Here is a 115,343-nt window from a genome sequence, read left to right as displayed (position 1 = left end):
CAGATCCGCGAGATCGACGTCGCCGGGCTCGATCGGCGGTAGCGGCTCCGGCAGGAACGCGGGCGCCGGGACCGACGGCTGCTGCGCGGCGCGGGCCCCACCGAGCGCGGCGTGATCGAAGCTACCCGGGCGCACCGGGTCGAAGTTGCGGGGATCGAAGGGCTGCAACGGATGCCGCTGCACCACATCCGCGCCCGCCATCGCCGCGAGCACGTCACGCAGTTCCGCGAGCGGCACCGCGGGCGGGCGGGATGTGCCGTTGACCGGGTCGGCGCCGGTGTAGAACAGCAGCAGCCGCTCGCTGGCGGACATGATCGCGTCCAGTAGCAGCTGCCGGTCCTCGCTGCGCGGATCGCGTTCGCCCAGTAGCGGATCGCGGGCCAGCACGTCGTCACCGTCGATGCCGGTGCCGCGGGGGAAGACGTCGTCGTCCAGTCCGAGCAGTACCACCACCCGGTGCGGCACCGAACGCATCGGCACCATCGTGCACACCGTCAGCTCTCCGGTACGGAAGTTGGCACGGGTGGGCCGGCCGGCGAGCCTCGACCGGAGCATTGCCCGCACGTCCGCAAGCCGCAGCAGCGTGTCGCCGCCGTGTTCGACGGCGGCGGCCAGCTCGCGGCGCGCCTGCCCCAGCTGCCACGCGTCGGCCTCGGCGACGTCGACCAGCAGGTCCAGCGCCCGGGCGAGCGCCGCTGACCACTGCTCGGCCGACTGCGGTCCGGTGAGTCCGCGCAGCGACACGTCGAGCCGGTCGACGTACTCGGCGAGACGGCCGGTGAGGTCGATGTCGTTGCTCTCGACGTCGTCGAGAGGTAGTGCGAGCGAGAGCCATTCGCCGTCGGCGTCGTCGGCCGCGGCGCCGAGCAGGATGCGGTCGAGCGCGGATTTGAGGGTGTTCTGTTCGAAGTCGCCGAGCCCGAACGCACCGCGCTCACGGCGGCCGATCCCCCACCGCGCTCCCGCGGCAACCGTCCACTCCCGCATGCGTTCGAGGTTGTCGTCGTCGAAGCGGAAGCGTCGTCGCACCGGCGCGGTCGCCGCCAGATCGAGGACCTGACTGACGGTGACCCGGGAGTCCGCGAGGTCGAGCAGCGTCGCCACCACTCCCAACACCGGATTGGTCTGGTGCAACGCACGATCCGCGAGCCGCACCCGCAGCCGATGGCCGGGATGGGTGAGCGGTCCCTGGACGCCCTGCCCGAACGCGGCCCGCACGAGCGGCGCGTACGTCTCGACATCCGGGCACATCACCACCACGTCGCGCGGCTCGACCGTCGGATCGTTCTGGAACAGGTGCAGCAAGCGCTCCCGCAGCGCCTCCACCTGCCGAGCCGGGCCGTGGCAGGAGTGGATCTCGACGGTGTCGTCCACCGGCCACGACGACGGTTGCCGGTCGGCGGCGATGTCGGACTGCAGCTGTCCCAGCAGCGTCGACGGGCGCGACGGTCCCGGGTGGTGCACGTCGACCATCCCGATGGAACCGAGCCGCGACTGCAGCTCGCGCACGTCGCGGGCGAGGCTGGCGAGTAGTGGGTGTGCGACGTCGAGCGCACGCACATCGTCGGCGCGCAGACGCGGCGGGTCGGTGTCGGCAAGCTCCCCCCACATCTCGATACTCGGATGCGGAATCCACACGTGCACATCACGGTTGGCGCCGATGGCCGCCAGCACCGCAATCTGGTCGGCGGCCAGCCGGGTGGGGCCGAACAGCGACAGCCGTTCGGGCAGCTCGAGCAAGTCCGGCTCGTCGCGTAGTCGCGTGCAGGCGCCGTCGAGGCGCTCGGCAGGGCTGGGGCTGCCGATCCGCTCGCGCAGTCGCCGCCACAGCTGGGCCTGCCAGCACAGATCGTCGTCGAGAGGCGCCGACCCGTCGGTGTCGCGGCCGGCCGCCCAGTCGACGAGCATCCCCGGGCGCTGCGAGCCGTAGGCGCGGAACAGTTCGGCCAGGTGCGCGGCGGTGCCGTAGCGGCGGCCGGCACGGTGGTCGGCACGGTGGTCGTCCGCGCCGTGACCCAGATGTCGGGCCAGGACGGTGCACCACGGCTCGGCCAGGCACTCGTCGATCACCTGCAGCAGCGTCCACAGCATCCGCGACGGATGCCAGGGATCGTCGTCGACGTCGTAGCCGGTGGCGGCTGCGAGGGCCTGGTCGATCAGCCGGGTCGGCGACGGGAACTCGATGTTGGCGGCGACGCCGTCGTGGCCGGAATCACCCGCGCCCAGCACGTGTGACAGCCGTTGCGTCAACCACCGTTCGACACCCTTCGCCGGGACCGCGATCACCTCGCGATCGAAAGGGTCCGCGAGGGGCGTGACCAGCACCTGAGCGAGCGCAGACGCCAGCGTTCCGGCGCTCTCGGCGCGGTGCAACGTCAGCAAGTGCGCATCTCCCTACGGTGTCGTCGGCTGTGCAGCATCGGCCAAGCATTATCACACCGATCCGACGAATCCGACGGCTCCGGGGCGGCCGCCAACCGGTTGCCAGGCTGCCCCGCGACACTAGTACGGCAGGTTCCGGGAAGTCACTCGACCTGTTCCGGTCCCCCGTCCGGGAGCTGTGCGGTACCTACTGCGAGACGAACCGGGCCCGGCACTTCTCGGTGCTGCAATCCTCGTGGTCGACGGGGGCGCTACTTCCTCATACCCACATGGCGCAGATCGAACGTCCCGAGATCGACCCACGGGATCTCGTTCGCACCGACCACCTTGTTCGTGAACACTGTCACGTTGGTCTGGTTGCAGATCGGCACGAACATGGCCTCTTTCAACGTGAGATCCCAGATCTGGCTGTACATCGGCGCCCGCTCCTCCTGCGACAGAGTGGGATTGGCAGCCCTCACTGCGAGCTCCTCGATCTGAGGGTTGCCGTTCGAGTGCCCGTAGGATCCGAGGACGAAGTGAGTGACCGTCTCGGCCGGGTCCGCCTTCGGCACGAACGCATTCGACACACTCGCGTCGAAGTCCCCCGCCATGTAGCGCGGCTCGACCTGCGTCACAGGCACAGCGTTGAGTTCGACGTCGAAACCGGCCTCCGAGAGTTGGCTCTGAATGACGTTCGCCGGCTTCTCGGTATTGCTGCCGGCACCGAACGTCAGCGTCAGGTGCGCCCCGCCCCCCTTCGCGACGAGTCGGGCTGCCTTCTCCGGATCGAAGCTGTACGGGTAGTCGAGCGACGGATCGTTTGCCCAGCTGGCGGCTGGGTACATCTGCCGGAACGGTGCACAGTTTCCCGAGAACAACGCATTGATCTCGTCCGGATCGATCGCGTAGGCGAGCGCCTGGCGCAGCTCGGGATCGGCCATGTCACCGCGGGCACGAACGTTGATGCCGAGCACGCTTCGGAACGGCACCTTGTCCACATTGAACGCCCCCCGTGCGGCGTTCTCCTGCGCCTGCACGGATTCGCTTGCCGAACTCACCCAGGTGAGATCCAGGGCGCCCGTCTGCACACCGTTCATCCGTGTCGAGGCCTCCGGAATCGTCGTAATCTCGAGGCCGGCCAGCTTTCCGCCCTCGGGGTCCCAATAGGTACGGGAAGATCGCGTGACCGTGAGAGATTCCGACGGCACGAACTCACTGACGACGTAGGCGCCGGATCCTGCCCCGGCGGCCCCGTTTCGAACGTCGACGCCCTCGGCGATCACTTTGGGACTGATCATCATCCCGAGGTTGGTGGTGAATGCTCCGGGCAACTCCACACCGGTTCCTGGTACGAGATGCAGGCGTGCGGTGTGATCATCGACAGCCGAGACCGCAGAGATGTTCCTGAATACCGGCGCAGCGACACTGCCTGCCAAGGTCTTTCCGCGTTCGATGTTCGCCGCGACCGCCGCCGCATCGAACGGTGCTCCGTCGTTGAATGTCACGTCTTTCCGTAGCGACAGGTCGAGGTACGTGCCGTCCGTAGCGAAGGACCAGGCTTCCGCCAATCCCGGAACGAGGTTCCCCTCCGAATCGACGGTGATCAGGCGGTCGTAAAGCACCGTCAGGAAGGCAGTTCCCCCCAGCGTGTCCTGCAAGTACGGATCGAGAGTCTTCGCTCCCCCCGCGAAACCTACTTCCAATACGGCATCGGGGTCCCATTCCCCGGCGGGCCCCGCGTCCGCGACCCCAACCGGGCCTCCACCGCCACATCCTGCCAGCAGGAACGCAGCCGCGGCGACTATGACGATCTTGTGGCACAGGCCTTTACAACAGGCTTTCACGGCTACCTCTACTTTTGTAGGTGCGGGAGTGGGTGAAGGGGAGAGCAGCGCAGCATGCCGAGGACGAGCGCGCCGGTAAGGCATGCATTCGCGCGACTTCAGAAGGACCGACTACGAAGATGGTTGCTGCGCAGATTCACTATCGAGTTCGCCGTCAGCGACGAACGCCCTGGCCGACGAACAGCCCGTCACTAGCCCAGTGGCTAGACACGCTAGTGACCGGCGTCACTCGGTGTCAAGCATTGATGTTGAATCAGGCTGTAATGCAGCCCGTTTGAGGTGCTCCCTGACCGGAATCGCCGCGAAAGCCCGCGCCCGAGACCCACACGAACTGGTCAAGCCCAATTCGTGCTTCGGCGTCGTCTAATCGGTGGAAATCGCCCGACGAAGAAGCGCATAAACACCCTCGGTGACGTCGTCCTCCGGCAGATCCCCGAGCCCGGCGATCTCTTGGACGTATCGACCGAACAATCCCCACCCGAGAGCGAGCCCCGTAATGGCTGCGACGGCAAGGCGAGCGTCGTCGTCGGACATCTGCGACTGCTCGATCTCGTTCTTGATCCGTCTGCTCAACTCCGCCAACGCAGGTGACTTGCCGAGTAGGGTTTCCGGCGCCTTGCCCTCGAGCACGGATTGCGCAACTATGCGGGCATACTCGGACGATTTCGGTCTCATGATGTGCGCAATTGCGTCATCCGCGCTGGCAGCTTCCGCGAACATGTCCGCCCAATCGGCCGACGCCCGCTGCAGAACGAGTTTGAGTAGGTCGTCCTTGGTACCGATGTACTGGTGGATCAGGCCGTAGTTGACGTCCGCGGCCGCTGCGATCTCGCGAAGTGAGACTCGACTCGGGCCCTTCTCCGCGAAAAGGGGTCGGGCAGCGGCAATGAGCCGAGAAACGACGCGCTCACGAGCCGTCGACGTCATCGCCGTGGTCTCACTTCGGGCCTCGCATTTCGTCGTCCGGCACCCACGGCCGAGGCCGGGCGTTCGAATTCTACCCTGGGGAGAGTCGGCCACAGCACGAGATCCGTACCAGCGAATCGGCACCGGCGTCCCACTCACTGGTTCGGCGGCTTTCACGCCTACCGGGCGCTGGCTAACGTTCCGTTGTCGGTGAATGCAACGCCCCGGCAACGTGCACCTCTCGGTCGGGTCATGTGCACAGCGATCTTCCAGCTCCGTCAGTGCGGGACCATTTCACCGCCGTAGTCACCTCGGAAGGATCATCGGGCATGTCGAACACCCTCTTCCCCGAATCAGTCACCGGCAACGGCGGACTGGCCGCAGCGCTCGCCCTCGAGGCGCTCGACATCGAATGCGTATTCACGATTCCGAGCGCACACAATCTGGCCATTCTGAAGGCGATAGGACAGCGCGGCCGAATCCGCGTCGTCGGTTGCCGGCACGAACAAGGTGTCGTACACGCGGCGGACGGATACGCTCGAACGACAGGCCGTTTGGCTGTGGGCATCGTGAGCACCGGCCCTGGCACCGCCAACGCGATGGGCGGCATGTACGAAGCCCACCACGCGTCGTCGCCGATCCTGCTCATCACAACTCAGGTCGAAACACGTTATCTGGGGCGCGGATTCGGCTATGTACACGAGGCAGACAACCAGGCTGCGATGCTCAGGACCGTCTGCGGCGACGTTCGGACGATCGAGCGGGCCGACGAGATCGCCGAGACGATCGTGCAGTTGGGTCGGACGGCGGTGCGGGGCCGGCCACGACCGGTGGCCGTCGAGATTCCCTCGGATCTCCTGGAGCAGGCAGGTCTCGAGATCGCCGCCGCCGCACTACAGCAGGACGCGGCAGCACCAGTACCCCGAACGCGGCCTGTGACGGAGACGATCGACGAGGCGGCCGCCGTCCTCGCCACCGCCCGGCGCCCCTTGATCTGGGCCGGCGGCGGCGTGATCCGGTCGGGGGCGGCCGCGGCCCTGAGCCGCCTCGCCGAGAAGTGGAACGCACCGATCCTGACGAGTCGCGAGGGGCGCGGCGCCGTCCCGGAGGACGGAGAGCGCTCACTGGGCGCGGTGGCGACCACGAGGGAGATGCGGGCGTTCATCGCGCAGTGCGACGTGCTCCTTGCCGTCGGTACTCGATTCCAGCAGTACCCGACTGGCGAATGGACCGTGCCCTTCCCCTCGCGTCTCGTTCATCTCGACATCGATCCGACGGTGATCGGACGCAGCTACCCGACCGAGGTCGCGTTGGTCGGCGACGCCGAGATCGGCTTGGAGATGCTCACCAAGGCGCTCCCCCCGCTCTCCATAGGCGAAGCCGACACGCGGACCGTCCATCTCGAACTGGGTCGGTCGGCGGCAGCGGCGATGCGCGAGGAGAAGGGCCTCGAGGCCGGTCGCGATCAGCGGGCGATCTGCGAGTCGATCAACCGCAGACGTCCCCGTGACGGCGTCGTCGTTCGTGACGCGACCGTGCCCGCCTATGTATGGGGCGAGAGCCTTCTGAAGATATGGGAACCGCGCACATCCATCCGCTCCACCGCCGCCGGGATCGGCCCGGGACTGCCACTGGGGATCGGGGCCGGTCTGGCCTCGCGCAAGCACGCGATCGTCTTGCAGGGCGACGGCGGCTTCATGCTCAGTCTCGGCGAACTCGCGACCGCAGTCCAAGCGGCGGCCCCCGTGGTGATCTGCCTCTTCAACGACCGCGGCTATCAGATGCTCCGCAACATCGAGTCACGAACAGGCGACGGCGAATTGCACGACGTCGACCTCGTCACTCCCCGTTTCGCCGATCTGGCCACATCGTTCGGCGCTCGGTCCACCCACGTCACTTCCGCGGCCGCCTTCGACACGGCACTCGCGGAGGCGCTGACGGTGCAAGGTCCGACCCTCATCGAGATCGACATGCTCTCGCTCGAACCCATGTGCCCGTGATCGCTCCATCCAGCTGACCCGACATCCAATCCTGCGCTACCTCAACAGAACCGGTCCGCAGTCGAGTGCCGGCCGCGTTGCGCCGGGGACGTGGTACCGACAGCGCCGAAGTCGGCATTCACCCTTGCCCATTCTTAGCCATGTGGCTAGTCTGGTGAGGATCCCACCAAGGGATTCAGGTTCTACTGCAGCACTGGGCGATTCAGCGAGCAAGCCCGTTCGCGATCGTGTTGTCGAAGAGGTGGAAATGGATACTCTCGATCTCGTCATCCGCAACGGCACCGTCCTCGACGGCTCCGGCGGTGCCCCGCAGTTGCTCGACGTCGCCGTCCGCGACGGCGTCATCGTCGAGGTGGGAGATGTCGCCGGCACCGGCCGCGAGGAGATCGATGCTCGTGGCCAGTTGGTCACACCAGGTTTCATCGACGTCCACACTCACTACGACGGTCAGGCCACCTGGGAGAGCCGGTTGGTGCCGTCGACCAACCACGGCGTGACGACTGTCGTCATGGGCAACTGTGGTGTCGGGTTTGCGCCGTGCGAACCCGAGCAACGCGACATGTTGATCAAGCTCATGGAGGGCGTCGAGGACATCCCCAATGTCGTACTGAGCGAGGGCGTCGACTGGCAGTGGACCAGCTATCCCGAGTACCTCGACTTCCTGGGGCGACGTCGATTCGACGCGGACATATGTAGCTACGTCCCGCATGCGGCGCTGCGCACATATGTCATGGGCGAGCGGGCCTTTCACCGCGAACCGGCCACAGCGGCAGAGATCGAGAAGATGGCCGCTCACCTGGAGGAAGCGATCCGCGCGGGCGCCTTCGGTTTCGGCACGTCGCAGACGATGTTCCATCGTTCGAGCGACGGCCAACTCACGCCGACCCTGGCCGCGACCGAGGAGGAGTATGCCGGGCTGACTGCTGCCCTCGACCGGGCCGGTGCGGGCCTCGTCCAGTTCGTCATCGAGTACAGCGACGGGTGGGAGCAGGTCCTGGACATGGGTCTGCGCCAAGCGAAGGCGTTCCGTCGCCCCTTCAGTATGTCGGTGGTGCAGAGCCACGGGAACCCGAAAATCTGGCGCACGATCCTGAACAAGTTCGACGCATTCAACGCCGACGGCGGCGAGGCGACCATGCAGATTCTGCCGCGGCCGTTGGGCGTTCTGATGGGTCTCGAGCTGACCCTGAATCCCTTCTACTCGACCCCCACCTACCTTTCGATGGCCGACCTGCCACTGACAGACCGCGTCCGTGAACTACGCAAACCGGAGATCAAGGCGCGCATTCTCACCGAAACCAACGATCCTGCTCCAACCATGCAGATCGGAACGCGCGTGCGCGACTTCGGCCAGCTCTACGAGATGGGCGAAGGCTTCGACTACGAGCCCTCGCAGGAGAGCAGCATCGGCGCGCAGGCCGAGCGCCTGGGCGTGACACCCGAGAGCCTGGTCTACGACAAACTGTTGGACAAGGACGGCCGCAACATCCTCTATCTGGCGTTCTCGAACTACGCCGGCTTCTCCCTGGAACCGGCCCGCGAGATGTTGCTCAACGACCACGCCGTTCCGGGTCTGGGCGACGGCGGTGCACACCTCGGGGTCATCTGCGACGGCAGCATCTACACGCATCTCCTCACCCACTGGGGCAGGGACCGCACCCAGGGTGAGCGGTTGCCCCTGCCCTACCTGATCCATCTGATGACAAGGCGGTGCGCACAGATGATGGGCCTGCAGGACCGCGGCCTGATCGCACCGGGCTACCGCGCCGACCTGAACGTGATCGATCTGGACAACCTCGGACTGGACCTGCCTCGGGTCGTCCGTGATCTGCCGGCCGGCGGTCGACGCCTGATGCAGGACGCACGCGGGTACACCGCCACCATCGTCGACGGCGTGGTCGTCACCCGCGACGGACGGCACACCGGCGCCTTGCCGGGCCGCCTGGTTCGAGGTGCGCAACCTGCACCCCCGGCACCCACGGCGGCCCACGTCTAGGATCCCGCGCCCGAACCGGCACACACCAATCCGTCTCTCACCCTGGAGGACCCGTGCACACACCCGTAGGCGGCCGCTCCGCCTGGCTCGGCAGCACCCTGGACTACCGCCAGGACGGCCTGTGGCAGCTGTCCGAGGCCGAACTCGCCGAGATCGACACGGCGCTGACCACGCTGAAGGAGCATGGTGATCTGGACCTGACCGAGATCGACACCGCCACCTTCCCGCTGCGCTCCGTCGGCTCTTTCCTGTCCCGGCTACGCGATGAGCTGTGGTCCGGCAGCGGGTTCGTGCTCATCCGAGGACTGTCACGCGAGCGATACGACGACGACGACCTCGCCCGGATCTACTGCGGCCTGGGCGCGCACCTGGGCGACATCATCCCGCAGTCGGGCAACGGCGAGATCCTGGGCCATGTGATGAACGTGGCCGACCTGGTCGACGGTCAGGTCCGGGGTTACCGGTCGGCCCAGTCGATGAACATGCACTCCGACGGCCACGACGTGGTCTCTCTCCTCTGCCTGCAAGAGGCGAAAGAAGGCGGCGCCAGCCGAATCGCCAGTGCGGCAGCCGTCCACGACCGCATGGTCGAGACACATCCCGACCTGGCCCGCGTGCTGTATGAGGGCATGCCGGTGATGCGTAGTCAGATGGACGCCGAACGCGGTGACGGCAAGATCGTGACATCAGGCAACGTCGCGCTCTTCGCCCGAACGGACGGGGTTTTCAGTTCATGTATTCACGTCGCCCAGATTCGCGACGCCGCCCGAGCCGGCTACTTCGCCATCAGCACGGAGCAGGAAGACGCGTTGAACCTGTTCTGCGAACTGTCCGCCTCACCCGAGTTCTACCTCGACATGAACATCGCGCCCGGCGACATCCAGTTCCTGAACAACCGTCTGATCGTCCACGGCCGTACCCCTTACGAGGACCATGACGAACTCCACCGACGCCGTCACCTGATGCGACTGTGGCTCAACATTCCGTCGTGGCCACGGCGCCCAGGCAACCAGCAGGACATCTATTCAACGGCCGACCTGCCGAGTTGGGCTCGCTTCCGCACGCCGTTCATGGAGATGCCGGAGCGGTATTCGGCCCAGCTCACCACGAAGTAGCTGAAGGCTCCCCCGGTGTCCCGCAACTTCGCAGACGAGGAACTGGACTGCGTCAGCCCACGATCACCACATGCAGATTCCGCGGCCCGTGGACGCCCTCGACTCGCTCGAGTTCGATGTCCGACGTCGCCGAGGGCCCGCTGATCATGGTGGTGGGGCGCTCGGGCACCAGCCGTGCCATGGCCTCGGGCACGCCTACCTCGATGCTGTCGACGGTCACGACGCACACGTGCAGGTCCGGCACGAGAGTGAGTGCTCGACGGCCCTGGTCGGGGCGGCCGTCGAGAAAGATGGTGCCGGTCTCGGCGCACGACACGGCGGACGCGGTGACGACGCCGTCCAGGTCGCCCAGCTGGGGCGCCGGCACGGTCGACGAGTCCACCACGACCTCGCCGCCGAACCGTGAGAGCCACGAATCGTCCAGTCCGGCAGGCACACCGACGCGACGCGCACCGACCTCACTCAAGACGCGGGCGAGCACGTCGGGCAGCTCCGAAGGACCACTGCGATGCACCACGGCCTTGTAGTCCACCAGCCGATCGACCAGCAGCTCGACGCGGTCGGCGTCGGGCATCGTGCGACCCGTCCGGTACTCGCGCGGCACCTCGACGGTCTTCGGGGGTGCGAGCGTCAGCGCGTCGCGGATGCGTCCCATGATCACGTCACGCGAGCTCATCACTGACCGTCCTTCCGTGCCTCGTCGATCGCGGCACGACCCTCTGCGGAATCCCACCATTGCCGGAACGTCTGCTTCGGCGGCGCCGGAATGTCGCGGGCATCGGTCCATCCGCTGAGCGGCGGAGGCAGTTTCGAGATCTTGCCCTTCCTGCCGGCCGCGACACGGCCGAGACCGGCCGCCTTCTGCGCCAACGTGAATCGCTTGGCCGAGGACATCGCGATCGACGCCGCCTTCATCGCAGCTGCCTCGGCGCCGAAGCCGGACTTCTGCACCTTCTGGTGGCGCAGTTCGACCAGCAGCGACGGAATGTCGATCTTGACCGGGCACGCCTCGAAGCACGCACCGCACAGGCTGGACGCGAACGGCAGCGTCGAGTTGGGGTCGTCCTTGCCGTCCATGCCCGCCAGCTGCGGGGTGAGGACGGCGCCGATCGGGCCCGGGTAGGTGGAGCCGTAGGCGTGGCCGCCGGTGCGCTCGTAGACCGGGCACACGTTGAGGCACGCCGAGCAGCGGATGCAGTTGAGGGCTTCGCGGCCGACGCTGTCGGCGAGCGCGGCGGTGCGGCCGTTGTCGAGCAGCACCAGGTGGAAGTTCTGCGGCCCGTCGTCGGGCGTGACGCCGGTCCACATCGAGGTATACGGGTTCATGCGCTCACCGGTGGACGAGCGCGGCAGCAGCTGCAGGAACACCTCGAGATCCCGGTACGTGGGGATCACCTTCTCGATGCCCATCACGGTGATGAGGGTCTGCGGCAGAGTCAGGCACATGCGGCCGTTGCCCTCGGATTCGACGACGCCGAGCGTGCCGGTCTCGGCGATGCCGAAGTTGGCGCCGGAGATCGCGACGGGAACGGTCATGAACTTGTGCCGCAGAAACTTCCGGGCTGCGGCCGCGAGGTGCTTGGGGTTGTCGTCGAGCGTGGGGTCGACGCCGTCCATCTCGCGCAGGAAGATCTCCCGGATCTCCGCCCGGTTGCGGTGGATCGCGGGCACGAGGATGTGGGACGGCTTGTCGTGGCCGAGTTGGACGATCAGCTCCGCCAGGTCCGTCTCGTATGCGCGGATGCCGTTGGCCTCGAGGTGCTCGTTGAGTTCGATCTCCTGCGTGGCCATCGACTTGACCTTGATGACCTCGTCGGAGCCGGTTTCGCGCACCAGTCGGGTGACGATGTCGTTGGCCTCGTTGGCATCGGCCGCCCAGTGCACGACGCCGCCGCGTGCGACGACGGCAGCCTCGAGCTGTTCGAGCAGCTCCGGCAGCCGGTTCATCACGTCGGTCTTGATCGCCGCTCCGGCGTCCCGCAGGTCCTCCCAGTCCGGCAGCTCGGCGGTGACCGCGAGTCGCTTGGCCCGGATGGTGTGGGTGGCCTTGCCGATGTTGCTGCGCAGCTGCGTGTTCGCGAGTTCGTGGTGCGCGGCGGCCGGGAACTTCTCGGTACCGCGCAGGAAGCCCACGCCCTTGGGCGCGCGCGGCGGGAATGCCGGCAGACCGAGTGCGACGTCGCTCATGCGTTCACCTCCACGGTGGACTCGACCGAGGCGAGGATCTCGGCCAGATGCACCGTCTGGGTGCCCATCTGCAGCCGCGTCATTCCGCCGCCGATGTGCATCAGACACGACGAGTCACTGGCGCAACAGTATTCGGCACCGGTGTCGCCGATGTTGCGGATCTTGTCGGCCAGCATGGCCGTGGACGTCTCGGCGTTCTTGATCGCGAAGGTGCCACCGAAGCCGCAGCACGAGTCGGCCTCGGGCAGTTCGACGAGGTCGATCTCGCGGACCGCGCGCAGCAGCTGCAGCGGCTTGTCCCCGACTCCGAGCATCCGCAGCGAGTGACACGTGGGGTGATAGGTGACACGGTGCGGGTAGTAGGCCCCGACGTCGGTGACCCCGAGGACGTCGACGAGCAGTTCCGACAGCTCGTACGTCTTGGCCTTGACGGTCTCGACCTGCCCGCACAGCGCCGCGCTGCCGTAGCGGGAGGCGACGATCTCGTGCTGGTGCCGCACCGATCCGACGCACGAACCCGACGGCGCGACGACGGCGTCGATCGAGGTGTCGCCGAAGTTGTCGGCGTAGTTCGCGACCAGCGGCAGCGCGTCGGGCTGGTAGCCGGTGTTGACGTGCATCTGCCCGCAGCACGTCTGCCCGGGAGGGAACACGACCTCGTGCCCCAGTCGGGTCAACAGCAGTGCGGTGGACTTGGCGGCATTCGGGAACATCGTGTCCCCCATGCACGTCGCGAACAGCGCGATTCGCATGCGATTCTCCAGCGATCGTCGGTGTGGTCTGACCACAGTAACGCATGGTCACAGGCTCGATGCAACAACAGACACGTTTCTGCCGCAACTTTCGTGCAGCCGTCGATTGTGATCGGGGTCATGGTGTACGGTCCTGTGGTCTGACCACACAGCGGTCATCTCCGGCCTGTCCCCGAGCCGCCGTCATCCCGGCGCAAACCAGGAGTTTCATGTGGAATCCGAGTTCCTCGCGGTGACCTTCACCCCCGCGACCGACGCCGTCGGCGGCAGCCTCACCGCCTCGGCCCTGGTCGGCCTCGTCCCGCTGGCCACGTTCTTCGTCCTGCTGGCGGGATTCAAGCTCAAGGCCTGGTATGCCGGCCTGGGCGCCCTCGCCGCCGCAGCGCTGGTCGCGATCATCGGCTTCGACATGCCGGCCGCCCTCACCGGGCTGTCCGCGCTCCAGGGCATCGCATTCGGCCTGTTCCCCGTCATGTGGATCGTGGTGACGGCGATCTGGTTCTACGAACTCACCGTCGTCAGCGGCCGGTTCGAGGACCTGCGCCGGGTGTTCAACTCGATCGGCCGCGGCGACATGCGTGTGCAGGCCATGCTGATCGCTTTCTGCTTCGGTGGAATGCTCGAGGCCCTCGCCGGATTCGGCGCCCCCGTCGCCATCACGGGCGCGATGCTCATCGCCCTCGGGATGCCGCCGGTCCGGGCCGCCGTCACCGTCCTCGTCGCCAACACCGCCCCGGTCGCCTTCGGCGCCATGGCAATCCCGATCACCACCGCGGGCAACCTCACCGACATCCCCGCCACCGAGATCGCGGCCGTCGTCGGTCGGCAGACGCCGGTCCTCGCGCTGTTCGTCCCGCTGCTCCTGCTGTTCCTGGTGGACGGCCGCCGCGGCATGAAGCAGGTCTGGCCGATCGCCCTCGTCACCGGCGCCGTGTTCGCCGTCGCGCAGTTCTGGTGCTCGGCACACTTCTCGTACGAACTGACCGACGTCGTCGCGTCCCTCGCGGGCCTCGCCGCCGCGGTGATCATGCTCCGCTTCTGGGGCCCCAAGACCCCGGACGATCAGCGTTCGCAGGTCGAGGCCGAACCGCTCGGCCCGTCGCGCGTGTTCATGGCGCTGTTCCCGTACCTGCTGGTGGTCGTCGTCTTCGGTATCGCCAAGCTGTGGACCGCCGGCGTCGACATCCCGAAGTGGCTGTCCGGCACCGACCGAAAGGTGGAATGGCCGGGCCTGTTCGGCAACCTGCTGACCGGCAGCGGCGATCCCGCATCCAGCGCGATCTACACGTTCTCGTGGCTGTCCAACCCCGGCACGCTGCTGCTGATCTGCGGCATCATCGTCACGATCGTCTACGCGACATGGACGGACGACGGACGCTTCACGCTCACCGCCCGCGCGTCGGTCGCTACCTTCGGCGTCACGCTGGTGAAGATGCGTCTGGCCATCGCGACGGTCGCGACGGTCCTGGGTCTGAGCTACGTGATGAACCAGTCCGGGCAGACCGTCGCGATCGGCACCTGGCTCGCCGCCACCGGCGCCGCCTTCGCGTTCTTCTCCCCCATCCTGGGCTGGATCGGCACCGCGGTCACCGGTTCCGACACCTCGGCCAACGCCCTGTTCGCGAAGCTGCAGCAGACCGCCGGACAGACAGCCGGCATCGACCCGACACTGTTGGTGGCCGCCAACACCTCCGGCGGTGTGGTCGGCAAGCTGGTGAGCCCTCAGAATCTGACGATCGCCGCGACGGCGGTCGGCCGCCCGGGCAGCGAGCCGATTCTGCTGCGCAAGGTCATCGGGTACAGCCTCGGCATGCTGGTGATTTTGTGCACCCTGGTTTACCTGCAGTCCACGCCGGTCCTCAGCTGGATGCTGCCGTGACCACGCACGATCGACACCGCCTAGGCTGACCTGTCATGTCGTCCGAACCCACTCCCCCCGACTTGCTGATCGCGTCGCATCCGCGCGCGTGGGAGCAGGTGCTGAGCAAGGTCGAGGAGATGATGGTCTCGGGCGAGTTGTCCCCCGGCCAGCGCCTTCCGGGCGAACGGACCCTCGCCGCCGATCTCGGTGTCGGGCGGTCGTCCGTCCGGGAGGCGCTGCGTGTCATGGAAGCCCTCGGACTTCTCAAGGCGCAGACCGGATCCGGCCCCAATGCGGGCGCCATGATCGTCTCCCGCCCGACCGGCGGCATGACGATGCTCATGCGCATGCAGGTCGCGGCGCACGGCTTCCCGGTCTCCGACGTCGTGCAGACCCGTCTCGTGCTCGAGTCGGAGGTGATGCGGACGCTCGCCGGACAGCCGACGGTCGACCTCACGACGGCCGTCGAACTGCTCGACTCGATGGACGCACCGACGCTGACCGCCGACGAATTCCTGATCCTCGACGCCCAGTTCCACGTCGCAATGGCCGACGCCGCCGGCAACCAGGTGATCGCCGCGATGATGGCGGGGCTGCGCGCGTCGATCGAGTCGTACGTGGTGGGCGGAGTGGATCGCCTCGCGTGGCCCACCACGTGCACTCGGCTGCGTCACGAGCACCGCGGTCTGATCGAGGCGGTGACACAGGGCGACGCCGCCCTCGCGCAACAGCGGATCGTCGGTCACATCCGCGGCTACTACGAGGGCGTCCGCGACGACGCCTGAGTCACTGCACGGTTCGGCGCATCAGAGACGCGACGTGCGGCTCGAACGCGACCAGCGTGACGACTTCGACCGAGGTCCGCGTCGCGCGGATCCCCGAAACGGCCTGTTTCACCGCATCTTCCGTCGGCCACCCGAATGCACCGGACGAGATCAGCGGGAACGCGACGGTCCGCGCGCCGAGTCCGTCCGCGACCGCGAGACTGCGGCTGTAGCAGGACCGCAGCACCGCAGACCGGTCCTCGTGCCGCGAGAACCGCGGTCCGACGGTGTGAATCACCCACGACGCCGGCAGATTGCCCGCAGTGGTGGCGACTGCCGCCCCCTCCGCGAGCCCGTCGGGCAGCGTCGTGGACCGCAGCTTCCGGCACTCGGCGAGAATCGCCGGCCCGCCGCGGCGGTGAATGGCGCCGTCCACACCCCCACCGCCCAGCAGGGAAGAGTTGGCCGCGTTGACGATCGCGTCCACTCGGAACGTGGTGATGTCGCCCTCGGCGACGTCGATGACGGTCATGCGGACTCCCCCTGAGAGGTCATGGTTGCACCGGCCGCGATCTGCAGGCCGATTCGCTCGAGGTCCTCACCCCGATAGCCCGGCCAGCCGTGCAGCATCCGGGACCACTCGACCGGCACCGCCGACGCACCCCACCGCGCACCCAGCAGACCGCCCGCGATGGCGGCGGTGGTGTCGGTGTCGTGGCCGGCGCGGACGGCGCGCTCGAGTGCGTGCGGCAGTTGGTCGGGCCCCTCCGGGGTTCCGGCGATCGCCCACCATGCGGTGAGCAGCGCATCGACCACCCAGCCGTTGTTCGGGAAGTCGGCGGGCGTGCCCCGCTCGGCACCGTCGAGCAGCGGGGACCAATACGCGCGGGTGCTCGGCTCGGCGGTCTCGAGGTAGCCGCGCACCCCGTCGAACGTGCCGTGCAGCACCGCGTGCCGGATCGCGAACGTCCACATCTCGCATGCCTCGACGGCCCGCTCGTCGTGGTGGGTGAGCAACCCGATTGCGCGGGCAGCACGGATGCAGCGGGCCTCGTCGTCGAGACAGGCCAGCGCGACCGGAGCGGTGCGCATCAGCGAACCGTTGCCGCCCTTCCGGCCCGGCAGCGACCGGGCCCGCTCTCGCATCTCGGCGGCGCTGCCCGGCCGAGTCGACAGCACCGCCCTGGTCTGGTTACCGATGTCCGACGGGTCGGAGTCGTACCACCGAACAAACTGCGCGGCAACGGCGTCCAGACCATCGCCGGTCGAGATGTCGACACCGGTGGCCGCCACTTCCGCGATCGCGAGCGCCATCGACGTGTCGTCGGTCCACTCCCCCGGCGCAAACGACCCGATTCCGCCGCCGATCATCGCGATCACCGCGCCCGGACGCGGTGTCGTGAATTCGTATCCCGCACCGAGCGCATCCCCCGCCGCGGCGGCCGGCAGGACGCCCGCAACGCGGTCGGCCCGAATCTCGTTCAGTTCCACGAACAGCCCCTTTAGATCGATTCTGAGCTAAACGTTAGATCATGATTGCGCTAATCTGCAAGGGTGAACCAGCGAGCAGCAGGATCGGAGTGGGTGGACGCAGCCGGGAAGTCGCTGACCGACTACCCCCGCCCCTCCGTGGCCGTGGACGTCGCGGTGCTCACCGTCGAAGCCCGCGAACTGAGCGTCCTCGTAGTCGACGGCCCGCGCGGGCTCGCCCTTCCAGGCTCCTTCCTGCGGCCGGGCGAGCGACTGTCCGATGCCGCCGAACGCGCCCTACTCACGAAGGCGGGGCTGGCCGGCGCGGACTTCCACCAGCTCACGATGTTCGACGCACCCGACCGCGACGACCGCGGCTGGGTCCTCTCGATGGCCCATGGAGCGGCACTACCCGTGGACGGCCTCCCCCGCGGCGCCCGACTCGTTCGGATCGACGACCGGACACCCGACGAGCCACTGGCGTTCGACCACGCACACATGGTCTCTTACGCGGTGGATGATCTGCGCGCCCGCTACTCCCGGCACCTCGACCCGTCGCGGCTCCTGCCCGACGAGTTCACCGTGCTCGAGCTACGGAGGCTCTACGAGGCCGTCTACGGGCGCCCACTCCCCAAGGATTCGTTCCGACGGATGGTGGTCGACGCACTCGAGACCACCGGGCAGCTGCGGAGCGGAGGCGCCGGCCGGCCCGCCGAGATCTTCCGCCGACGGGTAGACGCCGAACTCCTCGCGGGCGCCGCGACGTTGGTGTCCGACTGACCGACCACACGCCGAGCTCGCCGTCCCCGATCCTGTCGGGGGTCCGCGCTACCTTGATCCCGACATCGCTTCGGGGGTGGGATTCGGTCCCGGAACGACGCTCCATCCGGCATGACAAGGGGGGCTCATGTTCGATTCAGACACCTTCGACGCAGCAATCGACCAGTCCTGGAATCGATTCCAGCGCCGACTCGCCGACCACCTCTCCGCGATGCGCAACGACGACGTCCTCATCCTCGAATGGGCCGAGGAATCCACAGTGGAGGGATTCGCCCCGTGGATTCAGTTCCTGGTGTGGGACGACGTGATGCTGCGCGGCGAGGTGTCGTCCAATACGTATCTTGCGCCCCGCCACCAGCTGACGCCGGCGTCCGATGCCCTCATGCGAACGCTGGGCTGGTCCGCGCCGACGCACCTTCCGGACGAGGATCCCGACGAAGGTTCGTCGGCGCACTTCATCGACAGGGAGCAGCGGTGGGCCGACCAGTGTGCCGCGATGGCGGTCACGACGCTGCGCGAGGTATGGAGCGTCGTCCATCCGAGTTTCCTGCGTTCCGAGATCATCGGCACGGCCGCCGGGACCGAACTGCTGGAAGCATCCGACCCCGGTGCCGACGACGAGCCCGCGGAGTCGACGGTGGACGACACTCGCTCGATCGTTCCGGACGACCCGCAGGAGTTGCGGGTCCTCATCGCGCAGGCGATCGAACAGGCCCTCGGCTTCACGCCCCGACGCGACCAGGACGGCGACGTCGTGCTCACCCTCGCGGACCAACCGGTGTTCGTCATCGCGCACCCGGACCAGCCACTGGTACGGGCATGGATGCCGCTGCTGCACTCGATCACCGGTAGAACACGGGCCGCGGAACTCATCTGCGACCTCACCCCGCGCTGGCCCGGAATCCGGTTCAGCCTCGACGAGGACCGACTGAACGCGTCGGTCGACGTGTCCGCTAATCCCTTCGTACCGCGGCATCTGGCCGATGCGCTCGACCAGTTGAGCCGCTTCGCCACCTCCGTCGACACCGCGTTCGCGACCCGCTTCGGCGGCGCACGGATCGTGGACGACGGGCCGGACGACCACACCGGCGGCGATGCGATCTCCCACGACCCATCCGACCACGAGCCCAGAGGCGCCGACTGACTCACTCCTGATACCTCCGCAAACTCGGTACCGCGGCGGCCGGATCGGAGCAGAATCATGTCCGACCGGTGGTTTCGCAGCGTTCGGGAGACGACGGAAGGGGCAGCCATGTCCGACAGCAGGGCCGACGGCCGACTCTCCGACGACACGGTCATCGAACAGGCCGTGGCGAAGGGGACAGCGCTGGGCGGCGCCGTCCTCCTGGTGACGGTCGGCTTACTCGAGGCGTTCCAGGGCCTGTCGGCGGTCGCCGGAGACGACGTCCTGGTCCTCGAGGCCGACTACCGATTCCAGCTGAACGAAACCGGATGGGGCTGGATCCACCTCGTGCTCGGCCTGGTCGTCGCGGCGGCCGGCGCGGCACTGTTCACCGGAAGGACCTGGGCACGGGTGGCCGCGATGGTGATCTGCGCGGTGTCGATCGTCGTCAACTTCGTCTGGCTGCCGAACTACCCGATGTGGGCGATCTCGATCATCGTGCTGAACGCGGTGGTGATCTGGGCGGTGGCCACCTGGAAACCCGAGGAGACCCGACCGCGATGACCAACGCCGACCGCGAGAGACCGCTCGACAACGACGAGCGCGCCGAACTCCAGCGTCTTCGGGACGAGGTGTCGACCCTCCGCACCCAGGTCGCCGAACCTGGTTCCGTGACAACGACGGCGCCGCGCGCGCCCCGGCACACCCTGCGCTGGATCGGGGTGAGCGTGCTGCTCGTGCTCGTCGCGGCTCTGGCGATCGTGTCGGTGACGTCCCGATTCGTGCGAAGCCAGATCCTCGACACCGACCGCTACGTCGCCACCATCGCGCCGCTGGCCGACGACCCGGCAATCCAGGCCGAGGTCACGAACCAGATCACCGACGAGATCTTCACCCGGATCGACATCGACTCACTCACCGCGGAAGCGGTCACCGCGCTCACCGAGGCCTCGAACCTGTCGTCCAACGCGCCGCGCGTGAACCAACTCCTCTCGGGTCTTTCGCCGGTACTTGCCGGGCAGGCGAAGAGCTTCGTCCACGACACTGTCACCACGTTCGTCGAATCCCAACAGTTCGAGGACCTGTGGAACCAGGCCAACCGCCGGGCGCACAGCGCTCTGGTATCGGTGGTCACCGGCAACTACGGAATCAGTTCGGTGGAGGTCGACCAGAGCGGCACCGTGAGCATCTCGCTCGCGACGATCATCGACAACGTGAAGACCGCCCTGACGGATCGCGGTTTCACGATCGCCCAGAACATCCCCACGATCGACAAACAGTTCGTGCTGTTCGAGTCGCCGAACCTCGTGAAGGCGCAGCGCGCGGTCAACGCCCTGGACAAGGCGTCGGCGATCCTGCCGTGGCTGGGTATCGCATGCGCCGCCGCAGCCGTCGCGCTCACACCACGCGGGCGGCGACTGCACACCCTGTCGCTGGCCGGGCTGTCGATCGCGCTCGGCATGCTCGTCCTTGCAATCACGGCCCTGGTGGCCCGTGCGATCTATCTCGACGACATTCCATCGAATGTCCTCTCGCCCGATGCGGCAACGGCCGTCATCGACACCGTGCTCGTGCCGCTGCGCACCAGTCTGCGTGCCGTCGCCGTGGCGGGCCTGGTGATCGCGGTCGGCGCCTATCTGACAGGGGGCTCATCCTCGGCGCTGGCGGTCCGGCGTGCCTTCGGTCGATCCGTCGAATTCGTCCGGCGCCCCATCCACGGCCACACACCGAGCGGTGTCGAGCGGTGGGCACGGCAGCTACGGGTCCCGCTGCGGTGCACGATCATCGGGATCGCCGCGCTCCTGCTCGTCTTCTGGCGCTATCCCACCGGACTCGTCGTGTTCTGGATCGTCCTCGGCGGTGTCATCGCTCTGCTGCTGCTGGAGTTGCTGGCTCGTCCGGCGGCGGTCGATCCAGCGGGCAACGACGCGGATCAGCCGGGAAGAGCCGGGTCCGAGATCGAATCCTCGACAAGGTGACTCGGCTCCGGTCCAACAGTTCGCCGCTGTGCTCGACCGGCTGCCCGTACGCATCGGGGAACATCTGATAACGCACGCGATTCACGAGTCGCCGCGCGAGAGCTTCCAGCCGAACCGAATCGCAATGCGGGCCGCCAGCCATCCCAGTAGTGCCCCCACCACCGGATACGCGAGCGCAACCAGAATGTACGAGGGCTGAATGGCCACGGAGACACTGCCGTAGGAGTAGTCGCCGACGTACGCGAAGTTGGTCCGGGTGGGCTCGGACAGCCACACCCACTCGACGAGGGTGACGACGGCCAACGTGAGCAGCCCGAGCACGAATCCGACGAATGCTGCCAGAACTTGCAGTGCACGCATGCCTCAGTCCGCCGCTTTCACGGCCGCTACAACCGATTCCATGCCAGGCACTATTCCAGGCGAAGCGCTCCCACCCGGTAGCACCGCCCGATCAGCTCAGCGCGTCTTGCTTCCGCTCCTGGAAGTCGGCCTCGCTGATGAGTCCGGCGTCGAGCATCTGCTTGGCCTCGTGGATCTGATGTGCCCGGGAGCCCCGCGAGATCCGTTCCACATAGCCCTGCTCGGCGTGCTCGATCCTCTCGAAGTCCGAGTGCGCGCGGCGCGCCATCTCGTCGCCCTTCAGGATCACGTAGACCAGTGTCGAAGCGAACGGAAGCACGATCAGGAAGACGATCCATAGTGCCTTCCCGATACCCGACGTCTTGTGGTCACGGAACAGATCCGCGAACACCGCGAACAGCACGATGAGGTAGGCGCCGAACACGAAACAGGCGAAGATCACCGCGACGACGCTCCAGAAGCTGTCCATACTTCGACCCTCCTCGGGTGCCGATCACGACGCCAGGATTCTGGCCTTCTCCGCAGCGAACTCCCCCTCGGTGAGAACGCCCTGCGCCTTGAGTTCGCCGAGTTGCTTCAGCGCACCGATGCGATCGACGGGAGGGGACGACGGCGCTGGCGAAGGCGGTGGCGGTGGCGGCGCTGCAGCGTACTGTGGCTCGGCGTACTGCGGCTCGACGTACTGCGGCTCGGGCTGCTGCGCGGCCCACCGCTGCCCCTGCCTGCGCGATACGCGGTTCGATACCGCGGTGGCCGTGCCCGCAACGACGGCCGTGCGGGCCACACCTCGGAGAAGTCCCGGCATGATGTGCTCCTAACTGGTGGCGTCGAGTGCGTCGAGCGTCGAGAGGATGCCCTGTGCCGGAATGCGTCCGGACGCCACGAGTTGCGCGCCCTGACGGCGCAACGCCGACGCGAACGGTGCGGCCCAACTGTTCTCGTAGACCAGAATCGCGCCGGATCTCCCCGGTTCGAGCGCGACGGCCGCCTCGTCGAGGTCCGAGCGATCGAGCAGACCCGACGACGCCTCCGCGAACAGCGTGATGTCGACCTCGCCCCCGAACCCGAAGTCCTCGATCGCAAGTCCGACCACCGAGCCGTCGTGGTCCTTGCGCACGAACACCAGATCGAGCACCCGGATGATGCCCCGTTCGACCAGATCGCACAGGATCGGCAGCGCCGAACCGTCGGGATTGCGATCGGCCGGAAACTCGACGACCGCGTAGTCGATGGGGCCCAGCTCGTCGAGATCCGAATCGCCGCGTTCCTTGTCGTCCACCGCACGACCTCGCTTCCTGGGACGGAAGAGCCTCGGAGTTGTGCCGTCAGTATCGCACCGAAGGGTGGGGCCGGGGCGGCGATCGACGAAGGTGCCGACGGGAATACTCCGACCAGGATTCGACCTTGTACCGAGGTAACGTGCGATCGTAAGCAAAACGAAAGGAGCCCGGCCGTGGCGAACAGGATCGAACACAACGCCGACCAGAACCGCTTCGAGGTCTATGTCGACGACGCCCTCGCCGGCTACGCCGATTACGTCGAGGCGAACGGGGTCCGCGACTTCGGGCACACCGTCACCGAACCGAACTTCCGCGGCCAGGGCATTGCCGGACAGGTCGTCAAGGCCGCGCTCGACACGTCGCGCGATCAGGGCTTCAAGATCGTGCCGTCGTGCTCGTACGTCGCGAAGTACGTCGAGTCGCACCCCGAGTATGCAGACCTGGTTGCCTGACCCATTTTCCGTCGAGTGGGACCTGCCTCCCCGCGTCCCCGGGCGACGGGGTAACTATGAAGCCATAGGTAGAACGGGTTTCAACTAGTCAACGAGGTTGCGCCAAAATGAGTGATGCTTCGGCCATCGGAGATGGCATCTTCCAGATTACGGTCCCCATGTCCCACAATCCGCTGGGCAGCACGCTCGTCTACGCAATGGAGTCGCCGGGCGGCCTGATCCTCGTCGATGCCGGCTGGGACGGCGACGAGGGCTGGGACGGACTGACATCGGGCCTCGAGTCGGTCGGGCATTCGGTGTCCGAGATCGAGGGCGTCGTGCTCACCCACTTCCATCCCGATCACACCGGCCTGTGCGGGCGCGTCCGGGAGGCGTCGGGCGCGTGGATCGCGATGCACCAGGCCGACCACGACATGTTCGAGAAGATGTCGTCCGGTCGAGGCCAGGAGTGGATGGACTTCCAGCTGTCCAATCTCGAGCGGGCCGGCGCCCCGCTGGCCGACCGCGAGGCGTTCGAGAAATCCGCGCAGGGCGACCCGCCGGTAGGTCCGGAATCGGCACCCGACCGGATCCTCGTCGACGACGAGATCATCGGCCTGACCGGGCGAGGCCTGCGTGCGGTGTTCACCCCGGGCCACACCCCGGGCCATGTGTGCTTCTACCTCGAGGACGCCGACGTGATGTTCACGGGCGACCACGTTCTCCAGAAGACCACGCCGCACGTCGGCAACTTCGTGTACCCGCTCGAGGAGCGTGATGCGCTCGCCGAGTTCATGGAGTCGCTGCGACGGGTCCAGAAGATGGACGTCACCCGTGGCCTCGGCGCCCACGGTCTTCCCATCGTGGACGTCGCCGGTCGCGCCGGCGAACTGATCGAGCACCACGAGGAACGCCTCGATCACCTCTACGGGGAGTTCGCCGACGACGAGATCACGGTGTGGCAGGTGGCCCAGCGGATGAAGTGGTACCGGCCGTGGGACCAGTTCCACCCCATGGCGAAGGGCATGGCGCTCTCGGAGGCTGCAGCCCACCTGCGACATCTGGTTGCCCGCGGCCAGGTCGCCGAGGTGCCGGGCACAGAACCGGCGCGGTTCGCCCGCAGCTGATCGGATACGGATGGGGCCCGGCGGTTTTCACCGCCGGGCCCCAGTCTCGTTCCTCGCTGCTGTTCCTCGCCCTGGCGGGGCCGCCCCGGCCGTCGCATCCGCTCCGCGTCGAACGGCGCCCGGCCCGCGTCGTCCAGCGCCCGCCGCAGCAGGAACTCGATTTGCGAGCAAACGGCCGACCCGCCGGACGGTGGGAGAAAGCCACCGCGAGATCAGAACACGTTCTAATCTGCTGACATGAGCATCCTTGTCGAGGACCGCGTCCGCGTCCGCACTCTCACTCTCGACCGCCCCGAGGCACTCAACGCGTTCAGCGAGGCGCTGTACGACGCCACTACCGAGGCACTCCTCGACGCGGCCGACGACCCGAACGTCGCGGTCGTGCTGCTGACCGGCAATGGCCGCGCCTTCAGCGCCGGCACCGATCTGCGCGAGATGCAGGCACTGACGACCGATCCGAACTACCAGCGCGGCAAGCATGGCTTCAACGGCATGATCGACGCCCTGGTCAACCTCCCCAAGCCGCTGATCTGCGCGGTCAATGGCATCGGACTGGGTGCCGGCGCAACAATTCTGGGATTCGCCGACCTGACGTTCATGTCCAGCACGGCCCGCCTCAAGTGCCCGTTCACCGACCTCGGTGTCGCACCCGAAGCCGCATCGAGCTTCCTCATGCCCCAGTTGATCGGACGCCAGAACGCGGCATGGCTGTTGATGAGTTCGGAATGGATCGACGCCGAGCAGGCGAAGGAGTTCGGCCTGGCGTGGCAGGTGTGCGCGCCCGACGATCTCATGCGGGTTGCCCGGGAACACGCGGAAAAGCTTGCTTCCAAGCCGATTTCGAGCCTGATCGCGGTGAAGCGGACGATGACCGACCCCCTCCGGGCGGCGATCGCGGACGCGCGCGAGCGCGAGAACGCCTGCTTCCGCGAGATGCTGGGCGGACCGGCGAACAGGGAAGCCCTCACGGCGTTCGCGGAAGGGCGGCCTGCGGACTTCACCAAGCTTCCGGCCGGGGCCTGACCGACCCACCGGGCATGCCCGGATCGACCGGTTCGGGGTGCCAGTGATCTACCGTGGCTGCATGGACGGGATCGGACTGCAGATAGCCCTGTGCCTGACGTTCGTGATCGCAGGCGTCACAATCGCCTGGACCTCATGGGCCGCAGCGAACGGTCGCCTCCGCCGAAACCCCTATCTGGGCATCCGCACACCGACGGTCATGTTCAGCGACGAGACCTGGGCCACCGCACACCGCGCGAGCAGGGCGTGGACCGGGATCGGCGGAGCGGCCTCGGTCGTCACCGGCCTCGCAGTGCTGGTTCCGATGTCGGAGGCGGCACACACGGCACTCGCCGGTGTCGGCGCCGCCTGCCTGCTGGGGTTTACGTTGATCGGGGCGCGGGTCGGCGTCCAGGCGGCACGCGATGTCATCTCCGCCGGAGACCACCCCGTCGACTCGAATACTAGTTCGAACTGACTGGCGATATTGCGCCGTCTCCCCGAGCGGGGCGACTTCGACGCCGTGGCCGGGCGAAAGGCTCCTCACCGCACTGTCCTCGCTGACGAAACCGACGAATTCCGTCGACATGCGGAGCCCCGGGAACCGGCGCGCCGAAATGTTCGACGAACATTCAGACTTGTTCGGCAACCCAGACATCGCTCACGCGCCCTGGACGGGCCGACTCTCAATCACCACCGCACGCCGACTCGCCTGCGACCCCGGCTGCGGCACACCACCAGCCCGCTGCGAAGGCCACCACATGAAGCACTGGGCAGACGGCGGACCAACCGACCTCGACAACCTCGTGCAGGTCCAGCGAGCCTGGTGGGGTGTGAACCACGGGCGGTGGCCGGTGCCGATCGTTACTTGCCAGTGGGAGTGGTGCAGTAGCCGGTGGCGGTAGCGGCAAAGCCCGTATCGGAAACCCATCCCGACCACAACCGCGCAGGACCACGCGCGGCCTCATCGGCGAACATGCGGGTGAAATGTACTTACCCATATATCAACTCGCCGATCGAACCGAGATGGGGACGTCGCTCTAGGCCTCCTCAGCCTCGGCGCGTTGCCAGCGCCGCCTCTTCGCACGAAGCGCAATCGCGGCTGCAGTGCCACCCGCCACCGCGCCGACCGCAACGCCAGCCCAGGTCGCGGACGGTTCGTCACTGGACGGTGTCAGCAGCCCGGCAATGATGCCGACCGCACCGGTCAGATAGAGAGCGAGAGCAAGCACCGCGCGCGGGCGGGCCATCCTCCCGGTCTCGCGCGGATCCACGTTGCGGCTCCGCGCGAAAGCCAGAACGCATGCGGAGATGACCAGCGACTCGAGCAGCAACCCGAGGGCAATCCAGGCGCCGGCGACGTCGGCAGCCCAGGGCAGGACCGCTGCGGCAACCAGCGCCACCCACAGGAACAGCTGAAGCCCGACAGCCGCCGCCTCGTTCCACACGTCGCGCTGGCGTTCGTCCCGGTAGAACTCGTCGTCGAGATCCCCGACCACCCGCATGGCCCTTATGAATGCGCTCACGCTCAACCCTCCTCGTCGAGTGGGAACAGGATCTCCACCGTGGTTCCCAGTGCCTGGGCCAGCCGCAACGCCAGGTAGACGCTCGGCGCGTAGTCGCCGCCCTCCACCGACACGATGCTCTGACGGCTCACTCCACCGGCGCGCGCCAACTCGGCCTGGGTGATCCCGGCCGCCTTTCGATGCTCGCGTACGCGGTTCACCCGCGGCTTGTCGGACACGACAAGAAGTAAAGAACGCTTTACATCAGGTGTCAAGCATCCTTGTCATTCTGTGGCGGGGGTGACAGCGTCGTGCAGGACCTTCGCCGACTCCGCGAACTTCCGCACCTGCGCGTCCTGCCACACGTGCGCCTGGGTGCCGCCTCCGAGGACCCGGCTGGCGAGGGCCGACGACGTCGCGATCGGGACGTCGCTGCCGGCGATCACGATGTTGCCGTCGCGCTTGCCCTTGAGCATCGCCGGGTCCGCGATGATCGCGGTGTGCTCGAACACCGCGCCGATCGTTGCAGCCTCGGCACGCGCACCGCGCAGATCCGGCGTGTCTCCGCAGTTGACGACGTAGATACCGCCGGGCGCCAGGACCCGCCGCGCCTGCCGGGTGAACTCGAGTGTGGTCAGCGGCCGCGGCGTGCTGTTGCCCGCGAAGACGTCTCGAACGATCAGGTCACGGCTGTCGTCGGTCAGAGTCTCGGTGACAGCGCGGGCCTCACCCACCCGCACCCGCAGCAGTGGCGCGCGAGGCAGGTCGAACCACTCCCGCACCAGCACGGCGAGGCGCCCATCCAGTTCGACGACTACCTGCCGCGCCTCGGGATACATCGACGCGAAGGCCCGTGCGAGTGTGCAGGCACCGCCACCCAGATGGAGTGCACGGAGCTTCGACGACGAATCCCACTGGGAACGTGCGAGTTCTGAGATCCATCGCATGTAGTCGAAGGCCAGCGTCTGCGGATCTGCCAGGTCGATGTGCGAGCTGGGTTCGCCGTTGATCTTGACGATCCAGCTCTGTTGGTCGAACGGATCTTCCTCGAGCTCACACATTCCGGTGTCGATCTCGTAGGTACCGGCGACGGGACCGCCGTCGCCGCGAGGATCGCGGTCCTCACTCCTGCGGCCGCCCCGCTGCCTGCCCATCGACGCCATCCCTGCTGCTCGACAGCGCTGCAACCTCAGCAGACGCTCGAGCTCCAGGGTAACGGTGGGCGGCGACGGGGCGGCCGCCGGATTCCCTCCCCTCAGACCGCCTCGCGGGCGCTTGCCTCGACGACCTCCCCGATCCACGGCAGCACCGCGTCGCGCACGGTGACGGCCCGCGGTAGGAGACCGTTGACGTGCAGTAGGTCGGCCGCACGCTGCTGCTCGTCGAGGAACTCGTCGGTCACCGCACCGATCCCGAACGGCCTGCCGCGCAGTGCCTCCTCCCACCGGTCGAGATCGGCAGTGCCGCCATGCCTTTCGGCATCCTCGACGAAGAAGCGGGCCGCTTCACGTGGATTGGCGACGATCCATGCGTCGGACTCCTGCAAGGCAGCGATGACGGACTCGAGTTCCTGTCGGTGGTTCTCGGCGAACTCGCGGCGCACGAACCACAGCGACGGATGGCTGAACAGGCCGTCGGTGTCGACGAGGGTGCGAACCTTCGTCTGCGCCTCCACCTCGGCCAGGCCCGGATACGCACCCACCCAGGCGTCGATCTCCCCTGCCAGCAGAGCGGCTCCGCCGCGGTCGACGTCGACGTCCACCGGGACGATGTCCGCCCAGGTCAGCCCCTCGCGGTCGAGCGCGAGCAGGACCAGCGTGGTCTGCCACGACCCGTGTGCGACGCCGACTCGCCTACCGCGGAGGTCGGAGACCGTGTGAATCCCCGATTCCGACAGCGCAACGAGGCGCCCGTTCTCGACCCGAGGAGCCGAGATGCCCACGTAGACCAGGTCCCGGCTCTGACCGAGCCCGGTGATCGGTGGGGTGAAGCCGGTGCCGATGACGTCGTACCCACCGTCCTCGAAGAGCCAGTCCGAGTGCAGCGTCGGCAGACCGTGCCGCGGATCGACCCGTGGCGTCGCAGGCAGGTCTCGCAGGTCGACCCACTCGACGTCGGGCCGGCGGAGTTCGAGCAGGCCGTTGTGGCGCAGCGCGAACAGGGAATTGTTGTTCGGGAAGTACCCGACGCGAATCGTCATGGGAATGCTCCTGGCCGGTCCGGGACTCAGACGAGTCCGCGGCGACGGGCCTCGTCGAGCAGACCGCTGCGGCCCCACTGCGCGACGAGGTTGGTGTCGTCGAAGTCGACGGTGCCGCCGACGAGTTCGCCGAGTGCCTGGTACTGCGCACCCTCCTCGAGAAGCACGACGAACTTGGCGAGCTCGAGCAACCCGGCGCGGCCGATGACGTTGACGCCGCCGTTGGCCTCGAAGATGGCGACGAGATCGGGGTCGTCGACGAGGCGGTCGAGGATGAAGTCGCCGGGTGCCTGGCTGCGGTCGATGTGCGGCGGGATGTCGCGCGAGAGCGTCAGGCGCTGCGAGGCCGCGTACTTGATGCGCAGCGTGCGGTGGGTCTGCGCCCAGCCGCCGAGCCACGGAGTGTGCACGTGCACGATCGAGGTGATCTCGGGGTGTTCGCGGAACACCTTGGCGTAGCCGGTGACGAAGCCGGCGGGGCCGTCACCGGACAGCACCTCGCCGTCGAACGTCGCGAGAATCGGTTTGGCGCTGCGATCCTCGGCCCAGGGGCCGGCCTCGTTGAGGGCGACGGCGAGATCCTCGCCGGGCACTCGCTCGACGAAGTTGACGGTGCCGTTGGCCGAGACGGTTCCGGTCTCGCGGAACACCCGGAAGGCGGTGTCTGCGGCGCGCCGGGCCTCGTCGACGAAGGCCTCGACGGCGGGGCTGATGCGAATTTCGGTGCTGGTCATGGGAAGTGCTCCTATCGGGCGGAAAGACTGCGGACCTGGGTGGGGGTGGTGCTGCGCAGTAGTGGCAGCACCTCCTCGCCCACGCGGTAGGCCTCTTCGAGGTGGGGGTTGCCGGCGAGGATGAACGCGTCCACGCCGAGGTCGGTCAGTTGGTCGAGCCGTTCGGCGACCTGCTCGTAGCTGCCGACAAGGCCGAACGCGGGCCCGCCGCGGATGAGGCTGAAGCCGCACCACACGTTGGGCTGGACCTCGAGATCGCGGTAGCCGGTGATGTTCTCGGGCACCCAGCCCGCGATGCGGGCGGCGCCGACGGAATCACCCTGCGCGGCACGATTGGCGGCGTCGCGGTCGACGAACGCCCAGCCCTTCTCGATCTCGGCCCACGCCGCTTCCTCGGTGTGCCGGGCGACGATGTCGATGCGGACCGCGAACTTGGGGGTGCTGCCGAGCTTCGCGGAGTGCTCACGGACGCCGTCGAACTTGGCCCGTAGATCCGCGAACGGCTCCAGCCACGACAGGTAGTAGTCGGCGTGCCGTCCCGCCGCGGCCACGGCGGCACCGGACGACCCGGAGAAGAACACCTCCGGGAACGGCTGACCGGCCAGCAGCGGTGGCAGGGCGGCACCGTCGGTGCGGAAGAAGCGGCCGTCGTAGTCGAACGGCGCACCGTCCCACACCCCCCGCAGCACGTCGAGGAATTCGGTGGTGCGGGCGTAGCGGTCGTCGTGTGCCACCTTGTCGCCCCACCACAGCTGCGGTGCTCCCCCGCCGCCGCTGATGATGTTGTAGACGAGACGGCCGCCGGTGGCCCGCTGCAGGCTCGCCGACATCCGTGCGGCCTGCACGGGATGCAGGAATCCGGGCTGGAACGCCACCATGAACCGGTAGGTATCACTCTCGCGGGCCAATGCCGACGCCGCCGCCCACGGGTCCTCCGTGATCGGGAACGAGGGCAGCAGGCCGCCCACGAATCCGGCGGACTCCGACGCCTTCACCACTGCGGCGATGTGGTCGATGTAGCTGTAGCCGTCGAGTTCACCACCGCGAATTGCCGGCGCGATGTTGCCGGGCCCGTGCCCGCCCGCGTGACCACGGTTGTAACGGCGCGGGGTGCGGAGCGAGGCATGATCGCCCTCCATCCCGATGCGCCAGTAGAAGTCGGTGCTCATGCGGGGATCTCCTGTCCAGCGAGCGTGCGGCCGGCGGGGTCGACGAGGTGCAGCAGGTGCTCACCGGCACGATGCAGTTCCTCGAGGTGGGGGTGTCCGGTCAGCACGAACGTGTCGACGCCGTGCTCGCGGTAGCGCGAGAGTGACTGCGCCACCTGCTCGTAACTGCCGACCAGGCCCACCTGCTGCCCGTAGCCGATGCGGTCGAAACCGGCCCAGCGCGAGCCGTCGAGCGTGAGGGACCTGACGTCGGCCACGGTGGCCTCCGGGTGGACCTCGCGCCATTGCCGCAGCACGCGCGCCCACGCCTCGTCCGCGTCCTCCCGCGCGACGATCGGCACCTCCAGTCCGATCCGGACAGTGCGTCCGAACCCGGCCGCAGCGCTGCGTAGTTCGGCGATCGTGGCCCCGACACCGTGCGGCTGCTCGTCGAGCAGGTGCACGTCGGCGTGCTCGGCGGACAGCGCGATCGCCTCGGGCGACGTCCCCGACAGGTACACGGTCGGGAACGGCAGTCCGGACAGGATGCCGCGGAATCCGCCGTCGATCACGTCGTAGAACTCACCGGCGAATTCGAACCCGGTGCCCCCGAACCGCCCGGGCAGCACCTGATCGTCGTTCCACACTCCGCGCGCGACGGTGAGGAACTCGCGGGCCCGGCGGTAGCGATCGGCGCCGGTGACGCGGTCACCGCGCGACTGCGCATCATCGGGATCGACGTCCACCCGCAGCCGCCAATCGAGCCGTCCCGCGGACAGCCGCTGCAGCGTCGCCGACAGCTTCGCGGCGTACACCGGGGTGCCGAACGCCGGATGGAACTCGACTGTCACCCGGGCGTGCCGGGTGCGACGAAGCGCGGACCCCGCCACCACCCAGGAGTCGTCGCCCTCGGTGTCGTGCGGGATCACGATGCCGTCCAGCCCGGACAGCTCGGCGGCGAGGATCGCCTGGTCGAGGAAGTCGAAACCGTCGCGTCGCGCCGAGACGGCCTCCACATGCCGCCCGTCGCCGCGGACCGGCAACTCCCACAGGAACTTCGTCACGATGCCACCTTCCGATCGGATGCGAGCAGCTCGTGGGCCCGCTGCAGCGGCTCCGGTGCCACCCACGACGCGAGGTCGAAGTCGGCGGCCAGGAAGCCGTGCGCGTAGAGGAACTGCTTCTGGATGTCGAGCAGTTCGATCCGCTCCGCCGACAGCGTCGGGTGCAGGCCGCGATGGAATGTGTCGCCGTAGGCGGCCTCCACCCCGGCTGCGCCGGCGAAGGTTTCCCGAGCCAACACGTCGCGGACCTCGTCGAGGTTGTCGGCTGCCCAGTCCGCCGCGCGCAACGTCTGCACGAGGAACGCCGTCACCAGGTCGGGTCGGGACTCGAGCAGGTCGGCGTGCACCGTGATGGGGCGCGGGGTGCCGTTGTTGACCCGCAGCCGCTTCGACTCGGTGGCATCGAGGTCGACGGCTACCTGCAGGCCGTGCTCGCGGGCCACCTCCTGCGCCCGCGCACCCTTGACGTAGACGGCATCGACGTCGCCTCGCAGCAGCGCCTCGACACCCCAGGTCGTGCTGCGGGTCCGGGATGCTGTGCGCACCTGAGGGTTCGGATCGGCGGGTACCTCGACGGTCACGACGTCGGCGAAGGTGAGCCCACCGAGGCGCAGCGCCGACGCGAAGCCATGCAGTGCCATCGCCCGGGGGAAGCTGCGGGCCCGGTCGGCCGCCCACGCGGGAATGCCGATCCGCAGTCCCGCGAGTTCGGCGGGCGAATCCAGGGACGCGGCGGGCCCGACGAGGATCGCCTGCGACTCGTCGATCCAGGTCAGTCCGATCAGTCGGGTAGGGGCGCCCTCGGCGCGGGCCGCGAGAGCGGGCACGTTGCCGCCCTCGCGGATCAGGCCCGACAGCCCGTGATCGAAGTGGCGCTCGGCCAGTTCCACGTCGGCGTCCTGCAGGATCTCGAACCCGAGCCCGGCGTCGCCCGCAGTCGCGGCGAGCCAGCCCAGCGAGTGCGCGAGTCCGCTCGCGGTGGGAACGGGGCACCGTGTGTACCAAAGGGTGTCGAGGGGTGATGCGGTTGCGGTCACGGGGTACTCCTTCCGGGATGGTGGGCGTCGTCGGCGGTTCTGCCGACGCCGAGTTCCGCGAGGAACGCCGCGCGGTAGCGCAGTGCCTCGGGATCGTTGCGGTCGCGGGGACGTGCCAGGTCGATGTCGACATCGACCGCGAACGAACCCTCATTGAGGATCAGGACGCGGTCGGCGAGCCGGACGGCCTCGTCGACGTCGTGGGTGACGAGCAGGACGGCCGGTCGGTGCCGTGCGACGAGATCACCGACGAGATCTTGCATCTGGAGCCGGGTGAGTGCATCGAGCGCGGCGAACGGTTCGTCGAGCAGCAGCAGTTGCGGCTCGCGGACCAACGCGCGGGCCAGGGCGACGCGCTGCGCCTCGCCACCGGACAGGGTCGCGGGCCAGTCCTTGTGCTTGCCGGCGAGCCCGACCTCCTCGAGCGCCCTGGCGCCGGCCGTGCGAACAGACGCGGACCTGCGCTGTCCGACGACGACGTTGCCCAGCACCCGCTTGGACGGGATGAGTCTCGGCTCCTGGTAGACGACGGTCCGCTGGCGCGGGACGCGGATCTCCCCAGCGTCCGGGCGCTCGAGCCCCGTGAGCAGGCGCAGCAGTGTGGTCTTGCCCGTGCCGCTGGGCCCGAGGAGCACCACGAACTCGCCGCGGTGGATCGTGAGATCGACGCCGCCGAGAATCGTCTTGTCCCCGAAACTCTTCCGCACGTCCCGCAACTGCACGGCGACCGGTTCCCCGGATCGACGGGCGGCCGCGGTGGTCGCGCTTCGTTCGCGCTGAGCCAGCGGCGGCAGGGGGGCCTGCGCGGCGCTCATCGGACCACCGACAGTCGTCGCCACGGCATCGCGAAGCGTTCGATGACGCGCACGATCGCGTCGAACACGAGACCGAGCGCCGCGTACAGGACCACGCACAGCACCATGTAGTCCGTGCGGTTGTATTCCTGTGCCAGGGTGACCAGGTAGCCGATGCCTTCACGGGTGCCGACCTGCTCGGCCGCGATGAGACCGGTAATGCTGAGCGAGAGGCAGATTCGCAACCCCATCAGCACGCCGGGCAGCGCCGCCGGCAGGACCGCCTCCGCCACGAGCCGCCAGCCGGTGAGCCCGAATCCGCGCGCGGCCTCGACCATCTTCCGATCCACGTTGCGAACGCCGAGGTACGTGTAGGCGTACATCGGGGCCACCGTCGCGACCGCGATGAGTACCACCTTGAACGTCTCGTCGATCCCGAACCACGCGATGAACAGCGGCACCAACGCCAGGAACGGGACAGCCCGGTTGATCTGCATCGTCGAGTCGATCAGTTCCTCACCGAGCCGGGACAGTCCCGACAGCACACCGAGGACCAGGCCGATCACGGTGCCGAACAGCACGCCGATTGCCGCCCGCTGCAGCGACGCCAGCGAGAAGTCCACCAACTGTCCTGTCGAATACAGCTCGGCCAGCGCGTCCCACACCTTCGCGGGCGGGGCGAGCACGGCCTCGGAGATCAGGCCGGTGGCCGACCCGATCCACCACCCGGCGAGGAGCACCGCGGGAACCAGCAGGCGCAGTGGCAGCGACAGCCACGGCGGGCGCCAACTCTGCCTGCGATAGACGGGTTCCTCCAGTGCGAGGGGTCCCGCGGACCGCGGCGCCGCTTCGTCGGGTGCGTGCACGGTGACGGTCATCGTCAAGCCCCCGGCTTCGCCGCGGCCGCGTCCTGCAACTCGAACGTGAGGTCGGACGCCGTGATCTGCCGCTGAATGACGCCGTTGCGATAGAACAGGTCGGCCACCGACTGCAGGTCGGCCTCGTCGACCGTGGTCGGGTACCGGAAGTCGGTGACCTGGCCGCCGAGCGCGATGGCGTCGTCGAGGCGCTGACCGCTCAGCGCGCGCGGACCGGCCTGCTCGAAGACGTTCTCGAACGCCGCCGGATTCTCGCGTTGGCGCCGGGTGAGGTCCTGCGTGACCTCGAGGAACTTCCGAACCACCTCGGGGTGCGCCTGCAGCACGGCGGTGCGGCCGGCGATGATCGTGTTGTCGACCGACTTGATGTCACCCTCGGTCGCGATCTCCTTGGCGCCCTTGGACTTCGCCTCCTGGTACGGCGCCAGGAACGACGCCCACGCGTCCACCTGACCCGTCGAGAAGGCCGATGCCGCATCGGTCTGCTGCAGCGGCACCCGCTCGACCGAGTCGATCGGGATGTTCGCCTCGGTGAGCGCCTTGAGGACGATGTACTCCCCCTTGGCGGCCGGGTTCACCGCGACCCGCTTGCCCTTCAGGTCCGCGAGCGTCGAGATTCCCGACCCGGCTGTGGCGATGATGCCGCTCTGATCCTTGTTGTACGGATCCGACGTCGCGAAGATCTGCACCCCCACGTCCTTGGACAGCGCGCCGACCACCGGGCTGTAGGCGCCGGTCTGGATGTCCAGCTCGCCGGTGTTGAACAGCTTGAGGTTGGAGCTGAATCCCGGTGTGGTCTTCACCCATTCGATCCGGGCGCCGAGGGGAGCCAGTGCCCGCTCGAAGTCGCCGTCGCGCTTGCCGACGGCGATCGCTCCGGAGTTGCCCGGGTCGTACACCTTGAGCGCGAACGTCGGACCGGTCGCAGCACCTGCTGCCGCCTCGGCCTGCTCACCGCTACCGCACGCCACCGCCATGCCCGCCAGCGGAACGAGCGCGAGCGCGAGAGCAACTCGGGGCAGACGGCGCAGACGGAACATCTTCAGACTCCTCGGAGGAAGGGAACACATGAAATGCGAACGCGCGACGTCGATTCGACCGGCACGTTCAGTGGATGACGATGAGCAACATTAGGACCGGACGGTCGAGAATCCACCGGTTGTCTTTTTCGTGAACACAACGGTTGACACACAGCACATTTCGTGTCGCTCTCGACGAGAAGAGGTTCACATCACAAGTGGTCGGGTTTAGACTCGGCTGCGAGGGACAACACGATCCGTGGCAGGCGCCCGGGTCGATCCACCCGTGAACCGAACGATGGGCGTTCGATGGAACAGACAGGGAACACCTCGCATAACGGCCGCAGTTCCGGCAACGGCCGGGCGTCGTTCACAGACGGCGCCGCGCGGACGGTGTCCGGGATCGCACAGGTGACCACGTCGTCGATCGGCGCGCTCGGCGGTGCGGCCGTGGGCGGTGTGATCGGCGGTGTCCGGGGCGCCGTCAGCGGCGTCACCGACGGCACCCGCCGCGGGCTCGAACGAGGCAGCCACTCCACACCCACCGCCATATTGACGATGGCCGCCGCAGGTGCGGTCGGTCTCGTCGAATGGCCGGTGGTCCTGACCGTCGGGGGCGCCGCGCTCGTGTTGAGGCAACTCCACGAGCGCGGCGCGCCCCCGGCTCGGCCACCCGCGGCGATGAAAACGACCACAGTCGCCGAGTCTCCGAAGGAACACGCCGACGGTACCGCCGCCCTGAACTCGGCCACTCGAAAGACTGCCACTCGAAAAGCCACCACCAGGAAGGCCACCAAGCCCGCGGCGACGAGCGGTGCGGCGAAGAGCGGTGCGGCGAAGAGCGGTGCGGCGAAGTCAGCCGCCGCCCGGAAGAGCACGACGTCCCGCCCGCGGGGGCGTTCCACTCGGTGAGGATCGCGGGGGTCGGGGCGATCATCGGACGGGCGCGCAGTCTGCCCGAACGTTCCCTCCACGGCGCACTGACCACCGTCACCGTCGGTACCGCCGCCGCCGCGGGAGTATTGACCGGGCTGCTCGCGTCGGCGACCCGGCTTCCCGACCCGGTCGCCGCTCGTCGACCACTGCCCCCAGCCTGGGATGATTCGGTGCTCGCTGCACGGATCACCGCGCTCGCCGCACACTCCCTCGGGTTCGGGCTCGCCACCGTCGGACGGGTGCTGCCCATCCCGCGACTGCCCCTCGCGGTCGCCGCGCCGGTCACGCTCGCCGACTACCAGCCGGCAGTGCGCCGCGCACTGGAATCCACTCTCGGACGCGTCCGGACGGACCTGCTCCTGTCGACGCTGACCGCGGTCGGTTTCACGCTGGTACAGGCCCCGCCACCGCTCGCGATCGAGGCGCTCCTGCGCGCGTCGGTGGTCGGCGAGATCCTCGCCAACCGGCGCGCGTGGCAGAACAGCCCCCACCAACCCCCATCCGACGATTCCCCGAGCCCGGCCGCCGCCGGCCCCGTCGACCGTCATCTCGCCCGCGCCGCGTGGGCGCAACTGGGCGGGTCGGCAGCGGTGGGCGTCGCCACGGGCAGCGTGCGCGCGGCCGGAACCGCCGCTCTCGTCGCCGCACCCAAGGCCGCCCGCATCGCCCGTGAGTCCTTCGCGAGCACGCTGGGTCGTGGACTCGCCGACGATCACGGCATCCTGTGCCGCGGGCCCGACGTCCTGCGCCGCCTCGACGCGGTGACGGCACTCGTCGTCGACCCGCGGGCGCTACTCACCTCCGAGCTCCGGGTCAGCCGCATCCGAGGCGTACGCGACGACCGCCGCGCCGTGGTGTGGGAGGCGGCGCGGACCGCGATCGATTCGGGAGACCTCGACGAGGGCTGGTATCCGCTGGCTGCCGTCGCGAACGGCGCCGGCCCGGGAGACGACGACGATGCCGCGGTGCTGATCTCCCCCGTCCGCGACGCACTGGGCGGTGCGCTGCTCGAGCAGGCGAGGCAGGCCGGGGTCACGGTCCACTCGATCGACGACGAAGCCCTCGGAACCCTGCGCTCGGCATTCGACGACCTCCGAAAACCCTGCGGAACAGTCGATTCGGATCTCGTCGGAACCGTCGAAGGCCTCCGCGAGGCCGGTGGGACGGTAGCCGTCCTCGCCAAGGACTGTCCGGATGCGGTGACTGCGGCGGACGTGAGCGTCTGCCTGGCAGCTGCCACCGCTACCCCGACCTGCGACCTGCTCGTACCGGACCTCACTGCGGCCTGGCGCGTCGTGCACGCGCTGCCCGCGGCCCGTACCGCCAGCCGAAGGGGCATCGAGATCGCTTCCGGTGCTTCCCTTCTCGGCTCGCTCCTGATGATTCCAGGAACTCACGGCGGCGGCCCGGGTCCGGTCAGTGCGGGTGCGGGTGCGGCACTGTGGACCGGGCACACGCTCGCCGGACACGTGCTCGGGGCCGAGCCCCCACGGCCGAACCCGCAGCAGGATTGGCACGCCATGTCGGTCGACCGTGTTCGACGGCTGGTCGGCACCCCGCAGCCGCTCACCGCCGAGGCGGCGTCCGGGCGCATCGGCACCACAGTCGACTGGATCCGCCGGCCCGTCACGGTCGCGTGGCACTTCGGTCGATCACTGCGCACCGAACTGTCCGATCCCCTCACCCCGATCCTTGCTACGGGGTCGGCGGCCAGCGCAGTACTCGGCTCCCCCGTCGACGCGATCCTCGTCGGAACCGTGCTGGTCGGGAACGCCGCACTGTCCGCCGCGCAGCGCTTGCACGCCGAGCGGCTCCTCACCCGCCTGCTCGCGGTCCAGGACGCACCGGCACGTCGGGTCGACAGCGAGGGCGGCGGCTACGAGTCGATCGACGCCCACCTCTTGCAGCCCGGCGACGTGATCGAGGTGCGGCCCGGTGAAGTGGTGCCCGCCGACGGCCGACTGATCGAGGCAGACGGAGTCGAGGTGGACGAGTCGTCACTCACCGGGGAGTCGATGCCGGTCGACAAGCAGACCGATGCGACGCCGGGCGTCCCGCTGGCCGAACGCACCTGCATGCTCTTCGCCGGGACCACCGTCCTGACCGGGACCGCGACCGCACTGGTCACCGCCGTCGGCGACGGCACCGAGACCGGGCGGGCCGCGGCACTGTCACCCGCCCCGGTCCACAAAGTGGGCCTGCAGTCGCAACTGCGAGCCCTCACCGACCGCGTGCTGCCGGTGAGCATCGGCGGTGGCGCACTCGTCACCGTCACCTCCATGCTGCGCGGCGGAGGTTTGCGCTCCGCGGTCACGAGCGGGGTCGCGGTCGCGGTCGCCGCTGTGCCCGAGGGACTTCCGCTCGTCGCCACCCTGGCACAGCAGGCTGCCGCCCGACGTCTGACGCATGCCTCTGTACTGGTCCGGACCCCACGATCCGTCGAGGCGCTCGGGCGGGTCGACGTCGCGTGCTTCGACAAGACCGGCACCCTCAGCGAGGATCGGCTGCGGGTGACGGAGGTTCGCCCGATCGGTGGACACGACCGCGATCGCGTGATCCGTTCCGCGGCCCGTACATCCGTGACGGCGGACGGCCGCGCCGCGGCCCACGCGACGGACCGCGCCGTCGTCGACGCGGCGGACCGACCCGAGGAGGCCCTGACCTCGGAGGTGCTGCTGCCGTTCCGGGCGGGCCGCCCGTTCGCCGCGGCGCTGCAGGAGAACGAACTGGTCGTCAAGGGCGCACCTGAGGTGGTCCTGGCGGCCTGCACCGGCGCCGCACCGAACACGCTCCAATCGATCGTCGATGACGTCCAGTCGATGGCGGAGGACGGCCTGCGGGTGATCGCGGTGGCGCGCCGCACCGTGACCGACGCCGAGGCCGCGCGGGCCGCGCAGGACCCGGACGTCGTCGAATCCCTGTGCGGCCGTGGGATGGAACCGATCGGACTGCTGGGCCTGTCGGACACCATCCGCCCGGAGGCGGCCGAGCTGTTGCCGGACCTGGAGGATCGCGGTGTCTCGGTGCGCCTGATCACCGGCGACCATCCGGTCACCGCGGCGGCGATCGCCCGGGACCTGGGACTGGCCGTGACCGCCGACGACGTGATGAGCGGAAGCGAATGGGAGGCCCTGTCGCATCGGCACCAGGAGGCCGCCGTCCGGGAGCGGCGGGTGTTCGCCCGCATGTCACCGGAACAGAAGGTCCAGATCGTGCAGACACTCGAGCGCGCCGGGCACGTGTGCGCGATGGTCGGTGACGGCGCCAACGACGCCGCCGCAATCCGGGCGGCGAGCATCGGTATCGGTGTGACTTCCCACGGCAGCCATCCGGCGCGCAGCGCGGCGGACATCCTCCTGATCGGCGGGCACGTCGACGCCATCATCGACGCCATCGACGAGGGGCGACAGCTGTGGCAGCGCGTGCAGTCGGCGGTCTCCGTCCTGCTCGGCGGCAATGCCGGCGAGGTCGCGTTCGCGCTGATCGGGAGCGCGATCAGCGGGCGCGCACCGCTCAACGCGCGGCAACTGCTGCTGGTGAACCTGTTCACCGATGCGCTCCCAGCCGCGGCACTCGCGGTGAGTCCGCCCAATCGGAATCACTCGTACGACGGTCGCGGGCCGGATCGCGCCGCGCTGTGGCGGACCGTCGCGATCCGCGGCACCGCGACCGCGGCGGGCGCGGGTGTGGCGTGGGGCATGGCGTCGATCACCGGTCGTCCCCGGCGCGCGTCGACGGTGGGCCTGGTCGCGCTGGTGGGGGCCCAGTTGGGTCAGACGCTCATCGACTCCCGCAGCCCACTGGTGGTGGCGACGGCCGTCGGATCGTTGGCAGCGCTCGCCGGGGTGATCAGTGTTCCCGGGCTGAGTCAGTTCCTCGGATGCACTCCGCTGGGTCCGATCGCATGGGCACAGGCCCTCGGATCGGCGGCAGGCGCGACCGCGGGCGCCGCGCTCGCACCGCACGCCCTCACCTGGTGGTCGGCAAGAAACGAGCCGACGACTCAGTCGACGACGAGCACCCCGGTACGCAACAGCACCGCGTACGCGTGGCGCAGCGGCGGAGTGAGCACGGCCGTGACAGCACCGGTCAACGGGTCCGGACCCGACGGCCGGACGGCGGACACGAAGGCGGAGAGCGTGGATAACGAAACGATCACGACACCCACGATGACCGCCGTAGGTGTACGGCAGGTGAACGACGAGGATGGGCAGGGCGAACTATGACCGAAGCAACCCTCGACCGCGGGATCAACCTGGATTCGCACAGGACCGCATCGCACGGGACCGAATCGCACAGCGCCGCCCTGGAGCGAATAGCGCAAGGCTCGCGGTTCGCGATCCGCCTCCCGATCATCGGCGACGTGTGTGTTCCCAAGCCCGAACAACTCGCCTACCTCGGCGCACTCGGACTTCTCGCAGCACTCGAGGTAATCGACTGGCCGGTGGCGCTGGCGATCGCCGTCGGGCACGCGCTCGCCGAGGACCAGCGACATCGCGCATTACGCGAGGTCGGCGAGGCGCTCGAGAGCGCCTGACGCCGCGTCAGGACCGCAGGTGCGCGAGCACGGCGAGGACGCGACGATGACCGCTGTCCGACGCCGCCAGCCCGAGCTTGGCGAAGATGTTGCCGATGTGCTTGCTCACCGCGGTGTCGCTCACCACCAGCTTGCGGGCGATGTCGGCGTTTCCGAGCCCCTCGGCCATCAGCCCGAGCACCTCCGACTCGCGGGGCGTCAGGCTCCGGATCGGGTCGTCGGCGCGGCGCCGGCTCATCAACTGCGAGATCACCTCGGGGTCCATGACGGTGCCGCCGTCGACCACCCGTCGCAGCGTGTCGACGAATTCCTCGACCTTGCCGACCCGTTCCTTGAGTAGGTACCCGACGCCGCCCGCGCCACCCGAGAGCAGATCGCCGGCGTAGCGGTCCTCGACGTACGCCGACAGCACCAGCACCGGAAAGCCCGGGCGCCGACGCCGGGCCTCGATCGCGGCCTTCAGGCCCTCGTTCGTGAACGTCGGGGGCATCCGCACATCGAGAACCGCGCCATCGGGCGGGTCGGTCTCGAACGCGTCGAGGAACTTCTCGGCGTCGTCGACGGCGGCGGTCACCTCGATCCCGACACTGCCGAGCAGAAGCGCGAGGCCCTCCCGGAGCAGAGCATCGTCCTCGGCAATCAGAATCCGCACGGCAGTTCCACCTCGAGTCTCGTCGGCCCGCCGAGCGGGCTGTCCAACGTCACGGTCCCCTCGAACGCTGCCACGCGACGGCGGATGCCGGCCAATCCGCTGCCCGACTTCTCGACGGCACCGCCCACACCGTCGTCGAGGACGTCGATCACCATGGTCGCCCCGCGCTCGTCGTCGCGGGTCGCGATGGTGACCTGCACGTGCGCGGCGCCGCTGTGCTTGGCGACGTTGGTGAGGGCCTCGGCGACGACGAAGTACGCTGCGGCCTCCACCGCCGCCGGAGCACGGCGCAGGCCGTCGACGTCGAGCACGCACGACACCGCGCTGCGGCCCGCGAGCGCGGAGACGGCGCCGCCGAGACCCAGTTCGTCGAGCACGGGCGGGTAGATGTCGTGCACGAGGGTCCGCAGTTCGGAGAGCGCGTCCGACGCGGCGTCCTGGGCGCGAAGGAGTTGTGGCAGAGCCTGTTCGGGAGCCACCCGCAGCGAGCGTTCGGCCAGCCCCAGCATCATCACGACGGCCACGAGCCGGTTCTGGGCACCGTCGTGCAAGTCGCGTTCGATGCGCCGCAGCTCCGCCGCGTGGGCGTCGAGGGCGGCTGCCCGGCTCGCGGTGAGCGCCGAGACCCGCTCGGACAGTTCGGTTTCCCGTCGCGGCGCGAGGAGTCGCGCCGCGAGCCCGCTGATTCCCCGGGCCATCACGGGGATCAGCCACCACCCGAGCACCGCGTAGCCGACGGCGACGAGTGGCATCGGGGCCGCGCCCCACCACGACGTCACCGGGTAGATGCTGCTCACAGGCTCGTCCGGCGGCAGGGCCCACCAGTAGAACGGAATGGCCAGCGTGTTGAGCGCCGCCAGCGGGAGCGCGACCGCGAGCAGGCCGGCGGTCAGCGCCGCGATCGAGTGTGCCGCGACCCATCCGAAGTCGCGCCGGGTGGACGGCGCGGTGAGCAGGCGTCGGAGGTCGTCGAAGCCCGGGCTGTCCGGGATCGGCGGGTAGCGCTCCCCCACCACCGTTCCGGTGTACCGCCCCGCCCGCTCGCGTGCCAGGCCCGCCCACCACCGCAGTGCCCGCAGGTACCCCGGCACCGCGAGCCACCCGACGATCAGGATCAACGTCGCCGCGATCACGAGGCCGACGACAAGGAGGCACAGTGACACGAGCGCGGCGACGGCCTCCACCGCGAGGAAGCGGACGGCGCCCCATCGCACGTTCAGGCGTTCGGTCCACGTCATCGGTCCAGCATGCCGCACCGGGACGGCGGTGTCGGTACAGCTGGGTACACCATCGATCCGGTACCGAGCGGGATGTTCCGGGGCTCTTCTGCTCCATAGCGTTTCGACCATGACCTCCTACACCGCCACATCGCCGCTCGTGCAGAGCCCGCCGCGGGCCGCCGTCCGCCTCGCCGACGTCAGCAGAACGTACGGCTCCGGACGCACTCAGGTCACCGCCCTCGACGACGTCAGCCTCACCCTCGCGCCCGGCAGCTTCACCGCGGTCATGGGCCCGTCCGGCTCCGGCAAGAGCACGTTCCTGCACTGCGCCGCCGGCCTCGACCAGCCGACCCGAGGCTCGGTCTGGCTCGGGGACACCGAGATCAGCACACTGAAGCCGAAGGCCCGCACCGTGTTCCGTCGCGATCACATCGGCTTCGTGTTCCAGGCGTACAACCTCATGGCGGCGCTGACCGTCGAACAGAACGTGACGCTGCCGCTGCTGCTCGCCGGCCGCACGGCCGACCGCGCGCACCTCGACCACGTCCTCGACGCGGTCGGTCTGACCGACAAGCAGGACCGGCGTCCGGCCGAGATGTCCGGCGGTCAGCAGCAGCGCGTCGCGATCGCGCGGGCTCTCATCACCCAGCCGCACGCGGTGTTCGCCGACGAACCCACCGGCGCGCTCGACAGCCGCACCGGACGTCAGGTGCTCGACCTCCTGCGCCGCACCACCACCGAACTCGGCCAGACCGTCGTCATGGTCACCCACGATCCGGTGGCGGCCGCGCACGCCGACCGGGTCCTGTTCCTCGCGGATGGACGGCTCGTCGGACGGATGGACTCGCCCACCGCCGCCGCGGTCGCCGACCACATGACTCATCTCGGGGAGTGGTGAGTATGCGCGCCGGCAACACACACGGGACGGGCCTGCGTTCGCTCGCGCGCGCCAACATCCGGCAGCGTCGCGGCGGGTTTGCGGCAGTGTTCGTCGCGGTGTTCTGCGCCGCCCTGCTCACCTGCTCGCTCGGCGTGCTGTTCGAATCGGGGATCCGCGGCGGCGTCACCCCGCACCGCTACGCGGGCGCCGACGTCGTGGTCGGCGCGGCGCAGGCCCTCGACGTCCGCGAGGACGTCGACCAGCCGTACGTCGAACGAGCGCTACTGCCGGACTCCGCCGTGGACGAACTCGCCACGATCCCCGGTGTCCGCGCCGCTGTCGGCGACATCGGTGTGCCGCTCACCACCGACGACGGCACCGCGCTCGACGCGCACGGCTGGGCGTCGAGCGCCCTGGCACCGTACGCCCTGACGTCCGGGCGGGCGCCGACGTCGTCGAACGAGGTGGTCGTGACGGGATCGAGCTCGGTCGGTGATCGGATCACGCTGCGGCACGGCGGGATCGGCGAGCAGTACACCGTCGTCGGAGTCGCCTCCGCGCCGACACCCGAACCGTCGGACCGTCCCGCGTCGGTGTTCGTGTCCGACACCCGCGCCCACGAGTTGTGGCCGCACGGCGACCGCGTCGCGGCGGTGGGTCTGCTCGCCGACAGCGGCCTCGACGCGTCGGCGCTGGCCGACCGGATTCGCGACCAGCTGCCCGGACTCGATGTGCGCACCTACACCGGCAACGCGCGCGGCGATGTCGAATACCTCGACGCCGGTGCGGCCCGCAGCGAACTGATGATGCTGTGCGGATCGTTCGCCGGCCTGGCCATCCTGATCGCGATGTTCGTGGTCGCAAGCACGCTGTCGCTGTCGATCCAGCAGCGGCGCCGCGAGTTCGCACTGCTGCGCGCGATGGGTGCCACCCCCGGCCAGGTGCATCGCCTGATCGGCAGTGAGGTGCTGCTGGTCGCGGGCGTCGCCGCGCTGCTCGGTGCGGGCCCCGGCTACGCCCTCGCGCAGGTCCTGGGCGCGCAGTTCACCGAGGCCGGCGTGCTGTCGTCCGACTTCGCGCTCGCCTACAGCCCGGTGCCCGCCGTGGTCGGCGTGGCGCTCGCCGTCGTCACCGCGCGGATCGCGGCCGCGGTCGCCGCCCGACGTCCGGCCCGGCTGGATCCCACCGAGGCCCTGCGGGAGTCGGCCGTCGAGCCGGCCTCCATCGGCAAGGGCCGACTCGTCACCGGTCTCGTGTTCGGCGCCGGCGGTCTCGCCACGTCGCTCCTGCCCGCGGTACTTCCCGGGCAGGCCGCCCTCGCAGGTGCAGGGTCCTCCGCTGTGCTGCTGGTGATCTCGGTGGCACTTCTGGGTCCGATGCTGGTCGCGGGAGCGGTCCGACGTTTCGGAGGGCCGCTGCGCCGCAGTGCCTCGCCCGCACTCGTGCTCGCCGCCGCCAACTCCGGCGCACGAGCCCGGCGACTGGCGTCCGCCATCACTCCCCTGGCGCTGGCGATTGCGATCGGTTCGGTCCAGTTGTTCACGCAGGACACCATTGCCGCGGCTGCCGATTTCCAGTCCCGCGCGGGCATCACGGCCGATCTGGTCGTGACCGCCCCGACTGGTCTGGCACCCGCACTGGTCGACACGATCGCATCGACTTCCGCTGTGCGCGCGGTGAATCCGATCACCCGAACCCACGCCCTGTTCACGACCGGCGGCGAGTCCCCGTCCACCGACCCGTACCCCGTGCAGGGCATCGATCCCGCGGCCACATCGTCGACCCTCGACCTCGACGTCCGCGACGGCGACCTCGGCCAGTTGCGGGACGGCACCGTCGCGCTCAGCACCGACGCCGCATTCGGCATGAGCGCCGATGTGGGCGACACGGTTCCGCTGCGACTCGGCGACGGCACCCGCATCGCCCCGACCGTCGTCGCGACATACGGCCGCGGCCTCGGCTTCGGCGACGTCACCCTCCCGACGCGCCAGGTGCAGGCGCACACCACCACCGGACTGACCGACATGCTCCTGGTGACAGCGGAACCCGGGCGGGTCGACGAGGCCCGGGCCACGATCACCGCACTGGGCGGCGTCGCGGTCTCCGATCGTGCGGAGTTCGGCGCGGCCGGCCAGGAGCAGCGCCGCACGCAGGCGTGGGTGAGCATCGTCGCACTCGCCGTCCTTCTCGGTTACCTCGCTGTCGCGGTCGTGAACACCCTCGTACTCGCCACCGCCGAACGCGGCCGCGAGTTCGCGTTGCTGCGACTCGTCGGCGCGAGCACCCGGCAGGTGCGCGCGATGATGCGCGCCGAATCGGTAATCGTGGTGACCGTCGCCGCGGTGGTGGGCTCCCTCATTGCGTTGCCCCCGCTCGCGGGTGTCGCGGCTGCGGTGTCGGGGCGTCCGGTCCCGAGCGTCTCGCCCCTCGTCTACGCCCTCATCCTCGGGGTGACGGTGCTGTTGGGGCTCGGCGCGATCGCGATTCCCACCCGGACCGCGCTGCGTCAGGACCCGGTGACCGCAATCGGGACCCGGGAATAGTCCCTCGGGGTGGCCTGCGGGCAGGCCACCCCGAGGTGTTGTCACTCGGCGCTGACGACTTGCTGACTCTCGGACCGCGAGTGACCGGCGGTGTTCGGGGTGAACACGACCCGCAAGGTATGCGTGCCCGGGGTCAGGTCGTCGGGCAGGTCGAAGGTGGCCGTGGCGATCTTGCGGCCGCCGGTGCCACCGACGGCTGCGCGATCGATCTCGCGGGTAGTTCCGTCGCCCATCACCTCGTAGAGCGTCACGATTCCCACCAACCCCGAGGCCGGGCTCGACACGCGCACGGTCAGCGACAACGGATCATCGGCGGTACTCGACCCGGGCCGGGTGGCAGCGATCGCGATCGAGGTGTCCGCGGGCACCGGGGCGGTGTCCGCGGTCGTCGCGGGGGCTGACGGCGGAACCGTACTCGACGCCTGGATGGAGGGCTCGATCACCGGCGACGTCGTCGTCAGAGGCACCGTCGTGGAAGGCGCCGTCGTCGGAGGCACCGTAGTGGGAGGCACCGTCGTGGAAGGCGCCGTAGTGGAAGGCGCCGTAGTGGGAGGCGCCGACGTCGTCGTGGCGGCGAGCTCCTTCTTCGGAGCAGGCGCCACGGGTGCCGTGCGCGCGGAATCGGCGTGGCCGTCCAGGTATCCGGGGTGATGCGCTGCGACCTTGGCCCACAGACGCTTTCCGACTTCGCCCTCCGAGACGGCCAGAGCCCGCTCCGTGGCTCCGACGATCGGTTCGTCGTCGCGCATCCATTGGTACGAATAGGTCCAGTCGGTGTCGGTGCTGTTCCAGGTGCCATTGGTGACGGTGACGGACTGCCCGACGACGGGCGCGGCGAGCCCACGGCCGATGTCGACGGCGGGCGAGCCACCGTCCCGGACAGTGGGCGAGCCATTCATCGTGCAGTTGAACGTGTTTCGGTCGAAGTCGGCGATCGGCGCGGAATTCTGCACCACCATCGTCGATGCCCCGCCCTTACCGACGACCGGAACGTTCACCGTCTCCTTGTAGGTCCAGGAGTGGCCCGTGCCCTTGTCGAAGGTCCAGGTTCCGGGAATGGGGAGTTCGACGGTGCGGTCGTAGAACCAGAAGACACTGCGGGCAGGTGCCGTGAGGGCTACGGTCTCCGACTTTCTCGTCCCGTCCTTCCTCGCCCCGCCCCACTCCTTCGTGTACTCGCCGCTGACCTTGAGGACCTTCGCGAAGAGTCCGTCCGCCGAAGCCCCCACCTTCACGGCCTCGCGCCACTGGGAGGACGCTTCACTCGTCGCCTCGCGGACGGTGGTGAACTGGACGGGTGCGGTCGACTCGTTGACATACGGGTTCGGCACCGCCCGATCACTGGGGCAGACGGTTCTGACAACGGGTTGAGCCACGGCAGACGGCGGGCCGTCCGCAGCGAACTCGCACTTGCCGGTATCGGCGCCGGTCGCGGGATCCGTGCACGACCAATAGGCGTAGCGCAGAGCAAGCTGCGTGAGCAGTGCGCGCTGCGACTCGTTGACCGCCTCGATACGTTGCCACGCGCTGTTCGCGTCACAGAACGAGGTCCCCAAATAGTGGTCGGACCGCCCGTGGTAGTCCCAACATTCACCGGCACTCTTGCTGACGATCTGGAACGCGTCGGGACTCTGGTCGACGGGACGCACGTACCAGAGGAATGTGTCGTCGTTCCAGTCGCACTTTGCGCTCAGGGGGCTGAAGTCGAGTCTGGTCCACTTGTTGTACAGGCACTTCCCGGTACCGGCATTCTGCCTCACCATGAAGTACGGAGTTGTGCTGACGGTGTCGATGTTCCAGCTGAACTCGGATCGCCGACTCTGATCCGAAAGTTCTGCGGCAGACCACCAACGCAGCTTCGACGTGAGGAAGTTCTGGTTGGTGCCGAGGAGGTACCGCTCGCCGCTGTCGCCCGTCGCACCGTTCAAGAAGACCTGACACCGAGTGGTGGCGCTGTCGCAAGGGAGCGGGTGCTTGCTCCATGACGGGGCCGACGAGGTGACGGCGGGGGTGGCAGCAGACGAGGTCTGTGCGTTCGCGGCCGGGACACCCGCTGCCGCGAACAGCCCTGCGAACACGACCATTCCGAGCACCAGTGCCAGGATTCGCCGACGACCCATCACAATTCCTTTCGAAGATTCGGTCATCGGGCATCCACCCGCACGGTGAGGGGATCACCGAAACCGGCATCGTTGACAGCGACGACCGTCACGTCGACCGCGATCCCGGGCGGCAGGCCCTCGATCGCCGTCGAGCCACTGGCGGTGTCGGTCTCGACGGTCCAGGACGGTTCGGGTGACCCGGCCTTCCGATCGGAGAGGAACGCCACGAGCTGTTCCTCGGTGAAATCCGGCTCGGCAGTCACGGCGTACCGACGGACCGCGCTTCCCCCCGTGTTCGGCGCCGGCTTCCAGTTCACGGCGAGGGTCCCCGGAGTACTCCAGGTCGCCGTCAGCCCTGTTGCCGTGCCCGCTGTGGAGTGAACCTCGACCGCGGTGTTGATGGCATCGGTGAGATACAGGGCGCCGTCATCGGCGACAGTGACGCCCCAGATATTGTCGAAACCTCCATCGGTGGACCATGTTCGCCCACCGTCGAGACTGCGCGTGAGGGTGCCGGCAGAATGATCTGTGACGTAGATTTCGCCGGCCGGCCCCACCGCCATCGAGTGCGGCGCTCCGAGTCCGGTCCGATCGGCAGGTATCGAGTCCCACGACCTTCCCGCATCTCGGGTCACCGACAACGATCCGTCGCCCGCGTTCGCGACGAAGACCTCACCGGCGTCGGATGCGGCAGCTGCGGTCGGGGCGGCGAAGTGACCGGTGTCGGAGCCGACGGTCACCCAGGTGGCCCCGCCGTCGTGGCTCACGGAGACCGTGCTGTTGCCCGTATTGGTGACGAAGACCGTTCCGTCGGCCAGCCCCACGGCGGCTTCGGGGCTGTCGAATCGCCCCTGGGAAGCGGGTACTGTCCGCCACCGCTCGCCGCTACCGATCGAGATGGAGTTGTTGCCTCGGTTGACGACGTAGACGGTGCCGTCAGGGGCGACGCTGATCTGTCCGGGAAGGTCGAATCCCGATTCCTCCGGGTCGAGCCATGTCACGTGGTCGAGGTCGCCGGTGATGCGTGCCACCGACGCGCGCGGGCCGTTTCCGCCGCTGATGTAGAGGTAGTTCCCGTCGGGCGACGCTGCGATCCCGTACGGCGCATCGAACATGTCCGTCACGTCGGAGATCACGTAGCTGGACGGCAGACCGAGGAAGCTCTCCGTCACCACCGGGGGCGACGAGCTCTCCGGAGGCGCCGAGCTGCCACCCGAGTCGGCCGAGCATGCACCGGCCGCCGACAGGACTGCCGCGGCCGCGGCAAAAGCTACTATTTGTCTGGTTCGTTCCAGTGTCGTCATTGAACCCCGATCTGACGGAAACGGTTGAGGAGAAAGAACCGTCGCCCGATCCGTTCGACGGCGTGCGCATTATTGCCCGGCAATCCGCGCACGCCGCCCGGGTTGTCCAATTAACCGAACATTTTGCGCAGCACGCCGGCCCGCCCGCCCGCTCAGTAGGTGCGGCGCAGCCGCATTCGGAAGGGTCGCCCGTCGGGGTCGACCACCAGGCGGTAGACGAGGGCGGCGGCGCGCTGCTGCCACTGCGGTGGAACGTCGATGTGGTGTCGCCGCAGCCGACCCGGCGGTCGGGTACCGGCCGACGGCGCCGTATGCCAGCGGTCCAGCGCGTCGACGCTATCGGTGACGACATCGAAGAATCGGTCGGGGTCGATCAGATCCGCGTCGTCATCGTCGTCCCTGCCGAGGTGCTCCCGGGCCAACTGGAGCCTCAGATCGCGGGCGAATCGACGCGCGCCGTCACCGAGTCCGGACGGATCGACAGGCGCTCGCACGTCCCGCGCGGTGTCCACCACGGCGGCCGTCAACTCCGAATCATGCGTCCAGGAGCGCCGATTGAAGTTGTCACTGCCCACTGCTGCCCAGGTGTCGTCGACGATGCACACCTTGGAGTGCACGTACACGGGTATTCCACGGTCGTTCTCGAGGTCGAGAACCAGTACCCGATCTCCACCGGCATCACGGATGGTCTCGAGCGCCGACGAGTGCCCCAGCAACGCGGACGGAATGGTGATGGGACTGTCGTCGTCGAGATACTTGGGGACGACCGCCACCAATCGCAGTCGCGGTTCGCGGCGCAGCGCCTCGGCAAACACGCGCGCCACATCCACCGACCACAGGTACTGATCCTCCACGTACACCAGGCTCTTCGCGCGGTGCAGCACCTTCGCGTAGGCCTTGGCTGCGCTGCGTTCCCCTTCCCTCGCAAACGGGTACGCGGGCCGGCGGCGAGGATAGGTTCGCAGCAATTGCACCGAGCAGGTTCCACAGGGCTCGGGTGGTGTTGCAGGAGGGGGCAGTTCGGACGGAGATCGGGTGAGACCGCGCAGGATGTCCGGCAGCGCGTGCCACGGCAATCGGGACAGTGCGGCGGGATCCTCCCAACGCTCTCGGAACACGTCCTCGACGTCGCGTACGGCGGGGCCGTGGATCTGCAACTGCGCGTCGTGCCACGCCGGGGTCTCGCCGTACTCGGGTGGAAACGGCCGGCTCAGCGGGTCGCCGAAGTGGTCGGCGTCGTCGCGGCGCGCCCGCGCCAGGTCGATACCGCCGACGAACGCGACGTCCGGAGTGTGCACGTCGGAATAGCGGACCACGACGAACTTCTGGTGATGGCTGCCGAGCGCAGGAACCCGCTGGTCGAGGATCACCTCGCCACCGGCGGCCTCGAGGGCCTCCGCGAGCTTGCGGTTGCGGCGACCGGGAAAGCCGAGAGTCTCGATGTGCGAGCGCCACATCATTCCCCGGACCGTCGCGCCCCTGCGCGCGGCGCCCGCAAATGCATCGGCCACCGTCACGCCGTCGACGAGCTGTTGGTCGGCGTCGCCGCGCCAATCCGTGAACAGCACCAGGTCGTTGGAACCGGCGCGGGCCAACGCCTTCGCCAGCGCCGCGAAGTAGACCCTTCCATGAATCAGCGGGATGACGTCGTTGCTGTCGGTCCACTCCCGAATCCGGGTGTCGCTGTTGTCTCGTTCAGTAGCACTGAGAAACCACGGATGGGCCGGATCGAACTGCTCACGGCGTCCCGTCAGGGCCAGGCTGGAGCGGCCGAACGCCGACGACAATCGGCGCATGATCGCGCGGATTCGACCCCACAGAGTCGCAGTCATCCCTCGGATCCAGTTCTGGGGCACGCCGAGATCATCCCAGACCCGAATCGTGCACAAGCACAGAGTCACTGTCGGACTCACGATTGCCGCCGCGGCAACCGGCCGCCGTCCCGAGGCGTAGCGTCATGATGAACGGAAAACCCGGTGCGTGATTGCTTTCCTACCTTGCGGGAGAGGAGCGAGTACATGACGTTCACAACTCGTAAGCCCTTGCTTGCGTCCGTGGTCGCGGTGGGAGCGCCGGCGGCAGCGGCCGCGATCGGAGCATTCGGTAGCCGGCGAGCCCCGGACGTGTACGCGCAGTTGGAGAAGCCGGCGTGGGCGCCTCCTGCCAGCGTGTTCGGTCCGGTCTGGACCGGGCTCTACACCGGCATCGGTGTCGTGGGCTGGCGGATGGTCGGCGCCGGGACGCCGCGTCGGACGTGGGCGTTGCACGGGACTCAACTTGCTTTGAATGCCGTGTGGCCGCATACCTTCTTCGGAGTCCGAAGCAAGCGACTGTCGCTGGCGGTGATCGCGGCTCTCGACGTGGCTCTCGCCACCGAAGTCGTCGATGTGGCCCGCCGGGACCGGGTCAACGGCGCCATCCTGAGCGCCTACCTCGGATGGAGCCTGTTTGCGACCGCCCTGACGGCATCCGTGAACGATCCCGCATCACAACACGCTGACGGCACCTTCGCCGCCTCTCGGCGCGGGGAACAATAGCCCGCGACGACGCCTTCGGTGCTTGCGCGGGATCCTCCAGAATCTGCGCGCAACGGTCGCTCCGCGAAAACCACTCGCACGGCTTCCTGTCGCGCTGTTAGCTTCGGAACGACGCCCGCTCGACAGAAGGCCCGTGCCGTGACCACCCCCGACGTGACCGCATCCCGCAGTCTCGCACCGTTGATCCTGCTCAACGTCGCGACGCTGTTGTCGGCCACCGGCAACGGCATCGTGATCGTCGCGCTGCCGTGGCTGGTTCTCGAACAGACCGGACGCGCCACCGACGCCGCGATCGTCGCGGGCGCGGCCACCCTCCCGCTACTGCTCGCGAGCCTGTTCTCGGGCACCGTCGTCGACCGGTTCGGCCGCCGACCCACGTCACTGGTGTCGGACGCGTTGTCCGCATTGTCGGTGGCCGCGATTCCCGTCGTCGCGGGGACGGTGGGATTGTCGGTGCCGATCCTCGCGGCACTCGCGGCGCTCGGTGCGACGTTCGACCCGGCCGGGATCTCGGCCCGCGAATCGATGCTGCCGGCCGCGACCAAGGCAGCGGGGTGGCGACTCGACCGCGTCAACAGCCTGTACGAGGCCAACTACAACGTGGCGTACCTGATCGGTCCGGGTGTCGGTGGCGTGCTGATCGCACTGATCGGACCGGAGAGCACGCTGTGGGTCACCGCAATCTGCTTCGTGCTGTCGCTCGTGACGATCGCATTCCTGCGCCTCGAAAATGCGGGCCGGCCCGACCATGCGACCCGCCCGGCATCGATGTGGACGGGCACGCTCGAGGGGCTGAAGTTCGTGTGGCGGGACCGCCTGCTGCGCACCCTGGCACTGGTCGACATGGTCATCGTCGCGCTGTACATGCCGATCGAATCGGTGTTGTTCCCCAAGTACTTCACCGACCGCGGCGAGCCTGCCCAACTCGGCTGGGTACTGATGGCGATGAGCATCGGCGGACTCGTGGGCGCGCTGTCCTACGGGGCCCTCGCGCCCTATCTCAAACGCCGGAATCTGATGCTCGTCGCGGTCACCGGACTGGGCCTCGCGATGATCGGCATGGCGTTCCTGCCACCCCTCTGGGTGCTGCTCGGCCTGTCCGTCGTGATCGGCCTCGTATACGGGCCTGTGGGCCCGATCGCCAACTGGGCCATGCAGACCCGCAGTCCCGAGCACATGCGCGGACGTGTCGTCGGCGTGATGACGTCCACCGCGTACGCGGCCGGGCCGCTCGGCTACCTGCTGGCCGGACCCCTCATCGATCAACTCGGCATCCGCACCACGTTCTTCGTGCTCGCGATCCCGGTGGTCGCGGTCGCCGCGGTGTGCTTCTCCCTGCCGGTGCTGCGCGAACTGGACGCCGACCGGAAGCCCCCGACGGTGAGGTTAGGCTCACCGTCATGACTACCTTCGATGCCGCCGTTATCACCGCGGTGACCGGCCACATGAATGGCGACCACACCGAAGACAACCTGCTCATCGTGCGCGCCTTCGCCCAGCCGAACGCCAGTGCCGCCCGTATGACCGGACTCGACGGCGACGCCGGCGAATGGGTCGCCGACGTCGACGGCGCCGAGCGGACCGTGCACGTGCCGTGGCTGGGACCGGTCACCGACCGGGCGTCGATTCGCACGGAGGTGGTCGCGCTGTACCGCGCGGCATGCGACAAGCTCGGGGTCGCGCCGAACGAGCACTGACAGGGCGCCGGCGGTATCGTCCGTGCCGAATGCAACGATCGTTGCAAACGGCACGGACGAAAGGATCCGGACCCGTGGATCTCGAAACTGCACTGACAACCACTCGGACCGTACGCAAGCGCCTCGACTTCTCCCGCCCCGTTCCGCGCGAGCTGATCGACGAGTGCCTGCGGCTGGCGCTGCAGGCACCCAACGGCTCGAATCGTCAACTGTGGCACTGGGTGATCGTCGACGATCCCGCCGTGCGCGCGCAGGTCGCCGAGCTGTACCGCGAGGGCCTGGCCGAGGCGATGGCGCGGACGAACATGCGCAACCCCGACCCTGCCCAGTCCGGCCGAATCCGGCCGTCCGTCGAGTATCTCGGCGAGCATCTGCACGAGGTCCCGGCCCTCGCGATTCCGGTGCTGAAGGACGACGCGCGCGGCATGGAGGTGTTCATGCAGGCCAGCCGGTGGGGGTCGGTCATTCCCGCGGTGTGGAGCTTCATGCTCGCACTGCGGGCCCGGGGCCTGGGATCGGCATGGACGACGGTCCACCTGCTGCGGGAGCGCCAGATCGCCGAGGTCCTCGGCATCCCGGACGGCTACACCCAGGTCGGCCTCTTCCCCATCGCGTACACGCTCGGCACGGACTTCAAGCCCGCGTCGCGCCGCCCCGTCGAGGAGGTGCGCAGCTGGAACCGCTTCGTCGAGGTGCCGAACGGCTAGCTGAAACCCATTACCTCGTCGCCCCACGCCACCCGCATCGCGTGGTCGGGATCCGGCACGAGACTGTCGTGGCTGTCGATCAGGAGCGTCGACCGGGTCTCCTCGGTATACGGCGCCCAGTGCTTGGAGCCGTCGAGGGCGGCGGGGACACCGTGCCGCGCGAAGGCCAGCCACCGGCGCTGCACGCGGCCGGACACCTCGATCGCAGTCTTGCGGCCCCCCAGCCAGAAGGTGGGGTCGGGACTGAGCGTTCCGAAATTGCCGAACACGTACGGCAATTCGGTGGCATGCCCGGCCCCGACGCGGGCCGCCTTGAGCAGCGGGGTGGCGTGGTCGAACCGGTACACCCAGGTGGGTGAGTGCCGACTGTGCGCGTCGGCCACCCACAGCGCGGGCATCCGAAAGGCCGCGTCACGCGAAATTGCAAGCACCCCTCGCGCTTTCGCGCTATCCGGGTACGCAGCGACGATCTCTGCCAGGCGCAGCGGCGAGAGTCCCGGGTTGTCCTGGGCGAGCCCGACGAACATCTGCTGCACCGCCTCGGCGCTCACCGGCAGCAGCGGCGAGCGCATGAACTTGAAGATCGACGCCTCGTCCTTGTTGGATCCGATGATGAGCGGGATCCGGTGCGAGTACCCCTTCTGGAAGGCGGCGACCGGATAGTGCGGAACGAGGTCACGATCGACCACCGGCGCCATCGCGAGCGTGCCCGGAACCTTCGTCGGCACCTCGTCGACGAGCATGTCGCCCGCCTTGACCAAGTGTTCGACCGGCATCTCGCCGAGTTCGCCGATCCGGTCGACGGGAAGATCGAGGATCTCGAGGAAGCGGGCCGCGACCGATGCCGCCCGCTCGGCGCCGTACACCGACGTCGACGGCGGACTCTGCGCAATGGCCCGGTGGAACAGCCCCTCCGCCCGCGGCACCGTCATCAACGTCGTGATCGCGCCGCCGCCGGACGATTCGCCGAACACCGTCACGTCCTCGGGGTCACCGCCGAACGCCGCGATGTTGTCGCGCACCCACTCGAGGGCCGCGATCTGATCCCGCAGCCCGATATTCGACTCGAACGTCCGATCCGCCGTCGAGAACGACGACAGATCGAGGAAGCCGAGGGTCCCGAGGCGGTAGTTGAAGCTGACCAGCACGACGTCGCCGCGTTCGGCCAGAAGGCGGCCGTCGTAGATCGGCTGGGCCGACGAGCCCAGGCAGTACGCGCCGCCGTGGATCCACACCATCACCGGGCGGGGGGTGCCGTCCGGTCGCGGGGCCCACACATTGATCGTCAGGCAGTCCTCGTCGATCCGCATCGACGGATCGAGGGGGACGGACGTGTCATGTCCCTGCGGCGCCATCGCCCCGAAAGCGTTCGCGTCGAGCACGTCGTCCCACGGTGCGGGCGGGGCCGGACTGCGGAAGCGCAGGTCCCCGATCGGCGGCGCCGCGTAAGGAATCCCCTTCCAGGCGTAAACCGAACCGTCGGCATATCCGCGAACGGGGCCGCTGGGCGTCTCGACCACCAGGGTTCCAGGCGCCTGCGCCGAGGCGATCTCCACAGCTTCCATCGCGCGGCCCTCCTCACCTCCGAGCGGCCGCCGACCGAGGGTGACAGCCGACTGCCAAGGTACCAATCCTGCGGTGCTAAGGTCGGCTCGTTCACGACACGGGGTGCTCCGCACAGGCGGGGCTGAGATCACACCCGGGAACCTGCATCAGGTAATGCTGACGAAGGGATGTCATGGCGATGACCACGCCTGTCCACGACACATCTGTCCACTCCGCCTCTGTCAACTCCGCCTCCGACGGGGCGCCGCGTTTCACCGATCGACTGTGGGAGCGCACGGCCGTCCTGCGCGCCGCGATCGACGACATGGAGTTCCTACGCCGTCTCGGTGACGGCACGCTGCCGCTCGACGTGTTCCGCACGTACATCGAGCAGGACGCGCTGTACCTGGCCGAATACGCCAAGGCGCTCGCACTGCTGGCGGTGAGATCACCGGATCCGCAGACCGCGGCCTTCTGGGCGACGTCGGCCGCCACCGCCGCGGTGGTCGAGACCGAACTGCACGAGGGCCTGATGAGCAGCGGTGCGCTGCCGGAGAGCGCGGGCACGCCCGAGCATTCGCCGGCGTGCCTCGGGTACGTGTCGTACCTGACCGCCACCGCCGCGACCGAGCCGTACCCGGTCGCCGCGGCGGCAGTGCTGCCGTGTTTCTGGATCTACGCCGAGGTGGGCCGCCGGCTGGCCGCGGACGCGCACGACGTGCTCGCCACCGACCCGTCGCACCCGTACGCGCAGTGGGTGACCACGTACGACGACCCCGCATTCCACGAGTCCGTCGCGACCGCGCGCCGTCTCGTCGACGCGGCCGCAGCCGCCGCGACCACCACGCAGCGTGATGCGATGGAGAAGGCGTTCGTCGTCGCGACGCGCTACGAATTCCAGTTCTGGGACACCGCCCTGAACCCGCAGCCCTGGCCCGCATCGTGACGTCGGTGTCGCGGCTGCGCCGCGTCCTGGCCACCTCCGCGATCGTCGCGTCGGCGATGAGCATCCTCACCGGGTGCGGCAGCACCGCCGACTCCGGTGACACCATCCGCTTCGCCCTCGACTGGACGCCGAACACCAACCACACCGGGTTGTACGTCGCGCTCCAGGAAGGCTTCTTCGCGGACGCCGGACTCGACGTCGAGGTGCTGCCGTACAACAACACGTCGCCCGACACGCTCGTCGACGCGGGCAATGCCGAATTCGGTACCAGCTTCCAGGATTCAGCCACCTTCTCCCGGGCCGCGGGCGCACAGACCGTGTCCGTCCTCGCGCCGCTGCAGCACTGGGCGACGGGTATCGGAATCAAGGCCGACCGCGACGACATCGCGAGCCCCAAGGATCTCGACGGCAAGACGTACGCCGGGTTCGGCGATCCCGGCGAGAGGGAGGTCCTGCGCCAGGTCATCCGGAACGACGGCGGCACAGGCGAATTCGAGACTGTCGTGCTCGGCACCTCCGCCTACGAGGCGGTGTACGGCGGGCAGGCCGACTTCACGGTGTCGTACTTCGCGTGGGAGGGCGTCGAGGCGGCCCGCCGCGGCACGCCGATGCGCTACTTCCACTACACCGACTTCGGCTTCCCGGACGCCTACGCGATCGTCGTGAACGGCAACGAGAAGTGGCTCGCCGAGCATCCCGAGCAGGCACGCAAGTTCGTGCAGGCCCTGCAGCGCGGCTACCAGACGGCCGCCGACGATCCCGATCGCGGCGCCAAGGCTCTCATCGCTGCGAACCCCGGCGTCTTCAGCGACGAGCAGTTGGTGGTCGAGAGCCAGCGAATGCTGGCCGCGGACTACATGAAGGACACCGCCGGACGCGTCGGCTCCCAGACGCGGGAGCAGTGGGCGGGCTACTCCGGCTTCCTGTACGAGCACGGACTGCTCGCCGGACCGGACGGCAAACCGCTGGTCGCCGAACCGGATTGGTCGACGTACTTCACCGATGAGTACCTCGCGACTCCGTAAGCGCGACGCGATCGCCACCCCGGGCCCGGTGCGCCGTCTGCTCCCGGCCGTGGTCCTGGCGATCGCGCTCGTGGCAGCGTGGCAGGTGTACGTGACGGTCAGCGGGATCCGTCCGCAGGTGCTGCCCTCTCCCGGGCGAGTACTCGAGCAGGGGTGGGCGCACCGCGACGACATCGCCGTCCACGCGTGGTCCACCCTGCAGGTGACGCTCGTCGGGTTCGCGGTGTCGCTGGTCGTGGCGTGGACACTCGCGGTCCTCGTCGACTTCTCGCCGTCGCTCCGACGGGCTTTCGTCCCGCTGTTCGTGGTGTCCCAGACGCTGCCGATCATCGCGATCGCACCGCTGATGATCATCTGGTTCGGATTCGGCCTGCTGCCCAAGGTTCTCGTGATCGCGCTCGCGACGTTCTTTCCGATGGCGATCGGCCTGATCGAGGGATTCGCGTCCGCCGACCGCGAGGCCGGTGCGCTGCTGCGCAGCATGGGTGCGTCGCGGTGGCAGCAGTTCCGCTACGTGCGACTACCGTCGGCCCTCCCCCGGTTCTTCACCGCGCTGCGCATCGGCGTGACCTACGCGGTCGTCGGTGCCGTGTTCGCCGAGTATGTCGGCGCGAGTTCGGGGCTCGGCATCTACATGAGCGTCCAGAAGAACTCGTTCCGCACCGATCTGGTGCTGGCGGCCGTCGCCGTGACGGCGGTGATCAGCGTGACGCTCTATCTGTGCACATTCGCGATCGAGCGCGTCGTGGCCCCCTGGGTGCGCCAGGAGGAACACCGTGGCTGAGACGTCCGTCGTCGAACTGTCCGGCGTCACCAAGTCATTCGGTGCGAGACGAGTGCTCGACCGCATCGACCTCGACGTCCGCGCCGGCGAGTTCGTGTCGGTGATCGGACCGAGCGGGTGCGGCAAGAGCACCGTCTTCGGGATCGTCGCGGGCCTCGACGCCCCCGATTCGGGCACCGTGTCCGCGCCCACCTGCGCCCACATGCCGCAGAAGGACCTGCTGTTCCCGTGGCGATCGGTGCTCGACAACACCGCCCTCGGGCTCGAGGTGCAGGGGGTTCCGAAGAAGCAGGCCCGCGCCCGAGCCGGTGAACTGTTCGCACGGTTCGGGCTCGCCGGTTTCGAGGACGCACGGCCGCATCAGCTGTCGGGCGGGATGCGTCAGCGAGCCGCCCTGCTGCGCACCGTGGTCCAGGACCGATCGGTGCTGCTGCTCGACGAGCCGTTCGGCGCGTTGGATTCACTGACCCGCACCGAGATGCAGACCTGGCTGCAGGACGTGTGGCAGCAATATCGCTGGACCGTCCTGATGATCACCCATGACGTGCGCGAGGCGGTGTTCCTGTCCGACCGGGTGGTCGTGCTCTCGGCGCGACCCGCGACGGTTCGCCGCGAGGTGATCGTGGACCTGCCCCGGCCCCGCGAGTTGCCGATCGTGACGTCGCCCGAGTTCGCGGCGATCGAGCGCGACCTCATCGAGGTCCTACACGAGGAGTCCCGTCGGGCCCTCGCCGAGCAGGAATCGGCGGACTGACAGAGACCGCACGCGCCGTACCGGACAGTCGCTTCGATACCCGAATGTTCTTTCCCTTCAAGGGAAACCGTTCGGTTCATGCCTGATCGAGATGAATGTCCCCTGAGCCTCGACGGATCGAGACTTCCTCGTTACGCTTTCGTTATGGCCGTCGGTTGAGGCTCATCGCCCCCGCGCCGGTTCTCCCCTCCATATCGCGGGTGCTCGGCACCCGACAGGAAGTACACGATGACGAAACGAGTTCTCCTGGCCGCGATTGCGGCCCTCGCCGCACTCGTGCCGGCGCTGGCCATCGCTCCTGCCGCATCGGCGGCCACCGGAACGGTCTCGAACGGCATCGCCTGGACGGCGAAGCCCGACGCCGGGCCGTCGAATCCCATGACGAACCAGGAGTACTGCACTCTCGGCGTCGTCGGCACCGACCACCTCGGCAACAAGATCGCAATCTCCGCGGCGCACTGCGTGTCCGCGGCTGCCGGCGGCGCAACCGAGTTCCCCGACGGGGCAACGGTGTACCGCTTCGGGTCGACCGGGACGGGAAGTCCGATCGGAACCATCGCGTACCGCAATCCGCTGATCGACTATGTGGTCATCGAACTGAACCCCGACGCGGTCCTCTCCTCGAACGGGCCCGAGGCCCGGATCGACAGCGTCGGACCGTCGCACCCCGACGGCATGCTGTGCAAGGCCGGCGTGCGGACGGGCCGCACCTGCGGGGCGATCTACGGGCAGGAGGCGCTGCGGATCAACTCGCTCGCCACCGCGAACGGCGGCGACTCCGGCGGGCCCGCGTTCGTCAACGACACCCAGTTGGTGGGCATGACTCGGGGACCGTTCGAATTCATCGACTTCTCGGCGGTACTCGACAGCATCGCCTCGCAGGCCAACCCGGTCGGCAGGGGTTTCGCGGTTACCGACAACTGAGCCGACTGCACCGAAACGTCACGCGCCCCGCTGCCGGAAGACCGGCAGCGGGGCGCGTGCGTGTGTTGCGGCCTACTTGCCGGCGATGTTCATCGCGGCGATGTGGCTGAACAGCATGCTGGTGCCGATCGGGTTGCCGCCACCGGGGTAGGTGGTGCCGCTCGGGGCCGCCATGGTGTTACCGGCCGCGTAGAGGCCCGGGATCGGGTTACCCGAGGTGTCGAGGACGCGCGCGGCGGTGTCGGTGCGCAGACCGCCCTTGGTGCCGAGATCGGAGATGCCGAACGCAGCAGCGTGGAATGGGCCCTGCTCGATCGGGATGAGCGCCGGGCCGCCGCCGGTGAACGCACGGTCGTAGGCCTCCTCGCCGCGACCGAAGTCCTCGTCGACGTCGTTGGCTGCCATCGCGTTGAAGCGCTCGACGGTCGCCGCCAGGTTGTCGGCGGGGATACCAAGCTTCGCGGCCAGTTCCTCGAGGGTGTCGGCCGTGTGCCACAGACCGGCGTCGACGTACTTCTCGGTCTCGACCATCGAGACGTTCGAAGCGCCCACCGGAGGCCGCTCGCCCGCGCGGTCGTCGTAGATCATCCAGTACGGCAGCGTGACCGAACCGTCTTCCATGCCGGCGATGACGTCGCGGCCGAGGCGGTCGTACGGCGCGTACTCGTTGACGAAGCGCTTGCCGTCCTGGTTGACGAAGATGCCGCCGGTGAAGCACAGCGCGAACGCCGAGCGTCCGTCCGGGTGCGTCAGGCCGGGCGACCACCAGGCCTCGCCCATCAGGTCGGTGTCGGCGCCGACGGCGATACCGGCCTGGTGTGCCTTGCCGACATTGCCCCACGGTCCCATCGTGTCGCGCGCGACACCCGGGACGCCGTACTTCTGGCGGAGCTCGTCGTTGCCCTCGAAGCCGCCGGCGGCCAGGATGACGCCCTTGCGGGCGCGGATCGCGACCTGCTCGCCGTCACGCTCGACGATCGCACCGGCGACGGCGCCGCCCTCGACCACCAGCTCGACGAGCGGGGTGTTCAGGTTCAGCTTCGCATTCGGGTACTTGCCGATCGCCTTGAGGAAGCGACCGATCAGCGCGCGGCCACCGATCAGCATCTCGGGCAGCTCCGCGCCGAGGCGGTCGAAGTCGAGGGGACCGCGAACCAGCTTGTGCAGGTCACCGACCTCGGAGACCGGCAGCGGGCTCGGGATGGTGTGCCGCTGTCCGTCGTTGCGGGCCTTGGGTGCCTTGCCGAAGTAGTCCGGCCACGGGTAGGTGGCGAACTCCAGGTCGTCGTCCTGCTCGAGGTACCCGACCAGCGGGCCGCCACCCTTGACGTAGGTGTCCTGCAGCTCGCGCGGGGTCCGGTCACCGACGACGGCGTGGTAGTACTCGAGCGCGTCCTCGATCGTGTCGTCGACGCCGGCGCGCTGCAGCACCGGGTTGCACGGGAACCAGAATCCACCGCCACCGGAGTACGCGGTGGTGCCGCCGAACTTGTCCGTCGCCTCGACCAGGATCACGTCCAGGCCCTCGCGGGCAGCGGTGTAGGCACCGGTGACGCCACCGGCGCCCGACCCGGCCACCAATACGTCACATTCTTCGTTCCAGTTGACCATCGTTCAGCCTTTCCCGGCGACGCCGGATCGGTTTCTCCGCCTCGTCGATGCGGAGATCGGGGCCTTGCGGCCCCTGGGGAGGTGCGCCGCGGTCAGCCGACCGGACGCACAGGGTTGGTTCCGTCCCAACTACGGGACTGTTCGATGCCGTAGGCGATCAGTTCGCGCATGCCGGCGCTCTGGATGTATTCGAAGACGACACCCGGCTGGGAAGGCGCATGCACGTAGGCGACCCGGGTGCCGGGACCCTCGGCGACGAAAAGCTCCTCGAGGCCGCGGTCTCGTGCGGCAGCGAGAGCGGAATCGAGATCGTCGGTGATCCACGCGATGTGGTGTGGTCCGGCCAGCGGATTCCCCGCCGCGTCCGTGTAGGGCGACGGGGTGGACGAGGTGATCTGCATGAGTTCGATCTGGAGGTCGCCGGTGTAACCCATTGCGACGTCCATGGACACGACGGTGTCCTGTCCCGCGTAGCGGCCGGTGAGGCTCACGCCACGGAACACGGTCCACGGTCCGACACCGGCGTGGGTGACCCAGTGCTCGATCGCGGCATCGAGATCCGCCACCACATAACCCATCTGAACTGCGGGTTCGGGAACCTCGAGACTCATGCACACCTCCAACGGCATTCGACGTGGTGTGTGATGGTAGCCACCGCTACCGGTGGTGGTTCAAGCGCTCGTCCCACTGAGAGGACGGATCGAGCGCGGTCGGGCTCGCCGGCCGGGCGTCGTCAGCGACCCGATCCGCCGCATCCCCAGCCGAGCCCCGCCAGTTCCTGCCCGCGAGACAGGACGTCGTCGAGCATCTTCTCGGTGAGCCTGCCGGTGAAGGTGTTCTGTTGGCTGGGGTGATAGCAACCGATGACGTTGAGCGGCTTGCCGTCCGCGGTGTGGAGTACGGCCACCGCACCGTGCCCGAACTTCGGCTTCGGCGTGGGCACGGTGCCACCGGCCCGTCGTACTGCGCCGAGCGTCGCGTCCCAGCCGAAGGCGCCGAGCGCGACGATGGCTCGCGCGAAGGGCAGCAGCTTCGACAACTCTGCATCGAGCCAACCGGCGCAGCAGTCCCGTTCTTCGGTACTCGGCTTGTTCTCGGGCGGCGCGCACCTTACCGCCGAGAGCATCCGCACCCCGAACAACTTCTGCCCGTCGCCGGCGTATTCGACGGTCTCCTTGCTCGCGAGTCCAGCGCGGTGCAGTGCGCGGAACAGCCAGTCGCCGGCCTGATCGCCGGTGAACATCCGCCCGGTGCGGTTGCCACCGTTCGCGGCCGGGGCGAGGCCCATGATGAGCAGCTTCGGGAAGTCGGCACCGAAGCCGACGAGCGGGCGACCCCAATAGGGCTGGTCCGCGAAGGAACGGCGCTTGGTCTCGGCGGCCTCCTCACGCCAGTCCACCAGCCGCGGGCAGGCCCGACACACACTGATCCGGGCATCGATTTCGAGGAGGTTCTTCGCACCGGCCGCCACCGCGACGACGTCCTCGGCGGTCCGCGCCACCGGCGTCTGCGCGTCTGCGGGGTCCCCGGGCCACCCGGTGCCGGGCGGAACCGGAGACGGGAAAGACTTCCCCGTCCCGGGATGCGGCAGCAACTGACCGGTCATCGGATCCGTGCGCTCGTAGACATACGTCAATTCAACCCGATCAGCGCGACACGAGTCAGTCGGGTGCGGACCGGCGGAATACGACCTGCACAATCGACCGCATGAACTCGCACCCCGTCGATCCAGTGCTCGTGGACGTGGCGCGGGCCGCACGCCGGGTGGTTGTCTTCAGTGGTGCCGGCATGTCCGCGGAGAGCGGGGTGCCGACCTTCCGGGACGCCCAGACCGGTCTGTGGGCGCAGTTCGATCCGACCGAACTGGCCACGCCCGAGGCCTGGGACCGCGACAGCGGGCTGGTGTGGGCCTGGTACCAGTGGCGGACGGGACTCGTGCGGCGGGTGCAGCCGCATGCCGGCCACCGCGCCGTCGCCGACTGGGCAAGCCGGACGCAGCTGAGCGTCGTCACGCAGAACGTCGACGATCTGCACGAGCGAGCGGGCTCCGACGTCGTCGCACACCTGCACGGCAGCCTGTTCTCACCCCGCTGCTCCCGTTGCGGTGCAGCGCATCCCACCGACGGCGGTGTCGACACCGAACCGACCGGCCCACTGGCGCCACCGTCCTGTGAGAGCTGCGGAGGCGCAGTTCGTCCCGGCGTGGTGTGGTTCGGCGAAGCGCTGCCCGAGGATGCGTGGACGCGGGCGGTCGCGGCCGTCGAGACGTGCGACCTCATGGTCGTCGTGGGCACCTCCGCGGTGGTCCACCCCGCCGCGGAACTGCCGATCCTTGCGGCGCGCACCGGCGCCACCGTCGTCGAGATCAACCCGGAGGCAACAGACCTCAGCCGGCACATCTCGCACACCTGGCGCACTACCGCAGCTACGGGGCTTCCCGCCCTGGTCGATGCGATCGGCGGCGACCGGTAGCAGAGTCGAGTTGTATCCGGAGCGACAAACCACATATGTGCCATAAACTCCGGCGGTGGCTCCCCTACTGGTTTCCGTGATCATCCCGGCGTACAACGCTGTCGATCTCATCGACGAACAGCTCGACGCCCTGGCCGCCCAGGACTACACGGGCGACTTCGAGGTTGTGGTCAGCGACAACGGGTCGACCGACGGGCTTGCGGGTCATCTCGCGGATCATCCGGTGACGTCTCGATTGAAGCTGCGATACGTCGACAGCTCAGACGGTCAAGGCACGGCGTACGCACGAAACGTCGGAATCGCGGCCACTGATGGCGACTTCCTCGCATTCTGCGATCAGGACGATCGTGTCCACCCAGGCTGGCTGACGGCGTTGACATGCGTGGCCGAGAGCTTCGACGCTGTCGGCGGCCCGGTCGAAACCGCATCGATCAACACACCGGAGGTCGCATCGTGGCGGATCATGCCGGCGCCCGACGAGCGGTTCGGCGCCTCCGACTTCCTGCCGTACGCAATCGGCTGCAACTTCGGAGCCTGGCGGTCGAGCCTGGAGAAGGTAGGCGGATTCGACGAGTCCTTCCGGGGCGGCGGGGAGGACGTCGCGATGTCGTGGAAGCTTCAGCTGGCCGGGCTGACGCTCGGGCACGCTCCGGATGCGTTGGTGGCGTATCGTTTCCGCGACACCTACCGAGGGACGTGGAAGCAGATGTCCGCGTACGGGCGGACCTCCGTTCAGGTCCATCTAGCCTTCCGTGAACACACCCCGAAGCGCGCATCGACGAAGGCCCTGGGGCTCTCAATTCTCGGTGTCGTACTCCTCAACCCACTGGTTCCGAGATTCGTCGCACGCGTTCCGCGCGGAATGTGGGTCGCGCAGACCGCGTTCCTCGCGGGAAAACTCAAGGCATCCTGGCAGAATCGAGTGTTCTTTGTCTGACTCCGCTGTCCGCCGGGCGCCGACGATGGTCTCGGTCGTCATCCCGGCCCACAACGCGCGCAATCTCATCGACGTCCAGTTGACGGCGCTGGCCGAGCAGGATTACTCCGGGACATTCGAGGTCGTCGTCAGTGACAACGGCTCCACCGACGGCCTCGAGGAGCACCTCGCGGACCACCCCCTGCACACGGTCCTCGACTTGCGGTGCATCGACTCGTCCCTCATCAAGGGTGCTCCGCACGCCCGCAACGCTGGTGCCGCGGCCGCCAAGGGAGACTTCCTCGCGTTCTGCGACGCCGACGACCGGGTTCACCCGGGTTGGCTGTCCGCGCTCGTACGGGCATCCGCCGAATACGACGCCGTCGGAGGGCCTGTGGAGACGACGACGCTGAACTCCCCCGACGTTGCGTCGTGGCGGCCGGTGACCCCGCCGGACAAGCGTGAGGAGACACCGGGATTCCTCGACTTCGCCTTGTCCGGCAACCTCGGCCTGTGGCGAACCGCATTCGACACGACCGGCGGATTCGACGAATCTCTCACGGTTGGTGAGGACGTCGACTTCACCTGGCGCCTCCAGCTCGCCGGACTCACCCTCGGCCACGAGCCGAAAGCAATGGTGGCGTATCGCCTCCGCGACAACTACCGCGCGCTCTGGCGACAGTCGTTCGCTTACGGCATGGCGGGGCCGGAACTGTACCGCCACTACCGGTCGTACGGCTTGCGTCCCACCAAACCGCTGCCGCTGCTGCTGTTCGCGCTGGCACTGGTCGCGCGGTGCCCGGTGGTGCCTACGTTCATCAGCAGGCTGTCGACAGGCGGCTGGATCTACTACGCGGCGTTCGCCGCAGGCCGTGTGCGCGGAAGCTTCAAGTATCGGGTCTACTTCGTCTGATCTCTATCAGAGGAAGTACACCCGATATCGGATGCTCCCGCGCACACGACCGACCATGCGACCGGCGTAGATGAGCCACTGCCCCGTCGACAGGCGTGTCAATGCTCTCGGCAACAACGGGTTTCGAAGCAGCAGCAAAGTAAACAGCACCGGGAAGGCGAACACGTTCCGAGTGAATCCCCTGCTCCGGTACTGCTTGAACAGGCGAGGATCCGCTTCCCCGTACCGGGCGCTGTGGTTCCACAACTCCCGGTAAGCGGTACGGACGCGGTACGCCATGAGCGCCCGCGGAGCATGACCGAAGGTTCCGCCCACCAACTGAACACGCCAGGAGAATTCGACGTCTTCGCCCGCGAACGTGTACGACTCGTCCCAACCGCCGGCCCGATCGTAGGCATCACGCCACACCGCACACGAACAGCCGTTTGCGAACGGGAGGAAACCGGGAAACGCGAACCCCTGCTCGGGTGGCTGCATGAGCATTCGGTCCGCCACCTCCTGACTGTTCAGTGACATGTTCTCCAGGGCGCCACTGACCATGTCGTACTGCGACGCCGCCTCCACCAGCGCCGACAGCCACCCCGGATGGGCGCGGTCGTCGGCGTCGCAGAAGGCCAGCAGGTCGCCCGCCGCCGCTGCAACGGCCGCGTTGCGCGCATGCGAGGCGCCCCGCACCTCGGGTGCCGGCACACACCGGAGGTGCAGCCGGTCGCGGAGGAGATGAGCTTCGAGGTGCTCGTGCAGTCCGTCGGTGGAACCATTGTCGCCGACGACGACCTCGAACGGACCGGCGTAGTCCTGATTCGCGAGAGCTTCGAGCTGCTCATCGATGACGTGCCGGGCGTTGTAGGCCGGCACGATCACCGACACCAGTTCCGGTGTTCTCCCAGACATCCCGATCCTCACTCGCCGCCCGAAACGGCACGTCCCAGATTGTTCACCGGCATAGCGGGCGACGACGCCATGTCCTCCAGCACTGCCAGGAATCCATCGACTACGCGCTTCGCCGTCGAATCGTCGAACAGCGCCGTCTGGTACAGCAAACCACCGCTGACGCCCATCGGCGCGCCGTCCGTGTCGTAGTGATCGTTGAGGCTGAACTCGAGTTCGTGCTTCGCGACGATCGTGGGCACCTGATGCGCCTCGATCGACAGTCCCGGGAATTGCGCCCCGAGGCCCGACCCGGCCCGCTGGAGGATCAGTGTCGCCTGGAACAACGGATTCCAGGGCACGTCGGCATCCAGGCCCAGCGCCCGTTCGAGGCGGGGGTTCGACACGTCCGGATGCGCGTACGCGCCGAGCGCCGCCGTCCGGACCGCCGAGATGAGACCGGCCACCGAATCTCCCTCGTCCACGACGACTCTCATGAGGACGTCGTCGGAGAAGTTGCCGATCAGATCCTCGAGTTCCGGCTCCCCGCGACCTGCGATAGAGGTCGCGACGGTCACGTCCTTCTCGTTTGCGAACCGGCTGACGGACAACGCGAACGCCGCCTGCAGCACGATGAACAGGCTCGCTCCACAAGCCCGTGCGAGCGCCACCAGCGCCGCGTGGGTACCGGCATCCAGGTGGACGGGCATGACCGCTCCCACGGTCGAGCGCACGGCCGGACGGGGCCGATCCGTCGGGAAATCGAGCAGTTCGGGTCGATCCGCCAGCGTCCGGGTCCAGTAGGCGAGCTGGCGATATGCCTCACCGGCCGGATCGTCGAAGTCTCCGAGCAGAGCATGTTTCCACGCCGTGTAGTCGGCGTACTGCACCGGAAGCGGATCCCACTGGGGCGCCACACCCGCAGCGCGAGCGGCGTATGCGACGACGACATCACGCGTCAGCGGCGCGACGCTGAATCCATCGGCGGCGATGTGGTGAACCACGACCGCGAGCACGTGGTCATCCGGGCCCGACCGGAACAGCCGCATCCGCAGCGGCAGATCGGCCGCAACGTCGAAGTCGCCCCACAGGAACGCGGTGAGCTCGCTGTCGAGGAGATCGCCCTCCGCGGGAACGCACTCGATCCGCGGCACGGCGTCCGCGGCCGGCACGATGACCTGCACTGGGCCGTCGGCGGTGTCCGGGTACAGCGTTCGCAGCGCCTCGTGGCGGGCCACGACGTCGCCCGCCGCCGCCCCGAGCATCTGGACATCGACCGCGCCGCGCAGCCGGAGCGCGAACGGAACGTTCCACTCGCCGTTTCGCGTCCGCTGATTGGCGACCCAGATCCGCTCCTGCGCCGGCGCCAACGGAATCCGCGCGGGACGCTCGGTCGCGGTCAGGCGGGCACGGTCGCTGCCCGCCTGGGCGACGAGGCTTTCCGCGAGTGCCGACACGGTCGCGGCCTCGAAGAACTCGCGGACCGTCAGCGCGGTCCCGAACGCGTCGTTGATGCGGGCGGTGGCGCGCGTCGCGGACAGCGAGTTGCCACCGATGTCGAAGAAGCTGTCGTCTGCGCCCACCCGCTGGCGGTCGGTCAGATCGGCAAAGATTCCCGCGACGATCTCCTCGGTAGCGGAGACTGGCTCACGGAAGTCGTTGGTGCTCGAGAACTCCGGCGCGGGCAGCGCTCGCCGATCCAGCTTGCCCGTCACACCGAGTGGCAGTGCGTCGAGCAGGACGACCGTCGCGGGAACCATGTAGCCCGGCACCCGTTCGGCGACGAATGGAAGCAACGCAGCGACCTCCGGGGTCCTACCGGCGCGCGGCACCGCATAGCCGACCAGATGCTCGCTGCCGCCGGACGCCCGGTGCACTGTCACGACCGACCGGTCGATGTCGGGGTGCGCGGACAGTGCCGCCTCGATCTCGCCGAGTTCGATCCGGAACCCGCGCAGCTTCACCTGGAAATCGGTGCGTCCCAGATAGTCCAGGGTGGCAGCGGATCCGCGCGGCAGCCAGCGGACGAGGTCGCCGGTGCGGTACATCCGGGCCCCGGCGCCGCCGAACGGGTCCGCCACGAAACGGTCCGACGTGAGGTCGGCGCGTCCGACGTACCCCCGCGCGAGCTGGTTGCCCGCCAGGTACAACTCGCCGGGAACCCCGACCGGAACCGGGCGCAGGCGCGCATCGAGCACATACACACGGGTGTTCCACTCGGGCAGGCCGATCGGCACGGACGGCCCGTCGTCGAGACGACACTCGTGATGCGTGGCGCTCACCGCGGCCTCGGTCGGCCCGTACAGGTTGTAGACCGCGGCATCGCTGACGTCGGCGAACCGGCGAACTGCCTCGCCCGGCAGCGCCTCGCCGATGCAGATCACCCGGCGCAGCGTCGTGAGCTGTTCGCGGTTCGCCGCCGCCAGGAACGCGGTCAGTAGCGAGGGCACGAAGTGGACCGTGGTGACCCGACTGTCGCGGATCAGTCCCGCCAGATAGTCCGGGTCCCGTTCACCGCCGGCCTTCGCGACGACGAGCCGGGCTCCGGCGGTGAGTGCCCACCAGAATTCCCACACCGACAGGTCGAAGGTCGCCGCGGTGCGCAGCAGCACCGCGTCGGTGTCGTCGAGCGCGAAACGCGCCTGCTTCCACAACAACTGGTTGGCGATCGCAGCGTGCGGGACGGCGACGCCCTTGGGCCGACCGGTCGAGCCCGACGTGTAGATCACGTACGCCGTGTTCTCCGGTCGCAGCGTCGTACGTCGTTCCTCGTCAGCGATCGGATCAGAAGAATGAGCATCGAGATCGACCGTGTCGACATCGATGCGGACAGCGGACTCGGGCACCGACACGCGCTCACCGCTCGTGGTGAGGACGACGGCAGGCGCCGCCGAGGCGAGGACGTACTGCGTCCGTTCGGCGGGATGATCCAGGTCGATCGGCACGTACGCGCCACCGGACTTCGCCACCGCATACATCGCGACGAGCAGGTCCAGCGAACGTCGGATCGCGAGTGCCACCCGCGACTCCGGGCCCACGCCCTGTGCGATGAGCTCGCGGGCGAGGCGGTTGATGCGCGCGTCGAACTCGGCGTACGTGAGTTCGCGTTCGTCGAGCACGACGGCCACCGCGTCGGGACTTTCCCGCACACGCTCGGCGAACAGCTCGGGCAGCGTCGCCGCCGGGACATCGTGCCGGGTGTCGTTCCAATCGACCAGCACCGCGCGCCGCTCGGCCTCGCCCTGCAGGTCGATGTCCCCGACCACGACCCGACGGTTCGCGACGACACCGCGCAGCAGACGCTCGAATCTGCGCGCGAACCGCGCGATGGTCGCGTCGTCGAACAGATCCGACGCGTACGTGAACGACGCGGCGATGTCGCCGGGCGCACCGTCGTCGTCGTGATGGTCGACGAGCGTCAGATGCAGATCGAACTTCGCCGGTTCGAATCCCGAATCGACCGCCGCGATCTCGAGACCCGGCAGTTCGAAGCTGGTGCGGGCCAAGTTCTGCAGCGACAGCGCCACCTGGAAGAGCGGATGACGCGCGGTGGAACGCTCCGGATCGAGCACCTCGACAACCCGCTCGAAGGGCACGTCCGCGTGGGCGAACGCGGACAGGTCGGTGCTCCGCACCTGCTCCAGCAGGTCTGCGAACGTGGCGCCGGTGTCCACCTGTGTCCGCAGCGCGAGGGTGTTGACGAACATGCCCACCAGGTCGTCGAGCGCTTGTGCACCGCGACCGGCGATCGGCGTACCGATCGTGATGTCGGAGGTACCGCTGAGCCTGCCGAGCAGGGCAGCGAACGCGGCGTGCACGACCATGAACAGCGTCGATCCCTGCCTGCGCGCGAGGCTGAGCAACGCGCGGTGCAGCGATGCGTCGAGCGTGAACGCATGGGTCCGACCGCGATACGACTGCACGGCGGGCCGCGGTCGATCCGTCGGTAGGTCCAGCTGATCAGGAAGGTCCGCGAGTGTGTCTGCCCAGTAAGTGATCTGGCGGGAGGCGACGGATTCGGCGTCGGACTCGTCGCCGAGTGTCGCGCGCTGCCACAGGCTGTAGTCCGCGTACTGGACCGGCAGCGGTGACCACGACGGCTCGAGCCCCTGCCGGCACGACGCGTACGCGACCATCACATCCCGCGCGAGCGGCGCGACGGAGAAACCGTCGGCGGCGATGTGGTGCACGACCAGCACCAGCACATGGTCGTCGGCCCCGACCCGCAGAAGGGCCACCCGTAGCGGCACCTCGATGGTGACGTCGAATCCGGCGCCTGCCAGTCCCGCCACCGTCGGCAGAATCGAGTCTGCGTCGACAGCGATCGGATCGAACGCCGGAACCACCTGCGCGGCAGAAACGATCACCTGGCGGGGCCCCTCCGACGAATCGGGGTACACCGTCCGCAGCGCCTCGTGCCGCTCCACGGTTGCCACGATCGCCGCGTGGAGCGCGGCGACGTCGACGACGCCGTTCAGTCGCAGCGCCATGGGGATGTTCTCGGCGGCCGACGTCGGATCGAATCTGTTGAGGAACCACATGCGCTGCTGGGCCGGCGAGAGCGGGATCCGGTCGGGCCGGGCGATGGCGCCCAGTTCGGGGCCGGCCGTGCCCCGAGCCGATTCGGCGCGGGCCGCGAGCGCCGACACCGACGGGTACTCGAACAATTCCCGGATCCCCAGTCCGGCACCGAGTACCGCATTGACCCGCGCGATCAGCCGGGTTGCGAGCAGCGAATTGCCACCGAGATCGAAGAAGCTGTCGTCCACGGATACTCGGGCCAGTCCGAGCAGGTCCGAGAACACTCCGACGACTTGCTCCTCCGCCGGATTCGACGCACCCCGGAACTCCCGAGTCGAGACGAACTCGGGCACCGGCAGTGCCCTGCGGTCGAGCTTGCCGCCCGCAGTCACCGGCAGCAGGTCGAGCACGAGGATGCGGGTCGGAACCATGTACGTGGGAAGCGATTCCGCGACCTGCTCACGCAGTGCGTCCGGATCGAGATCCACGCCGGGCTCGGGCACCACATAGCCGACGAGGTGATCGCCGGTACGACCGTCACTGTGCAGCACCGCCACCGACTGCGCGACACCCTCGTATCCCGCGAGTGCCGCCTCGATCTCTCCGAGTTCGATCCGCAGGCCACGCAACTGGACCTGTGAGTCGAGTCGGCCTACGAAGTCGATCAACCCGTCGCGCGTGCGCCGGACCAGGTCCCCGGTGCGATAAAGACGCTCACCGCCGGGCCCCGCGACGAACCGCGACGCCGTCAGGCCCGCGCGCCGGTGGTAGCCGCGCGCGACGCCCGGCCCCGACAGATACAGCTCACCGATGACGCCGGCCGGAATCGGGCGCAGGCGGGCGTCGAGGATCGCCGCGCGAGCACCCGCGATGGGCGTGCCGATCGTGATCCGTTCGCCCGCCGACAGCGGATCGGTCATCGTGATGATGATCGTCGTCTCGGTGGGCCCGTAGCTGTTGAAGAATCGCCGTCCCGGAGCGAACCGTTCGACCAGCTCGGGCGGGCACACGTCGCCGCCGACGATCACCGATTCGAGGGAGTCGAGGCCGTCGACGTCGACCGTGCCGAGCGCGGCCGGTGCGGTGAGGATGTGCGTGACCCGCTCGTCCCGGATCACGTCGGCAAGTTCGTGTCCGCCGATCACCCCCGGTGGCACGACGACGAGGGTGGCGCCCGCGCTGAAGCCCGCGAGCATCTCGAACACCGATGCGTCGAAGCTCGACGACGAGAACCGCAGCACCCGCGAGTGCCGGGTCAGGGCCAACTCGGTCCTCGTCTCGGCGCTGAACGAGGACAGGCCCGTGTGCTCGACGACGACGCCCTTGGGCAGGCCGGTGGAGCCCGACGTGTAGATCATGTACGCCGCGTTGGTCGGTGCGATCGGGCCGCCGCGGTCGACGTCGCTCACGGGCCCGTCCGAGAACGCCGCGCAGTGGTCCTCGAGTGCAGCGGAATCGAGCACGAGCCACTTCGTCGACGTGGGCAGCGTGTCGACCACACTGGCGGACGCGAGTCCGATGTCGGCACCGGAGTCGGCGAGCATGTGCCGGATCCGGTCCGCGGGATGGGCCGGATCCACCGGGACGAAGGCGGCACCGGTCTTGACCACCGCCCACATCGCGACGATCGAATCGACGGACCGCGGGAACGACAGCGCGACAAACCGCTCGCGGCCGACCTTCCGCTCGATCAGCAACCGGGCCAGACGATTCGACCGCCGGTCGAGCTCGGCGTAGGTGAGGTCGACGCCGTCGCCGCGGACGGCAGTCGCGGCCGGGTGCGACGCCGCACCGGCGGTGAGGATCTCGGCCATCGTCCGCGCGGGAGCCGACACCGGCACCGGATCGACCGCGGCGAGCGCTCGATCGCGCTCGTCCAGCAGGTCGATGTCACCGACCGGGACGGACGGATCGGACGCGACGTGCGTGAGCACCCGCACCAGCTTGTCCGCGATCGCGGCGGCGGTCTCCGAATCGAAGAGATCCGTCGCGAAGGTCAGCGAGCCGAGCAGTTCCTCGGACGGCGCGGATCGGAGCGTGAACTCGAGGTCGAACTTCGCGACATCTGCGTGGGGGTCGACCACGGTGACCGTCACACCGGGAAGCTCGAGGACGGCCCGGCCGTGGTTCTGCAACGACAGCGCCACCTGGAACAGCGGCGCGTACGCCTGCGATCGTGGCGGATCGACGACCTCGACGACGCTCTCGAACGGCACGTCCGAGTGCGCGAAGGCCGCGAGATCGACCGAACGGACCTGGCGGAGCAGCCGATCCCACGGCTCGGCCGGATCGACTTCGGTGCGCAGCACGAGTGTGCCCGCGAACATGCCGACGAGGTCGTCGAGCGCGCGCTCGCCGCGTCCGGCGATCGGGGTACCCACCGTTACGTCGGAGGTTGCGCCTAGCCGTGCGAGTACCGCGGCAAGCCCCGCGTGCAGCACCATGAACAGGGTCGTGGCGTGCGCGGCCGCCAGGGCCTGGAGTCGGCGGGCAGTGACGGCGTCGATGGTGAAGTCCACGCGTTCAGCGCGATACGACGCGACTGCCGGGCGCGGCCGATCCAGCGGCAGGTCGAGTACCGCGGGAGCGCCGTCGAGACGGTCCTTCCAGTAGCCGAGTTGTTGCGTTGCGAGCGAACGGGGATCGGCGCCGTCGCCGAGAAGCCGCCGCTGCCACAGCGCGAAGTCCGCGTACTGCACCGCGAGCGGCGTCCACGACGGTTCCAGACCCGCGGCACGCGCGGTGTACGCGGCCATCACGTCACGCGCGAGCGGGAGCGTCGAGACGCCGTCCGCGCTGATGTGATGCACGACGAGGACGAGCACGACGTCGTCGGCGATCCTCAGGAGCCGCCCGCGCACCGGGACGGCGGCCGTGACATCGAAGCCGCCCGCGAGTTCGTCCGCGATCGCCGTCCGCAGCGCGTCCTCCCCCGGCACCGTCACCGGATCCAGGTCGAGGATCACCTCGTCGGCGGGCACGATCACCTGATGCGGGCCGCCGTCGGACTGCGGGAACCGCGTGCGCAACGACTCGTGCCGCACCAGCACGTCGCCGATGGCGGCTTGCAGCGCCGAAACGTCGAGCGCGCCGGCCAGTCGGACCACGAGTGGGATGTTGTAGGCGGGCGACGCGGGATCGAACTGGTTGAGGAACCACATGCGCTGCTGCGCGGGCGAGAGCGGCAGCTGCGCCGGGCGCGGGCCGGCCACCAGTGCGGGTCGGTCGTCCTGCGGTCGCGTGTGATCGAGGCGGGCCGCCAGCGCCGCGACGGTCGGGGCGTCGAACAGCTCCTTCACGCCGACCCTGGTGCGGCGCAACTCGTTCACACGAGCGATGACGCGGGTGGCGCTGAGAGAGTTACCGCCGAGATCGAAGAAGTCGTCCTCCGCACCCACCCCGACGATTCCGAGCACGTCGGCGAATACGTCCGCGACGATCACCTCGGTCCGGGTACGCGGCTGGACGAATTCACGGGTCGGGAACACCGGTGCCGGCAAGGCCCGGCTGTCGAGCTTGCCCGACGGAGTGAGCGGCAACGCGTCGATGACGGTGACCACCGACGGGACCATGTATTCCGGGAGCCGGCCTCGTGCGTGCACGACCACCTCGTGCGGGTCCACGGATTGCCCGGGCGTCGGCACGACGTACGAGACGAGCGCGTCTGCGCCGCCCCCGCGATGCCCCACCGTCACGGCCACCTCGACCGAGCGATGCGACGTGAGAACCGAATCCACCTCGCGCAGTTCGATGCGGTGACCACGAACCTTGACCTGGAAGTCGGTGCGGCCCAGAAACTCGAGTTCCCCCGTCGCCGTCCGGCGCACGAGATCGCCGGTGCGGTACATCCTCCGTCCGCCGTCCGCATACGGGTCGGCGACGAATCGCTCGGCGGTCAGCGCGACGCGGCGATGGTAACCGCGCGCCAGACCCTGGCCCGTCACGTACAGTTCACCGGCCACGCCCACTGGGACGGGGTGCAGGCGCCGGTCGAGTACCCGCACCGCGGTGCCCAGCACCGGCCCTCCGATGAGGACGTCCTCGCCCGGGGCCATGGGACCGTGGTGGGTCGCCATGATCGTCGACTCGGTGGGGCCGTAGGCGTTGAACATCCGCCGCCCCGGGGCCCAGCGCTGCACCAGCGCACCGTCGCACGCGTCGCCGCCGACCACGACGACGCCCAGGTCGGCGAGTCCTGTCGGATCGACGGTCGCCAGCGCTCCGGGTGTGACGAACGCATGTGTCACCCGCTCGGCGCGCAGGATCGCCGCGAGTTCGTCGCCGCCGTACACCCCGATCGGTACCACGACGGCCGTCGCCGCTCCCCCGAATGCCATGAGTAGCTCGAGGATCGAGGCGTCGAAGCTCGGTGACGCGAAATGCAGTGTCCGCGATCGCGAATCGACTCGGTAGTGCCGCTGCTGTTCGGCGACGAACGCGGCCAGGCCGACATGTGTGACCACGACGCCCTTGGGCACACCGGTCGAGCCCGACGTGTAGATCATGTACGCCGGGCTCTCCGGGCGGAGCGGCCCCGAACGCTCGTCAGCAGTGATCGGGGCCGCGGACAGGTCCGACGACAGCGCGCCCAGGGCAACCCAGTCCACCGTGGCGGCCAGACCGTCGAGCTGATCGGAGATGGTGATACCTACGCGCGCGCCAGAGTCGGCGAGCATGTGAGCGATCCGCTCCGTCGGGTACGTCGGGTCGACGGGCACGAAGGCCGCCCCCGTCTTCGCGACGGCCCACACCGCGCACACCGACTCGACCGACCGCGCCAGTGCCAGCGCGACGAACGATTCGGGTCCGACGCCCCGCCCGATCAGCGCCCGCGCCAGACGGTTCGAACAATCGTCGAGGTCGCCGTAGGTCAGGACCGTGTCGCCGTGGACGAGCGCGATGGAGGCACGATCGACGACGGCGCCGGCGAGAATGTCCGGCAGCAGGCGCACCGGGACCGTGTCGGAGGCCGCGACGAGAACCGCCCGCTCGCCGGCGTCGAGGACGTCGAGGTCGCCGACCGGCACGGTCGGGGCGGCCACTGCCGCTGCGAGCAATCGCACGAAGCGCTCCGCGAACCGGCGCACGGTCGCGGCGTCGAACAGGTCGCACGCGTAGGTGAACGTCACCCGGGCATCCGCACCGATCTGCTCGGCCACCTCCACCTGCAGGTCGAACTTGGCGATCCCGAAATCGAGCTCCTCCGAGGCGATTTCGACGTCGGGAAGCGCAATCGACCGCGCCCTCGGGCCCTCGTACGCCAGCACCACTTGGAACAGGGGATGGTGCGCCGTCGACCGAGCCGGGCTGATGACCTCGACCAACTGCTCGAAGGGCACGTCCGCATGGGCGTAGGCCGCGAGATCGGTGCGGCGGACCTCGGCGAGCAGGTCCGCGAACGACATCGCCGGATCGATCTCGGTGCGCAACACGAGGGTGTTGACGAACATGCCGACCACGTCGTCGAGTTCCCGTTCACCTCGGCCGGCGACAGGGGTGCCGATCGAGACGTCGTCGGTACCGCTCAGCCGCGCGAGCAGGACCGCGAGCGCGGAGTGCAGGACCATGAACGGTGTCGCGTCGGCTCGACGCGCGAGCGCACGGACCGCGTCGTAGACGTTGGCCTCGATCGTGGTGTCGACGACGGCACCGGAGTAGCCCGGGGTGGCGGGACGGCTCCGGTCGGTGGGCAACTCGAGCATCTCGGGAGCACCGGCCAGTTCGGCCGACCAATAGGCAATCTGCTTGCCCGCCAGCGATGTCGGATCCTCGTCGGCGCCGAGCACGCGCCGCTTCCACAGCGCGTAGTCCGCGTACTGCACCGGCAGCGGCTCCCACGTCGGCGCACCGCCGCGGACCCGCGCGGAATACGCCAACACGAGGTCGGAGGCGAGCACGCTCATCGACCAACCGTCGATGCTGATGTGGTGGACGACGACGACCAGCACGTGGCCGTCTGCGCTCTCGGCGTCCTTCAAGAGCGTCACCTCGATCGGGATCTCCGCGGTGACGTCGAATCCCGCGGACACTGCCGCTCGGATGCGCGCTGCCAGGTCCGCGTGGCCGGCCTCCTCCGCACCGAGTTCATCGAGCGCCAGTTCGTCGAGCGCCTCTCCGGTCGAGAGGATCCGCTGGAACGGGCCGTCGGCCGAGTCCGGGTACACCGTACGCAGCGGTTCGTGCCGATCGACGATGTCGGCGATCGCGGCGGCGAGTGCGTCACGGTCGAGAGCACCGGTCAGGCGCAACGCGACCGCCACGTTGTATGCCCCGGAACCCGGATCGAACCGGTTGAGGAACCACATTCTGGACTGTGCCGGCGACAGCGGGATACGTGCGGGGCGTGGCATGGATTCCAGAGCGGGGCGGACCCCGTCCGCGGAGGCCGCGTCGACGACGGAGGCGAGCCCCCGGACCGTGGGGGCGTCGAACAGTTCGCGCACCCCGAGTTGGACACCGAACTCGGCGTTGATGCGCGCGAGCAACCGCGTCGCGACGAGCGAATTGCCACCGAGGTCGAAGAAGCTGTCGTACACGCCGATCGGCGACTCGGGCCCGAGGACCTCGCCGAACACGTCGACCATCGCGAACTCGGTGGGCGTGGTGGCCGCTGCATACTCGGCGGTGCTGGCGAACTCCGGGGCGGGGAGCGCGCGGCGATCGAGCTTGCCGTTCGCGGTGACGGGGAACGCATCGAGTACGACGACGGCTGTCGGCACCATGTAGCGGGGCAGAACCGATCCGAGCGCGTCCAGCAACTCGGACTCGGCTGGCTGGGCCCCGGCGTGCGGCACCACGTATCCCGCGAGGTACTCACCCGCGATCTCGTGCACGAGCAGCAGCGCGACGGCCTGGGCCACGCCCGGCCGATCGAGCAGCGCGGCCTCGATCTCGCCGAGTTCGATGCGCTGTCCGCGCAACTTCACCTGGAAATCGGTCCGGCCGATGTACTCGAGTTCCCCGGTGGCGGTCCACCGCACCAGATCTCCGGTGCGGTACATCCGCTCGCCGGCCGGGCCGTGTGGGCAGGCGACGAAGCGGCCGGCGGTCAGATCCGGCTGCCCCACGTATCCCCGCGCCAACTGGGCGCCCGCCAGATACAGCTCACCCTCGACGCCTACCGGAACCGGACGCAGCCGCGAGTCGAGCACGTAGAGGGCGGTGTTCCACACCGGAGCACCGATCGGCACCGTGATGTCGGCGGGACCGGTGCGGTGGTACGTCACATCGACCGACGCCTCGGTGGGCCCGTACAGGTTGTGCAGTTCGACGTCGGCGTACTCGTGCACACGCGTGACGGTGCCCCGTTGCAGAGCCTCACCGCTGGTGAAGATCCGCCGCAGTGACGTGCACCGACCGAGGTCCGCACCGGTGAGGAACGCGTCGAGCATCGACGGGACGAAATGGATGGTGGTGACGCCGTGGTCGCGGACCACCTGCTCGAGATAGCCGGGGTCCCGGTGCCCGTCCGGCTCGGCGATCACGAGGTGCGCGCCGACCTGCAACGGCCAGAACAGTTCCCACACCGACACGTCGAAGGTGACGGGCGTCTTCTGCAGCACCACGTCGGACGAGTCCAGCGTGTAGCTGTCCTGCATCCACAACAGTCGGTTCACGATGCCGGAGTGCGGGACCGCGACGCCCTTGGGACGGCCCGTGGAGCCCGACGTGAAGATCACATAGGCGGTGTCGAGTGGTTGCGGTGTGCCCAGACGGTCGCTCGACGTCAGCGGCGCGGAGCCGAACCGATCGAGGTCGACCGCGTCCAGAGACACCACCGGGGCCACGCCCGGCAACAGCCGCCGATTCACCGAATCTGTCAGCACCAGAGCAGGTTCGGCCTGCTCGATGACGTACTCGATGCGGTCCGCGGGCTGGGTCGGGTCGATCGGTACGTACGCGCCGCCTGCCGTGACGACGGCGTGGACGGACACGAGTAGGTCGATCGAACGGTCCATCCCGATGCCCACCGCCGTCCCGGGACCGACGCCCGCTTCGACGAGGTACCGAGCGAGCCGGTTCACGCGCGCGTCGAAATCCGCGTAGGACAGCGTCGCGTCGCCGTAGGAGACGGCGGGTGCATCGGGGGTACGCGCGACCTGCGCTCCGAACAGTTCAGGCAGGGTCGACGCGGGAACCGGATGCTGCGTCGCGTTCCACGTCTCGACCACCGCGAGGTGCTCGGCGGGGGTCAGGACGTCGATATCCCCCACCGGCTGTGCCGGGTCCGCAACGATTGCGTCGAGGATCCGTACCAACCGGCCGGCCAGGGCGGTGGCCTCGGCGGGTGTGAATGCCGACGGCTGATAGCGCAGCGTCATCCGCATGTCCGGCAACGTCATCAGCGTGATCGGGAAGTGCGTCGCGTCCAAGCCCTGCACGCCGCACACGCGCATGCCCGCGAAATCGGTGTCCTCGTCGAGCCCGGCGCGTTCGATCGGGTACGACTCGAAGACGGTCAGGGTGTCGAACAGTGCGCCGAGTCCCGCCGCCGCCTGGATGCCAGCCAGACCGACATGGTGGTGATCGAGCAGCTCTGCCTGCTCCCCCTGCAGTCGGGACAGCATGGCCTCGACGGTTTCCGCGGCGTCCGTGCGAACCCGCACCGGAATCGTGTTGATGAACAGGCCGAGCGTGTCCTCGACCCCGGACAGTTGGGGCGGCCGCCCGGAGACGGTGGCGCCGAACACGACATCGGATCGGGACATCATGCTCGACAGCAGAATTCCCCATGCTGCCTGAACCACGGTGTTGGCGGTGATACCGAGCGAATGCGCGAGGTCGGCCACCGCGCCGATCAATGAGTCCGTCCCCGTGACGTCGACTTCGGCCGGCACCCCGTCCGCTTCGCCGCCGCGGTCGGTGCCCGCCAGCAGCGCGGGTTCGGCCAGACCGTCGAGCGCGGTCTGCCATGCCCGACGGGACACCTCCGCGTCGCGACCGGCAAGCCAGTGGAGGAAGTCGCGGTACGGCCGCGGCTCTGGCAGCGCGGCGCCGTCGCCCGCCGTGTAGCGAACCAGGAGTTCGCGCACGAGCAGCGGCATCGACCAGCCGTCGAGCACGATGTGGTGGTTCGTCAGGGCGAGTACGTACTCCGACTCGGTGAGCCGCACCAGGGTGCCGCGCAACAGCGGCGGACGGTCCAGCTCGAATCGCGCGTGCCGGTCGGCATCGAGAAGCTGCGACAGCTCCTGATCGGCATCCGACGCGTCGCGTAGATCGACCTCGTGCCACGGGACGTCCACATGTTCGACGACCACCTGCGCGGGGATGCCGTTGTCGTCGTAGACGAACGCCGTGCGCAGGTTCGCGTGCCGCTCGACGATCCCGGCGAGCGCGGACCGGAGCCGGGCAGAGTCGACGCGCCCGGCGAGGTTCACGCGGAGCTGGGCGGTGTACACGTCGAGCCCGTCCGCGACGAGGCCGCTGTGGAACAGCAGACCCGACTGCAGCGGCGACAGCGACCACACGTCGCGGACCCCTGGATATCGGTGCTCCCAACGTTCGATCTCGTTCTGCGACAGCGTGACCAGAGGGAGATCCGATGGGGTGAGTCCACCGGCACCCGGTAGCTCGGCATGTGCTGCGAGCGCCTCGAGCGCACGGCGCCACACATCGGCAAGCTCGGCCACGTCGGCGCCGCCGAGCACCCCGGCAGGGAAGCCGAATGTTGCCGTCAACCGTGGGCCTTCGGGGCCGTCGGTGACCATTGCGTTGATGTCGATCGCGGCGGCCACTGCCATCGCGGACCCGCTGCGGGCCAAGAGATCCGGGGCGGCCGGGTCCGGCAGCCAGCCGACACCCGGGTCGACCGACGCCCCGACACCGAGTCGTCCCAAATAGTTGAAGCTGATCTGCGGACGCGGCAGCGCTGCGAGCTCGTCCCGCGTCGCGGGGTCGAGGTGACGCAACACGCCGAAGCCGATGCCGCGGCTGGGCACGGCAAGTGCCTGTTCCTTGACCGCCTTGATCACCGCTCCCGCGTCGGGTCCCCCGGCGAATGCGTCGCCGAGATCTGCATCCGGAAGCGTGAACCGTGCAGGGAAGGCGCTGGTGAACCAGCCGACCGTGCGAGCCAGATCCGCTCCGGGGACTGCGCCCTCCTCACGGCCGTGGCCCTCGAGCGTGAGGAGCACCGACCGCTCCGGATGGCCGTGCTCGTGCCGCCAGTGCACGATCGCCATCGTCAGCGCCGCCAGCAGGCCGTCGGCGGCGCCGCACCCGAACACGTCGGGCAGACGCCCGAGGACCGTATCCGTCACCGCCGCAGAGATCTCCACGTGGACACGGGCGGTCGTGGCGACAGTGTCCACGCCCGAATCGAGCGGTCGCGAGCCGACGAGCGGATCGGGGCCGGACAGGATCTCGCGCCACCTGTCCAGTTCGGGGCGATACGTTCCGGCGCCGACGGTGTCGCGAAGTCCGTGGGCCCAACGCCGCAACGACGTGCCGACGGCGGGAAGCAGAACCTCGCTACCGGCGGCGATCTGCGCCCATGCCACTGCCAGGTCCGGCACGAGGACCCGCCACGAGACGCCGTCGACGACGAGGTGGTGTGCGACGACGAGCAGGCGTCCGCCCCGATCGCCGCCGTCGAGCCAGACGACCTGCATCATGACGCCGGCCTGCGGATCGAGCCGTGCTGCAGCACGGTCACATTCGTCGATCACTGCGGAGTCGAAGGCGCGGGTTCCCGGCACGGACGACACCGCGACACGGGAAACGAGATCGGCCGCGTCGAGGCTGCCGGGCGCGTCCACGCGCAGCGTCGGCTCCCCTGCTGTATCCGAACCGAGGCGGCTGCGGAGAACGTCGTGGTGGTCGAGGATCGCACCGAGCGTGGCAGACAGTCGTTGTTCGTCGACGTCGCCGACGGGCAGCGTCAGCAGGACCGACTGGTGGAAGTCGTCGAACGGGCCGCGTCCGACCATCTCGTACACGATCGGCGTCGGTACGATCGGCCCCACACCGCCGCCCGGCAGTTCCTCGATCCGCCCCGGCGACCCGCCCTCGACGGGCGCCGCGACCCGAGCAATGGCAGCTACTGTCTTGTGCTCGAAGACTTCTCGTGCGGTGAACGCCAGACCTGCGGCGCGGGCACGGGAGACCATCTGCATCGCCACGATGCTGTCGCCGCCGAGTGCGAACAACGAGTCGTTCGCTCCGACGCGCTCGAGCCCGAGCACCTCCGCGACGATCGCCGCGATCGTCTGCTCGGCCGGTGTCGACGGCGCGCGGAACTCGGCGGCGGCGCTCCCGAACTCGGGAACAGGCAGCGCTCGACGATCGAGTTTGCCGGCGGGGGTCACCGGAACGTGGTCGAGGCGCACGACGGCGGCGGGCACCATGTGCGACGGCACGATGCGCGCTACGCCCGCGACGAGGGCGGCGGCGTCGAATTCGACCTCGGCGTCCATCCGCACGTAGGACACCAGCACGGGCCCCGACGCGCGCTGAAGCGCGACAGTGGCGGCGAAGTTCACGCCGGCCTGTCCGAGCAGCGCCGCATCGATCTCGCCGAGTTCGATGCGGAAGCCGCGGATCTTGACCTGGAAGTCGGACCGGCCCACGTAATCGAGCTGATGGTCGGCCGTCCACCGGACCTCGTCGCCGGTGCGGTACATGCGCGTTCCGGGCGTTCCGAAGGGGTCTGCGACGAACCGCTCGGCGCTGAGCGCGCCGCGGCGATGGTATCCGCGCGCCAGACCGGGGCCGGTGAGGTACAGCTCGCCGACGACGCCCACGGGAACCGGGCGCATCTTTCGGTCGAGGACGAGCGCGCCAGCGCCCTGGATCGGCCTGCCGATCGTGATCGGGCCACCGGGTCGGAGCGGATCACCCGCGGTGATCACGATGGTCGTCTCGGTGGGGCCGTAGCTGTTGGTGAACCGGCACACCTCCCCGAACCGCTCGACGAGATCCGGTGTGCACACGTCGCCGCCGACGACGACGGCCTCGAGGTCGCTCAAGCCTTGCGGGTCGACCGTGTTCATCAGCGTGGGCGCCGAAATGATGTGCGAGACACGCTGTTCGCGCAGCAGATCCACGAGTTCGACGCCGCCGTGGATGTCGGCAGGCGCGACCACCATGGTCGCACCGGCACTGAACGCCTGGATCATCTCGAAGACCGACGCGTCGAAGCTTGCCGACGAAAATCGCAGGACCCGAGAAGTCGGCCCGATGCCCAGTTCCGGACGTGCTCCGGATTCGAACACCGACAGGCCCTGGTGGGTCACCAGCACACCCTTGGGCAGTCCAGTGGAGCCCGACGTGTAGATCATGTAGGCGGGGTTCGCAATCCCGACGGGCGACAGACGATCCGCGTCGGTGACGATCTCGGGCGAGAATTCTTCGATGACAACGGAAGTCACCGCGTCGTCGACGACTATCCACTCGGTTCCGTCGTCGGGAAGCCCTGCACGTTCGGACGCACAGGTAAGTCCGATCCCGGCACGCGAATCGTCGAGCATGTGAGCGATCCGGTCGACCGGGAGCCTCGGATCGATCGGCACGAACGCCGCACCGGTCTTCGCGACGGCCCACACCGCGACCAGCGCATCGGCCGATCGGGGCATCGCGATCGCGACGAAGGATTCCGGACCGGCGCCCCTTGCGATGAGCAGCCGAGCCAGCCGGCTGGACGTCGCGTCGAGATCCCGATAGGTGACGTCGCCGGACGCCGAGGCCACGGCGACATTGCCGGGGTGCCCCTGGACGCCGCGACACAGAAGGTCCGGCAGTAGCTGCGGTGCACGCGCGGCCGGGCCCCGCAGCGGGACCAGTGCTGCCCGCTCGTCGGCGTGCACGACATCGACGTCGTGCACCGCCGAACCCGCGGATTCGACGAAGTACGTGAGGAATTCGATGAACCGATCGTGATGCGAGGTCAGATCGTCGAGATCGTAGAGGTCGGGATTCGCCTCGAAGTCGATGTGCGCGCCTGCATCTGCCGCCGCCGGATAGATGTTGACGGACAGATCCTCGACCGGACCGGTCGTGAGGACATGGAGTCGGCCGGTGTCGTGTCCCAGGCGAATCGTGTCGTGGAACATCATGACGTTCACGGCCGGGCCGAAGAACCCGCGGCGGCCGCCCCCCATCCCGGCATCACGTCGCATGTCCTCGTGCCGGTACCGCTGATGCCGCAGCACGCCAGTCAGTTCCACCTGGACGCGGCGTGACAGTTCCGCGCAACTGACGCCGTCACCGGTGTCGAGCCGGATCGGCACGACGTTCGAGACCATGCCGCCCGAACGTCGCAGTTTCGCGGTGGTCCGGGCCGTCACGGGCAGACTCAGGACGACATCGTCCTCCCCGGTGAGGCGGGACAGGAACGCGCCGACCGCCGCGATCACGACCGCCGCAAAGGTGATGCCGTCGTGCTCGGCCAGCATCTGCCGCATCGCCGACTCGGCCGACGCAGGCAGCGGACCGGTCACCCGCAGTGAATGCGGCCCGACGTCGGCAGAGCGTCCGGCGAGGCTGATCGGGTGCGGCAGATCGCGAGTGCGCTCCGCCCAGTACCGACGGTCCGTCTCGAACCGAGTCGAGGTGCGGTACCGCGCCTCGTCCTCGACGATCTCCCGCGGACCACTGTTCTTCCAGTCCGTGAGTTTCTCGCCGGTGACCGCTGTGGTGTAGCGCTCTGCAGTCCGGTTCACGAACGTCATGGCGCCGAAACCGTCGAGCGCGATGTGGTGGATCCGGTTGTACCAGTAGTAGTGCGCGTCCCCGATCCGCAACGTCGCGAACTCGAACAGCCTGTCGGAGAGCAGATCGGTGGGAGAGCTGTACTCGCGCCGCATCCATTCGTGCGCCGCGGCAACGGGATCGCCCGCGCCGCGGAAGTCGAGGTGCGTGGTCCGGGTGTTCACCGAGAGGTCGATCTGCTGGAACGGCTCACCGTCGATCTCGACGATCCGGAACATTCCGGTGCCCAGCTCCCGCGCCGCAGCGACTGCGGCCGCCGAAAGGGTATGGACTTCCAGTTCACCAACGATCTCGATGTACTGAGCGATCGCAATCGGCACGGACTCGATCAGATGCTGCGCGAACCAGATTCCACGTTGGGCCGCGGAGAAGGGAAGGACGTCGCCGTCCGCGATCGATCCACTGTTCGTTTCATCCGATTCCACGAAAACCGAATTCGCAGAAACCCGTTCCGACGCCAACCCAACGACCCTTCACGCCACACCTCGAGATACGACACAGGCGACCGAAGAGCGATACTTCTCCAATGCCGGACGTGACGATAGCGCGTCAGGGCGGTGTGCTCAGCGCGATTGATCGTACTGGGCGATTTGCGCGGTATGGCTTAGTATACCAACCGGTTCGGACTTCGTCTTCCGGATGAGTTCGGGCGGGCGCTCAGTGCCCCTCGTAGATCGAGGCGATCTGGTCTGCGAAACGCTCGGAGACCACGTTCCTCTTGATCTTGAGCGTCGCGGTGAGTTCGCCCGCGTCCTCGCTCAGATCTCGCGGCAAAACCTCGAACCGCTTGATCGCCTCGGCGTGCGAGACCGTCGAATTGGCGTCGTCGACAACCGCTTGCAGTGCCGCACGCAGGTCCGCGTCATCGGCCATCTCGGCAACGGTGGCCGCGACGGGCTTCCCGTTCGCCGACTTCCAGTTCTCGAACGGTTCGGGATCGAGGGTGAGCAGGGCCCCGATGAACGGCCTGCCGTCCCCCACCACCACGGCCTGCGAGATCAGCACATCTGAGCGGAGTCGGTCCTCGAGCGGGCCCGGAGAGACGTTCTTGCCGCCCGCGGTCACGAGCAGATCCTTCTTGCGGCCGGTGAGGATCAGGTAGCCATCGTCGTCGAGTTCGCCCAGATCCCCCGTCCGCATCCAGCCGTCGTCGAATACGTCCGCCGTCGCTTGCGCGTCGCGCCAGTAGCCACCGAATACCACGCCGCCCGCCAGTTCGATCTCGCCGTCCGGTGCGATACGCACGGCGTTGCCGCTCATGGGCCTGCCGACCGTTCCGATCTTCTGCGCTCCGGGCACGTTGACGCAGTGCGCGGCCGTCGACTCGGTGAGGCCGTAGCCCTCGAAGATCGGAATGCCCGCGCCGCGGAAGAAGTGCCCGAGCCTCGGCATGAGTGCCCCGCCACCGGAGATGGCCCACCAGCACTCGTTGCCCATCGCCGCGCGCAGTTTCCGGAACACCAGCCGATCGGCCACCGCGTGCCGAGCCTTCAGCAGCGCGGACGGCCCACCGGCATCGAGGGATTCGCTGTACTCGACGGCCGTGGCCTCCGCGAATCCGAAGACCGCCCGCGGGATGCGTCCGGCCTTCGCAGCCGTGTGCGCCGCGCTGTCGCGCACCTTCTCGAAGACCCGGGGAACGCCGAGGATCACGTTGGGACGAAACCGCTCGAACTGTTCGGCGACAGTTCCGAAGTTCGCCCAGTGCGCCTGGGTGCCACCGGCCTCGAACATCGCGAGCGAGACGGCGCGCGCGAGTACGTGCGCCAAGGGCAGGAAGGTGAGCATGCGGTTGCCGGGCTGCGCCACCTCGCCGATCGATGCGACGAGGATTCCGCGTACCTCGGACAGAAAGTTGCGGTGCGTGAGGATGCAGCCCTTGGGCCGCCCGGTCGTTCCGGACGTGTACACCAGGGACGCAAGGTCGTCGGCGCTCACAGCGGCGACCCGACCGTGGACGACGTCGTCGTCGAGGCCGGCGCCCTCGGCGATCAGTTTCTCGACCGCCCGGTCCTCGATCTGCAGCACGCGTGTGAGCGTCGGCCCGGCATCCGCGAAGCCTGCGGCGTGACTCGCACGCTCGACGATCGCCAGGACCGCCCCGGAGTCCTCCACGATCCAACCGATCTGCTCGGGCGAGGACGAGTCGTAGATCGGCACCGACACCGCGCCGGCCGCCCAGATCGCAAAGTCGAACAGCGTCCACTCGAACCTGGTGGGCGAGAGCAGCACGACACGATCTCCGGACTGCACACCGGCGGCCACCAAACCCTTCGCGACGCCCGTGACGAGGTCGGCGAACTCGGCCGCGGTGACATCGACCCACTCGTCACCGATCGGCCGGGAGAACAGCACCAACCCGGGACTGCGCCGCGCGTGCTCGAACACGGTGTGGACGATCGACTCGTCCTCTCCGACGGTGAATCGGGCGTCGGCGCCGTACTCACGCATGTGCGTCATCTCCATCTCGGTCGAAGGCGTCATCTCGGTCGAAGGCGGGTGCTTCCGCCGCAACGGGCGCAACGGGCGCAACGGGCGCAACACGGAACCGGCGCAGGATGTCCGCGAACTGGGCGATCTCGGTGGGCAACCAGGTGTCCACCCGGGCACGAACCTCGTCCAGCCGCGTCCGGTCCGCGGCCGCGAGCACGGCGGCGCCCTGATCGGTCAGGTGCAGTGGATATCCGGCCCGGAGCGGGCCGACCTCACTGCGCACCCAGCCCGAGTCGAGACACCCGCGCAGCTGTCGAGACACGGTGGATCTGTTGACGCCGAACGCATCGGAGATGTCGGTGGCCCGGCACCCGGGATTGCGGGCCACGAAGGACAGCACCGAATGCTGGGCGAACGACGGACCGCCCTGCGCGTCCCGTCCGCCGGCGATCAGTTCACGCGCCAGTTGGACGAGTTCGGCATGCACGGCGGCGACGTCGTCGCCTCGCGATTCGTGTTGCACAGTGCAACTGTACGCCGCTCCTCGCGTCATGCACGGGTTGCGTACCGGAAGTAACGTGTAGCGCGCTGCCGCGACAAACTACGAGACAGCGTCGCAGCGGCGGCACTGCGCGCACGAGACCGAAGGAGACAATGTGTCCGTTGAGACCGAGGCGTTCGCCGTCCATGCATCCGGATCGATGTCGACCGGGGAAACCGAAGCAGCCGTGGTCGACCACCTCGAGCAGGAGATCGTCGACCTGGACGCCCTGATCATGGCAGCCGTGAGGCGCCGCAGCGACCTCGCCCGGAGCCTCGCCCCGGTGGACGTGATCGCCCCCCGCACCGGATCGTCGTCCTTCGACGACCTCGGGTCCGACGGACCCGTGTTGGACCGCATGCTCACGCGTCTCGCCGCGACGGCGCGGTAGTCGACCTCCCGAACACACACCGAGCCGCCCGCACACCCGTGACTTCGGTCACGCCGGTGCAGGCGGCTCAGTTGTGTCAATCGTCCGTCAGCGTCTGCCGTGCAGGGCGTGCGCAGTGACCGCACGGATGGCACGCTCCTCCACGACACCCAGCGATTCCCCGACATGCGCGTGCAACGCCGCGAGCGCACCGGCCAACTCCCCGTCGAGGATCTGTTCGACGATGTCGAGGTGCTCGCTCACCGTCGCGTCGACGCGGTCCCGCGTCTGGTAGTCGTACATCCGCACCAGCCGAATCTGACTGTTCACCGTCGCGAGCGCTCGGGTGAGCGCGGGGTTGCCGGCGGCGGTGGACAGGTCCAGGTGGAACTGCTGATCCAGTTGGACGATGTCGGGTGACGGTTCCGGCGGGTCGGCCCTCAAATCGAGCCACCGGCGTCGAATGGCTTCGAGGAGAGGCCTGTCGAACCGGAGTTCGGCGGTCGCGGCGGTCCCGGCGGTCCCGGAGATCTCCAAGTGTCGGGCGATGCCCCGCAGTTCCAGCGTGACCCGCAACTCGTACAGGTCCCGAATGCTGTCGAGGTCCGGGAACATCGGGTAGTAGCCGTCGTCGCGCCGCGTGACGATGCCGTCCGAGTGCAGCCGGACGAGCGCCTCCCGCAGCGGCGTGCGCGACACGCCGAGTGCCTCGCACAGACGTCCCTCGACCAGTCGGTCATGCGCGGAGACCTTCCCGCTCATGATCTGCTCGCGCAGCTCCCGGTACACCCGCTCCCCCAGGCCGATGGTGGATTGTCCCGAGGTGGTCATCTCGTGTGGCCTCCCTCTTCCGTCAGCGAATCGACTCGTGGACCATCGCAGCGATGCGGCGTTCGAGATCATTGAACGCCACCGACGTCACGTCCCGTTCGTCGCCCAGATCGATGTCGACGACGTCGCGGATGTGGCCGGGTACCCCGTGCGAGGCACCCCCGGTCATCACCACCACGCGATCCGACAGGTACACGGCCTCCTCGATGCTGTGGGTGACGAAGATGACGGTGGTGCCCTCCGCACGCTGGATCCTCGCCAGCTCGTGCTGGAGGGTCGTGCGGGTCAGCGCATCCAGCGCGCCGAACGGCTCGTCCATGAGCATCACGGCCGGGTTGTTGGCGAGGACCCGCGCGATCGCGACACGCTGCTGCATGCCACCGGAGAGTTGGTGCGGGTACTGATCGGCGAACCGCTCGAGCTGCACGGCACGGATGTACTTGTCGGCCTGAGCCGACGCCTCGGCGCGGCCGAGTCCACGCTGCCGCGGGCCGTAGGCGACGTTCTCGCGCACCGACATCCACGGGAACAGTCCGTAGTCCTGGAAGACGACACCGCGATCGGGCCCCGGCCCGGCGACCGGGGTGCCTCCCACCAGAAGCTCGCCCCCGCTGTGCGATTCGAATCCGGCGAGCATGCGGAGCAGCGTGCTCTTGCCACAACCGCTGGCGCCCACCAGGCACACGAACTCGCCGGACTCGATCGTCAAGTCGACGCCTGCCAGCGCCCGCACCGCGGCGGGCCCCTCGCCGTACTGCTTGGCGAGATCACGGATGACGATGTCGGCGGCCTTCGTCGCGGTGGAGTTCGTGCCGGGTGCCGCTACTGCGTACGACATGGTGAGTGTCCTTTCGTCGTGGGGAATCATGCTGAGGGTCAGGACAACCCGGGACGACCACGGGTCGCGACCCGCAGGAGCCACCCCATGAAGCGGTCGGTGGCGAAGCCGGCGAGGCCGATGAAGACCATGCCCGCGATGATCAGATCGGTGCGGCTCATGTCGCGCGCCTGGGTGATCATGGCACCCAATCCGGTGGAGATGCCGACGGTCTCGCCGACAACCAGCACCACCCAGGACAGGCCGAGCGCGATCCGCAGACCACTGGTGATGCTCTGCATCGCGCTGGGAATCACGATCTTGTAGAGAGTCTTCGCCTTGGGAGTGCCCAGCATGGCCGCGGCCTCGAGCAACCGGGGCGGTACCTGGGCGACGCCGACGGTCGTGTTGAGCAGGATGGGGAAGAACGCGGCGACGAAGATGAGGAAGATCGTCGACCGGTCGCCGTAGCCGATGATGAGCAGGGTCAGCGGTGCCCACGCCGTGACGGGAATGGGACGCACCAGGTTCACCGTCGTCTCGAGAGCCCGGCGAACCGGCGCGAATCGGCCCATCAGCACACCGAGCGGGATCGCGAAGACGGCCGCGAGGAGGAAGCCGTTGAGCACCCGGAGCGTGCTGGCGGCGAGGTGGCGCCACAGCGATCCGCTGTAGGCGTCGTCGTGGACCCCGCCGACCGCGACGTCCCACATCCGGCCCGCCACCTCACCGGGTGGCGGAAGGAACTGCATCTGGATCCCGAGAGGGAGGGTCCACCCGAAGCGGACTCCCAGACTCCAGAATCCGGCAAGCAGTGCCAGTGCCGGCAGGCCGTAGAGCACGGCCGCCTTCTTCTTCAGTGCGACGATCGGAGCGGTAACGGTGGCCACGGGAACTCCTCGGGCAGCGGGTGGAACGGGTGGGGCGACAGCGTTCGTGGTGGACATGTCACGCATCGTCGGAGACCTTCAGGAACGAGTCGTCGACGAACGTCTCGAGGTCGGGCTCCACCGGAATCTGGCCCAGTCCCACCATCTGACGGGTCAGTGCGGTCACCTGACTGCGGTAGTCGGCCGACAGGTCCGATCGCGGCCAGATGTTCGCGATCGCGGTCTGCGCGACGGCGGGGTTGAGGCCGAACTCCTCGACCACACCCTGGTGCCATGCGTCGCGATTGCCGTCCATGAACTCGGCGGTCCGCACATGGGTGTCGACCATCGCCTGCACCAGTTCGGGTTTCGCGTCGATGGTGCGCTGCGTCGTCGCCAGGCCGATGTTCACCCGGCCCACCGGGGTGTCGTACGGCGAGACCAGGCGGTGGGCGCCGGCCTCGATCGCGGTCGCCGGACCGAGCTCCGCCGAGGCGAATGCCGAGATCTGTCCGGTGGCAAGGGCCTTCGCCATGTCCGAGAACGGCAGATTGACCAACTGAACGTCACGTGCGGGATCGAGGCCCTGCTGGGCCAGTGTCAGGCGCAACAGGATCTCTTGCGAGGAGCCGAGCGGGAATCCGATCTTCTGCCCGCGCAGGTCGTCGACCGTCTCGATCTCCGGCGCAGCGACGATGCCGGTACCCCCATCGGCAGCGGACGCGACGAGGCGAACATCCTGCCCGGCAGCGGAACCCGCGAGGAAGGCGGGAACCCCGGCGACACCGAAGTCGATCGCGCCGCTCACGAGCGCATTCTTGATGTCCGGCGAACTGTCGAACACCACGACGTCCACCGCGGTTCCGGACGGAGCGAAGCGTTCGTAGAAGAAGGGATGGAAAAGGTGGGGCTGCCCCCGCAGCGTTCCGACCTTGACGACGTTCGTGCGGTCACCATCCCCGGCAGGCCGGGCGGCGAATGTCGAATCGATGTTGCTACATGCCGTGGTCAACAGCATCGCGATCCCTGCTGCAACGATGGCGAGCCACCGCAATGGACGTAGGGTCATGGGGGTCTCCTGGGGGATCGAACCGTCGAAATGCACTGCACTGAGCCGGTATACCGCGCTGTATCCGCTGATGAATACTCTCGTCCGACAGGGTTACGCGGCGTGGTCCGCGTTGTGTTCGCAGTGTTAACGAATCCGCCCAGGAGACCCGGTCCGCGTTACGTCGACGTCATGCCGGCACTCCGGCGATGAAGGCGCGCCAGCCGCCGAACTCCGTGATGTCGACCCCGGCCGCGGCGGCCGCCGGGGTACAGGTGAACCCGACTGCACGGGTGTCGTCGGCCAGCGTCATCGCGGTGAGTGCCATCGGCTCCGGCAGCGCGGCGAGGAAGCTGCCGAGACCGGCGGAGGACAGGCGGTACAGCTCCCCGGGAAGCGAGCGACCCGCACCGCCGGGCGCTCGGACCAGACCCGGCTTGGGTGGCTCCGAATCCAGCCGCACCATCAGGTGGTCGTCCGTGGTCGCCACGTCCCGCTCGAACCGGGCACCGAGCGCCTCCAACTGATGATGGAGTGGCTGTCCGCGCAGATGGGCGCCGAACACCGCTAGCAGCACACCGGATTCCGGCGCGACGACGGCGGTGCCACTCCCTACGACACGGGCGGCGATGTCGAGGGCGACCTGGTCACCGAATGCCGGCGTCACGGTCATCACCCCGAAGGATTCACCGGGCTCGCCCGCCATCGGCACCGCGACGGAGGCCAGGTCCAGCAGATTGCAGAAGTTGGTGAACGTGCCGAGCCTGCGGTTGATCTCGACCGGATCCGCGAGCACGTCGTCGATCAACGGGTGCTCGGTCGTCGTCGGCAACAGCAACGCGTCCAGGTCGGCGAACAGCCCTGCCGCATAATGCTCCGCTGCAACGAGAGTCCCTGCATCACGAACGAATTCGTGCGCCGCCGGCTCAGCCGAACGCCGCACGATCGCGGCGACCGTCGGATCCAACGAGGCGTCCGGGTTCGAGGTGACGAAGTCGCCCACCGCGGCGAACCTCTCTGCGACGAGGGCGCCGTCGTAGAGGAGCCGGGCGGCGTCGAGCAGCGGGGCGATGTCCACACGCACGATGTCGAGACCGGCCTCTTCGGCCCGCGCCACGGTGGCCGCGAAACTCCGTCGGTAGCTATCGGAGAGCACCGCGAGTTGCGCCTCGATCGGCACACCGACGCGAGGACGCTGCGGAGCGGCCAGCACGACGTCGGACGGCCACACGCGACTGCGAGGATCGACGGCGTCGGGGCCGATCATGATCGACATCGCGAGCCCGGCCAGGTCGACCGTGGGCGCCAGGACGGTGATGCAGTCGAAGTCGGCGCACGCCGGGACGGCCCCCCGGGTCGGGACCAGCCCGAGAGTGGGCTTGATTCCGACCACCCCGTTGAACGCGGCCGGAACGCGGCCCGACCCCGCGGTGTCGGTGCCGAGTGCGAAGTCCACCAGCCCGAGGCCCACTGCGGCACCGGAGCCGGAACTCGAACCGCCCGAGACCCGGTCGGGGTGGTGCGCGGCCCGCACGGCGCCGTACGGGCTGCGCGTGCCGACGAGTCCCGTCGCGAACTGGTCGAGATTCGTCTTGCCGACGACCACGGCACCGGCGTCGACGAGGCGATCCACGGCGGGCGACGACACCTGCGGAACGTAGGCGAACTCCGGGCAGCCGGCTGTCGTCGGCAGCCCCGCCACATCGATGTTGTCCTTGACGGCGAACACCGTTCCGGCGAGCGGCAGCGCCTCCCCCGCCACGAGGCGCCGCTCGACCGCGGCGGCGTCGGCGAGGACGTCCGACTCGGGTCGCACGTGGATCCACACCTCCGGGCGACCGCATTCGGCGATGCGCGCGAGGGCCGCTCGGGCTCGTTCGGTGGGGGTGCAGACGTCGAATGTCATCATCGGTGGCCGCTTTCTCACACGGGCCGCGCTGGCGGCCCAATCATGTATACGTTGCCGTATACGCTAGGTGAGCTGCTGTTACATCCGAGCTACACGGAGTGACGATCTCGTGTCGGCTCAGGTTGCGCCCGGTCGAGCGTTCGGCGAGCCGACCTGCGGCGGTTCCTCCTGCGTGCGATATTCACTGGAAGTGATCCGACGACTTCCAGGAGTTCCGCGATGCCACGAAATCCCGCCCTGACCCGCTCGCTCTGTGCCGTCGGGATCGCTGCGGCGCTCTCCACAGCGGCGTGCAGCAGCGACGAGGGCGGTACCGCGGAACCCGTTCCCGGCACGGCGACGTCCGTCACGGCGGCCGCGGCCGCCGCCACGACGAAGGCGGCCGCGGCATCGACCGCTGCGAGTGCGGCCGCCGGGACCACGACTGCCCAGCAGACGTCCGGCTGTGCGGTAAGTGAACTCCGACTGACGCTCGGGCAGGGACAGGGCGCCGCCGGCTCGGCCGAACTCCCCCTCGTCTTCACGAACGTCAGCGGACGCACGTGCGTTCTCGACGGATTCCCCGGCGTCTCGTACGTACAGGGTGGCGCGGACGGGGCCCAGGTGGGTGCGGCGGCGACGCGATCGGGATCGTCGGCCGGGGCTGTCACGCTTGCGCCGAACGCGGCGGCGACCGCGATGGTGCGCGCGGTCGAGGTGCGGAACTACCCCCAGGACACGTGCGCGCCCACCCCCGTCTCGGGACTGCGCGTCTACCCGCCCAACGACACCGGCTCGATCTTCGTGCCGTACTCGACCACAGGGTGCTCGAAGACAGGTGACGGCCTGAACCAGCTGTCGGTCCAGGCCGTCACCGGCTGATCGCGTCGCGTCAGGAGAGGCCGAGCGCCTCTTCGAGGGTCGGCCATGCCTTGGGCAACTGGACGCGCCAGTAGTCCCAGGCATGGACACCCGCGCCGGCGTAGTCAACCGTCACCGGGATGTCGAGCTGATTCAGGCGCGACTCGAAGATCCGCGTGCACACGTTGGCACTCGCCTCGATCACACCACCGAGCACCAGGCGGCGCGTGTCCTCGGAGCCCTCTTCGAAAGTCCCGGGCAATCCGTTGGACACCGAGAGGTAGATCGGCTTGCCACGCAACTGCTCGGCGTTGCGGACGGAGTCGTGCGAGAGCCACTCGGGGCCTTGCGGATCCGACCACAGGTTGGCGGGATCACCGCTCTGCGAGGTGACGGTGGTCTGCACGGTGAGCCGCCCCAGGGCGTCGTTCGTGGAGTAGCAACCGCTGAACGCTGCGACGCCGCTGTACAGCTCGGGGTTGCGGTGCGCGAGCATGACAGCCGACTGCGCTCCCATCGAGTTGCCCGCAATCGCGTTGATGCCGTTGGTCTTCAGCTTCTTGTCGATCAGCCCGGGAAGCTCCTGGGTGAGGTAGGTCTCCCACTTGTTGAGGCCGAGCCGAGGATCGATCTCGTCCCAGTCTGTGTAGAGACTCGCGCGTCCGCCGTTGATCAGGACGACGTTGACGTCCTTGTCCCGGAAGAACGTCGGCGCATCACCGAGACTCGCGCTCATCCATCCGCTGCCGTTGTTGCGCGCACTCACACCGTCGAGCATGTAGAGCGTGGGCCGCGGGACGGACCGGTCCGCGGGCAACAGGACCTGGACCGTCACATCACGGCGCAGCGCGGGTGAGGCGACGGTCAGCTGGACGCCCTGAGCCGAGAGCGACTTCTCGCCGACGATCTCGGCGGTGGTGATGTCGTCACGCAGCGCCGGCGGCGGTCCCGGATCCTCCTGGAATCCTTCCGGGATCGACGACCCCGCGCCCACACTGCCCGCGCCCGAGCTGCCGGCCAGGCTTCCGAGGCTGCCCAGGCTGCCGGAACCGAGACTGCCGTCACTCGGAGCAGCGGTCGCCATACCCGCCGACAGGAGCAGCACCATCGCCGCGGCCCCCAGCCCCACGGCCGCACCGGCCGGCCCTCCCCGCCGCCATCGGGCACCGTTCCTTCTGTCCTGATCGCGGACGACCCGCATCACATACCTCCAAGTCTCGTACTCGAAGGTGACATTAAGCGAACGATCGGACAAACCTGATATTCGCCGTCAACCCGGCGTCATTGCTCGTCTCGGACCGCCGCTTCGATTTCCATTCGACGGGCGCGATACCGTATTACTGTGTCCGAGTTCTCGAACAGGTTCGTTGGTAGCGACTTCGATCGTGCGGTCGACGACGCGTGGAACTCCTACCGGTCACGCCTCGCCGACCGCATCGCTGCGGCCTCGGTCGACGACCAGTTGATCCTCGAAGCCACGTGTGAAACCGACGATGCCGACGGTCGTGTCCCATTCGTGCAGTGCCGCGTGACGGACAGCGCCGACGGCGCAGTCGTTCGCTGCGAGATCCCGACGGACCTGAATCTGCCGCCACGACGACGGCTGACCGCCGCCGACCGCGCCCGACTGGTCTCTGCCGGCTGGACGGAACCGAACCCCGTCGAACCGCCGCTGCAGTTCGACGACTTCGACATCGGCGACGAACCCGCACTCCTCGTCGAGAAGGCGCCGCGGTGGGCCGACCAGCTCGCAGCGATGATCGTCGCGGTGTTCCGGGATCTGTGGGACGTCCCGCACCCGAGCTTCCTGGCCCTGCATCACCTCGGCGCGGACGTCGACCCCGTGCCTACGGAGGCGCCTGACGGGGTGCCGCGCCCCGCGCCGCTCGACCGATACGTGTCGATCCGCCCCCGGGACACCGAACACCTACGCGAGGTGATCGCTCACACCGTCCACGACATCCTCGGCCACGCGCCAGAGCGTGATCAGGACGGCGATATCGTCCTCCGGTTCGGCACGGCGCTCGCACTGGTGATCGCCAACGAGGCCGCTCCCGAGATCCAGCTGTGGGCACCGCTGGTCCGCGACATCAGCGGGCGCACCCGTGCGTCGGAACTCATCGGCGACCTCAACCGCCGATGGCCGTACCTGCGGTTCGCGCTCTACGAGGACAGACTGCGAGTGATGATCGACATGCTCGCCGACCCGTACGTGCCACAGCACCTCGCCGACATGGTCGAGCACCTCGGGGAGTTCCTGGGCGGTGTCGACGAGGAGTTCGCGACGCACTTCGGTGGCGTCCTGCACTTCTCGGAAGTTCCTCCCGCCACTGTCGGCGATCCTCCAACACCGGCACCCCCGGCGGCCGAGTCCCCCGCTGAGAGCCCCGATCCGCTGCGGGATGCTCGGCCGGACAACAAGCCCGAACAGCACCGTCCGGTTCAGGAGCCCATCCAGCCGTCGCTGTTCGACGACCTCGACGATCAGTAGGGTCGTCTGCCGTCAGCAGGGGCTCGGTTCGCCGATCTTCACGACGGAAAGCACGGCATCGCCCTCACCGATCAGTGCACCCACCGCGGGGGTCTGACCGACAACGATCCAGTTCGAATCGACAACCTGGTTCCGCCCCTTGCCGGTGGCATCCGTGCTGCGCGAGAAGAAGACCCCGCCGTCCTGGATGAGATTCTGTGCGGCCTGGAGATTCATGCACATCACGTTCGGCATGGGCACGAGTGTCGGCGCGGGGGCAGCGGCCGGAGCAGGGGCTGCGGCCGGCACTCCGACGGGAGCCGTTGCCGAGGGGGTGACGGCGGCGCTCGATGCGGGCGCCGCAGACGATGTCGCCGGCGCGGGGACGACCGTTGTGCTCGTTGCCGGCACTGCCGCCGCGGACGTGTCGTCGGACGAGCCGCAGGCGGTCAATCCTGCGACGAGCATCAGGCCCGCGCCCAGCCCGCTCGCCACCAGTACGCGCCTGTTTCCGCGCACGCGTCGATCACCAGATGTCGTCATTTCGAAAGCCCCCGGATACGGCCACCGTCCGGTGGCACCGATTGATCTACGGCCGCAGTTATACCGCACCGTTCTGGTCGCGCGATGCGAAACCCCGACAAAACCGACCGAAAGGTCTATATCGACGGGCGAGTGCGTCGCATTCGTCCCGCGCGCGAATCGACCTCCCGCGCGCACGATTGCGCGCGCGGGAGACAAACTTGCGCGCGGGACGGAACCTCGACCTGTCAGATTCCGCTCAGGGTCGGGGTGATCACGATGTTGATCGGGCGCTCCTGCGGGTGGTCGCCCCGGAGCAACTCGATGCCGTACTCGAGGCGGTCGAACCCGAGCACATGGGTCCGCATGCGACTGAGCGGAAATCGGCCCGACGCGACGATACTCGCGGCCTGCTGGTAGGACCGGACGCTCGAGCCCGCGCACCCGACCAGGCGAATGTTCTTGAGCGTCAACAGGTCGATCGGGAAGTTCTCGATCGGCCGGGTCTTGAGCCCCGCGGACACCACGGTCCCTCCGCTGCGCACGATGTCGAGCGCATCGAGGATCGGCCCGGTCGCATGCGGGGACGTATCGAGCACGACGTCGAAGCCGCGTCCACCTGTCGCTTGCCGCGCCGCCTCGCGCAGATCCTCGGTCTCGACGTCCACCACCACATCGGCACCGAACTCGGTGGCCAGGTCCAACTTGTGCCGATCCCGCGCCAGCCCGGTCGCGAGGACCACGTCGGCACCGGCAGCCTTCGCCGCCACCACCGCTGCCAGACCGCGCTGACCGCACCCGAGCACCGCGAACGTGGTCCCGATAGTGGTGCCGGGAGTGGTGACCGCCCATTCGATGCCGGCCGCCAGGGGATTCCACAGCGTCGCGTCGAGCGGGTCGGTCGTCTCCGGGAACGGGTGCAGGATCGCATTCGGATGGATGTAGACGTGCGTCGAGTAACCGCCCCAGAGCGACGGCGCGTGCCCGGTCTGGATGTAGCCGTAAGCGTTCGGCCGGAACGGGAACCCCGTGCAGCGAATCGTCGCTCCCTCGCGGCAGCCCTCGCACCGGCCGCACGAGAGGAACGGGTTGACGGCGACCCGGTCGCCGACGCGAACCCCGTCCGCACGCACTCCCCCGCCGATGTCCTCGATGATGCCGACGATCTCGTGTCCGTTGATCCGTGGGAACGGCGAGACGCCCGGCGCGTACGCCGAGTGCTTGCCTTCCCAGGAGTCGATGTCGCTGGCGCACAGGCCGTTGGCCTCCACCCGCAGCAGTGCTGCGCCGGACTCCAGGGCCGGAATCGGAATCTCCTCGAACCGCACCTCGCGCGGACCGGTCTGCACCAGTGCTGTTGCCGTGATCGTCACTTCCGGCCCTCCTCCACGTAGCGGCGGGACGCCTCGGCCGCTGTGATCCGTTTGCGTACCAACTCGATCGCCGCCGGATCGGCATCCACCTTTTCGAGATGGTCGAGTTCCGCGGTCGCCTGCGCGACGACGGCGTCGAGGCGCTCGGCGGCCAGGTCCCGGGTGAGCAGGTCCTGCTCGACCCAGTCGTCGGCCTCGATCCGCTCCTCCGCCGTCATCGGCGTGATCGGGGGTTGCTGCCAGCCGAACTTATCGGGCGAGGTCACGCCTTCCCACCGTCGTCGTGGAAGTTGAACAGTCGGCGGGCGTTGGTCTCGACGATCTTGACGACCTCGTCGTCCGGCACGTCCTGGAAACGGAACTCGGCATGCTTGCGACTGTTGGGCCAGTAGGAGTCCGAGTGCGGGTAGTCGCACTCCCAGGTGATGTTGTCGAGGCCGACGACATGCCGGTTCTTCAGGCCGAAGTCGTCGTCGATGAAGCAGCCGTACATATTCTTGAACCACAGCGTCGACGGCACCACATCCTGAACGACGTTCTGGTAGTGACGATGACGCTCCCAAACCGCGTCGATCCGCTCGAGCATGTAAGGCACCCAACCGATGTTGCCCTCGGACAGCGCCACCTTGAGGCCCGGGAACTTGTGGAACACCGGCGAGAACAGCAGGTGCGAGGTCGAGGACATCATGTTGGTCGCGTACAGCGAGATGGTCACCGCGTACGGGGCCTCCTCCGCGGTCGCCGGCGGACGACCCGAGGAGCCGAAGTGCATACACAGCGGCATGCCCGTGTCCTGGGCGGCGGCGAAGACCGGGTCCCAGTGGTCGGTGTAGTACGACGGCAGCCCGAGCGGAACCGGATCCTCCGGGAAGGTGATGCCCTTGGCGCCCTTCGCGGCAGTGCGCTGAATCTCCTCGACGCATTCCGCGATGTCCCACAGCGGCAGGATGATCACCGGGATGAACCGGTCGGGCGCGGCCGCGCACCACTCGTCGAGGACGTAGTCGTTGTAAGCCTTGACGCTCAGCAGCGCCAGCTCCATGTCCTTGCTCTCGACGGTGAACAGTGCCCCGGCGAAGCGCGGGAACGACGGGAAGCAGGTCTGTGCCCACACGCCGTCGAGGTCCATGTCGGCCAGTCGAGCCTTGGGGTCGTAGCAACCCGGGATCATGTCGGAGTAGCGGACCGGTTCCATCCCGAAGTCCTCGGGATTCTTACCCGCTACCGCGTTGAGCCCGATCGCGGGGAAACGGCGGCCCTGGTAGTTCCAGACCTGCATGGGCGCACCACCCGACGGCGAAGGCTCCTCGACGATGCGGGGGCCGGCCTCGAGGAATTTGGTGGGCAGACGGTCGGCCCACACAGTGGGGTGCTCGATGAGGTGGTCATCGACCGAGACGAGCTTCATCCACGGCTGGAGTGGCATTGACGTGCCTCCTGTAAAAGTCTGTAACAAACGATTGTTGCAAAGAATGGGGCGGGTATCCGCGAAATCGTGCGCGGAGTCCGCCACGTCAGATGACGGCGGAGAGGTATCCCGGCCGAATCCGCGTCGTGTCGATGTCCGCGGGCTGCCACCCGGGAACGAGCGACGTACCGTCGAGCGTGCGGACCGGGCGATTCAGCTCGACGAGCAGGCCGAGGTTGCGCGTGATCTTTCCGGTCAGCGCCTTGGGGTCCCCGGTACACAGCGCCAACGCGGCCTCCGCGATGGTTTCCTCCGGTTCGGAATTGTTCGTGGTGACGCCCGGCACGGTCAGCGCGTTCTCGGTCGCGATCGAATACTCCGGTGCCAAGGTGTTCACCGCGATGTTGTCGTCGTACAGATCCATGGCCGCGCCGGTCGTGATGCGGTCGATCATCGCCTTCGTGCCGCCGTACAGGCAGGCGCCGAAGGTCGAGTTCGGCGCGAACGGCGGCCCCTTGCGCGGGCCGGCCTGAGTCGACGAGATGCTCAGGATCCACCCGGCGCCGCGACTGCGCATGCCGGGCACCGCCGCGGTGGCGAGATCCCAGCCGGCCCAGACGTTCGTCTCCACCGAGTCGTAGAAGGACTCGCGCGTCATCTCGCCGTACAACTGATCGAATCGGCGGGTCGCCGCGGCGTTGTTGACGAGGATGTCCACGGGCGCACCGAAGGTCTGTTCGGCGTGCGCGATCACCGATGCACGGTCCGCGGACGGGTCACCGAGGTCGAACACGAGCGGGGCAGCGGCGCCGCCGTCCGCGGCGATCTGCGCGACCGTCTCCTCGAGCGAACCCTGCAGGCGTCCGTCGCCGGCCCGCAGCGAACGCGAGACCGCCAGGACGTGGATGCCGTCCGCAGCGAATCGGCGGGCGATCGCACGTCCGATGCCGCGACTCGCGCCGGTGACCACGGCGACATGCGGAGTCGCGTCGGCGCTCACGGGTTCACCCCGCCGGCCGTCGGGGCGAAGTACGGGAGGACGACGCCACCGTCGATCTCGTGGAACTCGACGGCGACCGGCATCCCGATCCGCACATCGGCGGTCGTGCAGCCGACGATGTTGGACACCATGTGGTAGCCCTCGTCCAGTTCGACGATCACCACGACGTACGGACTGGTGAACGCCGGCGTCTGCGGTCGCGTGACCTCGGTGTAGCTGTAGACGGTGCCGCGGCCGGCGCTGACCTGCCACTCGAGGTCATCCGAACCGCACCCGCGGCAGAGCATGTTGGGGTCGAATTCGGCACGGCCGCAGGCGGTGCAGCGCTGATAGCGCAGCTCTCCCTCGGCGCAACCCTCCCAGAACGGCCGGGACAGCACGGTGGGGGTCGGCAGCGGGATCCCGGCCCGCTGCGGGCCCAGCACGGTGACGATCGTGTGCTCGCTCATGGTCGCTCACTTCCCAGTAGCAGGACGTCGGTGAAGAAGGCGCCGGCGCCGCCGTTGCTGCACAGCACCACCTCGGCGTCGTTCACCTGGTTGGTCTCGCACACGCCTTGGAGTTGGTGCACACCCCGCGCGATGCGCTGAGTCAGCTGCACGATCCCACCGCCGTGGCTGTACGACATCAAGCCGCCATCGGTGGTCATCGGGAGTTTCGGATCGTCGCCGGCGACGTTCTCGACAACCCACTCGCCGCCGTCGCCGTCGCCACAGAACTCGAAAGCCTCGAACTGCCTGATGATCTCGAACGAGAACGGATCGTAGAGCTCGGCCACGTCCACATCGGCAGGCTGCAGTCCGGCCATCGCGAACGACTTACGCGCCGCCCGACGACCGACGTAGCCGTTGGGGATGTCGGAGGACCGGCTCCCGAGGTCCCAGCTCGGTGCGTGCTGGTACGACGGCCCCATGTGGTCCAGTCCGCCGCCGAGAACGTAGACGGGCTTGCCGGGTAGATCCTTCGCACGCTCGGCAGTGGTGATGATGAGCGCGCAGCCGCCCTCGGACGTCATGGCGCAGTCGAGCAGGTGGAACGGATCCGCGATCATGCGCGAGGCCAGGATGTCCTCGACGGTGAACGGGCCACGCCCGTAGTAGATCGCGTCCGGATTGATGTTGCCGTTGTTGCGGATCCGGGCGGCCACCGATGCCATCTGTTCCGGTGTCGTGCCGTGCTGGTGCATGTGTCGTCGGGCGATGAGCGCGAACTCCGAAGCCGTGTAGAGGCCGAACGGGGCGACGAACTCGTTGGACGGTCGCGTCCACGGTGCGGTGGATTCACGTTCGGTGTAGCGGCCGGCCTCGCCGTCGGCGACGAGCACGGTCTCGCACAGTCCTGCGGCAACGACACTCGCCGCGTGCAGGACGCCGGTGATGCCGCCCGGGTTGTTCGCGTTCCAGACCGGGCCCAGGCCCAGCGAGTAGATGAGCTGCGGCGCAGTCTTGCTGTACACGCCGTCGATCGTGGTCGGGTCGATACCGGACTCGGCAATGGCGCCGCGTGCGGCATCGAGGCTGATCGTGAAACTGTCGTGGCCCTCCAACACCCGCGCCTGCTCGGTGTTGTAGGCCGCGACGATCACCACGTCGCGAAAGGGATGTGCGCTCACATCGAGTACTCCTGTCAGGATCAAAGATGAAGGGGGCGATGGCCGATCACGTCGGCATCGGAAAGCTGCACGAGACGCTCCGGGTCCACCCCGGCCAGTGCGGTGAGCACCTCGGCGTTGTGCTGGCCGAGCAGGGGCGCCGGCACGGTGAAGGCCGGTCCGGAGTGCGAGGCGAACACCACAGGGAGGCCCGGGATCTCGAATGTGCCGAGGACCGGGTGGTCGAGCTTCTCCGGGAAACCGCGGGCCCGCACCTGCGGGTTGTCGAGGATCCGGCTCGGGTCGACGACGCGGGCGGCCGCGATGCCCCGCGAGGTCAGTGCCCCCTCGAGCTCATCGACGTCACGGGCCGCGCAGAACTCGGTGAGCAGTTCGTCGAGGCGATCGTGGTGGCGACGACGACCGTTCGCGGAAGCGAACTCGGGTTCGAGCACGGAGTCCGGAAAACCCAGAACGTCGCACGCGGCCTCCCATCGGGCGTCGTCGGTGACCGCGACCGCCAGCCAGTTCTCCTCGCCCGCGCACCGGTACACACCCTGCGGGGCTCCGATCGGGCCGCGATTTCCGTCCCGGGACAGGGCGTTGCCGTAGGCGCTGTGTTCGATCACCATCTCGGCGGCCACGTTGAGCGCGCTTTCCACCATGGGCACCTCGACGAAGCAGCCCCGGCCGCGGGATCGCGCAAGTTCGAGCGCCGAGAGCGTCGCGACCACGGCGTGCAGTCCGGCGACGGGATCGCACGGGCCCTTGAGGACCATCGGGCTGCCGTCGCGGTAGCCCGTCATCCACGACAGCCCGGTGGCCTGTTCCATCGTCTGCGCGAATCCGGTGCGGTCCCGCCAGGGGCCCGACAGCCCGAACGCGGGCATCCGGACGAACACCGCGGCGGGGTTCGCCTCGTGAATCCGCTCCCAGGTGAGGCCGAAGTTGTCGAGGACTCGGGGCGAGAAGTTCTCGATGACGATGTCGGAGTTGCGAATCATCTCGAGCAACACATCCACACCCTCGGGCCTACTCAGGTCCAGTGTCACACCGAGTTTGCCCGCGTTGGCACCCTGATAGACGCCACCTGCCTCCCACCAATCGGGTTCGCCCGGCGATCTGGTCGAGGTGAAGCGCATCCCGTCGGGACGCTGCACGGACTCGACCTTGATGACCTCGGCGCCCATTCCCGCGAGCAGTTGGGTCGCAGCAGGACCCGCCCAGAATGCGGTCAGGTCGAGGACCCGGACCCCGGCCAGGGGTGCGTCGTCCGTCTCGTCGAGCGTGCGTGAGGGTTGCGTGCGCGGATTCCACGGCCGATCGCTGTCGTGTTCGCCGAGCGACGGGGCGGCGCGGACGGGATCGGGCAGTGCGCCGTCGACCAGGTACGGCCGCCGGGGCTGGACGAAGCCCGCGGGGTTTTCGACGAACACCCCGCGCTCGGCGAAGTGCATGTTCTGCGTGACCGTCTCGGGTGTCCCGATCGGAGCGACGGGAATCCGCATGGCACTGGCAATCTCGTCGATCGCCTCGACCGGCATCGACGTGGTCCAGGATTCGATCGTCGACTTGAACTCGGCGTAGCGTTCCTGGCGCCTGCGCACGTCGACGATCGAGTCGTCCGCGAGCAGGTCGGCACGGTCGATCATGATCAGGAAGTCCTCGAACATCTGCGCGGTGATCGTGCAGAAGCCGACATAGCCGTCGAGACCGTGCTCGATCGACGGGATCTCCACCGTCCGAGGCGTGCGCCGTCCGGGCGCACCCGACAACACGGCTGTCACGGGATGATAGAGAGCCATTGCGACGCCCATGGATTCGAGCATCGACAGATCCGCCCACTCGCCGCCGCGTCCGCGGCCGGCGGCCCCGACCCGCAGGCCCAGCGCGGTGGCTGCCGCGAACGATCCGGCGATCCACTCGCCGAGGCGTCCTCCGGCCTGTAGCGGTTCCCGGCCCTCCGGTCCGCGAATGGCCATCGAACCCGCGAGTGCCTGGAGAGTGAAGTCGGTGGCCGGCAGGTGGGCCCACGGTCCGGTGCGTCCGAACGGGGTGACCGACAAGATGTCCACGCCGGGGGTTGTCCGGCGGACGAATTCGATGTCATCCGTAGTCAATTCACCGGACTCGACCACGAGGTCGGCGCCGGCGACGAATTCGCGAACGCGGCTGTCGCGCAACGAACCGCGGATCGATCGCTTTCCTGCCGCCAGGTACTGGAACAGGGCACCGTCGCCGGGGCCGGTGTCGCCGCTCTGTCGCCAGCACCGCAACGGGTCACCGTCGGCGCCGGTCTCTACCTTGACGACATCCGCGCCCGCGTCCACCAGCATCTTGGTGCAGTAGGAACCTGCGATACCCGTGGAGAAGTCGACCACGCGGAAATCCCGAAGCAGCACATCCTGCTGTTGCACTGTGGATCCTTTCGATCGCTGGGGGGTCGTCAGGCGGTGACGGGGACGAACTGCTCGCGCAGCACGCGGCGCAGCACCTTGCCGAGGTCGGTGCGGGGCAGGGCCGTCCGGAACTCGACGTGCGCCGGTACCCGAGACGACCGGAGTCTGCCGCCCACCCATGCCTGGATCTCGGCGGCGTCGACCGCTCCGTCCGCCCGCGGCACGACGGCCGCGACGACGACCTCACCCCACTGGTCGTCGGGGACGCCGTAGACGACGACGTCCTCGACGTGCGGGTGCTCGCCGATCACGTCTTCGATCTCGCCGGGCGACAAGTTCTCGCCGCCGCGGACGATGACGTCGTCGAGGCGTCCTTCCACGAAGACGTAGCCCTCGTCGTCGATCCAGCCTCCGTCCTTGGTCCGGAACCAACCGTCGGCATCGAGCATCGAGACTCCGGCGTACTCCCCCGACACCTGCGCGCCGCGCACCCACAGTTCGCCGCGTTCCCCGGCCGGGACGGCGAGCCCATCATCGTCACGAACGACGATCTCGACATCGGGAACGGGCAGGCCCACCGATCCCAGCCTCCGCCGGATCACCGGATCGACAGCCTCGACGGCGGCACGATGCTCCGCGGGTCCGAGAACGGCGATGGACGAGGAAGTTTCGGTCAGTCCGTAGCCGTTGACGAAGGCGACCTCCGGCAGCAGTTCCAGAGCCCTCTCGATGACAGGCAACGGCATGCGGCCGCCGCCGTAGGAGAGGTGGCGCAGCGAGGGCAGACCGCGCCCGTCCTCGGCCAGCACATCCACGATGCGGGCGAGCATCGTCGGCACGACCATCGCGTGGGTGATCCCCTGTTCGCGCACGAGGCGGACCCACTCCCGCTCGTCGAAGTTCGGCATCTGCACGATCCGACGGCCGCTGTAGAGACCTGTCAGCAGTCCCGCAACGCCCGCGATGTGGTACGGGGGCACGCTGACGAGGGCGGCCTCGTCAGGTCCTGCGCTGAACAGTTCGGTGCCACCGAGGACGTACGAGACCAGATGCCGGTGGCGCAGGACCGCTACCTTGGGCGTGCCGGTGGTGCCGCTGGTGTGCAGCAGGACCGCCGGCGCCTCGGGATCCTGCTCCGCGGGCGCGATCTCGACAGTGGGAGCGGCGCAGAGGTTCTCGACCAGCGCCACCGGGCCCACGGTCTCGACACCGTCCACCTGCGCGCCGATGTCGGCGACGGTGCCGTCGGCGACGAGGAGGGCGGGCGCCCGCCCTTCGACGAGTCGGCGCAGGGGTTCGTCGGCGAGTCGATAGCTGATCGGCGCGAAGGGGACTCCGCTCCACGCCGAACCGAACAGCGCGATCGGGAAAGCCGGAGAGGCCGTCGATCCGTACAAGACTGTCTGCTCGGCGGCATCCGTGCGGCCGGCCGCGAACGCGCCCGCCAGTTCGAGCAAGCGGGCGTAGGTGAGGCCGTCGTGCTTGTCGCCGATGGCAACTCGGTCGCCGTCCGCGCCGGCGGCGATCTCGAGAAGGGTCAGGATGTTCATCTGGCTCCTCAGTCGGATGCGGGCATCGCTTTGGGCGCCTTGACACCCAGCGGTTCTCCGTCTGCGGTGAGGACACCGGATCCGGGCTTGGTGCAGAGCAACTCGACGGTGCCCTCTGCGTTGCTGTAACGCTTGCCGAGCTGGAGTTCCCCGCTCGTGCCACCCGAGGGATCGCCGGCCTGCTCCGGGGCGACCATCGGTGCGCCGTCACAACAGATGTCGACGTCGCCACCGGGTACCCGGATCACGATCAGTTCGGCCGCTGACGTGGTGCTTCGCAATCTGGCTCCGACACGCAACTGCATGAGAATGACTCCTTGAGGTGATTCGAGGTCGATACTCTCGGGCACACGGAAACAACATCGGTGCCCGGCCGACACAGCCCGGCTTCAGAAATCCGAGCAAACGTTTGTTGCACGCCACTATGGCAGCCCGTGTGAGCCTCGTCAAACACTGGAACGAGGTTCGCCGTCATCCTCCGCCGCCTCAGGGGCACAACCACGCAATCGTCGAGAACCGTGTTCTATACTCCACACACTCACACTTGCACAAAGCTTTTCGATCCACGAGGACCGGATGGACTCCCACGCACCACACATCACGGCCCGCCAACTCGCCGACGGCATCGCCGATGCGCCGTTACTCGACGACGGCGCCGCGATCGACACGCCCCTGATGGTCGTCGACCTGACCCCGGGCTCCGACGGAGTCGACGACCCCGAAGTACTCGCAGCCGCGGCCCGGCGCGCGCACCAGGCCGACCGGATCCTCCTCGGAGTTCACCGAGGCCCTCGCCCAGTCGGCGAAGGCGGCGGACTGACCGCAATCACACAGTCGCTCGACGTGACGTACACCGACGACCCCGACCTCGGCCGGAACGCCCACCGCTCGGTCGTCCACGCCCCCGATCCGGACGACGCTGTCACGGCTTTCGCGGCCCGCGTCGGCGCGAATCCGCAGGCCTCCGTCGTCCTGCGGCAGGTTGTCCGGGCCGGTAACGGCCTCGACGTGCCCGCAGCCATGGACGTCGAATCGCTGGCCTACTCCACGCTGCTCGGTGGACCCGAGTTCGCGCGCTGGCTCGCGCATCGCGGACCCCGACCACTGCCTCCGACACCCACCGACGACCCGGTCCTGACAGTTCGCGACGGTGACGAGCTCTGGGTGACGCTGAACCGCCCGGAACGCCGGAATGCCTACGGAGCCCGACTACGCGACGCTCTCACCAGCGCGTTGATCGTCGCGACATCGGATCCGTCCGTCTCCCGCGTCGTGCTCGACGGTGCCGGACCGTCTTTTTGCGCCGGCGGCGATCTCGACGAGTTCGGCACCACGCCCGATCTCGCGCTGGCACATCTGATCCGCACCCGCGGCGGGGCGGGGCTCCTCGTCCACGCACTGGCCGGGCGGATCGAAGTTCGCGTTCACGGAGCCTGTGTCGGTGGTGGAATCGAGATTCCGGCGTTCGCGGGACGCGTGGTGGCGAGCCCGGACGCGTGGTTCCGACTACCCGAGGTCGAGATGGGTTTGATCCCGGGAGCAGGTGGGACGGCAAGCATTCCGCGGCGGATCGGGCGGTGGCGCGCGATGCACCTGTTCGTGACCGGCGCGCGCCTCGACGTCGGCACCGCACTCGACTGGGGCCTCGTCGACGCGGTCGACACGATCCACTGACGCGAACCGGACACGCGGTACAGCAAACGCTTGTTGCTGGTAGTGCGGTTCTCCTGCCATGATGACCGAAGCTTTGGAACCAGCGGGCGTTCGCGCGCTGCCGCGTCGCAGAAGGGCCGTGAACATGCCGTCGAAACTCGATCGGAAGCCAACGAACGATCGACCGTCCGACGACGCCAAGTCCGCGTTTCTGACGAAGATTCGCGAGGCGGCCGTTCGACGATTCGCCGAGAGCGGGTATGACGGGACGTCGATGCGGGACATCGGCTCCCTCGTCGGCGTGCATGCCGGCAGCCTCTACGTGCACATCAAGAGCAAGGAAGACCTGCTCTACCAGATCGTCGGCGAGATTGCGGAGAGTGGCGAGGCCGCACTCCTGCGGGTCGAGGCATCGGACGTCGGCGCGATCGACAAGCTCCGCATGCTCGCCCGCATCCATCTGCGCTGGTCCATGGCCAACCCGGATGCCGCGAAGGTGTTCGAGCGGGAATGGATGCGGCTCAACGGCGCCCAACTCGCCGAGGTCCAGGTCAAGCGCCAACGGTGGGCCGACGCGGTGGAGCGGATCATCAGGGCAGGCGTCGACGACGGCACGTTCCGGGACATGGACGTGGCGCTCGCCGCCGTCGCATTCCGCTCCGTTCTGAACTCGAACTACACGTGTGACGGCGACCCCGACGTGGACGGCATCAAACTCGCCGACGAGTTCGTCGACTTCCTGTTCAACGGCTGGGTCGCATCCGCACATCGCTGAAACGGGCGCCTGGCGCCCCCGCACCGGTCGCTGCCCGTGTTCGGCCGGCACCGACCCTGAAATCATGAAGGATCCGAAGATGACTGGAACAGCTTTCGTCACTGGTGGGACGGGCGCTCTCGGCGTCGCCGTCACCAATCACCTGCTTTCCCTGGGATGGCGAGTCGTGGTGCCGTTCATCGAACCGTCCGAGGTGACCCGTTTGGAGAGTCACGATCGCCTCGAACTGATCCGGTGCAACGTGTCCGTTCCCACCGAACTCTCCGAGGCCGTCTCGGTCGCAGCCGGCGCCTCCGACGCGCCACTGACTGCGCTGGTCAATCTCGTCGGCGGCTTCGAGTCCGGTCCGCGCACCCACGAGGCCGACGCCGAGGCGATCGACCGCCAGTTGCACCTGAACGTACTCACCACGTATGCGGTTCTGCGCGAAGGACTTCCGCACCTCATCGCGAACGGCGGCGGGTCGGTGGTATCGATGTCGTCCGGGGCTGCCCTGAAGCCCTTCCCGGGTGGCACCGCCTACAGCACGTCGAAGGCCGCCGTCCTGGCACTGGCCGAGTCCATCGCTGTCGAGTACAAGAAGGACCACATCCGCTCGAACGCCCTGCTGCCCGGTGTGATCGACACTCCGGCCAACCGCGCGTCGATGCCGAATTCCGACCGGACGAACTGGGTTGCACCGACAGACATCGCCAAGGTGATCGCCTTCCTGCTCTCCGACGACTCCGCCCCCATCTCGGGTGCCGCGATTCCGCTGGGTCTCTGACGATTACGCGCCGGTGCGCGGACGAGTTCGTCCGCGCACCGGCGCGACGGCACGGTCAGTCGTTCGCGAGGAACTCGACCGGGTTTCGTTCGAGCATCGCGCGCACTTCTTCGGGTGCCAGCCCTGCAGCCTCGAGTGCCGGGAGGACCTGGCGGTGAATGAACGTGAAGTCGACGCCGGGCGGGGCTGAGTCCTCGGATTCGAACTCCTGCCACGACCCGGAAACGCCGAAGTAGATCGCCAAGTCGTGGGACAGCAGTAGCCGGTCACCGTAGCCGAGAGCGCACAGGTCCACGATCGTGCGCACACGGTCTTCGAGGCTGTTGCTCACGGCACAGTGCCCGAACCGGTCCATCCCCAGATAACACCCTCGGGCGAGCATCTTCTCCAAGTAGCGGAGATCGTTGGTGTCACCGCTGTGCCCGAGAACGAGTCGACTCGGCGCGACCCCGCAGGACTCGAACAGGTCCACGATCGCATCGCCGTTACCGACGTCGGTGTGGTGATGGCAGAAGATCGGGAGCCGCTGCTCGGCGGCGACCCTGCCGATGGCCCGGAATACCTTGTCGAGGATCGGGGTGATGCCGTGATCCGCACACGCCGCCTTCATGATTCCCGGTCGAACATTCGTCCCCGCAATACCTTCCTGGCACTCCCTGCTCAGCAATTCGTGGATCTCGTCCTCGGTCCGCCAGGTCAGGTAGACCTCGTCCTGGTGGTAAAACCCGCTGGAGACGATGAAGTTGAGCCCCGTCCGCTCCGCGACCTCACAGATGAGGCGCACGTCGCGACCCATGTTCACCGGAGTGGCGTCCACGACGGTTCGCACCCCGCACGCCGCGGCCCGCGAAAACTGCTCGACGGCCCTGGACACCACCACGTCGTGGTTGTAGTAGTGATCACCGAAAGCCATCCGCATCGACCAGTCGGCTGTGACGATGTGCTCGTGTATCAGGGTCTGCCCCAGCTCCGAGCGTTCGATCGGGCCGTGGACACCGTGCACCGGCATCTGCATCTCCTTGGTATCGGGTTGGTCGAGAGCGACGCGAACCGCAGGAGCCGTTCGCGGTTGGGGCTACCTCACATCCACTGCCCGCTCTGGATCGAGAGGAGTCGGTCCATGGTGTCGGCGGACCAGGTTTCGGCCGGTGCCACCGCGGCTCGGCGTCCACGACGCGGCCGGCCGAGGTCGGGATACAGCGCCCGCGAGATCTCGCGGGCGGCGTCGACCACCAGCGGTGCGACGCGCTCGAGTTGTGCGGTGCGGGCGTCACCGCACAGAGAGATCGCTGCGGCGGGACCGTCGTGGCCCCGGACGGCGACACCGACGCACGCGACGCCCCGTACCGACTCTCCGCTCTCGAAGGCCAGCCCTCGACGCTGACGGATCCGGTTGAGTTCCTGATGCAACGTCGAGAGACCCGTGATGGTGTGGTTCGTGCGGCGACTGAGCTGTGTTTCGTACAGGCTGTCCACGTGTTCGGGCGTGAGCCACGCGAGCATCGATTTTCCTCCGGCCGTCGAGTACGCCGGACAACGCCCGCCCACCCGCGACGGAAGCGTCGACGCGAAGTGCCGCCCGCCGACCTTGTCGAGGTAGACACTGTCACGGCCGTCGAGAACCGCGAGGTGGACAACCATGCCGGTCTGCAAGTGCAACTCGTGCAGTAGAGGCGCGGCCGCCACCCGGAGGTCGCCGTTGCTACTGCCGTTGCCACTGCCGAGGCTGGACGCGCGCCGGCCCAGGCAGTAGCCGAACGAGGCGTGCTCGACCCAGTCGAGCCGCACGAGCTGTTCGAGGATGCGATGCACCGTCGACCGCGGCAGCTGAGTCCGGACACCGATCTCCTCGAGAGTCAGCCGGGTCGACCGGTCCTCGAACACATCCAGTATCAGCGTCATTCGCTCGATCATGGATGGCGGCGTGCTACCCCGACCCCGCCCAGCGGCTGCTGATCCAGTGTGGTCGACCGTTGTCATCGAGACCTCCGAACTTTCGATTGCGACTACTGCTCCATCCAGGCGTCGTCGAAGAGGACCACGTTGTCGATGGTGACGTTGGCGCCGTGCAGCTTCGGCGTCCACGCCGTGAACACGACGGACGGCGCCCACACGGCATACGGCACGGTTTCGTTGGCCAGCATCTGGATGTCGTCGATGACCTTCTGCTTGTCGCCATCGTCACCGGCGGTCTGCAGCTTCACCAGCAGCGCATCCATCTCGGGGCTGTTGTAGCCGGCGGCGTTGTTGTTCGAGGTACTCCCGAGCGAGGCGTACAGACGTAGCAGCGGCGCGGCGTCGATGAGGGACGCGCCACTGCGGGCGACGTCGAAGTCGCGGTCGATGTAGACCCGGCGGGTCAGGTCGGTGACGCTGTTGGCGTACGCGATCTCCACGTCGAAGCCGATCGAGTCGAGTGCGGCCTGGACCGCCAACGCACCCTGACGCGCGCCCTCCTCGTTGATGGCCGCGTACGTGAGCTTGCCGTCGTAGCCGTCGGCCTTCGCCTCGTTCAGCAACTCCCGGGCCTTGTCGGGGTCGTACGCGACGCCCGCCGCCTCGCCGTTGTGCCACTTCGAGCCCTCGGGGAACATCGACGAGCCCGCCGGGCTGTTACCGGAATTGACGCGCTGGTTGAGCGCGTCGGGATCCACACCGAGCGAGATCGCCCGGCGCACCCGCACGTCCGCACCGGGACGGCCCTCGCGCTGGTTGATGATCCCGATCGCCCCGAGCCCCTGGGTGTCCAGGTAGCCCTCGTAGCCGGCGTCGATCGCACTGTCGATCACCTCGGTGTTGCGGTAGAGGTAGCCGGCGTTGAGCTCACCGCTCCGCATGGACTCGAACATGCCCTGCGCGTTCGGCGTCGGAACGAAACGCAGCCCGGCCAAGCGCGGCTTACCGCCGACATAATCGGCGCGCGGCGCAAGCTCGAGCACCTCGTTCGGCGCGAAGCGGGTGACCGCGAACGGGCCCGCACCGATCGGCGTGAACGCGCCGTTCGCCTCCGAACTCGGCGCGACGATCACCCCGGGCCCGGACGAGAGCATGACCGGAAAATCGGCCCACGATCGCTGGAGCTTGATGACAACTGTCTTGGCGTCGGGTGTCTCGACACCGGCGACGGTGTTGGTCCACATCTGGGCGGCATCGCGTTTGGCGGCAACATATCGATCGAAGCTCCACTTCACGGCGACCGAGTCGACCGGCGTCCCGTCGCTGAAGGTACCGCCCTCGCGCAACGTGATCGTCCATGTCTGCCCGCCATCTGACGACTTCAGACTCGCCGCCAACTGCGGTACGTACTCGGACTTTTCGAAGTCGTAACGAACCAGCGTGTCGTAGATGGCGGCCAACTCGGTGCCACCGGTCGATCCTGCCATCAAGGTCTTCGTCGGATCGAGCGTCGCCGGGAAGCCGTAGGACCCATATGTCACGACGCCGCCGTCGACAGCGGCGTCGTCGACAGCGCGTTCGCCGACGTATCCGATCGAGTACTCACCGCCCCCGGCCGACTCGCCGGAACCCTGTCCATCGGCGGACGCGCACGCGGTCAGTGCCACGGCACCGATCGCCACGACCGCGACCGAACGACAACCACGCCATAGTCGATCCCGCATATCGATCCTCTCGAACGTGTCGGACTTCGAAATTCATTGAGCTGATGCTGATCTCCAGACGGCCGATGGGGCCGCTGGTTTCGGAAGGGTTCCCCGCGCACGAAACGCTGACGGTCCTCGACCGTCACATGCGAGGACCACCGGACTGGGGTTGCCGACTGCACAACCTGACGAACATTAAGAATCCGGTTCTCCCGCAATGAGACACCAGTCCGACACGTGAATGCAAGACATACTGGCGAGTAAGTCGCATATCTCATCATGATTGAAACCCTGTTCTATTTATGGCGCGCTCCTCCCGTGATAGCGTCGGCCACGGACAGCAAACAGGCAGGGTGTTACGACTCGACAGCAGCACAAAGTCGCGAGCGCACATCCAGGAGGCCTCGACGATCAGCCGGGTCGTCCCGACCGCCTCGAGTCTCGGGCCGGCGAAACAATCCGGCGCGCACAGTGTTCGATCGGTCCCGGACCGGTATCCGACGGGCGTGCGCACTCCTGCGAGGGCCGCGCGAGAGTCCGCGACCCCGATAAGTCCTCACGGAAACACCACGGAATGTATGGGAATCGCATGACGACATCAGAGATCGACAGCGAAGTGCGGATGATCGACGCCGGTTCGGCGCCGACCAGGTTTGCGCGCGGCTGGCACTGCGTCGGGCTGACGCGCGACCTGCGCGACGGCAAGCCGCACTCGATCCACGCCTTCGGCACCAAGCTGGTGGTCTTCGC

General features: G+C 68.3%; 92 protein-coding genes, 2 pseudogenes and 1 riboswitch (1 of these 95 running past the window's edge). Of the genes and pseudogenes, 38 read left to right on the top strand and 56 right to left on the bottom strand.

Annotation, left to right across the window (positions count from 1 at the left end):
* From recC to C8K36_RS21600, 3 genes are all read right to left on the bottom strand, one after another.
* Positions 1-2,382: the 5' portion of an exodeoxyribonuclease V subunit gamma gene (recC, locus tag C8K36_RS21610; protein ID WP_107986827.1), read on the bottom strand. 888 nt of this gene lie to the left of the window's left edge; 2,382 of the gene's 3,270 nt are visible here — the first part of the coding sequence; the start codon lies at positions 2,380-2,382; its stop codon lies beyond the left edge, outside the window.
* A gap of 251 nt (positions 2,383-2,633) precedes the next feature.
* On the bottom strand, positions 2,634-3,986 hold the full coding sequence (locus C8K36_RS21605) for an ABC transporter substrate-binding protein (RefSeq protein WP_258195538.1): 1,353 nt from the start codon (positions 3,984-3,986) through the stop codon (positions 2,634-2,636).
* Between the two features lie 585 nt (positions 3,987-4,571).
* A complete protein-coding gene (locus tag C8K36_RS21600) occupies positions 4,572-5,135 on the bottom strand; it encodes a TetR/AcrR family transcriptional regulator (RefSeq protein ID WP_107986823.1) in 564 nt (187 codons plus the stop codon).
* A 308-nt stretch (positions 5,136-5,443) separates the two neighbouring features.
* On the opposite strand from C8K36_RS21600, the gene C8K36_RS21595 reads away from it, so the two are divergent.
* From C8K36_RS21595 to C8K36_RS21585, 3 genes are all read left to right on the top strand, one after another.
* Entirely contained in the window at positions 5,444-7,114 is a 1,671-nt protein-coding gene (locus C8K36_RS21595) for a thiamine pyrophosphate-binding protein (RefSeq protein WP_107986821.1), read from the top strand.
* 247 nt (positions 7,115-7,361) lie between these two features.
* Positions 7,362-9,110: an N-acyl-D-amino-acid deacylase family protein gene (locus C8K36_RS21590; RefSeq protein ID WP_107986819.1), complete on the top strand. Its 1,749-nt coding sequence runs from the start codon at positions 7,362-7,364 to the stop codon at positions 9,108-9,110.
* A gap of 53 nt (positions 9,111-9,163) precedes the next feature.
* Positions 9,164-10,225, top strand: a complete 1,062-nt coding sequence (locus C8K36_RS21585; RefSeq protein ID WP_107986817.1) for a TauD/TfdA family dioxygenase — start codon at positions 9,164-9,166, stop codon at positions 10,223-10,225.
* Positions 10,226-10,277: 52 nt separating this feature from the next.
* On the opposite strand, the gene C8K36_RS21580 is transcribed toward C8K36_RS21585, so the two are convergent.
* From C8K36_RS21580 to C8K36_RS21570, 3 genes are read right to left on the bottom strand one after another with little or no spacing between them, the layout of a single operon-like run.
* Positions 10,278-10,901, bottom strand: a complete 624-nt coding sequence (locus C8K36_RS21580) for a LutC/YkgG family protein (RefSeq protein ID WP_107986815.1) — start codon at positions 10,899-10,901, stop codon at positions 10,278-10,280.
* Entirely contained in the window at positions 10,901-12,412 is a 1,512-nt protein-coding gene (locus C8K36_RS21575; RefSeq protein ID WP_107986813.1) for a LutB/LldF family L-lactate oxidation iron-sulfur protein, read from the bottom strand. The genes C8K36_RS21580 and C8K36_RS21575 overlap by 1 nt, the downstream gene beginning before the upstream one ends.
* Complete coding sequence (locus tag C8K36_RS21570) at positions 12,409-13,164, bottom strand: (Fe-S)-binding protein (protein WP_107986811.1); 756 nt, start codon at positions 13,162-13,164, stop codon at positions 12,409-12,411. The genes C8K36_RS21575 and C8K36_RS21570 overlap by 4 nt, the downstream gene beginning before the upstream one ends.
* A gap of 211 nt (positions 13,165-13,375) precedes the next feature.
* Between C8K36_RS21570 and C8K36_RS21565 the strand changes: the two genes are divergently transcribed.
* Both C8K36_RS21565 and C8K36_RS21560 read left to right on the top strand, forming a co-directional pair.
* Positions 13,376-15,043, top strand: a complete 1,668-nt coding sequence (locus tag C8K36_RS21565) for an L-lactate permease (RefSeq protein ID WP_107986809.1) — start codon at positions 13,376-13,378, stop codon at positions 15,041-15,043.
* A 35-nt stretch (positions 15,044-15,078) separates the two neighbouring features.
* Entirely contained in the window at positions 15,079-15,810 is a 732-nt protein-coding gene (locus C8K36_RS21560; RefSeq protein WP_107986807.1) for a FadR/GntR family transcriptional regulator, read from the top strand.
* 1 nt (position 15,811) lies between these two features.
* Here the strand turns inward: C8K36_RS21560 and C8K36_RS21555 are convergent, their stop codons facing one another.
* Together C8K36_RS21555 and C8K36_RS21550 are read right to left on the bottom strand one after the other, a co-directional pair.
* On the bottom strand, positions 15,812-16,321 hold the full coding sequence (locus tag C8K36_RS21555) for an O-acetyl-ADP-ribose deacetylase (protein ID WP_107986806.1): 510 nt from the start codon (positions 16,319-16,321) through the stop codon (positions 15,812-15,814).
* Entirely contained in the window at positions 16,318-17,280 is a 963-nt protein-coding gene (locus C8K36_RS21550; protein WP_107986804.1) for an ADP-ribosylglycohydrolase family protein, read from the bottom strand. The genes C8K36_RS21555 and C8K36_RS21550 overlap by 4 nt, the downstream gene beginning before the upstream one ends.
* 63 nt (positions 17,281-17,343) lie before the next feature.
* On the opposite strand from C8K36_RS21550, the gene C8K36_RS21545 reads away from it, so the two are divergent.
* From C8K36_RS21545 to C8K36_RS21530, 4 genes are all read left to right on the top strand, one after another.
* Positions 17,344-18,039, top strand: a complete 696-nt coding sequence (locus C8K36_RS21545; RefSeq protein WP_181319675.1) for an NUDIX hydrolase — start codon at positions 17,344-17,346, stop codon at positions 18,037-18,039.
* 127 nt (positions 18,040-18,166) lie between these two features.
* Positions 18,167-19,183 (top strand): T3SS (YopN, CesT) and YbjN peptide-binding chaperone 1, encoded by a 1,017-nt coding sequence (locus tag C8K36_RS21540; RefSeq protein ID WP_107986800.1) that lies wholly within the window; start codon positions 18,167-18,169, stop codon positions 19,181-19,183.
* Between the two features lie 108 nt (positions 19,184-19,291).
* Positions 19,292-19,726: a DUF7144 family membrane protein gene (locus tag C8K36_RS21535; protein ID WP_107986798.1), complete on the top strand. Its 435-nt coding sequence runs from the start codon at positions 19,292-19,294 to the stop codon at positions 19,724-19,726.
* The gene (locus C8K36_RS21530; RefSeq protein WP_258195537.1) at positions 19,723-21,141 is read left to right on the top strand and encodes a hypothetical protein; all 1,419 of its coding nucleotides are present in this window, start codon (positions 19,723-19,725) and stop codon (positions 21,139-21,141) included. Before C8K36_RS21535 ends, C8K36_RS21530 begins: the two co-directional genes overlap by 4 nt.
* A gap of 81 nt (positions 21,142-21,222) precedes the next feature.
* On the opposite strand, the gene C8K36_RS21525 is transcribed toward C8K36_RS21530, so the two are convergent.
* From C8K36_RS21525 to C8K36_RS21510, 4 genes are all read right to left on the bottom strand, one after another.
* On the bottom strand, positions 21,223-21,501 hold the full coding sequence (locus C8K36_RS21525) for a hypothetical protein (RefSeq protein ID WP_107986796.1): 279 nt from the start codon (positions 21,499-21,501) through the stop codon (positions 21,223-21,225).
* Between the two features lie 91 nt (positions 21,502-21,592).
* Complete coding sequence (locus C8K36_RS21520) at positions 21,593-21,970, bottom strand: SHOCT domain-containing protein (RefSeq protein ID WP_107986794.1); 378 nt, start codon at positions 21,968-21,970, stop codon at positions 21,593-21,595.
* Between the two features lie 24 nt (positions 21,971-21,994).
* The gene (locus C8K36_RS21515) at positions 21,995-22,306 is read right to left on the bottom strand and encodes an SHOCT domain-containing protein (RefSeq protein WP_107986792.1); all 312 of its coding nucleotides are present in this window, start codon (positions 22,304-22,306) and stop codon (positions 21,995-21,997) included.
* 9 nt (positions 22,307-22,315) lie between these two features.
* Entirely contained in the window at positions 22,316-22,780 is a 465-nt protein-coding gene (locus C8K36_RS21510; RefSeq protein WP_107986790.1) for a DUF6325 family protein, read from the bottom strand.
* Between the two features lie 174 nt (positions 22,781-22,954).
* Here C8K36_RS21510 and C8K36_RS21505 point away from each other — a divergent pair, with 174 nt between their 5' ends.
* The 5 genes from C8K36_RS21505 to C8K36_RS25280 all read left to right on the top strand — a co-directional run bounded on the left by C8K36_RS21505 (position 22,955) and on the right by C8K36_RS25280 (position 26,246).
* A complete protein-coding gene (locus C8K36_RS21505) occupies positions 22,955-23,233 on the top strand; it encodes a GNAT family N-acetyltransferase (RefSeq protein WP_107986788.1) in 279 nt (92 codons plus the stop codon).
* 107 nt (positions 23,234-23,340) lie between these two features.
* Positions 23,341-24,339 (top strand): MBL fold metallo-hydrolase, encoded by a 999-nt coding sequence (locus tag C8K36_RS21500; protein WP_107986786.1) that lies wholly within the window; start codon positions 23,341-23,343, stop codon positions 24,337-24,339.
* Between the two features lie 237 nt (positions 24,340-24,576).
* Positions 24,577-25,362 carry an enoyl-CoA hydratase/isomerase family protein gene (locus tag C8K36_RS21495; RefSeq protein ID WP_107986784.1) on the top strand — a complete coding sequence of 262 codons (786 nt, stop codon included), beginning with the start codon at positions 24,577-24,579 and terminating at the stop codon, positions 25,360-25,362.
* Between the two features lie 61 nt (positions 25,363-25,423).
* Positions 25,424-25,819 carry an SdpI family protein gene (locus tag C8K36_RS21490; RefSeq protein ID WP_107986782.1) on the top strand — a complete coding sequence of 132 codons (396 nt, stop codon included), beginning with the start codon at positions 25,424-25,426 and terminating at the stop codon, positions 25,817-25,819.
* A complete protein-coding gene (locus tag C8K36_RS25280) occupies positions 25,767-26,246 on the top strand; it encodes an HNH endonuclease signature motif containing protein (protein ID WP_420910924.1) in 480 nt (159 codons plus the stop codon). Before C8K36_RS21490 ends, C8K36_RS25280 begins: the two co-directional genes overlap by 53 nt.
* A gap of 135 nt (positions 26,247-26,381) precedes the next feature.
* Here C8K36_RS25280 and C8K36_RS21480 read toward each other — a convergent pair whose 3' ends face one another.
* The 11 genes from C8K36_RS21480 to C8K36_RS21430 all read right to left on the bottom strand — a co-directional run bounded on the left by C8K36_RS21480 (position 26,382) and on the right by C8K36_RS21430 (position 35,741).
* Entirely contained in the window at positions 26,382-26,867 is a 486-nt protein-coding gene (locus C8K36_RS21480; RefSeq protein ID WP_107986778.1) for a hypothetical protein, read from the bottom strand.
* Positions 26,868-26,869: 2 nt separating this feature from the next.
* Positions 26,870-27,085, bottom strand: a complete 216-nt coding sequence (locus C8K36_RS21475) for a helix-turn-helix transcriptional regulator (RefSeq protein ID WP_107986776.1) — start codon at positions 27,083-27,085, stop codon at positions 26,870-26,872.
* Positions 27,086-27,130: 45 nt separating this feature from the next.
* Positions 27,131-28,000, bottom strand: a complete 870-nt coding sequence (locus C8K36_RS21470; RefSeq protein ID WP_181319674.1) for a spermidine synthase — start codon at positions 27,998-28,000, stop codon at positions 27,131-27,133.
* 101 nt (positions 28,001-28,101) lie between these two features.
* A complete protein-coding gene (locus C8K36_RS21465) occupies positions 28,102-29,046 on the bottom strand; it encodes an ABC transporter substrate-binding protein (RefSeq protein WP_107986772.1) in 945 nt (314 codons plus the stop codon).
* Positions 29,047-29,072: 26 nt separating this feature from the next.
* Complete coding sequence (locus C8K36_RS21460; RefSeq protein ID WP_107986770.1) at positions 29,073-29,780, bottom strand: class II aldolase/adducin family protein; 708 nt, start codon at positions 29,778-29,780, stop codon at positions 29,073-29,075.
* 11 nt (positions 29,781-29,791) lie between these two features.
* Positions 29,792-30,949, bottom strand: a complete 1,158-nt coding sequence (locus C8K36_RS21455) for an LLM class flavin-dependent oxidoreductase (RefSeq protein ID WP_107986768.1) — start codon at positions 30,947-30,949, stop codon at positions 29,792-29,794.
* Positions 30,946-31,992 (bottom strand): LLM class flavin-dependent oxidoreductase, encoded by a 1,047-nt coding sequence (locus tag C8K36_RS21450; protein ID WP_107986766.1) that lies wholly within the window; start codon positions 31,990-31,992, stop codon positions 30,946-30,948. Before C8K36_RS21450 ends, C8K36_RS21455 begins: the two co-directional genes overlap by 4 nt.
* Positions 31,989-33,029 (bottom strand): ABC transporter substrate-binding protein, encoded by a 1,041-nt coding sequence (locus tag C8K36_RS21445; protein WP_107986764.1) that lies wholly within the window; start codon positions 33,027-33,029, stop codon positions 31,989-31,991. The genes C8K36_RS21450 and C8K36_RS21445 overlap by 4 nt, the downstream gene beginning before the upstream one ends.
* Positions 33,026-33,844, bottom strand: a complete 819-nt coding sequence (locus tag C8K36_RS21440; protein ID WP_107987045.1) for an ABC transporter ATP-binding protein — start codon at positions 33,842-33,844, stop codon at positions 33,026-33,028. Before C8K36_RS21440 ends, C8K36_RS21445 begins: the two co-directional genes overlap by 4 nt.
* Positions 33,841-34,701, bottom strand: a complete 861-nt coding sequence (locus C8K36_RS21435) for an ABC transporter permease (RefSeq protein WP_107987047.1) — start codon at positions 34,699-34,701, stop codon at positions 33,841-33,843. Before C8K36_RS21435 ends, C8K36_RS21440 begins: the two co-directional genes overlap by 4 nt.
* A gap of 2 nt (positions 34,702-34,703) precedes the next feature.
* On the bottom strand, positions 34,704-35,741 hold the full coding sequence (locus C8K36_RS21430) for an NrtA/SsuA/CpmA family ABC transporter substrate-binding protein (RefSeq protein ID WP_107986762.1): 1,038 nt from the start codon (positions 35,739-35,741) through the stop codon (positions 34,704-34,706).
* 288 nt (positions 35,742-36,029) lie between these two features.
* On the opposite strand from C8K36_RS21430, the gene C8K36_RS21425 reads away from it, so the two are divergent.
* Entirely contained in the window at positions 36,030-36,632 is a 603-nt protein-coding gene (locus C8K36_RS21425; RefSeq protein WP_258195536.1) for a hypothetical protein, read from the top strand.
* A gap of 1,403 nt (positions 36,633-38,035) precedes the next feature.
* Positions 38,036-40,585 (top strand): annotated as a pseudogene (locus C8K36_RS25510) (cation-translocating P-type ATPase); the annotation flags it as partial.
* A 74-nt stretch (positions 40,586-40,659) separates the two neighbouring features.
* Here C8K36_RS25510 and C8K36_RS25505 read toward each other — a convergent pair.
* Positions 40,660-40,728 (bottom strand): hypothetical protein, encoded by a 69-nt coding sequence (locus C8K36_RS25505; protein ID WP_354371112.1) that lies wholly within the window; start codon positions 40,726-40,728, stop codon positions 40,660-40,662.
* Positions 40,729-40,878: 150 nt separating this feature from the next.
* Between C8K36_RS25505 and C8K36_RS21415 the strand changes: the two genes are divergently transcribed.
* Positions 40,879-41,193, top strand: a complete 315-nt coding sequence (locus C8K36_RS21415) for a hypothetical protein (RefSeq protein WP_107986758.1) — start codon at positions 40,879-40,881, stop codon at positions 41,191-41,193.
* A 7-nt stretch (positions 41,194-41,200) separates the two neighbouring features.
* On the opposite strand, the gene C8K36_RS21410 is transcribed toward C8K36_RS21415, so the two are convergent.
* Positions 41,201-41,845, bottom strand: a complete 645-nt coding sequence (locus C8K36_RS21410; RefSeq protein WP_107986756.1) for a response regulator — start codon at positions 41,843-41,845, stop codon at positions 41,201-41,203.
* Positions 41,833-43,083, bottom strand: coding sequence for a sensor histidine kinase (locus C8K36_RS21405; RefSeq protein WP_107986754.1), 1,251 nt, complete (start codon positions 43,081-43,083; stop codon positions 41,833-41,835). Before C8K36_RS21405 ends, C8K36_RS21410 begins: the two co-directional genes overlap by 13 nt.
* 109 nt (positions 43,084-43,192) lie before the next feature.
* Between C8K36_RS21405 and C8K36_RS21400 the strand changes: the two genes are divergently transcribed.
* A complete protein-coding gene (locus C8K36_RS21400; RefSeq protein ID WP_107986752.1) occupies positions 43,193-43,963 on the top strand; it encodes an ABC transporter ATP-binding protein in 771 nt (256 codons plus the stop codon).
* 2 nt (positions 43,964-43,965) lie between these two features.
* A complete protein-coding gene (locus C8K36_RS21395; protein ID WP_107986750.1) occupies positions 43,966-46,488 on the top strand; it encodes an ABC transporter permease in 2,523 nt (840 codons plus the stop codon).
* 41 nt (positions 46,489-46,529) lie between these two features.
* Here C8K36_RS21395 and C8K36_RS21390 read toward each other — a convergent pair whose 3' ends face one another.
* The 3 genes from C8K36_RS21390 to C8K36_RS21380 form a co-directional block, all read right to left on the bottom strand.
* Positions 46,530-48,608, bottom strand: coding sequence for a hypothetical protein (locus C8K36_RS21390; RefSeq protein WP_107986748.1), 2,079 nt, complete (start codon positions 48,606-48,608; stop codon positions 46,530-46,532).
* A gap of 23 nt (positions 48,609-48,631) precedes the next feature.
* Positions 48,632-49,894, bottom strand: coding sequence for a fibronectin type III domain-containing protein (locus C8K36_RS21385; RefSeq protein WP_107986746.1), 1,263 nt, complete (start codon positions 49,892-49,894; stop codon positions 48,632-48,634).
* Between the two features lie 152 nt (positions 49,895-50,046).
* Positions 50,047-51,726, bottom strand: a complete 1,680-nt coding sequence (locus tag C8K36_RS21380; protein WP_107986744.1) for a phospholipase D-like domain-containing protein — start codon at positions 51,724-51,726, stop codon at positions 50,047-50,049.
* A gap of 186 nt (positions 51,727-51,912) precedes the next feature.
* Between C8K36_RS21380 and C8K36_RS21375 the strand changes: the two genes are divergently transcribed.
* From C8K36_RS21375 to C8K36_RS21360, 4 genes are all read left to right on the top strand, one after another.
* Positions 51,913-52,431: a TspO/MBR family protein gene (locus C8K36_RS21375; protein ID WP_107986742.1), complete on the top strand. Its 519-nt coding sequence runs from the start codon at positions 51,913-51,915 to the stop codon at positions 52,429-52,431.
* Positions 52,432-52,569: 138 nt separating this feature from the next.
* On the top strand, positions 52,570-53,835 hold the full coding sequence (locus C8K36_RS21370) for an MFS transporter (RefSeq protein ID WP_107986740.1): 1,266 nt from the start codon (positions 52,570-52,572) through the stop codon (positions 53,833-53,835).
* Positions 53,832-54,128 carry a DUF2470 domain-containing protein gene (locus tag C8K36_RS21365; protein WP_107986738.1) on the top strand — a complete coding sequence of 99 codons (297 nt, stop codon included), beginning with the start codon at positions 53,832-53,834 and terminating at the stop codon, positions 54,126-54,128. The genes C8K36_RS21370 and C8K36_RS21365 overlap by 4 nt, the downstream gene beginning before the upstream one ends.
* A 74-nt stretch (positions 54,129-54,202) precedes the next feature.
* Positions 54,203-54,835 carry a nitroreductase family protein gene (locus tag C8K36_RS21360; RefSeq protein WP_107986736.1) on the top strand — a complete coding sequence of 211 codons (633 nt, stop codon included), beginning with the start codon at positions 54,203-54,205 and terminating at the stop codon, positions 54,833-54,835.
* Here C8K36_RS21360 and C8K36_RS21355 read toward each other — a convergent pair.
* A complete protein-coding gene (locus C8K36_RS21355; protein ID WP_107986734.1) occupies positions 54,832-56,400 on the bottom strand; it encodes a carboxylesterase/lipase family protein in 1,569 nt (522 codons plus the stop codon). The two genes, C8K36_RS21360 and C8K36_RS21355, sit on opposite strands and share 4 nt — an antisense overlap.
* A gap of 89 nt (positions 56,401-56,489) precedes the next feature.
* Positions 56,490-56,586: riboswitch (TPP riboswitch) on the top strand.
* On the opposite strand from C8K36_RS21355, the gene C8K36_RS21350 reads away from it, so the two are divergent.
* The 5 genes from C8K36_RS21350 to C8K36_RS21330 all read left to right on the top strand — a co-directional run bounded on the left by C8K36_RS21350 (position 56,580) and on the right by C8K36_RS21330 (position 60,813).
* Positions 56,580-57,326, top strand: coding sequence for a TenA family protein (locus C8K36_RS21350; protein ID WP_420910923.1), 747 nt, complete (start codon positions 56,580-56,582; stop codon positions 57,324-57,326). Its footprint overlaps the riboswitch before it by 7 nt.
* Positions 57,323-58,351, top strand: a complete 1,029-nt coding sequence (locus C8K36_RS21345; protein WP_107986730.1) for an ABC transporter substrate-binding protein — start codon at positions 57,323-57,325, stop codon at positions 58,349-58,351. Before C8K36_RS21350 ends, C8K36_RS21345 begins: the two co-directional genes overlap by 4 nt.
* Positions 58,329-59,135 (top strand): ABC transporter permease, encoded by an 807-nt coding sequence (locus C8K36_RS21340; RefSeq protein WP_107986728.1) that lies wholly within the window; start codon positions 58,329-58,331, stop codon positions 59,133-59,135. Before C8K36_RS21345 ends, C8K36_RS21340 begins: the two co-directional genes overlap by 23 nt.
* On the top strand, positions 59,128-59,889 hold the full coding sequence (locus C8K36_RS21335; protein ID WP_107986726.1) for an ABC transporter ATP-binding protein: 762 nt from the start codon (positions 59,128-59,130) through the stop codon (positions 59,887-59,889). The genes C8K36_RS21340 and C8K36_RS21335 overlap by 8 nt, the downstream gene beginning before the upstream one ends.
* A 228-nt stretch (positions 59,890-60,117) precedes the next feature.
* The gene (locus tag C8K36_RS21330; protein ID WP_107986724.1) at positions 60,118-60,813 is read left to right on the top strand and encodes a hypothetical protein; all 696 of its coding nucleotides are present in this window, start codon (positions 60,118-60,120) and stop codon (positions 60,811-60,813) included.
* A gap of 72 nt (positions 60,814-60,885) precedes the next feature.
* On the opposite strand, the gene C8K36_RS21325 is transcribed toward C8K36_RS21330, so the two are convergent.
* The 3 genes from C8K36_RS21325 to C8K36_RS21315 form a co-directional block, all read right to left on the bottom strand.
* Complete coding sequence (locus C8K36_RS21325; protein WP_107986722.1) at positions 60,886-62,424, bottom strand: FAD-binding protein; 1,539 nt, start codon at positions 62,422-62,424, stop codon at positions 60,886-60,888.
* A 92-nt stretch (positions 62,425-62,516) separates the two neighbouring features.
* The gene (locus C8K36_RS21320; protein ID WP_258195535.1) at positions 62,517-63,035 is read right to left on the bottom strand and encodes a VOC family protein; all 519 of its coding nucleotides are present in this window, start codon (positions 63,033-63,035) and stop codon (positions 62,517-62,519) included.
* A 122-nt stretch (positions 63,036-63,157) separates the two neighbouring features.
* Complete coding sequence (locus C8K36_RS21315) at positions 63,158-64,030, bottom strand: uracil-DNA glycosylase (protein WP_107987041.1); 873 nt, start codon at positions 64,028-64,030, stop codon at positions 63,158-63,160.
* Between the two features lie 101 nt (positions 64,031-64,131).
* Here C8K36_RS21315 and C8K36_RS21310 point away from each other — a divergent pair, with 101 nt between their 5' ends.
* From C8K36_RS21310 to C8K36_RS21300, 3 genes are read left to right on the top strand one after another with little or no spacing between them, the layout of a single operon-like run.
* Complete coding sequence (locus C8K36_RS21310; RefSeq protein ID WP_107986718.1) at positions 64,132-64,896, top strand: SIR2 family NAD-dependent protein deacylase; 765 nt, start codon at positions 64,132-64,134, stop codon at positions 64,894-64,896.
* 55 nt (positions 64,897-64,951) lie between these two features.
* On the top strand, positions 64,952-65,833 hold the full coding sequence (locus C8K36_RS21305) for a glycosyltransferase (protein WP_107986716.1): 882 nt from the start codon (positions 64,952-64,954) through the stop codon (positions 65,831-65,833).
* On the top strand, positions 65,826-66,725 hold the full coding sequence (locus C8K36_RS21300; protein ID WP_146176520.1) for a glycosyltransferase: 900 nt from the start codon (positions 65,826-65,828) through the stop codon (positions 66,723-66,725). Before C8K36_RS21305 ends, C8K36_RS21300 begins: the two co-directional genes overlap by 8 nt.
* Positions 66,726-66,731: 6 nt before the next feature.
* Here the strand turns inward: C8K36_RS21300 and C8K36_RS21295 are convergent, their stop codons facing one another.
* From C8K36_RS21295 to C8K36_RS21280, 4 genes are all read right to left on the bottom strand, one after another.
* Positions 66,732-67,619 carry a glycosyltransferase gene (locus tag C8K36_RS21295; RefSeq protein WP_107986713.1) on the bottom strand — a complete coding sequence of 296 codons (888 nt, stop codon included), beginning with the start codon at positions 67,617-67,619 and terminating at the stop codon, positions 66,732-66,734.
* A gap of 8 nt (positions 67,620-67,627) precedes the next feature.
* Positions 67,628-86,251 (bottom strand): non-ribosomal peptide synthase/polyketide synthase, encoded by an 18,624-nt coding sequence (locus tag C8K36_RS21290; protein WP_181319673.1) that lies wholly within the window; start codon positions 86,249-86,251, stop codon positions 67,628-67,630.
* A 232-nt stretch (positions 86,252-86,483) separates the two neighbouring features.
* The gene (locus tag C8K36_RS21285; RefSeq protein WP_107987039.1) at positions 86,484-88,277 is read right to left on the bottom strand and encodes an AMP-dependent synthetase/ligase; all 1,794 of its coding nucleotides are present in this window, start codon (positions 88,275-88,277) and stop codon (positions 86,484-86,486) included.
* Positions 88,270-88,812: a MarR family winged helix-turn-helix transcriptional regulator gene (locus C8K36_RS21280; RefSeq protein WP_107986709.1), complete on the bottom strand. Its 543-nt coding sequence runs from the start codon at positions 88,810-88,812 to the stop codon at positions 88,270-88,272. Before C8K36_RS21280 ends, C8K36_RS21285 begins: the two co-directional genes overlap by 8 nt.
* Positions 88,813-88,915: 103 nt before the next feature.
* On the opposite strand from C8K36_RS21280, the gene C8K36_RS21275 reads away from it, so the two are divergent.
* Positions 88,916-89,191 (top strand): chorismate mutase, encoded by a 276-nt coding sequence (locus C8K36_RS21275; RefSeq protein ID WP_107986707.1) that lies wholly within the window; start codon positions 88,916-88,918, stop codon positions 89,189-89,191.
* A gap of 87 nt (positions 89,192-89,278) precedes the next feature.
* Here C8K36_RS21275 and C8K36_RS21270 read toward each other — a convergent pair whose 3' ends face one another.
* The 5 genes from C8K36_RS21270 to atzF all read right to left on the bottom strand — a co-directional run bounded on the left by C8K36_RS21270 (position 89,279) and on the right by atzF (position 94,644).
* Positions 89,279-90,001, bottom strand: coding sequence for a GntR family transcriptional regulator (locus tag C8K36_RS21270; RefSeq protein ID WP_107986705.1), 723 nt, complete (start codon positions 89,999-90,001; stop codon positions 89,279-89,281).
* Between the two features lie 22 nt (positions 90,002-90,023).
* Complete coding sequence (locus C8K36_RS21265) at positions 90,024-90,839, bottom strand: ABC transporter ATP-binding protein (RefSeq protein WP_107987037.1); 816 nt, start codon at positions 90,837-90,839, stop codon at positions 90,024-90,026.
* A 38-nt stretch (positions 90,840-90,877) separates the two neighbouring features.
* Positions 90,878-91,708 (bottom strand): ABC transporter permease, encoded by an 831-nt coding sequence (locus tag C8K36_RS21260; protein WP_258195534.1) that lies wholly within the window; start codon positions 91,706-91,708, stop codon positions 90,878-90,880.
* A gap of 58 nt (positions 91,709-91,766) precedes the next feature.
* Positions 91,767-92,756, bottom strand: coding sequence for an ABC transporter substrate-binding protein (locus C8K36_RS21255; protein ID WP_107986703.1), 990 nt, complete (start codon positions 92,754-92,756; stop codon positions 91,767-91,769).
* A 169-nt stretch (positions 92,757-92,925) separates the two neighbouring features.
* Positions 92,926-94,644 carry an allophanate hydrolase gene (gene atzF / locus C8K36_RS21250; RefSeq protein WP_107986701.1) on the bottom strand — a complete coding sequence of 573 codons (1,719 nt, stop codon included), beginning with the start codon at positions 94,642-94,644 and terminating at the stop codon, positions 92,926-92,928.
* Positions 94,645-94,863: 219 nt separating this feature from the next.
* Here atzF and C8K36_RS21245 point away from each other — a divergent pair, with 219 nt between their 5' ends.
* The gene (locus C8K36_RS21245) at positions 94,864-95,505 is read left to right on the top strand and encodes a DUF4232 domain-containing protein (protein ID WP_107986699.1); all 642 of its coding nucleotides are present in this window, start codon (positions 94,864-94,866) and stop codon (positions 95,503-95,505) included.
* A gap of 10 nt (positions 95,506-95,515) precedes the next feature.
* Here the strand turns inward: C8K36_RS21245 and C8K36_RS21240 are convergent, their stop codons facing one another.
* Complete coding sequence (locus C8K36_RS21240) at positions 95,516-96,592, bottom strand: alpha/beta hydrolase (RefSeq protein WP_258195548.1); 1,077 nt, start codon at positions 96,590-96,592, stop codon at positions 95,516-95,518.
* A 234-nt stretch (positions 96,593-96,826) separates the two neighbouring features.
* Between C8K36_RS21240 and C8K36_RS21235 the strand changes: the two genes are divergently transcribed.
* Complete coding sequence (locus C8K36_RS21235; protein WP_107986695.1) at positions 96,827-97,975, top strand: T3SS (YopN, CesT) and YbjN peptide-binding chaperone 1; 1,149 nt, start codon at positions 96,827-96,829, stop codon at positions 97,973-97,975.
* A 12-nt stretch (positions 97,976-97,987) separates the two neighbouring features.
* Here the strand turns inward: C8K36_RS21235 and C8K36_RS21230 are convergent, their stop codons facing one another.
* The 10 genes from C8K36_RS21230 to C8K36_RS21185 all read right to left on the bottom strand — a co-directional run bounded on the left by C8K36_RS21230 (position 97,988) and on the right by C8K36_RS21185 (position 108,102).
* The gene (locus C8K36_RS21230) at positions 97,988-98,497 is read right to left on the bottom strand and encodes a hypothetical protein (protein WP_107986693.1); all 510 of its coding nucleotides are present in this window, start codon (positions 98,495-98,497) and stop codon (positions 97,988-97,990) included.
* Between the two features lie 227 nt (positions 98,498-98,724).
* Positions 98,725-99,849 carry a zinc-dependent alcohol dehydrogenase gene (locus C8K36_RS21225; RefSeq protein WP_107986691.1) on the bottom strand — a complete coding sequence of 375 codons (1,125 nt, stop codon included), beginning with the start codon at positions 99,847-99,849 and terminating at the stop codon, positions 98,725-98,727.
* Positions 99,846-100,115: a hypothetical protein gene (locus C8K36_RS21220; RefSeq protein WP_107986689.1), complete on the bottom strand. Its 270-nt coding sequence runs from the start codon at positions 100,113-100,115 to the stop codon at positions 99,846-99,848. The genes C8K36_RS21225 and C8K36_RS21220 overlap by 4 nt, the downstream gene beginning before the upstream one ends.
* Positions 100,112-101,275 carry an amidohydrolase family protein gene (locus tag C8K36_RS21215; protein WP_107986687.1) on the bottom strand — a complete coding sequence of 388 codons (1,164 nt, stop codon included), beginning with the start codon at positions 101,273-101,275 and terminating at the stop codon, positions 100,112-100,114. Before C8K36_RS21215 ends, C8K36_RS21220 begins: the two co-directional genes overlap by 4 nt.
* A gap of 88 nt (positions 101,276-101,363) precedes the next feature.
* Positions 101,364-102,257, bottom strand: coding sequence for an SDR family NAD(P)-dependent oxidoreductase (locus C8K36_RS21210; RefSeq protein ID WP_107986685.1), 894 nt, complete (start codon positions 102,255-102,257; stop codon positions 101,364-101,366).
* Positions 102,254-102,706, bottom strand: coding sequence for a Zn-ribbon domain-containing OB-fold protein (locus C8K36_RS21205; protein WP_107986683.1), 453 nt, complete (start codon positions 102,704-102,706; stop codon positions 102,254-102,256). The genes C8K36_RS21210 and C8K36_RS21205 overlap by 4 nt, the downstream gene beginning before the upstream one ends.
* Positions 102,703-103,869 (bottom strand): thiolase family protein, encoded by a 1,167-nt coding sequence (locus C8K36_RS21200; RefSeq protein WP_107986681.1) that lies wholly within the window; start codon positions 103,867-103,869, stop codon positions 102,703-102,705. Before C8K36_RS21200 ends, C8K36_RS21205 begins: the two co-directional genes overlap by 4 nt.
* A gap of 20 nt (positions 103,870-103,889) precedes the next feature.
* Positions 103,890-106,265 (bottom strand): CaiB/BaiF CoA-transferase family protein, encoded by a 2,376-nt coding sequence (locus tag C8K36_RS21195; protein WP_258195532.1) that lies wholly within the window; start codon positions 106,263-106,265, stop codon positions 103,890-103,892.
* A 29-nt stretch (positions 106,266-106,294) separates the two neighbouring features.
* Positions 106,295-107,797: a class I adenylate-forming enzyme family protein gene (locus C8K36_RS21190; protein WP_107986679.1), complete on the bottom strand. Its 1,503-nt coding sequence runs from the start codon at positions 107,795-107,797 to the stop codon at positions 106,295-106,297.
* 8 nt (positions 107,798-107,805) lie between these two features.
* Positions 107,806-108,102 carry a hypothetical protein gene (locus tag C8K36_RS21185; RefSeq protein WP_107986677.1) on the bottom strand — a complete coding sequence of 99 codons (297 nt, stop codon included), beginning with the start codon at positions 108,100-108,102 and terminating at the stop codon, positions 107,806-107,808.
* Between the two features lie 271 nt (positions 108,103-108,373).
* Between C8K36_RS21185 and C8K36_RS21180 the strand changes: the two genes are divergently transcribed.
* The 3 genes from C8K36_RS21180 to C8K36_RS21170 all read left to right on the top strand — a co-directional run bounded on the left by C8K36_RS21180 (position 108,374) and on the right by C8K36_RS21170 (position 110,991).
* The gene (locus tag C8K36_RS21180; protein WP_107986675.1) at positions 108,374-109,471 is read left to right on the top strand and encodes an enoyl-CoA hydratase/isomerase family protein; all 1,098 of its coding nucleotides are present in this window, start codon (positions 108,374-108,376) and stop codon (positions 109,469-109,471) included.
* Positions 109,472-109,532: 61 nt separating this feature from the next.
* The gene (locus C8K36_RS21175) at positions 109,533-110,225 is read left to right on the top strand and encodes a TetR/AcrR family transcriptional regulator (protein WP_258195531.1); all 693 of its coding nucleotides are present in this window, start codon (positions 109,533-109,535) and stop codon (positions 110,223-110,225) included.
* 79 nt (positions 110,226-110,304) lie between these two features.
* A complete protein-coding gene (locus C8K36_RS21170; protein ID WP_107987031.1) occupies positions 110,305-110,991 on the top strand; it encodes an SDR family NAD(P)-dependent oxidoreductase in 687 nt (228 codons plus the stop codon).
* A gap of 55 nt (positions 110,992-111,046) precedes the next feature.
* Here the strand turns inward: C8K36_RS21170 and C8K36_RS21165 are convergent, their stop codons facing one another.
* From C8K36_RS21165 to C8K36_RS21155, 3 genes are all read right to left on the bottom strand, one after another.
* On the bottom strand, positions 111,047-112,000 hold the full coding sequence (locus tag C8K36_RS21165) for a phosphotriesterase family protein (RefSeq protein WP_107987029.1): 954 nt from the start codon (positions 111,998-112,000) through the stop codon (positions 111,047-111,049).
* A gap of 71 nt (positions 112,001-112,071) precedes the next feature.
* Entirely contained in the window at positions 112,072-112,971 is a 900-nt protein-coding gene (locus tag C8K36_RS21160) for an IclR family transcriptional regulator (RefSeq protein WP_107986671.1), read from the bottom strand.
* A 26-nt stretch (positions 112,972-112,997) separates the two neighbouring features.
* Positions 112,998-114,569: an ABC transporter substrate-binding protein gene (locus C8K36_RS21155; protein WP_258195530.1), complete on the bottom strand. Its 1,572-nt coding sequence runs from the start codon at positions 114,567-114,569 to the stop codon at positions 112,998-113,000.
* 613 nt (positions 114,570-115,182) lie between these two features.
* On the opposite strand from C8K36_RS21155, the pseudogene C8K36_RS25275 reads away from it, so the two are divergent.
* A pseudogene (locus C8K36_RS25275) lies at positions 115,183-115,343 on the top strand (3-ketosteroid-9-alpha-hydroxylase); the annotation flags it as partial.

Source organism: Rhodococcus sp. OK519, from assembly GCF_003051005.1.
Lineage (GTDB): Bacteria > Actinomycetota > Actinomycetes > Mycobacteriales > Mycobacteriaceae > Prescottella.
The sequence above is the reverse complement of the archived record's forward strand: the minus strand, read 5'-3'. Positions and strand labels throughout refer to the sequence as shown.

Coding starts and splice junctions, on each gene's coding strand:
- C8K36_RS21600 (WP_107986823.1), bottom strand. CDS start 5,135: ATGACGTCGACGGCTCGTGAGCGCGTCGTTTCTCGGCTCATTGCCGCT.
- C8K36_RS21595 (WP_107986821.1), top strand. CDS start 5,444: ATGTCGAACACCCTCTTCCCCGAATCAGTCACCGGCAACGGCGGACTG.
- C8K36_RS21590 (WP_107986819.1), top strand. CDS start 7,362: ATGGATACTCTCGATCTCGTCATCCGCAACGGCACCGTCCTCGACGGC.
- C8K36_RS21580 (WP_107986815.1), bottom strand. CDS start 10,901: ATGAGCTCGCGTGACGTGATCATGGGACGCATCCGCGACGCGCTGACG.
- C8K36_RS21575 (WP_107986813.1), bottom strand. CDS start 12,412: ATGAGCGACGTCGCACTCGGTCTGCCGGCATTCCCGCCGCGCGCGCCC.
- C8K36_RS21570 (WP_107986811.1), bottom strand. CDS start 13,164: ATGCGAATCGCGCTGTTCGCGACGTGCATGGGGGACACGATGTTCCCG.
- C8K36_RS21560 (WP_107986807.1), top strand. CDS start 15,079: ATGTCGTCCGAACCCACTCCCCCCGACTTGCTGATCGCGTCGCATCCG.
- C8K36_RS21555 (WP_107986806.1), bottom strand. CDS start 16,321: ATGACCGTCATCGACGTCGCCGAGGGCGACATCACCACGTTCCGAGTG.
- C8K36_RS21540 (WP_107986800.1), top strand. CDS start 18,167: ATGTTCGATTCAGACACCTTCGACGCAGCAATCGACCAGTCCTGGAAT.
- C8K36_RS21535 (WP_107986798.1), top strand. CDS start 19,292: ATGTCCGACAGCAGGGCCGACGGCCGACTCTCCGACGACACGGTCATC.
- C8K36_RS21530 (WP_258195537.1), top strand. CDS start 19,723: ATGACCAACGCCGACCGCGAGAGACCGCTCGACAACGACGAGCGCGCC.
- C8K36_RS21525 (WP_107986796.1), bottom strand. CDS start 21,501: ATGCGTGCACTGCAAGTTCTGGCAGCATTCGTCGGATTCGTGCTCGGG.
- C8K36_RS21520 (WP_107986794.1), bottom strand. CDS start 21,970: ATGGACAGCTTCTGGAGCGTCGTCGCGGTGATCTTCGCCTGTTTCGTG.
- C8K36_RS21515 (WP_107986792.1), bottom strand. CDS start 22,306: ATGCCGGGACTTCTCCGAGGTGTGGCCCGCACGGCCGTCGTTGCGGGC.
- C8K36_RS21500 (WP_107986786.1), top strand. CDS start 23,341: ATGAGTGATGCTTCGGCCATCGGAGATGGCATCTTCCAGATTACGGTC.
- C8K36_RS21495 (WP_107986784.1), top strand. CDS start 24,577: ATGAGCATCCTTGTCGAGGACCGCGTCCGCGTCCGCACTCTCACTCTC.
- C8K36_RS21490 (WP_107986782.1), top strand. CDS start 25,424: ATGGACGGGATCGGACTGCAGATAGCCCTGTGCCTGACGTTCGTGATC.
- C8K36_RS25280 (WP_420910924.1), top strand. CDS start 25,767: ATGTCATCTCCGCCGGAGACCACCCCGTCGACTCGAATACTAGTTCGA.
- C8K36_RS21470 (WP_181319674.1), bottom strand. CDS start 28,000: ATGGGCAGGCAGCGGGGCGGCCGCAGGAGTGAGGACCGCGATCCTCGC.
- C8K36_RS21465 (WP_107986772.1), bottom strand. CDS start 29,046: ATGACGATTCGCGTCGGGTACTTCCCGAACAACAATTCCCTGTTCGCG.
- C8K36_RS21460 (WP_107986770.1), bottom strand. CDS start 29,780: ATGACCAGCACCGAAATTCGCATCAGCCCCGCCGTCGAGGCCTTCGTC.
- C8K36_RS21455 (WP_107986768.1), bottom strand. CDS start 30,949: ATGAGCACCGACTTCTACTGGCGCATCGGGATGGAGGGCGATCATGCC.
- C8K36_RS21440 (WP_107987045.1), bottom strand. CDS start 33,844: ATGAGCGCCGCGCAGGCCCCCCTGCCGCCGCTGGCTCAGCGCGAACGA.
- C8K36_RS21435 (WP_107987047.1), bottom strand. CDS start 34,701: ATGACCGTCACCGTGCACGCACCCGACGAAGCGGCGCCGCGGTCCGCG.
- C8K36_RS21430 (WP_107986762.1), bottom strand. CDS start 35,741: ATGTTCCGTCTGCGCCGTCTGCCCCGAGTTGCTCTCGCGCTCGCGCTC.
- C8K36_RS21425 (WP_258195536.1), top strand. CDS start 36,030: ATGGAACAGACAGGGAACACCTCGCATAACGGCCGCAGTTCCGGCAAC.
- C8K36_RS21415 (WP_107986758.1), top strand. CDS start 40,879: ATGACCGAAGCAACCCTCGACCGCGGGATCAACCTGGATTCGCACAGG.
- C8K36_RS21405 (WP_107986754.1), bottom strand. CDS start 43,083: ATGACGTGGACCGAACGCCTGAACGTGCGATGGGGCGCCGTCCGCTTC.
- C8K36_RS21400 (WP_107986752.1), top strand. CDS start 43,193: ATGACCTCCTACACCGCCACATCGCCGCTCGTGCAGAGCCCGCCGCGG.
- C8K36_RS21395 (WP_107986750.1), top strand. CDS start 43,966: ATGCGCGCCGGCAACACACACGGGACGGGCCTGCGTTCGCTCGCGCGC.
- C8K36_RS21390 (WP_107986748.1), bottom strand. CDS start 48,608: ATGGGTCGTCGGCGAATCCTGGCACTGGTGCTCGGAATGGTCGTGTTC.
- C8K36_RS21385 (WP_107986746.1), bottom strand. CDS start 49,894: ATGACGACACTGGAACGAACCAGACAAATAGTAGCTTTTGCCGCGGCC.
- C8K36_RS21380 (WP_107986744.1), bottom strand. CDS start 51,726: ATGACTGCGACTCTGTGGGGTCGAATCCGCGCGATCATGCGCCGATTG.
- C8K36_RS21375 (WP_107986742.1), top strand. CDS start 51,913: ATGACGTTCACAACTCGTAAGCCCTTGCTTGCGTCCGTGGTCGCGGTG.
- C8K36_RS21365 (WP_107986738.1), top strand. CDS start 53,832: ATGACTACCTTCGATGCCGCCGTTATCACCGCGGTGACCGGCCACATG.
- C8K36_RS21355 (WP_107986734.1), bottom strand. CDS start 56,400: ATGGAAGCTGTGGAGATCGCCTCGGCGCAGGCGCCTGGAACCCTGGTG.
- C8K36_RS21350 (WP_420910923.1), top strand. CDS start 56,580: ATGACCACGCCTGTCCACGACACATCTGTCCACTCCGCCTCTGTCAAC.
- C8K36_RS21340 (WP_107986728.1), top strand. CDS start 58,329: ATGAGTACCTCGCGACTCCGTAAGCGCGACGCGATCGCCACCCCGGGC.
- C8K36_RS21330 (WP_107986724.1), top strand. CDS start 60,118: ATGACGAAACGAGTTCTCCTGGCCGCGATTGCGGCCCTCGCCGCACTC.
- C8K36_RS21325 (WP_107986722.1), bottom strand. CDS start 62,424: ATGGTCAACTGGAACGAAGAATGTGACGTATTGGTGGCCGGGTCGGGC.
- C8K36_RS21320 (WP_258195535.1), bottom strand. CDS start 63,035: ATGAGTCTCGAGGTTCCCGAACCCGCAGTTCAGATGGGTTATGTGGTG.
- C8K36_RS21315 (WP_107987041.1), bottom strand. CDS start 64,030: ATGACCGGTCAGTTGCTGCCGCATCCCGGGACGGGGAAGTCTTTCCCG.
- C8K36_RS21310 (WP_107986718.1), top strand. CDS start 64,132: ATGAACTCGCACCCCGTCGATCCAGTGCTCGTGGACGTGGCGCGGGCC.
- C8K36_RS21295 (WP_107986713.1), bottom strand. CDS start 67,619: ATGTCTGGGAGAACACCGGAACTGGTGTCGGTGATCGTGCCGGCCTAC.
- C8K36_RS21285 (WP_107987039.1), bottom strand. CDS start 88,277: ATGCGTGAGTACGGCGCCGACGCCCGATTCACCGTCGGAGAGGACGAG.
- C8K36_RS21280 (WP_107986709.1), bottom strand. CDS start 88,812: ATGACGCGAGGAGCGGCGTACAGTTGCACTGTGCAACACGAATCGCGA.
- C8K36_RS21270 (WP_107986705.1), bottom strand. CDS start 90,001: ATGACCACCTCGGGACAATCCACCATCGGCCTGGGGGAGCGGGTGTAC.
- C8K36_RS21265 (WP_107987037.1), bottom strand. CDS start 90,839: ATGTCGTACGCAGTAGCGGCACCCGGCACGAACTCCACCGCGACGAAG.
- C8K36_RS21255 (WP_107986703.1), bottom strand. CDS start 92,756: ATGACCCTACGTCCATTGCGGTGGCTCGCCATCGTTGCAGCAGGGATC.
- atzF (WP_107986701.1), bottom strand. CDS start 94,644: ATGATGACATTCGACGTCTGCACCCCCACCGAACGAGCCCGAGCGGCC.
- C8K36_RS21245 (WP_107986699.1), top strand. CDS start 94,864: ATGCCACGAAATCCCGCCCTGACCCGCTCGCTCTGTGCCGTCGGGATC.
- C8K36_RS21240 (WP_258195548.1), bottom strand. CDS start 96,592: ATGGTGCTGCTCCTGTCGGCGGGTATGGCGACCGCTGCTCCGAGTGAC.
- C8K36_RS21230 (WP_107986693.1), bottom strand. CDS start 98,497: ATGACGACATCTGGTGATCGACGCGTGCGCGGAAACAGGCGCGTACTG.
- C8K36_RS21215 (WP_107986687.1), bottom strand. CDS start 101,275: ATGCCACTCCAGCCGTGGATGAAGCTCGTCTCGGTCGATGACCACCTC.
- C8K36_RS21205 (WP_107986683.1), bottom strand. CDS start 102,706: ATGAGCGAGCACACGATCGTCACCGTGCTGGGCCCGCAGCGGGCCGGG.
- C8K36_RS21190 (WP_107986679.1), bottom strand. CDS start 107,797: ATGAACATCCTGACCCTTCTCGAGATCGCCGCCGGCGCGGACGGCGAC.
- C8K36_RS21185 (WP_107986677.1), bottom strand. CDS start 108,102: ATGCAGTTGCGTGTCGGAGCCAGATTGCGAAGCACCACGTCAGCGGCC.
- C8K36_RS21180 (WP_107986675.1), top strand. CDS start 108,374: ATGGACTCCCACGCACCACACATCACGGCCCGCCAACTCGCCGACGGC.
- C8K36_RS21175 (WP_258195531.1), top strand. CDS start 109,533: ATGACCGAAGCTTTGGAACCAGCGGGCGTTCGCGCGCTGCCGCGTCGC.
- C8K36_RS21170 (WP_107987031.1), top strand. CDS start 110,305: ATGACTGGAACAGCTTTCGTCACTGGTGGGACGGGCGCTCTCGGCGTC.
- C8K36_RS21165 (WP_107987029.1), bottom strand. CDS start 112,000: ATGCCGGTGCACGGTGTCCACGGCCCGATCGAACGCTCGGAGCTGGGG.
- C8K36_RS21160 (WP_107986671.1), bottom strand. CDS start 112,971: ATGACAACGGTCGACCACACTGGATCAGCAGCCGCTGGGCGGGGTCGG.